The following is a 115,343-nucleotide window of genomic DNA, read 5'->3' on the forward strand; positions in this document are numbered from 1 at the left end:
TGATGGGCAAGATGGACCTATGGGTGCATGGCCATGTCCATGAGCCTGTCGATACTTCATATAACGGCACGCGTGTCATCGCTAATCCAGGTGGTTATCCCTATGAGTTCACTCCAGCGTTATTTGAGCCGAGCTTGGTGGTTGAAGTTGATTGATAGGTCATTGAATCAATAAACCCTTTCGCTCTTGGATCCTGCATATAAGCAACGTTGAGTCGCCGCCAGGGTGTTGGCTGATGATCGGCAAAGAATAAATGTCCAGGCGACAGGGTAACTTTCCAGTCATCAGCCAGTTCACTCAATCTTTCAGATGTTATCGCTGCCGGTGGCTTTGCCCACACAAACATCCCGCCGGTAGGCTCGGTATAAACATCCCAATTGGCACGTTTGAGCATCGCAAGTGCCCTAGACATGTGGTTGGAAAGCCTAGCACTTAATCGCTCCGTCAGCTTTCGGTAGCTACCGTTTTGAAGCATGGTGGTAATGACTTGCTCTGCAAAGCGTGAAGAAGAAATGCTGGTTAGCATTTTGATATCGACAATGCGTTGCACCATTGACGAAGGCGCCGCGATATAACCAACGCGCAGCGAAGAGGAGAGGCTTTTTGAAAAACTGCCCAAGTAAATAACCCGGCTAAGGCCATCTAACGCAGCTAAGCGAGCACTTGGCGTATGTTGAAAGTCTGCGTATATATCATCTTCTATCAGTTTGAAGTCGTACTGCTCGGCTAATTGTAATAAGCGATGCGCAATGGTGGGCGTTAGCGTTCCCCCTGTGGGGTTTTGAAAAACGCTGTTGGTATAAAAAAGTGTCGGCCGATGCTCTGCAAGTAATTCTTCTAAGCGTTCAAGGTCAGGACCGTCGGCTAAGCGAGGCACGCCGATAACACGAACACGTTGCAGATGTAGCAGGCCAAATAAGTTGTAATAGCCTGGTGATTCCACGAAGACAACGTCTCCGGGTTCGAGAAGCAAGCGCACCAATAAATCTAGCGAATGACTGCTGCCGCTGGTGGTGACAATTTGCTGATGATTTGCCGTGATCGCTAAAAGCCGAAGTCGCTCTTGTATTAAGTGCCGTAACGCCGTGGGGCCTTGGGGGGTACTGTATTCAAAAATGTCCGCGCGATTCATGCGCGCAACTTGGCGGATCGCATAGGTTAAATCATCGCTCTCCCGCCAATGACTGGGTAACCAACCACATCCAAGGGGCAGGGCCGTCTCATCAGCACTAAAAAGCCCCCAAAGCCCGTTGGTCACTTCCTGCAGTGGGCTGGAAACTGTTTGGTGCTCACTTGGTGGACTATCGGCAACAAAAAATCCTGCCCCCGGTTTTGAGCGGACCAACCCTGCCGCGATTAAACGCTCGTAAGCTTCAATAGCCGCATTGCGGCTAACGTGATGTGTCGCAGCTAAATAGCGAATGGAGGGTAGGCGGCTGCCATTACCAGGTTTGTTTTGTTTAATCCAAGTGCTGATCGCCTCTTCAAGTTGCTGTGCAATAGGCGTATTGGCATGCCGATCAACTTTTAACTTCATATATAGTCCTGCTGGATCAACTGTTCATTAAAAAACCGGAACAGTGCCTCAATAATAGTGACCCAGTGTATCTTACCCCGCTTGAATAAGCGTGCGAGCTTTATGGTTCTTTTAGCAATCTCAAGTGAGTTAATGCATGAACCAGTACAGCGCAGCCCGCCTTGCTTTCGGGCTATGTATGATCACCACGGCCGTTAATTTGCAGGCACCGCTATATGGTGCGTTGGCAGCGCAAGGCGGGGTTGGTGTTGGTGCCACGACAATTGCTTTTGCCTGTTACGTAGCAGGGGTGATGCCTGTATTGCTGGGGCTTAATGGCTTGGCCGAGCGGGTAGGTTATAAAGCCATCATTGTCACTGCGTTACTGCTTAATATGCTGGCCACTTGCCTTATGCTAATAGCGCCTGGCATCGTAATGCTTGGCGTGGCGCGTTTTCTACTTGGGGTGGGGACCGCGCTGGCATCTGCGGTAGCGCCAGCCTATATGCAACAATTATGGCAAGGCGATGATAAACAAGCTTCTACCAGTTACGTCACGATTAGCAGCGCGCTTGGGTTCGGTTTAGGGGCAGCGGTGACCAGCGTTTTTATCGTTACTACGCCTAGCTTAACGCCCCCCAGTTTGTGGTTATATCTATGCATTAGCGCTTTCGCATTAATAGGCGTGTTGACGTTGCGAAAAAGCATACCTAGTGGGCCGAAAGGCAGCATGTTACGTTTGCCAAGTTACCCAAAAGGGGCTATTCGATTTGGCTTTGCGATTCTAATTGCCTGGGCCACGGTGGGGTTGGTGATTGCCATATTGCCTTCCGCATTAGAGCAGCATGGTTTAAGCGTTTGGAGTGGTTTCGCTGTTTTCGGTATTTGCAGCTGTGGCGTGTTGTTTCAACCCTGGGCCAGAAAGTTGTCGTCATATCGGTCTACGTTATTGGGACTTGCGATTCTACCACCGGCTTATGGGCTGATTGCTTGGGGAGCTATCGCGGGGCACTTACCCATATTACTACTAGGCACGATCATGGCTAGCAGCGCCTGTTACGGCTTTATTTACCTAGGCGGATTAAGTGGCGTGTTAGCCGTCGCTGGCCCATCTTCTACCCAAGCGAGCGCTGGATATTTTCTAATGGCCTACATTGGTTTCAGTATTCCTGTGGTCACAACGGGAGTGCTTATAGATGCCCTAGGGCATAGCGCGGCATTAACGCTGTTTGGAGTTGCCTTACTTGGGGGAGTTGTCACAACACTACGGTTAGTTATCCAGAATCAACGAGAGTATCGACCCTCGCTGATTGATTAGGGTGGCTGTGTGTCTGGCTGCCGTGCTGGCCGCGCTATATCTATGCCCACCCAGAGATCAACGTTCCCACTCAGATAAGGCACTGGGCTATGGATCGCTTTTTAGCATGGCGCGATTAAGCGTGTTTCTTCACTAACTGCCCGCATGAAGGCGCTGCCCAACGATCATCTTCGGTGAAGACCACATCACAGACGACCGGTGAGTAAATGCGGCGTACTTCTTCATCAATTTGCTGGCGTAGGGCATCTTGATGGGCAAGCGTAGACTCATGCAGCGCTTTGGGTAGCACCACGTGAACCATGATATATAGCAGGCGGCCAGGGCGTACCATGCGAACCCGTACTTCCTGGGTGTCGATATCTGCAAGACCACGAGCAACCGCCTGGCGCACTGGCTCGGCGATTGCTTCGTCGGGCGTTTTATTGAGCAGCTCGCGCAGAGCCTGGGAGGCCATACGCACCGGTACGCCAAGGCATAGCAACACCACGGCCATCACCAGAAGTGAATCGACATAAGGTACGATTCCCTGCCAGTCTAAGCGCTCAAACAGCATCACCAAGCAGAACGCCGCTAACACAGCAGCCGAAATAATGCTGTTCACCAGCCAGTTAAGCTTGTCTGCAGCCACCAGCGGGCTACTAACATGGCACTGACTGCGGTGCATTACCCAAGCGGTGAGTGAGCAAGCGGCGGTGGCAAACAGTGCGTAGATAACCGCAAGCCCCGCTGAGATCTCCCGCCCACCTGTCAGTAGCGCAGCGATAGCGTCTACTAACGCAAAGATGGAAACGCCTAATATCAATAAACCTTTGCATAGATTTACTAAAGACTCGAAGTAGCTGTAGCCAAATGGGTAGGACTCGCTATCGGGTCGGCTGGCTAGCTTACTGACCTTGATGGTGACCAGCGCTACGCTAAAGTAGATAAGGTTAAATAACCCATCCAGCAAAATAGCCTGGGAGTTAGATGCCAGTGTCGCAGTGATACCTGCACACCCAATCAGCAGCGCCATAAAGGCAGAAAACGCTAAGGTGCTGGATTCTGTTTTCACGAACGTTTGCTCCAATATTACCTACCCAAGAGGCTGGCAAGCATAGCAATATCAGTGGTCGCAATGTCAGTGATTTGTTTATTCTAAGGCTATGGAGATAGTCTTTGATGCACTGATTTAGCACCCAAGGAGAGATGTGCTTATGCGCCATGCTGATGCTTTTTCCTTCAGACAAATTGCTCCGGAAGATGCCGCCGAACTATTGTTGTTCGAAGCCACTGAACGTGACTGGTTTGAGCAGCATATAGAGGCCAGAGCGGAGCACTTTTACACGCCGGAAGGTATTAGCCAGCATATTCATGAGTACTTGGCGTTAAATGCCCAAGGACGTATGAGACCGCTTATTATCCAACATCGAGGTGCGATAGTTGGGCGCGCCAACCTACGTGAGATAGAAAATGGTTACGCTAAGGTGGGGTATCGGATAGCCCAACATGCGTGTGGTAATGGGTTGGCGCAAAAGGCGCTGAACCATCTGATTAGCGAAGCTCGTTGCGTTTACCAAATTAATACGCTTACGGCGACTGTTTCTTTAGACAATCACGCTTCACAGCGGGTACTGAAAAAAGCAGGGTTCGAAGTAATGGAAAAGCTACCTGAGTATTCGGTAGTAGCGGGGCGGAAGCTTGACTGTGTGGTGATGCAAAAAACAGATGTGTAGTGTTTAGAAACAAATGTATTGTTGTGAGATAGGACTTTAGCTTTGGTTCGACACTTCGACGATGATTCAACTGATTTACCTAGTTATAGCAAGGGCGGCTACGCCGCCATCGCCCGCTAAAAGCGGCCTCCTACATTAGATGATGAGCCTTGAGTGCCTGAATAAAATTAAGCGGGCACTGATCATGGGCAGTCACTGATTTAATGAGACCTGAATCCTCGCAAACGTATGCATAAGTACTTAATGGTCTGCCCTGGGATAGGTTGAAGCCTGCACCAGGGACAGGCATGTCTACGAAGTTAATGAAAATAGCGTTGGCATTTTTTGCGCTTCTTGTTGAATGTTGTCGTCGACCGGCGTGTCGTAAGTCTTGAGCAGATAGCCCAATACCGAATAAAACCCCACCATAGCAATTAGATCGATAACGGCCTTGCGTCCGATAGCATCTGCAAGTTCTGCTTCTTGCTCGGGGGACAGCATTCGCTGGTCAAACAATGCATCCACAGCGTCGACGATAAGACCATCAACGCCTTCGGGGCGAGTTCTAATGGCGTCTATTCGTGCAGTGGAGAATCCTAGAGCGAGTGCCCGGCTAACGTGATGAGCCCACTCGTAACGTGACCCCATGCGTAGGCCCGCGCGTAGAATCACCACCTCGGTTAATTCTGGCCCTAAGGCATTTTCCTTAACAACATGCTGGCGCAATGGTGCCCAGGCGTTAAGCAAGGCCGGGTGGTGGGCCATGGTGCGATAGACATTAAGCGCGCCAGCAAAGTCTTCGCGCAATTCAGCGATTTCGTTTGGCCAGTCGGCATCAGCAATAGGCGGGCAGGGAGAGGGCGTCATGGGTGAGCTCCATTCAGATAGGGTACGTGACATCACTCGGCGATGGCGGCGTTGATGGCGTCGGCAATGCGCTCAATGATTAGGTCGACATCATCGGCTTCAATAATATAGGGCGGTGCCAGCAGGATATGATCACCGTGAATACCATCAATCGTGCCGCCCATAGGGTAGCTGATTAGCCCACGAGCCATGGCTTGTCGCTTAATCTTGGCGTGAATTTTTCGGCTCGGGTCGAAAGGTGTTTTCGTGTCCCGGTCCGCCACCAGCTCGATACCGCGAAACAGCCCTCTTCCCCGGATGTCGCCGACATAAGGGGATGCACCGAGAATGTCTTCCAAACCGCTTTGTAATCTCGCGCCCATGGCGTTTACATTGGCAAGTGTCTCGGGGCGCGCAATGATTTCAACCACTTTGTTAGCAGTTGCCGCGGCAACAGGGTGGCCGATGTAAGTATGCCCGTGCTGGAACAGGCCAGAACCGTTGGCGAAGCTGTCGTAAATTTTGTCGGACAGCATCACCGCGCCGATCGGCTGATAACCCCCGCCCAAACCTTTGGCTATCGTGACGATATCCGGTATGACGTCGTCTTGCTCGCAGGCGAAGACAGTACCGGTACGGCCCATGCCGCACATCACTTCGTCGAGGATCAGTAGTACGCCATATTTGTCGCAAACCGCACGTACACGTTTAAAGTAATCCGCGACAGAGGCGACAGCACCAAGGGTGGCGCCTACAACGGGCTCGGCAACGAACGCCATGACTTCTTCAGGGCCGAGTTCGAGAATCTTTGCCTCGAGTTCGTCGGCAAGCCGAATAGCGTAAGCCTCTGGCGGTTCATCGGCGCCTTTTTCACGATAGGCGTAGCAGGGGGAGACATGATGAGTTTCTGGCAGGATGGGCTGAAACTGCTTACGCCTCATCGCATTGCCACCGGTTGCCAATGCACCAATTGTGTTGCCGTGGTAACTCTGACGCCTGGCAATGATGTGCCTGCGCTGGGGGGCGCCAATTTCGACGAAGTACTGCCGTGCCATCTTCAGTGCTGCTTCAACGGCCTCTGATCCACCTGATACGAGGTAGACGTAATTCAATCCTTCAGGTGCCAAATTGACGAGTTTTTCAGCAAGCGCTTCAGCAGCGTCGGTGGTGAAAAACGAGGTGTGTGCGTAGCAGAGGTTATCAATTTGAGCGCGCATCGCCGCCAGTACTTCCGGATGGGCGTGACCAACGCTGGTGACCGCAGCGCCACCCGAGGCATCTAGGTATTGGCGCCCAGTGGTGTCTGTAATGTAGACGCCTTGAGCCGACGCGGCATGAGGGAGTGTTGGGCCGATACTGCGATGAAGAATACGAGTCATGGAGACGGTTCCTTAGGGTCACTTAGCGATGTGAGCACGCCATAAGGAGAAGATTGGCACAGTTTGGCTTGCTGTTGCAACAGTTGAATCATTTCTGTTTTATGTAAAACATATAGATCATTGTTTTTTTACAACAGTAACGTTTAAATCGGCGGCTGTTTTAACAAGCCGTATAAGAGGCAACATACATGCCGCAGCGCGACCCTTTAAGGGAGCAGATTATCGCCCAGTACGATGCCATGTCGCCGCAGCTCCAGCAGGCTGCCCGCTACGTGCTGGAACACCCGGATGAGGTGGCACTGGTTTCTATGCGCGAGTTGGCGCGCCATGCGTCGGTGCAGCCTGCCACCATGACACGGCTTGCAAAGTTCCTGGGCAAGCAAGGATATGATGATATCCGCGAGCACTATGTGGCGGCGCTGCGGCGGGGAAGTGATGGCTTTGCCGCCAAGGCTCGCCAGCGAAACGAGGGGGCTAGAGCCTCGGCCAACGGCAATATCGCCGCGCATATGCTGCATGGGCTGAGTGCTCAGATTTCCCGGCTCTGTGAGCCTGACTCGCTGCAACGGTTGGAAGCCATCGCTAATACGCTGAAATCAGCGAGAAAAGTGTATGTGCTAGGCTTGCGTTCATGCCATTCCGTGGCGTGGCATTTCCATTACGTTATGTCACTGTTGGGGGACCGCTCGATTCACCTGGATGGACCGGCAGGGACCGGCGGTGATGCGCTAATTCGCGCCACGCCCGAAGATGCCTTGCTGGTTGTCTCCGTCAAACCTTACGCAGTAGCGACACTGGAACTGACGCAGTTGGCAAAAGACAAGGGGCTGACGATTCTGTCGATCACCGATAGTGAAGTATCGCCACTGGTAGGGCTGTCAGATCAGACGATTTTTTGCCCCACGGAAAGCGACAGCTTTTTCCATACGTTAACGCCCGCCTTAGCCATCTCCGAAGTACTGTGTACCTTATTGGCAGAAGATGATCGGTCACAGGCACTTGATGCGTTGCAGCGGGCAGATGAACATTTTTTGAGCCTGAATACCTACGCGAGCGCTATTCCTCGCCGGGAGTGATGCCATCGTAAAGCCACTGTCAGTTACCCCTGTACCCATACCTCCTCGCCCCTAAACGCGACTTTCCAGGTACGTAGCTTGACGTCCTCATCCTCTAAGCATTGGCCATCTTCAAGGCGAAAATGCTGCTTATAGAGTGGCGAGGCAACCACAGGGTTGCCTTTAACATCACCGATAATGCCGCGGGCAATGACGTTAGCGTTAGAAAACGGATCAAAGTGGTCAAGGGCGTAGAGCTCTTTCTCCTGTCCCTGGGAACGCTGCCTCGGTAAGTAGAAAATGGCCACTTGGGCAGGGCCTTCTGACGTGTTCAACCAAGCAGCGACGCCGGAAAATGCCACTAAGTCAGCTTTAGCGCAGAGCGGCTGCCAGGTGTCGGTGCTCACGGTGTGTTTGAGTGCGGTCGCGGTCATCAGTTACCTCATTAACGTTGTCTGGTTTGCGATTATGTAGTGTTTAAGCAGGGCATTAGTGTTTAAGCGGGACGTAGCTGGCCGCGCTCGGACGTCATAATGATTGACGGATCAGGGCGGTCGTCGTTGACAAAGCTGCGGAAGCGCTTGAGTTTGTCTGGGTCGCTGATGGCGTTGGCCCATTCGCACTGATAGCTATCGACAACATGCTGCATTTGCCGCTCCAGCTCGCTATTAATGCCTAAGCTGTCTTCCAGAATCACCTCTTTGAGGTACTCCAGGCCGCCGTCGAGGTTTTCGCGCCATACGGAGGTGCGCTGCAGTCGGTCGGCGGTGCGTACATAAAACATCAAGAAGCGGTCTATAGTGCGGTAGAGCTGCTCGTCGTCCAGGTCAGTGGCGAACAGTTCAGCGTGGCGAGGGCGCATGCCACCGTTACCGCACACGTAGAGGTTCCAGCCGTTTTCGGTGGCAATAATGCCGATGTCTTTACTCTGGGCTTCGGCGCACTCGCGGGTGCAGCCGGAAACGCCAAACTTGATCTTGTGGGGCGAACGCAGGCCCTTGTAGCGATTCTCCAGTTGAATCGCCATGCCGACGCTGTCCTGCACGCCGTAGCGGCACCAGGTGCTGCCCACGCAGGATTTCACCGTGCGTAGCGATTTACCGTAGGCGTGTCCGGTCTCGAAGCCTGCGGCAATCAGTTCGCCCCAGATATCCGGCAGGTCTTCCAGGCGGGCGCCGAACAGATCGATGCGCTGGCCGCCAGTAACCTTCGAGTAGAGGCTGTATTTTTTGGCCACTTCGCCCAGCACGATGAGTTTGTCTGGGGTGATCTCGCCACCGGCCACACGCGGCACCACCGAGTAAGTGCCATTTTTCTGCATGTTGGCCATAAAGGTGTCGTTGGTGTCCTGCAGAGGAATATGCGCCGCGTCGGTGATCGGCTCATTGAAGCAGGAGGCCAGAATAGACGCCACCGCGGGCTTGCAGATGTCGCAGCCCAGGCAGTGGGTGTCTTGATTGCCGTGCTTTGCGATCAATTCGCTGAAGGTTTTGATGCCTTCCACGCGCACAATATCGTAAAGCTCCTGGCGGGTATGGGCGAAGTGCTCGCAAATCGATTTATCAACCTCTACGCCGCGGGCTTCTAGCTCATGGTCAACCACGCTTTTGAGCAGCGCGGTGCAGCCGCCGCAGCCGGTGCTGGCTTTGGTAGTCGCTTTGACACCGCCTAGATCCACCGCGCCCGCATCAATAGTGGCGCAAATATCGCCTTTAGTGACGTTGTGACAAGAGCAGATGGAGGCGGTTTCCGGCAGCGCACCGGGGCCGAGAGTGGGTGCGGCGCCGCTGCTTTGGGGCAGAATCAATGAGGCGGGCTCGTCGGGCAACTCAATGCCGTTGGAGTAGTACTGCAGCAGCGTGTCGTACGCGCCGTTGTCGCCGACTAACATTGCGCCCAGCAGCTTTTTACCATCACTGGTTACCACCATCTTGCGATACACCTGGGTGATCGGGTCGAGATAGCGAAACATTCGCGCACCGGGGTTTTGGGTGCCATGGGCATCGCCGATAGAGCCCACATCTACGCCCAGTAACTTCAGCTTGGTGCTCATGTCGGCACCGCTAAAGTGTGTATCGCCGCCAGTGAGGGTGGAGAGCGCCGCTTTGGCCATTTGGTAGCCAGGGGCGACTAAACCAAAAATACTCTGGTTCCACAGCGCGACTTCGCCAATGGCGAGAATGGCGGGGTCGCTGGTGCAGCATTGGTCATCAATAACCACGCCGCCGCGCTCGCCAATGTCTAAACCGCATTCGCGTGCCAAGGTATCTTGTGGACGAATGCCTGCTGAAAACACAATCAGGTCGGTTTCCAGCACTTTGTCATCCTGGAACACCATGCGCAGGCGGCTGGTCTCGCCAGGTTCGATACGCTGGGTAGCTCGCTCGGTAAGCACCTGGACGCCCAGGGCTGCAATTTTTTCCCGCAGTAGCTCACCGCCTTCGTTATCTACCTGCATAGGCATTAGGCGTGAGGCGAACTCCACCACGGCCGTATCCAGGTTCAGGCCGCGCAGAGCGTTAGCCGCTTCCAAGCCCAGCAAACCGCCGCCCACCACCACGCCAGTTGTGGCGTTTTCGGCCGCCGCCTGAATGGCGTCTAGGTCGTCCAAGGTGCGGTACACCAAACAACCATCGCGGTCGTTACCGGGAATCGGCGGCACAAAGGGGAACGAGCCGGTGGCCAGCACCACGCGGTCGTAAGGGTAACGGCCTTGTTCGGTGACCACCTCTTGTGAGTTGCGGTCGATCTCAATGACGGCTTCGCTTGTGCGCAGCTCCACGCCGCTGGTGGCGTAGTAATCCGCTTCGCAAAGCGCGAGCGAATCGGCATCGCGGCCGCTGAAGTATTCAGACAGGTGTACACGGTCGTAGGCGCGGTGGCGCTCTTCGCCAAACACGGTGACCTGATAGCGCTCAAGGGCAGCGTTATCGACGAGCTGTTCGACCAGGTGGTGGCCGACCATGCCGTTACCAATAATAATAAGCTGTTCGGGAGTTGCCAGTTTTTGGGTAGACATTATGCCACCTCTGAGGTCGGTAGATGAGAAGAGGGTGGAGAAGCCGATGATGAGGAAGCAGGACTGTTCGCGTTATCAGCGTGCTCGGTTTGCAGTACCTCGGCATCGGAAGGGCCAAACAGTAGTGTTTGGCGGCAAGCCGTAAGGTCAGCACTTGCCAATGCCTGTTCGAAATACCAAGGACCGTGGCGGGTATCGCCGTAGAGCACCGCCCCTTCAAGTTGGCCATCGCGCAGCAGCAGGCGACGGTAGTCGCCGCTTTCTGGGTCGCGGTAGCGCAATACGTCGTGTTCGTGGCCTGCTTCGGTAGGGCCAAATGCGAAGAGTGCTACGCCGCTGACTTTCAATTTGGTAGCAGTGGTGACTTCTTGATAACCATCGGTTGTTTCGCCGCACAGCACGGCTGCCAACACGTCAACCTGACGCCAAATCGGCTCCACTAGCCCATAGGTGTGCTGATCAAATTGGCAGCATTCGCCCAGGGCTGCGATATGCGGGTCAGACGTGGTCAGGTGCGCGTCAACCACAATGGCACGTTCGCAGCGAAGCCCCGCCTGCTGCCCCAGCTCCACATTGGGCGTAATGCCCGCCGCGACAATCACACTATCGGCGGGTAAACGGCGGCCATCGCTCAGCATGACCGCCTGGACGTGTCCGTGGCCGTTATCTTCCAGCACAGCAAGCGAAGCGTTTGTTGCGATATGGATGCCGCGCTGGCGCAGGGTGTTTTCGAGCAGGCAGGCGGCGGTTTCATCCAACTGGCGGTTCATCAGCCGCTCGCTGCGCTGGAGCACGCTCACCTTGATGTCACTGCCGCGTTTACGCAGTCCTTCAGCCGCTTCAAGACCCAGCAGGCCGCCGCCGATAACAACCGCATTGCCGCCACGTTGGGCGATGGCTTCTAGGGCGGTGGCGTCTTTCAAGTCGCGAAAGCTATGGACGCCGGCTAGCTCAATGCCGGAAACGTTGGGTATCGTTGGTCGTGAACCCGTCGCGATCACTAAGTGATCGTAATCCAGGCAGCGGTCGCTCTCCGTAGTAATACGGCAGTTGTCGCGATCAATCGTTACTACTTTTTCGTCGAGAAGCAGGGTAATGCCCTGTTCGGCGTACCATGCTTGGTCACGGAAAGTAAGCGCATCGGTGGCGAGCTCACCCGCCAATAAGGGGGAAAGCAGTATTCGGTTATAGGCAGGTACAGGCTCTTCACCAATAACGGTGATACACGTTGGGCGCCGTGGATGGCGCACCAGCGCTTCAATTAGGCGATGGCTGGCCATGCCATTGCCAATGATAATTAGGTGGTCGATAGATGCGCACCGGGAAGCGGTTTCCATAGGTGGCTCCTTGAATTCAGCATGTGTGTCGAGCAATAAAAAAACGCCCCTGACACTGCCCTTCGTTAAGAAAGGTGTGTCAGGGGCGTCGTTGCCCGTTAGCGTCGTTAAGTCACGTCGATGAGCACGCTGTGCAACCGCCGTTGGCTGCCGAGTTGTCTCATATGTTTAATACGCAGCAAAAAATTAGCCAGCTACTCCCTTGATATGAATTAATTCTTTCTAATCAGTTGCTTGGTTTTTTGATGTGCCCACAAGCTCTCGCCTGAGTAAATAAGTAAGCGCACACTATTGGTGCGTTTGGCGAGTGCTGCGCACGGTCATAGAACGCTAGTGGGCAAACAGCGGGGGTTGAATGTGCTATCAAATGATTTGGTTATTTTTATAAGATTTTGTTTTTGAATGTTATTTTGTTTTTTGTAGGGAGTTGGGCTTATTGATTGCAGTAATGTTGATAACAAGTAATAACGGCTCATTGCAGTGTATTAGCCAAATAAAACACAATGACAAATAGCAACGAACAACACTAACTGCAGCAAACCACTGATGAGTATGGCACCAAAGTGGGTGCCCCTGTGACAACGGCGTCCAGGCAGGCTTCTTTTGAGAAGCTCGCTTGGGCGCTTTTTGCTTTTTAACGCCGGAGGAAAACGCAATGCCAAAGCCTAATCGGCTCGCTGAAGGCGATATCCGCACCACGTGTCCCTACTGCGGCGTTGGCTGCGGAGTGAAAGCAACGATAGACAGTGGCAACGTCATCGCTGTGGAAGGAGATCGTGAACATCCTGCTAACTACGGGCGCTTGTGTGTTAAAGGCACGGCGCTGCATGAAACACTGGGCGCGAATGACCGCTTGCAACACCCTAGGGTGGATGGAAAAGACGTTTCCTGGGAGCAGGCGTTAGCCGAAACGGCACGGCGTTTACAGGCGCAGCGTAACGCGCATGGCAATCATACGGTTGCCGCGTATCTTTCGGGACAGCTGTTAACGGAAGATTACTATGTGGCAAATAAGCTGTTTAAGGGCTTTTTAGGCACGCCGCATCTGGATACCAATTCGCGGCTGTGTATGGCGTCAGCGGTGGCGGGCTACAAGCGCGCTTTTGGCGCCGACGCGGTGCCCTGTAGCTATGAAGATTTGGAAGAAGCGGAATTGGTAGTGTTGGTCGGCTCTAATCTGGCCTGGAATCATCCGGTGCTTTATCAGCGCCTGAAAGTTGCCAAAGAGCGCAACCCATTGATGCGTGTGGTGGTCATCGACCCTAGGGTGACCGATAGCTGTGAAATTGCCGATCTTTATCTTGGTATTCGACCGGGCAGCGATGCTTATCTGTTCAACGGGCTGCTGGCGTGGATGTCAGCACACCGTCGACTAGACAGCCTCTACCTTGAACGGCATACCGAAGGGTTTAGCGAGGCATTAAACGCTGCTCAGCAGAGTGCCAGCAGCGTGAATGATGTCGCAATAGCCTGTGACGTCGACCCCGAGCGCTTAGAAACTTTTTACTATTGGTTTGCCAGCCAGCTGCATGTTGTCACGCTCTATTCTCAAGGGGTTAATCAATCCACCAGCGGCACCGATAAGTGCAATGCCATCATTAATTGCCACTTGGCAGGCGGTAAACTTGGCCTGCCGGGTGCTGGGCCATTTTCAATCACTGGCCAGCCTAATGCGATGGGCGGGCGAGAAGTGGGTGGGCTTGCCAATCAACTGGCGGCGCATATGGACTACCATACCCCCGGTGCGCTTGATCTGGTCAGCCGCTTTTGGGCCACTGAACATTTAATTCCTACGCTGCCAGATGCTCCCGGCCATAAAGCGATTGAACTGTTTGATGCCATTGACCGTGGGGAGATTACGGCGCTGTGGGTAATGGCAACCAACCCCGCCGTTAGCCTGCCGGATGGCGCAAAGGTACGCCGCGCGTTAGCAGCGTGTCCGCTGGTAATTGTCTCGGAATGCGTTGCTAACACTGATCTGCTGCCCTATGCCGATATTGTGCTACCCGCGTCAGGTTGGTCGGAAAAGGATGGGACGGTCACCAATTCTGAACGACGAATCTCCCGCCAGCGCGGCATGCTGACACCGCCTGGTGAAGCCCAACACGATTGGTGGATTATCTGCGAAGTTGCTAAACGCTTGGGGTTTGCTGAAGCGTTTAGTTACTCCCATCCATGGGAAATTTTCGACGAGCACGCACGGCTCTCCGGTTTTGAAAACAGTGGCACGAGCAAGCGGTTGTTTGATATTTCGGGACTGGCAGGCAAAGGGCAGGCCGCTTATGATGCGCTCTCGCCGATTCAGTGGCCGGTTAATCAATCTGCGCCTCGGGGCACGTCAAGGTTGTTTGAAGAGGGTGTGTTTGCCACGGCCAATGGCCGAGCCAAACTATTGCCGATTACGCCACGGTTGCCAGAACAGGCGCTCAGTTCGACCTATCCGCTGCGACTGAATACTGGGCGAGTGCGCGATCAATGGCACACCATGACCCGCACCGCCAGAGCACCGCGGCTGATGAATCATCGGGCAGAGCCGTTTATTGAACTGCACCCTGTGGATGCGGCCAACGCGGGCGTAGCTGACCAAGGGCTTGCGATGCTGACGGCAGCTGAAGGTGAGTACCGTGGGCGAGTACGTATTTCAAACGCCCAGCGGCAAGGGGAAGTGTTTGTGCCTATGCACTGGACCGACTGCTTTACAAAGCAGGGCCGAAGCGGCGCACTGATCACTGGCTATACCGACCCTGTGTCTGGCCAGCCAGAAACCAAGCAAGGGGCGGTAGCATTAACGAATTTGCCCATTGATTGGCAAGCAACGCTACTGGTGGCCAACGACCAAACCAGTACGGATACCCCCAGTTGGTGTGAAAACACTTATTGGTCGCGTATTCCTATGGGTAACTGCGAGCGCTGGCAGCTCGCTGATAGGGCACCGGTCAGCGATTGGTTGGCAACGGTGGAGGCTTGGCTCGATGTACCCGCGTCGCTGTGGTGCGAAGATAGTGGTAGCGGCAGACTGCGCGCAGCAGGAATAGTGAATGGCCAGTTACGCTGGTGGCTAATGGTAGGGCCACCGCAAGAATTACCGGGGTTTGCTTGGCTTGAGGCGCGCTTTAACGACGCGACGCTAGACCTTCACCATCGCCAACGGCTACTGGCAGGTTGCGATGATGGTGCGGTAGATGCGGGCCCCGTTGTGTGTAGCTGTCATCAAGTAGGACAAACCACTATCATTAAGGCAATTCGTGGGGGCGATATCAGTGTTGAAGCCCTCGGCGTCCGACTAGCTTGCGGCACTCAGTGCGGCAGCTGTATTCCAGAATTAAAATCATTACTTGAAGAGGAGCGTCCAAATGCGTGCGCTAAGCAAACAACTCACCCAGAAATGGCTTGAGGTCTTTATGCGCCTCAGCCAGCGGGTGTTAGCGCCCTTTGGCCGCGAATCAGCCACGCGCTTAAGCCTTCCGCTTAGCGGCGAATGCCGTTCTGGGACAGTGTATTTAGTCGGTGCAGGCAGTGGAGATATGGAACTGCTCACCTTGAAAGCAGCGCGTCTGTTAATGCAGGCCGATGCGGTAGTCTATGACCGCTTAGTGGGTGACGATGTGCTGGGGCTGATACCGTCAGGCACCGAACGCTATTACGTGGGAAAAGCAAGCGGGCATCATAGCGTGCCTCAAGATGAGATAGGCGCGCTGATCGTCTCGCTTGCCCAGGCGGGTAAGTCGGTTGTGCGTTTGAAAGGTGGCGACCCAGGCGTATTTGGGCGTATGGGTGAAGAACTGGGGGCGCTAGCGAATGCCTCAATATCTGCTGAAATAGTGCCAGGCATTACCGCTGCCTCGGCGGCCGCTGCGGGGATGGGTATTCCGCTAACTGATCGTGGCCATGCCCAGCAACTGCGCTTTATTACGGCGCAACTGTGCCGGGAAGGTGGCACGCCGGACTGGGCAACCCTTGCCCGTCAAGATGAAACCCTAGTGTTCTATATGGGGCTTTCCAAAGTAGACGCTATCTGCCACGGCCTTCGCCAAGCGGGCCTGCCGGATACGTGGCCCATTATGTTGGTAGCCAATGCTAGCCAGCCTGAACAGCAATCCTTAGTGGGCACGTTGGCGGACATGCCCGCGCGACTCGCTGCTCAACCGTTACCCTCACCGTGCTTGATTATGGTGGGCAGCGTGGTGAGCATGGTGGCGGAAAGCCCTGCCGCGAGAACGTTAGCCTCTTATGGTGATCAAACGTCATCGTAAGGCATTGGGAACTTGATCAATCTCATTGGGTCATACAAGCGGCGAAACCAATAGGACGGCGGCCATAGTGGGGCTAGGTAAACTACTGCGCTGCCAGACAAGCGTTTGTTAATGTCTGTTTTTTCAAAGACTGTTTTTTTCAAAGACTGAGGAGTACACCGTGAAAAAAGGCAAGATACGCGATAACGCACTGAAAGCGCAGCTGCGAACGCCTATGTTCAAAATGCAGCAGCAAACACCGAAAAAAGGTAAGGGTAGTTACTCCCGTAAAGGTAAGAGTGACGGGCGAGGATATCGCCAAGCCGCTTGAGCAGGCGTTTTGGCGATGCCTTCCCCAGGCATCTTATTGCTCGGCCTTTTTACCGAGCAACTCTCATCAGCTTGGCCGACCTATTGGGTCGGCTTTTTTAGTAGGTATTGATGAGGGGGAGGTTGATGACGTTTCCATTCGATAGCCTGACTGGTAAACGCTGCGCAGCCGAAGACCGTGGCGGCCGTCTAACTCCAGCTTGCGGCGCAGGCGGCTGACATGAGTATCCACCGTGCGTGTGGGGACGTCTCCCTTAATTCCCCATACTAGCTCAAGTATATGGGGGCGGCTGAGTAACTCACCAATTTTAGAGAAGAAGAGGGTCGCAAGACGATATTCCCTCTCAGTTAAATCAATCATTCGCCCTTCGATGCTGATTGTATGATCTTCCGTATTAAGAGTAAAAGCGGTGGGGCACGTGGCTGAAGGTCGAGGTGTGTCGTAACCTGCGCGGCGCCCTAAAGCGCTCACGCGAGCTAAAAACTCTTTAGGGCGGAGGGGCTTAGCCAAAAAATCATCGGCGCCTTGCTCTAGCGCCTGCACGACGTCGTCCTCACCTTGGCTAGCGGTGATGAACAGGATCGGACCTCTCCAACCATCGTGTTGGCGCAAATGTCCTACGACATCCATACCGCAACCATCAGGCAATCGCCAGTCGATAATTAGGAAGTCAAAACTTTGCTCTTGCGTTGCGCGCCTTAGCTCATTTGCCCTGCCAAAGAGCGATACCTGATGCCCCGAGGACGACAGGCACAGCTCGATAAACGCTTGTTGGTCGAGATCATCTTCAAGCACGCCGATATGCATAGTGAGTTACCTATCTTATCGTGTGATCAACTCCACACTACTGCCGGGAAACGCATATTTTGATTCTAGTTGAAGTAAAGTAAGCGACACAAAGGTTCACAGTTAACGCTGAGATCATGGCGCTATACTACGTTAACCAATGTGGAGGCTAAGCCATGATTAAGTATTTGATTAATAATGCAGTTCTTTTTATTGCCAGTGCGCTAATTGCCCACAGCGCACTGGCACTGGAAACGCCAACAGGCCACGTTATTCTCGAAGTGACGGGCAACATTACTCACACCAACGTGGACAATGAAGCGCACTTCGATAAAACCATGCTAGAGGCGCTAACGCAGCGGAGCACGCAGACCAGCACGCCTTGGCATGATGGTGTCGTCAACTTTTCGGGCCCGCTAGGAAGGGCGTTATTAGAAGCCGTTGGCGCTGAAGGGGATCAGATGAACGTCGTAGCGCTCAATGACTACTCTTCGATGGTGCCTGTCAGTGATTTTTACGACCACGAGGTCATTTTAGCCATGCGTGCGAATGGTCAGCCACTCAGAATTCGAGATCACGGGCCGCTGTTTATTATTTATCCCTTCGATGAAAATCCTTCGCTTTTGAATGAAGAGATCCTCACGCGTTCCGTATGGCAAGTAAAACGGATAGAGGTCAAATAGCGCGGGTAGTACCACTAGGTAGACGCCATGTTGCCCATTTTGAAGCATTACTTTTCGCGTCGCGTAAGGGTTGCTACTTTCTCAGCAATCCTCTTTTTTCTTTCCGCCATCATTATTGGTGGCGTTATTTTTCAGCGCCAACATGCGATTGAAAATAGGTTGCTGGAAAACTTGGTATGGACAGGCTATCAATTTGATAGAGAGGTTAGGGAGCTACACATTACGTTAGTGGATATGCAAATTGATAATGCGTCTGTTGATGATCTGCTACTACGTTTTGAAATTTTATACAGTAGAAAAGCTCTTTTTCAGCGCGGTGATATTTATCTGGCTATTTCGAAGATTGAAGGTATTAACGAACTGGTAGAAAAAGCGAGTACGTTAATTGAGGAGATAGACGCTATCATTGAACCCCTTTGGGCGAGTTCGGGCACTGTTAATGAGGCCGTGATTGAGCAGCTACTGAGCCAAGTGATTGAGTTACAGCGCTACACTGGAAATATTTTAATAGATACGAACGCCAGTGTCGCTGTGCTAAGGACATCTGAACGCCAGACAATGACGCAGCTGTACGCAGTGGCATTGATGATCTTACTTTTATTGATGTTCTCAGGAGGGTTGTTGGTAAGAGCGCTAATTCGGGAAGGAAAGATCAGTCTTCAAAAAGCTCTAGCGCTGGAAGAAAAGAGTATAGAGCTAAGAGAGACCGCTAAGCGTGCAGAAATTGCTAGCCAAGCTAAGTCTGAGTTTATGGCAGTAATGAGTCATGAAATTCGCACGCCGCTTAATGGCGTCGTAGGAATGGCAGACTTGTTAAGTGAGGAGGTGCATACGTCTAAGGGCCAAGCGTACCTTTCATCTCTCAAGCGCAGCTCTGATAGTTTGCGCGCCGTTATCAACGATATTTTGGATTATACCAAGATTGAGAGTGGTCGACTTGATTTGGATGCGAAGCCTTTTGATTTAAGAGAGTGTATCGAAGCACTGTGCACAGGGTATGTACTTCAGGGAAATACCAAGCCTGTTGTGTTTAGTTACTCTATTGATGTGTCGCTACCCCATTATGTGGTGGGAGATATTGCACGCCTGCGCCAAGTCATTATGAATTTGATTAATAACGCATTAAAATTTACAGAAGAAGGTTTTGTTAAGTTCCGCGCGTCGCTAGATTTAGATGGGCAGCTTCTATTTGAGGTGCACGATACGGGGTGTGGCATTGCTGCTGAAGATCAGGAGAGCCTTTTTTTAGCTTTTTCTCAAGTAGATACATCCATTGCGCGCCGCCATGAAGGAACAGGTTTGGGGCTTGTCATTTGTAAACGGCTTGTGCAGGCTATGAAGGGAGAAATAGGTGTAACTAGCCGGGTGGGGTTAGGTAGCCGCTTTTGGTTCTCAGTTCCTTTAGCCGAGACCGAGTGCATTGATGGTTATTTGCATCGCGAACAAGAGATGTTGTTAGCGAATCATCATATATTAGTTGTTGAAGATAATCCGATTAACCAGACTGTTGCTAAGGTGATGCTTGAGCAGCTGGGCCTACTCGTCACTATCGCAGACAATGGCCAGCTAGCATTACAGCATCTCCAAGAAGAGTATTCGTCGATCGATCTTGTGTTAATGGATATGCAAATGCCAATTTTGGATGGTCCCACAACGACCCTGCAGTGGCGTGCCTTCGAAGCCGAGCATTCACTGGATAGATTACCCATTGTCGCTATGACCGCTAATGTGATGCCTGAGCATCGTGAACGCTGTTATGAAAGTGGCATGGATAATATGATTAATAAGCCTTTTACACGTGTGGAATTGCAGAGCTTAATTCATCAGTATATTGCCACTGAGCCCTATTCCTGTGTGGATGAAGAGCTCCAGCCTAATGTGTGTGAAAAATTAGATGTTGGCTTATCTGAAGTTCAAGAAAGTGGTGTGTTGGATGAAAGAATATGTAATGAGTTAAAGGAAATGTTCGATACGGCAGCTCTGGATGTATTAGTTGATAATTTTATACGTCGCTTGGAGACACGAATGACCAAGCTGAGAAATGCATGTATGACGGAAGATTACGAGTTGCTACGAAAAGAAGCTCATTCACTCAAAGGGGCCGCTGCCTCTTTAGGGTGTGCCGCTATTGCTGACTGTGCTGAAAAGATAGAGAAGCCAGCGAGTGATGGTGGGAGTTACCTACTATCTTTAATTAATGATTTGGAGGTTGTTAAAGAAAAAACCATCGATGCTTTGATGGTTTACGGATTACTGGGGGTGAAATAGTTGAAGGTGCAGGTGTGAGATTTACTACACCGTCTTTTTACGCCTTCTATACAGTGTAGAAGGTGCTACGCCTAATGATTTAGCTGCCGACTCGATGCAACCTTGATGCTCCGTAATCGTATTTTCAATAACGCTTTCTTCTATTTCTTTCAATGTTTTTCCTGATGTGTTGATAGTGCCAAAAGACATAATGTCGGGTTTTGGTGGGGCAGTTTTTGAGCTGTATGAAATGCTTGAAGAAATCAGATGCTGTTTATGCAGATCGACTCCTTGGTGAAGAATTGCCGCCCGTCTAAGCGTGTTTTCCAGTTCCCTTACATTACCTGGCCAAGCATGGTCGGTTAAAAAACTGACCGCGCTATCTGAAAGCCGACAGGGCAGCGTGTGTTCTTCACTGGTAATGTTAGAGAGCAAACGGTTGGCGATGAGGACGACATCGTTGCCTCGTTCCCTTAATGGAGGAAGCTCAATGCTGAGCACATTGAGTCGGTAATACAGGTCTTCTCTAAACTCGCCTTGCTGTACAGCCGCAGAGAGATCACGGTGACAGGCACTGACAATACGACAATCAACGGTCACTGGCTTGGTGCTGCCAACGGGCAAGATGGTGCCTGTTTGCAAGGCTCGTAGCAGTTTTGCCTGAAACACAAGCGGCATATCGCCTATTTCGTCTAGGAACAGTGTTCCGCCATCGGCCGCTTCAAAAAAACCTTTTTGATCGCGTGTAGCGCCGCTAAACGCGCCTTTGATGTGCCCAAACAACATGGACTCAATCAGGGACTCAGGAAAAGCAGCGCAGTTAACGGCAATGAATGGTTCATTTGAGCGAGGGCTGCAGTAGTGGATGCTACGGGCGACTAACTCCTTTCCTGTACCACTTTCTCCGTGAAGCCAGAGCGGTGCATGAGAGAGGGCCAACAAGGGAATTTGCTGGCGTAAACTATGCATCGCCTTGCTTTCGCCCAGCAGCAATGTCTCGGGGGAAGCATCGTTAAGGTTGGATTGTGATAATTGCTGTTGAAGCTTTTCAATCAATTTTCCAGTCCAATCCAGTAATGCTTTGCATCCTAGAGGTTTGACAAGACGAACGATCTCGCCACAGGACGCATTTTCTGCGGAGAGATCGTTAGCGGAAATCACCATACACGCAGTAGGTTGGTCAAGATCTCGGCAGGTGGTCATGACATCGATTCCGGTCATGTCGGGTAATTGATAATCCAAGATTACTGCTGCTGGACCCTGGTACTCCACCAACGTAGAGACCGCTTCACAACCATTTCTTGCTACTTTTACGTTGTGGTAGTGAAGTTTCAATATCGCATGGTAGAGCGAAGCAGTATCTTCATCGTCCTCTACAATTAACACTAGGTATTGTGCGTTGGCTTGATTTTCTATAGCGCCATCGCTGGGTGTGTGTCCAATAGGTTGTTGATTTTTTTGCTTAGAAGAATACATGCCCATGCCGGAGCCCCTATCGATAACTGCCAGGATAAATACAAACCCTGATTTCAGCATATCACCATTTATTGGGCAGGCATGGGAAGAGACATTTATTAACATTTGTATTGCATGGAGTGTCGCTAATTAACATGACGTTATTCAGCAATACTTTCATCTAAAAGTATTAAGTCATTGCTGTCATCTTGCATATTGAGCAGGTTTCTTATTTTTGACAGAGAGTTTGCTTCTGCTTGGTTGGTCTGGTGGTTTTCCGTCATGATTAATCCTTCAGCGCCATCACCCAGCGTCATTTCAATCTGCTGCCAGTTGCCCACCGCAATGGAGGTAGACGAATTGACAATAAGGATGCCCTCGGACGACTCGCTCGCTACGGGATCTAAACCGCCAGCCGCTGTGTTTTCTCTATTGGCAGCAGGCATGGCGTTGTTTCGTTCACGTGCTTGTCTCCAGCGTGCTTCCTGTAACAGTAGTGAACTCTGCGTATTCGCTCGTTCAGGAAAATCGTAGGGATATGGCCCTATCAGCGGGTCACGGTCTCTTGCTTCAACAGGGCTGGTCAATGCCATGGCTAGCAGTAAGCTTGCGCTTACAGCGGTGACGTATTTGATTGCCTGTTGTGCATTCACTGTGAGGACATTCATCTTATTCCTCCTTGGCGCCCATGCGCTGCATGGGCGCCCATCTGTTGCTATGATATTCAGAAATTGCCATCCACATTGACAGACAGGTTGTTGCCGACCGAGGTAGCAGTTGACGACACGGCGGGGTTAGTGTTGTTGCCCATGCCACTGATACCATCGAACAGCACTGCGTCAACCGTAGAGGTGCTAGTCACTAGGGCAACGGCTAGCTGCTCATTGTTGGCGATGGCGAAGGCATCCTGATCAGAGATCGTGGTGAGATCTAAGCTCAAGTTGTTACCTACGCCAGTAGCAGAGCTATCCACGGTGGCATTGGTGACACCCAGCACTGATGACGATGCGAGGATGGCTCCAGGTACGAGTGCTGTGGTAATTAATGGGTCAACGCTTAGTCCTACGCCTGCGTAGAGCTGGCTATTATCCGTCTGCATGGATACATCCGAGGTGATAGATCCATTATTACCGACAGACGTAGCCGCACTTTCTACGGATGCAAGGTCATCAATGGAGTTACCACTGAGCACTGGGATAATCAGGTTATCCACGACGGTGACTAAGCTAGTGGAGGTCATCGCGCCATATGCGATCTGATCGTTTTCGGTTTGTGTTAAGCCAGCAGGTGTGACGTTGACATCAGATAGTGCTGATGTGTCTACCGTGCTGTTAACGGTGGCATCCCATACCCAAGTGACAGAGTCAAAAGCTTGAGCGCTTGATACCGCAGTGATGCCAGCAAAGGCGATAGCTACGGACAGTGCAGTTTTATTTAGAGTTTTCATGACGGCATCCTTTTAGTAAGCCGCTGGATAATGCCCGTCTGCCACTTGACACTCTTCAGTGTCAGCAATTGGCAGGCCGAGACCTTCCGTCAGGATCTGGTAGGCAGCCATTTCCACGACGGATCGAACACCAAGTTGAAGAGGCTCATTCCTCACCGACCCGGCATCGAATTCAACAAGCTGATTGTCAAAGAAGCGGTAAATACCGGCCTCTACTTGGTTTCCCACAATCTGCTTTTGTAAACTAGTGACATAGACGGTTTGGAATGTGTTGGTGTCTATGACCCGAAGATCTAATCCCACATTAATCACCGCTTCTCGCGTGCCGGCGCCCACTAAACCGACATAAAGACGGGCACCTTGGGTGAGAATGTTATAGTTAAGTTCTGTGAGTGCCCCCAGAATGACAAAGTTAGCGGGCTGTACATTCAGTGGCGCCGCAGGTATTTGCATTGCTCCGGCATCTTGCAACTGACGCTCAGCCAGAGGAATGCGAATATCTAGGCGTTCCGCCAGCCTAACTTTGCGCGTTTTATAGAGTGCACTAATCAACATTTCTGATACGCCTTGCGTTAGTGTGCGGCTATCAGTAATAGTGGAGTAGCTGACTTGGCCCGTTTGATCGAGAATTTGTCCAACACTAACAGTGGGCAGATTCATACCTGGCTGTTGGCTGAGAGCACTTAAGCAACGGCTGTAGGGCGTGTGATTTGACATCACTGGAGAGCCTTCGCGCGGTGCGATAGGATCAGTTCCAATTGAAGCACAACCGCTTATAGAAGCACTTAATGCAATGGCGGCTGTGATCTTGTGGGGAGTTGGAAACTTCATGTCTGATTCCTCCTGTTGTTGTATAACTAATAGCAGGAGGGATGCCATGTTTATATTTTTATATATTTATCAGTTGATTGCGTGTTTTTATTGGTGTGTAGGCTGGTTTTAATAAGTTGATTTTCTGAACTCTCTCTTGCAATTTGCAAGTTTTGAATTGCAAACTGCAATTTTTTTGCGTTATGCGAATAAATGCCGACATTATAAGTGAGGTCTAAGGAGGGTTCGGTGTATTCTTATTAGAGGTTCGAGCAGATATGAAAAAAGCAGCGAGGTCATCGCTGCTTTTATTCTATAGAGTAAGTGTTTAGGTCAATTTTCTATATTTTCTCGGCTTTCTAACCAGGCATCAAATGCTTTTGGAGACAGCGGGCGAGATATAAAGTAGCCTTGACCCACAGGACAGCATACGTCTTTAAGCGTGTTGTATTGATCGTCGTTTTCGATACCTTCGGATACGACGATCATGCCAAGGCGGTTGCCAAGCTCCACAATGGAGAGAACGATGGTGTGGGCCCTGGGCTCATTATCCATGAGAGAAACGAAGCTACGGTCTATTTTTAACTCATCAAACGGCAGGCGATATAGCTGAGTCAAAGATGAATAACCTGTACCAAAGTCATCAAGCGCTAGCTTGCAGCCTCGTTTACGCAGCTCATCCAAGACGTGTCGCGCATAGCCCAAGCACTCCACGCCGACGGATTCCGTCAGTTCTAGCGTGATCTTAGTCATATCGATGGGGTACTTGGCACAAAGCGCATCGAACATCGTCAGCATATTTTCAGCTTTAATGAACTCAGCTGGCACGTTAATGGCGATGCTTATGGGAAGTGCGCTTGTGTGCCAAGCGGCCAGTTGTGTAAGTGCTAACTCCAACACACACCACGTCAGCGGTATCATGAGGCCGCTTCGCTCGGCGAGGGGAATGAAGTTATCAGGATAGATGGTTCCTCGGGTTGGGTCTTCCCAACGTACTAAGGCTTCTGCGCCCACTACTGCGCCGTTTGCAAGGGTGACCTTGGGTTGTAGCGCGAGGCAGATGTGTTTTTGTTTAATGGCTTGGGCTAGCTCACCAACAGCGGGCGCTTTCGGAGAAGCCTCAACTTGCTCGATAAAATCACTCAGGCCAGTCATCAGCTTTGCCTTAGGTAAAAAACCCAGCATTTTTAATCCCTTGGCTTTACCTTCTGCAATCGCATGGGCAGCCGTTTCACCGGAGCAGCTGCTTAATAGCAAGATAGACGCGCTAATTTTCAGGTCGTAAAGATAATCCAGAATGTCCAGCCCGGTAAAATCTCTCAGATCATAATCAAGTATGATCAGGTTGGTGTTAAGCAGGGCAGGCTTACGTGCCAGCTCTCCTAAGCAGCCGACAGTGGCTACGTCAAACCCATGGCTGCTTAGCAGCATTTTGCCCAGTAGTTGAATATCGACGTCATCGTCCACGACTAACGCACTAGGTAGCATAATGTGGCCTCACACGTTGGAACACGGCGCTTTTTATCGAGTTTATTGCGCGTGTACTAGCGCATTGCCGAGTGGAGCAATGCAAAAACGCCTTCAGTTCCCAGCGGAGAGCGAAAGCGCCGATTGTATCCATATAAAGTGATCAGATGAGCCAATATTATTAGAAAGACTCCCGCTTGGGCGTGTATGGAGGCACTAATGTTTTGGTGGTTTAGAAGCTATATGTAGTTCGCTTTTCATCATTAGGTCAAGGGAGGCGTGGTGTGCTGCGTCAACGCAGGAGAAGCTGCTGCTCAGTTTCTGCGGTCAAGCTACTTATCGCTACTGATAGCCTTCTGCCTGCAAATGAAATAACGAAGCATACCGGCCATTATACGTAAGCAGTTCTTCATGGGTGCCGCGCTCAATAATACTCCCTTGGTCAATCACAATGATCTGGTCGGCGCTGCGCACCGTCGAAAAACGGTGGGAGATTAAAATCGTCATTTTATCGCGGCTATGTTCGCGAAAGCGGGCGAATACTTCGGCTTCTGCTGCGGCATCCATCGCTGCGGTAGGCTCATCCAATACTAAAATATCGGCATTGTGACGCATATAAGCGCGTGAAAGCGCTACTTTCTGCCACTGACCGCCCGATAGCTCCTGGCCATTTTTAAACCAACGCCCTAGCTGGGTTTGGTAGCCATGTGGCATGCGGTCGATAAAGCTATCCGCCATGCCATCGTGAGCGGCTTGCTGCCAGCGTTCTTGATCATCAAAGGCTTGAGTGTCGCCAACCCCAAGGTTTTCGCCAACAGAGAGTTGGTAACGCACAAAATCCTGGAAAATAACCCCAACCCGCATCCGTAATGCCTGGGTATCCCAGTGCTTGAGATCACTACCGTCCAGCAAAATGCGTCCTTTGGTCGGGTGGTAGAGCCGCGTTAATAGCTTAATCAACGTGGTTTTGCCCGAGCCGTTTTCCCCGACTAATGCAATACTTTTGCCCGGCGCTAAATGTAGCGAAATATTGTGCAGTACGTCGCTGCCACCGGGGTAGGCAAAGCTGACGTGTTCGAAGCGTAACCCATCACCTGGCGCTATACCTTTGGTGAGGTGGCCTTCTTCACCTTCGGTGGGTTGCTCTAGGTATTCGTAAAGATTGGAAAGATAGAGGTTGTCTTCGTACATACCGCTAATAGCAGTCAAACTTGCTGAAAGGGCGCTTTGGCCTTGTTTAAATACCATCAAATACATGGTCATTTGGCCAAGGGTAAGCGCGCCCGCGACAGTTTCAATCACTACCCAGGCGTAGGCAGCGTAAAATGTCAGCGTGCCCAGTAAGCCAAGAATAAATCCCCAGCCTTCCCGACGTAACGTTAGGCGGCGGTCTTCGGCAAATAGTTTGGTAAAGATATCCCGGTAACGCTGGAGAAACAGACCTTCTAAGCCGAAGAGCTTTACCTCTTTAATACTGTCTTCCCGAGCAAGCACTGTTTCTAAATAGATCTGCATACGGGTTTGCGGTGAGCGCCAGCGAAATAGCCGAAAGGCATCGCCGGAAAACTTCGCTTCTGAGAGAAACACGGGCAATGCCCCCACCACTAAAATGAGTAACGCCCAGGGAGAGAATTGCACCAGTAGAAACCCAAAGCTAGCCAGTGAAATAGCATTTTGTAGCAAGCCAAAGGTTTTATTCACCAGCGCGAGCGGGCGCGTAGACGCTTCCCGCCGTGCCCGAGTGAGCTGGTCGTACAATTCTGAATCTTCAAACTGGCTGAGTGACAGCGTGCCCGCTTTCTCTAGAATCATCACATTAACTTTCTGGCCCAGCAGCGCACGCAGTAGCGATTGCTGGGCCGAAAGTCCGCGTTGTGCCAGGGCAATAAACGCAATAATCAGCCCTTCCAAGGCGACTAAGCCTAATACAGGCGTTAGTGTTTCCCAGAGGTTGGGCGAACTCGCCGCCTGATAGCTGTCCATCGCCGCCACGACGCCATCTACAATCAGTTGGCCGACCCAGGCAGCCACGGCAGGTAGAACCCCTGCCACCAGGGTGCATAACGCTAAGCCCAGCATCATCCAGCGCGAGGTTTCCCACACTAGTGCAAGTGCACGTCGGCTATAGCGGAACACACTAAAGAAACCGCTCAGCGGTGAAGGAGAGGCAGTGTCGGACGGTAATGGCGGCATAGTGAGACAGGCAAGTACCTAGCAAGAAAGAGTGCCATGATGCGACGCTTTGGCGTTGATAGCCAGCCTACTGCTGTGCAGTGCGTAAACTGCCCAGCAGTAGGTGGAGATCAAACCATATTGCAAAGCGGATATTGAAAGGTCGTGGTTAACGTTGGGTGAACTAAAATTTAAAGAGGCAGTACCGCGCCATCGGTGCGCGGCTCGGTACCGCCTTGGAGCACACCGCTGTCAGGGTCGCGTAGAATGATTTGACCCCGGCCAAAAGTAATGGAGTCGGCCACTTTAACGATGTGATGCCCGCGGCGGGCTAGGGCAAGTGCTAAGTGGTTGGGGAAATCGGCTTCGACTTCAATTGTTGTGCCGTTGGTCCACTTCCAGCGCGGCATATCCAGTGCTGCCTGTGGGTTTAAGTGATCTTCTAGCATCGCTGTTACTACCTGCACATGACCTTGGGGCTGCATGTAGCCACCCATCACGCCGAAGGGCCCAACGGCTTGGTTATCTTTGGTGATAAAGCCGGGGATAATAGTGTGGTAAGTGCGTTTGCCGGGGGCTAACGCGTTGGGATGTTGTGGATCAAGGGAGAATGACCAACCACGGTTTTGCAGGCTGATACCGGTGCCAGGCACGACCATTCCAGAGCCAAAGCCTTCAAAATTGCTTTGAATAAATGACACCATATTACCGTCATCATCTGCTGTTGCTAGATAGACGGTGCCGCCTTTTAGCGGGTTGCCATGGACCGGGTTAATGGCGTCTTGGCCAATAAGGCCTGCGCGTTGCGAGAGGTAATCACTCGATAGCATTTGCTCAACGCTGGGTTGCATTGCGGAGCATTCGGTAATGTAGCGTAAGCCATCTACGTAACCCAGTTTTGTTGCTTCGATACGGCGGTGAAGAGTTTCCACTGGATCTGTCGATTGGTCATCTAGTGACTCAAGAATCCCCAGTGCTTGAAGCACAATTAACCCACTGCCGTTGGGGGGAATTTCCCAAATATCATGGCCCCGATACCGGACACTGATGGGGTTGACCCATTCTGGCTTGAATGCTTGTAAATCTTCTTTGCGTAAGAAGCCGCCATGCTGACGTGAAAAGGCATCCATCGCATCTGCTAGGCTTCCTTGATAAAACGCATCCGCATGGCTGTTGGCAATTTCACGCAGCGTTTTTGCCATATCTGGAGAACGCCAAACATCACCCGCTTTGGGAGCCTGGCCATTGGAAGTAAAGTGCGTAAACCAGGGGATAAACTCTTCTGCTTTGTATTGACCATAGCGCTCTACGGCGCTTTCCCATAGTTGACTCGCTACTGGAGATACAGCAAAACCTTCTTCGGCTAATTCTATTGCTGGTGCTAACAACTGCTCAAACGGCAGTTTACCAAAACGCTCTGAAAGAGCAGCCCAAGCGCCAGGCGCACCAGGCACGGTGGCCGGCACTAACCCATGGGCAGGCATTTTCTCATGGCCCAGGGCCTTGACGGCATCACATGAAATACCCTTGGGAGCAGGGCCGCTAGCATTGAGGCCATGTAGCTCACCTTTTACCCATACCAAAGCAAAGGCATCGCTACCAATGCCGTTCGAGGTCGGCTCAACAACGGTTAAAGCAGCTGCTGTCGCAATGGCAGCATCAATGGCATTGCCGCCTTTGCGTAAAATATCAATACCTACCTGCGCAGCAAGCGATTGAGATGTCGCGACCATCCCGCGTTTGCCAAAGGTAACCATGCGACGTGAAGCGGAAGGGTAATAGTGTGGATCAGTGTGCATGCCAGTCCTCGCATTTTTTGTTAGCTAATAAAAAGAGCGCCGTAAATTACTGCACTGATAACCACAAAGGCGGGGTGCATGTTGAAGCGCAACAAGGCGATAGCAGCCGCTATGCCGATAATCAGCGTATGGATAGCCCCGCTGGTGTTAAGGCTTTCGAGTAGAAAGCCTAAGGTTAACCACGCCATCATGATGGCGATTACCGGGCGTACCCACTGGCTCATACGCTTGACACGGGGAGAGTCACGATGACGATAAAGTAGCCCCAGTGCCCCCAGCATCAGCAGTAAAGAAGGAATAACCGTCGCGGAAACAGCTACAAATGCGCCGCCAATGCCGGCGATGTCATAGCCAATGTAGCCCGCCATTTTAGTCGCGATAGGGCTGGGGAGGGCGTTGCCCAAGGCGAGGGTCTCGGCAAACTCCTGAGAGGTCATCCAGCCATAACGGCTAACCACTTCAGCCTCGATGAGAGGAATAATGGCGGGACCGCCGCCATAGCCAATAATGTTAGGAATGAAAAACGCTAAGAAAAGCTCCCAGTAGATCATGCCGAGCCCTCCACGCGTTTTTTACCCGTTGGGCGCAGCATGGCTGTTAGCAAGATGGCACCAATGACCCAGCCAGGGTGGACACCCAGCCAATAAATTAATCCACCTGCAATGACTGCCATGAGCGCGCTTGCTAGCCAACCAAGAGCAGCTTGAGATTTGTCGAAAAAATCCCAAGTTAATTGCCCCATCATGATCATAACGACAGGAATAACTGCCTGCCCCATGCCACGTATCCAGGCAACGTCACGATAGCGACTAAAAATGCCTAACATGACAATCATCGCCGCAATCATGGGCACAATGACGGCAACAACAGCCGCAATGCAGCCACTGACGCCGCCCACCCGGTAGCCGATGTAGCCGGGCATCTTGGTCGCGATAGGACCGGGCAGCGTGTTGCCGATGGCAAGTACATCGGCAAACTCCTCATCGGTTAGCCACTTGTGCCGCGTCACAACTTCAGCACGTACTAGCGGTATCATGGCAGGCCCCCCGCCGAAGCCGAGGATGCCAACACGCAAGAAAGCCCAAAAGAGTGCCGACTGTTTCATATGCCCAGTGCCATTAGCAGCGGCATCTCAATTAAAAGCATCAATTTTGCCTCTTCATCGTTTATTTTATTTAAAATCGATTTTTCTGAATAAAATAGAATATAGGTTAGGCTATTGTGAGACGTCAACACCTAGCTCTAGAATCTCCGTTAACAGACGCGTTCGCGAAGATGCGCAAAAGGATCATGGAATGAACAAGCACATCCCACCTCCTGCTGATACTGCCTCTAGTCCTATTTATGATGCGTTGCGCAGAGATTTAGTCGGTGGCCGCTTTGCGGCTGGAGAAAAATTAGCCATTAATGCGCTGAAAGAGCATTACCAAGTAGGGCTAAGCCCGCTGCGTGAAGCATTAAATAAACTGGCGGCGTACGGCTTATTAATCCAAGAAAATCAACGTGGCTTCAGGGTTCCGAAGCTGTCGAGGGAGGAGCTGGATGACATTGCGCGCTTGCGCACTGAACTAGAAGGCATGGCGCTTGAGCGTGCCATTGCCCACGGCGATGCGGTATGGGAAGCCGATCTTTTAGCGGCGGCTCATCGTTTAAAACGTGCGGATGTATCACTCGATAAAGGGGAGGAGTGGGAACGTCTACATACTCAGTTCCATCGCACTCTGGTGGCGCCTTGTGGGTCGGTGTGGTTACTGCGATTTATAGAGCAGCTGCACGATCAGTTTGATCGCTATCGCCGCTTGGGGCCCAAAATGCCCTCTATTCGCCAAGAGTTGGACGAGCAACACCATCAATTGGTGGAACTGGCGTTAAACAGAGATGGAAAAGCGGCTCGGGCCCTAATGGATGATCATATTCATAAGTCTTATGAAGTAGCGTTGGCACGGTACCAGGCGCACACCTGAAGCATTTGCTTGTTCTTGCAGGTACACTATTTCTTACCGGTACACGGGCAGGTCCTAGCCGTGGTAGTAGCCACCCTAATGTAAGGTAGTAGGCGTGATGCAAGAGGCGGATAATCAGATAGCAGAGCAGACGTTAGCGTGGGTGCGCACTTTTATTGTGGAACACAATATATGCCCGTTTGCTAAGCGCGAGCTTGACGGCGGTAACGTTCGGGTCGAGGTGGTGCGCTCGAAAAAAATCGACGTGGCATTGGAGGAACTAATAGCCGAAGTAGAATGGTTGAACGAGCATCCGGAAACGGAAACCACGTTGCTGATATTTCCTACGCTGTTTAAAAGCTTTGATCATTACCTGGATTATGTCGAACTGGCCGAAAGTCTGTTGGCAGAGTTGGGGTATGAAGGTGTTTATCAGCTAGCAACCTTCCATCCTGATTACTGTTTTGCCGATGCTGAGCCTGAAGACGCAGCGAATTACACTAACCGCTCGCCCTACGCGATGGTTCATCTATTGCGCGAGGCCAGCGTCGAAAAAGCGATTGCTTTTTACGGTGATACGGAACAAATCCCAGAGCGAAATATAGCCCACTTAACCGAGTTAGGCAGCGACGCCGCTGAAGAGCTTCTACAACGCTGCCTTAAGTAACCCGGTGACCTATGACGCCCTACCAATAAAGCGTGCCATTTTATCAAGTGGCCACTAAAGCGCTTTATACATTACGTAGCTATCGACTAACCCCTGGGATGCGTGCCGGTAGGCGTTAGGAATCGTGCCGACAATTGCGAACCCCAGCCGTTGCCACAGGGCGACGGCCACTTGGTTTGTGGCCACCACGGCATTAAATTGCATCGCTTCAAAGCCATGCTGACGCGCTACATGCTGCGAGTGTTCGCACATCTGGCGGGCGACACCTTTCCCCCTAGCAGCAGGCGTTACCATATAGCCGCAGTTACAAATGTGTTGGCCAGGGCCTGCTGCATTGGCTTTTAGATAGTAAGTGCCCAGTAACTCGCCTTGGCTATCTTTTACCGCAAATGACGCTTTGGGCTGCTGACACCACAATGCATAAGCTGCTGCAAAGGTAATATCAGGATCGATAGCGTACGTTTCTTGAGCGCTAACGATGGACTGAAAAGTAGGCCAGAAGACCGTGAAGTCCTCTTGCGTCATGGGTGTAAAGCTAAGTGTGGTCATGGTTTTAGCGTTTAGTTAATGGGTTATCGAGCGACATCTGCCACAATTTCATAGCTACGCAAGCGGTCGGCATGATCATAAAAGTCGCTATTGATCATTAACTCGTCAGCGCCAGTACGCGCCTGAAAGGCCTCTAGCTCAGCTTTGACCGTATCGGGCCCACCAATGATGGCGGCACCTAGGAACTGGCTTACTTGGGAGCGCTCCATCGGGGTCCAGTCCATCTGTTCAACTGGGGGCAGCGACTGGGTCGGCTTGCCTCGAATAAGGCTAAGAAATTTCTGTTGAGAGGTCGTTGCCAAGTAATGGGCCATGGCATCGCTTTCTGCGGCGATAACGGGTAGCCCTACCATGGCATGGGGTTTGTCTAAGTGCTCCGACGGCCGGAAGTTATCACGATAAAGCCGCAATGCTTCAAATAAGTAACCCGGCGCAAACTGGGCCGCAAATGCAAAGGGTAGCCCGAGTTTTGCGGCTAATTGCGCACTATAGCCGCTAGAGCCGAGTAGCCAGATAGGTACGTGGGTGCCTTGTCCAGGGACGGCTTTCACACGCTGCTGTGGATCCGCATCCGCTAAGTAGCTTTGTAACTCATTTAGCAGCTGTGGAAAGTCATCGACGCCCGCCTGAGCATTGCGGCGCATCGCCTGCATGGTGGCGCCATCTGAGCCGGGCGCACGGCCCAGTCCTAAATCAATCCGGCCTGGGTAAAGTGTTTCTAAGGTGCCGAACTGCTCGGCAATCACCAGGGGCGGATGGTTAGGTAGCATGATGCCACCGCTGCCCACGCGTATAGTGGAGGTTTGCCCAGCAACATGACCAATTAATACGGCAGTTGCTGCGCTGGCGATGCCTGCAATGTTGTGATGTTCAGCCAGCCAATAACGCGTATAGCCGAGCTGTTCTGTCCGTTGCGCTAGGGACACGCTGTTGCGAAATGTTTCTTCAGCGCTACCACCTTGACGAATCGGTGCTAGATCGAGCACGGAAAGGGCGGTATTGGCGAGTTGGCTCATGGGGCACCTGCATTAAAAAGCGTATGGGCGGCTAAATTTACGGCGTTATTTATTAGCACGCTAGGTATTCCAGTGTTATGTGGGCAGGTAAGAAGAAATGCAAGGTGCCATTGTTGTCCGTTCGCAGCGTCGATTAATCAGTGGGTGGCGTTGGCCGAATTAAAATCTCGTTCACATCGACATGTGATGGTTGAGAAAGTGCATAAATCACGGCGTTGGCAATATCGCGATCTTCAAGCGCATGCTCTGGTGGCTTATCAAAGAAAGGGGTATCCACCATGCCCGGTTCAATCAAGGTAACGCGCATGCCCGTTCCGCGTAGCTCTTCACGCAAGTTATAGCCTATACCGGTCACTGCCCATTTTGTGGCGCTATACATCGAGCCTGGAATCGTCGTTCGTCCAGCAGCTGAGCCGGTTAATAGTACATGCCCTTTGCTCCGCTTTAGCGCGGGAAGGCATGCCTGAAGCGTTAACCCCACACCGTAAATATTGGTCAGGATCATCTCACGCCAAGCGTCGTGATCTGCACCGCTAAAACCGCCGGGAGAACCACCGCGCCCAGCATTTGCAAAGACTGCATCAATACGCCCAAATGTTTCAATCGCTTGATCGACCATTGCTTGCTGTTGCGCCATGTCGGTGACATCCAACGCACATGTCAGCACGTTTTCTGGGCCAAGCTCCTGGGATAGTGCAGTAAGTTTGTCGGTAGAGCGGGCGGCAAGTATCAGCTTATAACCTTCACGTGAGGCTGCTCGCGCGGTGGCGGCACCAATTCCGCTTGAGGCGCCTGTAATCATTAGGACACGGTGCTGCATAGCGTGTGCTCCTAGCTCATTCAGAAAGGGGAGATATAAGAATGGCTAATTGCCCACCGTGTTGCAAATGAGCTGTTTCAGCTTGTGTGCGTGTTTTCGTCTTTGCGTTTGAGCATAGATGAAAGGTCGAGTATCGATTGCGCCATATCGGCCATGCTTTTACTGTGATCCATCGAGGTTTTACGTAAAAAACGATAAGCCTCTTCTTCGGTCATCTCCTGGTGGGCCATGATAAGGCCTTTGGCGCGTTCGATGAGCTTACGTTCACGCAGGGCTTTACGGGTATTTTCCAGCTCATCGCTAAGACCTTGAAGGTGGCTCGACTGTGCATGGGCAAGCTCAATCAGTGAACGTCCTAATGGAGAGGTTAAAGCGCTAGCTGTCAGCTCTCCTAATGGTTGTGTATCGCTCAAGGCAAGAAGCTGCTCACAGGGAGCAAGAGTTGGCTGGTTAGGAGGTGTTTTAGCCTGCTCTAACGTCGAATGCACCTGAGCGATTTTTTGATGACATAGCGCCGTTAATTGGCGGTTTAGGATGTCCTCAACGGCTTTGATGCTATCAATGCGTAATGTGGTTAGGTCGTACCATGTTTCGCTAAGCGTTTTGTCTACGCGGCCTTCTTGATGAGAGTGTTGACAAACATGTTGGTAAGCAATGTTACGAAGCTGCTGAATCCCCGCGAGTGTTCGCGGCGAGAGAGTCTGCTGCCAAACAAGATCAGCCTCGGATGAGGCAAACTCTTCAAAGGTGTCGAAGCAGCGTTGCTGATCGCGTACTAATTGGTGAATCAATTCGCGATGGGCATCGTCGAAATGCCCATGGGTAAAGCCAAAGGCACCACAGGCACGTTCTTGCCCAGCGAGTTCTTTGCCTTGCATAAGGTGAAAAATAGCCACTAGTGCGCGAGTGATATCCGGGTCTACCGAGGTATCTGCTGCTTCAAATACAATGGCGAGGAGCCCACTAATTAAGTGGTTAAAGGCTTGGGTTGCCGCATCAGGAGAGATCGCAAACGAAAGAATGGCTTGCCGCAACGTGTTTAGGTCATCCAGGGCAAGCCACACCGCTGCGATCCGCCTGAGTAAGCGTGCCGCTGCCTGCGGCCGTGCTTCTTCGGTAAGCGCTTCTAGCCGCTGGCGCATAACGGTCTCGGCTTCATGGCTATGCTGTAAAAATTCCTTTCGCCGAGTAGCAAACCGTTTACCTTTCGAGACAAGGTAAATCGTCGAGGCACCTCGTTCACGTTGGAGCGCATGGATAAAACCGCTAATGTCGCCAACGATCTCTGAGGTAGTGGCTAAGTGGTGCAGGCTATCGATATCGCATCGAAGGGCGGTTAAGAGTAGCTGTTGGGCTGAAGACATAGTGATTTCCTTTTACTCCCCGCCTGAGATGAAATCCCCTCTGTTGCGATAAGTGTCGCGAAAACGTGTCGTAAAAAATCGTCGCGGATAAAGCGTACAGAGGGGTAAGTGAATACTAACGCAGCGAGAGTGCGCCTGCGCTCGTGTCGCCGCCAACCGCATCACGGTAGGCGGTGGCTTCTTCGGCTTCTGTGGCATCGCTGAAGCGTACTACCAGTACACAGGAAGCGAGCACTAATACGGTAATGCCAAGGTAAAAAAGCCCTTGTTGATAACCAAGACTTTCACTACGGAACAGAAAGGCGGCGGATACGGCACCGACGTTTCCACCCGCCCCCACAATACCGGCAACAGCCCCCAGTGCTTTTTTATTGATAAAGGGCACCACGCCAAATGTTGCTCCTTCGGCCATTTGAACAAACAGGCTAAAGACCAGCATGATGCCAATTGCGAGGCTTAAGACATGCATTTGTGAGAAGGCAATGAGTGCTATTCCTTCACATACCAAGGCGATAAACAGCCAGCGAACTCGCCCTTTTAAACCGCCTTGTTTGGCGAACAGGTCTGAAAAAACGCCGCCAAGGGTACGGGCAAAAATATTCATTAGGCCAAATAAGCCAGCGATTAAACCGGCGGTCGCTAGGGTCAGATCAAACTTGTCGAAGAAGTAGATAGCGGCAATATTATTGATGGTTAGTTCGACGCCAAAGCAGAGCCCGTAAACAATAAACAGCGCCCATACGCGAATATCTTTTGCTGCGGTCAGAAAGCTTTGTACTGCGCTATTTTCACCTGTGGCTTCAGGTAGCTCACCGCGGGCGCGCAGGTCGCTAAAGTTGCCATCGGGAGCGTCTTGGGTAAACAGCCAATAGCCAATCCCAGTAAAAAACAGTACGACGCCAGGCACCACCATTGCTAAACGCCACCCTAGCGTTTCACTAACGCCAAGCATTAGTAGACCTGAGAAAATCAACGGCATCAGGATTTGCGTCGTACCGCCGCCCAAGTTCCCCCAGCCAGCACTGGTCGCATTGGCGGTGCCAACGACATTCGGCGCAAACATCATCGTGGTGTGATATTGGGTGATCACAAAGGATGCACCGATGGCTCCGATGGCCAGCCGAGCGAGTAAGAAGGTCTCAAAGCTATTGGCAAAACCTATGCACATAACGGGCACAGCGCCCAGCATCAACAAACCGGTATAGGTTTTACGTGGCCCAATTTTATCGCACAGCACGCCAATGAGCAGGCGAACAATAACGGTAATAGCAACGGAGGCAATAATAGTATTGCCGATCTGCGTTTGGGTGAGTGATAGATCTTCACGGACCACTGCCATCAGTGGAGCGATGCCAAACCAACCAAAAAAACAGATATGGAACGCGAACCAGGAGAAGTGGAACGCACGCATTTGAGGGGTAGAGAAGTTTAATAGCCGAATGCGGTTAGCTTTATTGCGAATGTCCATGGATGGCCTCACAGAGCACGATACGAGTGGGTCAAAACATGGCGCTTGGAAAGGCGCCATGTTGTTAACGAGAACATGCCTTCGCCATTGAAGGGCAGGTTCGACGCACTCGTACCCGTTGGGCCTGGTCCACGCCTACCATCATTCAGTAAGAGTGAAGCAATTAGTTCGCCATAAGATTATTTTAATTTTAAAATCAGTTTCTTATGTGTGTTTGTTTAATAGGTGGAGAGTTTCAGCAGGCTGGTAATGCACCAAGGTGGCGCATCTGCGGTGAAGACGTGCGACACCTGAGTGCTGGTTATTCGTGCAAATAAACAGCGTCAATATCCAGTGTTGAACGCTCACCTATCGCTTCAAAGTGAGTTTCTAGCCAGCGTTCGGCGGCTTCGCGCCCTTGCTCAAACAGATGACATAGAAACGCCCATTCTGAATTCATTTTGCTAGATACCGAGAGGTCCTCTAGCGCCTGTTCACCACTGATACGGTGGAAGAGCGCTTGCTGATAGCAGTTTTCGATCCCCTGTTCATCCAGGGTGCGCTTAAGCAGCGCAATCATGCGTACTTCTTTAATCAGGGCTGAATTAAAGGTAATTTCATTTAGTCGATTCATGATGGCTGAGGCAGACGTGGGGACTTCTTCTCTGCTGATGGGGTTAATCTGAACCAACAGAATGTCGCGTGCGCTGCACTCCTCCATTAATGGGAACAGCGCTGGGTTACCCATATAACCGCCATCCCAGTACGCTTCACCCTCTATCTCAACCGCTTGAAATACAAATGGCAGGCAAGCAGAGGCCATGACTGCATCTACACTCATCTCTTCGCGGCGAAAGACGCGCTGTTTTCCAGTACGAACGTTAGTGGCCGTCACAAATAGCTTAAGCTGCTCACAACGTCTTACACGTTCGAAATCAATATGTTCGGCGACAATGTCACGCAATGGATTAATATTCAGAGGGTTCAGTTGGTAGGGGGATACCAAGCGGCTTAAAAGGTCCATAGCCACATAACCCGGTGAGTGATCGAGGGACCAGTTTCCGGTAAGTACATCTAGTGGTGAGCGGCGAATTGGGCTCGCCATACCCGCTCGACTAACCGCTTTCCAAAACTGGTGTAACGCTTGGCGAGCCGTATCTTTGTTACCGCGGGTGAGGGCGTCTGCCATGACCACACCATTCATTGCGCCAGCGCTTGTGCCACTGATGCCCTCTATTTCGATACGGTCATCTTCAAGTAAGCGGTCGATGACACCCCATGTATAAGCACCGTGGGCTCCACCGCCCTGTAAAGCGAGATCTAGCTTTTTGATCTGCGACATTGCCTTCCCTGCTGAGTGAGTGATTAAAAGCGCAGTAACCCACTCAGCATGGCATAAAAGGGTGTGATATGTGTACGCCTGCTAGGTAGGCGTACAGCACGTCATCAAGGTGAATCTGCTAATGGTGAAGGGCGCCCATTTGAAAGGGGAACCTCATAAACGGCATGCTCCATCAGTTTATCAAGCTGGAGCGCTAGCTGACTGCTGGCTTCTTCCATCATAGCCAGTGCTGCAAGCTGGCCATTATGATCACCTTGTCGGGCAAACTTAAGTGCTTCTAAACCGCTTTCATGAAAACGCTTGTGCGGAGCCGCCAGCGCTTTGTAAGCCTCCGTATGCTTATAGCGATGACCGTCCCCCATAAAGTACCAATGCCCAAGCGTGCAGTGCTGGTGATCTTCTAAATTCTCTTCCAGATGAGCAGAGAGCAGCTGCCTATAAAGGCGGCTTTTCCATACCGCATGCTCGAGTTTGGCGGCGTGCAAATAAGCCGTGGTCGTACTGTGGTGTATGACCTTATACATATGGCGTGACTGGTCTATCAACTGCTCAATGACATGTTCTGCTGCTTGGGCGGCGCTGGTTAAGGCCTTTATTTCCTGCTGCTGATAATCACGGATCTTTGCATCTTCATTTACTTGCAATGCGGTGCGCTCGATCCACTGCGCTAGCTGATGCGCTAATTGCCGAGAGTGTTCTGATAACTCTTGCAGGTCCTGGACAATTGCTGGCATGCCTGCCGGTTGCTCATGAAAGTGAGCGACTTCCAAGGCCGCAGTAATGGCTAACGCTTGTGTATGGCCTGCGCTGTGCCCTAATTCGACGCTCAACTGACGTATATCGTGGAAGGCTTGCTCAGTCACTAAAGGGGACGATAAATACGCGTCTATTTGCTGGCAGCGCTGGCGGTGTTGCTGCAACGTTTGTGCGTTTTGCTCGGCTTTATGGAGTCGGCTGAAAGTGTCAGTAAGTGTCGATTGCTCGGCAGCAAGGTGCTGAGCGTGCACTTCTACGCCTTTGCTCAATGAGCAAAGCATGTCCGCGCCCCTGGCCTGAAGCATGCTGAGCGACTCAACCGGCGTCATCAAGCTGATCGCGCGACAGCGGTGGCGCTTTTTTTCAGCCTCTAATTGGGCATTCAACGCTGCCACTTCTTGCTCTAGGCGATGGATAGTTTGATACGGATGCATAAAAGCAAACATGGCCAGTACCTGCAAAATAGTAAATAGCTTTGTGATGTTTTGTCACAAAGTATTGCAGGTGGTTGCCGTGCGTGCCGGATTTACCTTGTATTAATGATGAAAACCAGTCTCTTGCGTTTTTGAAGACTATGTTTCTTAATGTATCCGGATTAGTCTCAAAGATTAGTCTCAAAGGCGAATTTTAAAGACCAGCCTTAAGGCTGGTCTCACAAAGTGGGCAGCTTCGCCGCTCACCAATTTTGATGGGAAAATTATCAGCGTTGGGCTAAGTGGGGAGCATTGTCGTTTGGGCAGCGCAGAAACTGCGACGTTGCTAACCACTCTTCATCGGGGTAGTAGGCGAAGACATACTGGTTCTCTTTCAAACTGTCGATAAGAGGATACGTGATGTCTTCGCGTACGGCAGGACAGCCGTGGCTACGTCCGAGCCTGCCGGTCTGGGTAATAAAGTCGTCGCTAACATAGTCAGCGCCATGGATCACAATCGCTCGCTCAAACGCGAGGTCATTAACCTCTGGTTCTAAGCCATCCAGGCGCAATGAATAGCCATTACGACCATAATAACTATTCATTGTGCGAAAGAGCCCGATGCTGGACTGGTGGCTCTCGGGGGTATTGGAGAAGACCTCTGCCAACGCATCGCCAGAACCTTGCCCATGAGAAACCAGCTCTTCAAATAGCAGCTTATGTCGATGTAGGTCGAAGACCCAAAGCCGTGGCTCGGTAGACGGAAGCGAGTAATCAATGACGGCTAAGCGTTCAGCGGTTGGGTCAGCACAGCTAAGTGATTGAGCGGCGAGTCGCAGCGCCTCTGGCGTTGCTGATGGGGCTAGTTGGAGCAGTTGATGATGCAAGGGCGAAACGCCGGGAGGCGCTGTAGAAGAGACCTGTGAGAAAAAGCTAGCGGCTTGTAAGGGAAGGCTCAATAACAACAGTGGAAGCGAAAAAATGGCGGTAGAAGCACGTAGGTAAAAAGGCATAGAGTGCAATCCTGCAATAGATATCGATGAAGGAGACATGTAAACGGCTATGATAAATAGATGTAGCGTAATAATGATGAATCGCAATGATAAATAGCGACGATGAATAGTAACGCAAGGAGGAGCGATGAACGAGACAACGTTAATTAGACGATGGGCGATAGGGGTGGCTCTATGTCTGACGCTGATCCAAGCGCCTCAGTTAGTTACCAGCGCGCAAGCTGATACAGGTGCTCTTGAGCAGGCGTTAGCTCAGCGTTTGGATACTCAATCCAGTGCGTTACTGCCTGTTGAGGACTTTTACCAGCAGCTAAACCAACGGCCCGTCTGGCAAGATATCAACCGGGTTGAAGCACTGGTGCAGGCGTTAAATAGTCTTGAAGATGATGGTTTGGCTCCTAGTGATTACGACGCGGGCAGCCTGCTAAACGCATTCCAAGTTAGCCAGCAAGCAGGGGCGTTGGCGCAAGCTGAATTTGATATTCAGGCCACGACAGCACTTTTACTAGCACTTGAGCACCTTTCGCGGGGCAAGGTGAATCCAAACGAGGTCGAGCCGAAATGGGATATCCCTAGGCCTGAGCGCCGCTACTCTTTGCTGCGCATTGCCCATGCGGTGGAAAATGACGATATTCAGGGCGCGCTTGACTATGTGAGGCCCTCATCAACGGAGTACGCTCAGCTACGTGATGCGCTACGTCAATACCGTACGCTGGCTGAAAAAGGCAATGTTCCCTACCTGGCCGGTCGAGATGAGGCATTACGCCCAGGTGATACTAATGAGGATGTGCTGGTATTGCGACAGCGCTTGGCCTATTGGGGAGAAACCAACTTGCTGGCGGCGGATAGCAATGCCTACCCAATGATTGAGGTTCAATCTGCGGTTAGCAACCAGCGCACCTATGATACTGAGTTAGAAAGGGCAGTTAAGCAATTTCAACGTCGTCATCAGTTGCAAGAAGATGGTGTTGTGGGGCAGCGCACGCGGCTTGCATTAAACACACCGGTCACTTCGCGTATCGATCAACTGCGTGTCAACTTAGAGCGGGCGCGTTGGATCAAGCCCACTCAAACCAATGAACCGCGAGTGTGGGTTGACATTGCGGGATATCGATTGCACTACACTCGGCCCAATGGTGAGCACTGGGATGCCAGAGTGGTAGTCGGCACACCGCGGCGCGAAACGCCTATTATTCATTCGGCGATTAGCCACTTAACCATCAACCCGTCATGGACGATTCCACCGACCATTATGCGCGAGGACGTCTTACCTCAGGTTAGACGAGATCCAGGCTATTTGGCCCGGCGTAATATCCAAGTGATAAGCCACTCCGGCGAGCGGTTAAACGCTGACGCTATTGACTGGCAACGGCCAGGTGCAGTGATGTTGCGCCAAGTATCAGGTGGCGGTAATCCGTTAGGCCGCGTGGTGGTACGTTTTCCCAATAGCGAAATGATCTATCTTCACGATACACCCGCCAGAGGGTTGTTTCAGCGCGATCAGCGAGCGCTCAGCTCTGGTTGTGTGCGCGTTGAAGGCGTAACGGAATTTGCGCAGTTACTGCTTCAAGATAGTGGCAGTCGTCACCAACTATCTTCGTTGCTTAACAGTAGCGGAAGTGATCGTAATGTTAATCTGCCACAGCGTATTCCCGTCGCGCTGCACTATTTGACGGCCTGGCCAAATGCTCAAGGGGAAGTAGAATTTCGTGATGATATTTACCGTCGTGACGCTGACCTGTTGGCTGCATTGTCACGAGCGGTATAACGTGAAGGGCGGATTGATTGCTGGGTTTTCTATAAGAATGGTTTATAAGCAAGGTTTGTAAACGTAGACTTGCTTCAAAGCAATAACGCCGCCCTTCAGGGCGGCGTTATTGTTCAATGTAAAGAGAGTAAGAAAGTTACTGCTCCTCTTGGCGCTCGTAGTTTGCAACGCTGATAGTACCTGTCTCTCCGCTATCCAATGCTGCCATCATGGGCTCAGCTTGGCGCTGGAAAGCAATCAACGTGTCGCCGCTTAGGCTGGTATTTTCAGGCAGCTCTACGTTCATTGCGTTGACAGGCGTGTTGTTGACGATGACTTCATAGTGCAGATGAGGCCCCGTACTCCGCCCTGTATTGCCTGAAAGCGCAATGCGCTCACCCATTTCAATACGCGCACCTTCGGCGACCAGCGGACGAGAAAGGTGAAGATAACGGGTTTGATAGCCATTATCATGACGAACGACAATGTAACGCCCTGCGGCATGATGGTTGCCCACTTTTTCCACGCGACCATTGGCTGGAGCAACGACAGGTGTGCCAATAGGCATCGCAAAATCGGTTCCATTATGCGGGCTTATCCGGCCAGTCACTGGGTGTTTGCGGCGCGGATTAAAATTGGAACTTAGACGGTAATTGCCTTCAAACGGATAGCGCGAGAAAGCAGGGTCTAAGCTACTCCCTTCGGGCGTATAGAAATTGCTATCAGTAGCATTGCGAAGAAGCGTTAAATCCATGCGTTCGCCATCGTACTTAACAGCAAGTACGCGAGAGTCAAACGCTTCTCCATCAATCATGTCTGACTCAACTAGCACTTGAAAGCGATCTCCACGACGGCTGTCGCGTCGAAAATCGAGTTTTTGCTCAAGTAGGTGAGTGAGTTCAGTAACGGCGCTGCTACTTAGCCCCGTTGCCTGGGCTGAGCGTGCAAAACTACCGCTTACGCTACCCGCGTAAAGACGCTGTACCGCTTCACCCTGGCGCTCAATAACGGTTGCGGCAAAGTGCTCTTCATCACGCTCTAGCAAGATACCGTCGCGGGTGTTTTTCATCATACGCAACGACAGTAAACGACCATTTTCATCTAACTGGTAATCGAAACTGTGGCCAGCACGCCAATGAGTAAGCATGCGTGGATCCGGTAGGTCTTCTAGCAACGCCATTACTTCGCTGTAGCCCAGGCCTAGCTTGTTCTGTGCCAGCAACGCGAAGGTCTCACCCGATTCGACAATATGTGTTTTCCACTTAGGGACGTAGGGCTCGTCCGCAGCAAGTTCCAGCTCGAGAAACGAAATATCACCAAACAGCTCATTGCCATAATCTTCATATGAAGTGGCATCGGCAATTTCGACGGAAGCGGTGTTATCAACATCGAGCATACCGCTTGAGAGGGTCCCTAATACCACGGCCATGTGAAGCGCGCCGTCATCCAGCTGGGCATTAATGTGAGGTTGCGTTGTAACGCTAGTCATCGAGGCTTCGGCGCTAGTGATGACATCTAGATCGACAATTTCTGTAGCTGCGAGGTCGTTCAGCGGAATATTATCTCGCGTGGCATCAATAGCGCGAGAAGCGCGATCAATGGCTTCAGCAACGGGGGTGCGTTCTTGACGCAATGAAGGAACCCCAGGAGCAGAGTCGCTGGGAAGCGGAACAAGCACGCTTTCCAGTGGCGTATGAGATTGATTTAAGTCGTGGTAGGTCGTAATTAACTTTTGTGTGCCCAGCACAGTGACCATTGTAGCCACGGGTAACAGTAACAATTTATGTGTGCGGGGCAGCGAATGAAGAATTCGCAACATGGGTAAATGGGCCGCCGAGTTCGTGGTAAATGAGTAACATGAAAGAAAGTATACCCAGGAACCATACCCCATGAGGGTAAGAGTGAACAGACTGTATGCCTGTACACTAAATGTACTTCATTGAAATACGGAGGTAATAAGCAAGGAAACCTATTTGTGAACGCCGTTCGCTAAAAAAAGTAACTTAACGCAAACCGCCTTAAAACTAAGCAGGCACAATAATTAATCATAGGGAGACGGCGTTAATCAATATTTTCCGCCAACTTTAGAAGTTAAATTAATCATGCAATGCTTTTGTAATATTTTTGTATCATTTTTGTATATCTTTTGGCGGCCGGAAAGCAAAACAGGCATCATGAAACGGTCTTGAGGCAGTATGCTTAGATATACTTAATAATTGCTGTGCGTCGAATATTGTTTTTTGTAACAAATTGTCTTTTTGTGCATCTGGTGGGCTTGGCGTCAACTGGCTGTCATTAAGGGAAAAGTGTCAGGTGAACTCCCTTAGGTAGCCTAGTGCTTAGGAATAATTGTTTACAGGCAAGTACTCAGCGGTTTTTCCTGGCATTCTATAAGGGTTTTTCGAACATAAAGCGGATTATTTCGCTGTTTAGCGTCGAGGGAATCGAAATGTCTCGAGTAACTCTTGCACAGTGGCAGATGCTGGCAGCCGTTGTTGACCATGGTGGGTTTGCGCGGGCGGCCGAGGCTATTCACAAAAGTCCATCTACGCTTAACCATGCCGTGCACAAGCTAGAAGAGCAGTTGGGTGTTCAGGTGCTGGAGCCGGTGGGCAGGCAGGTACGCCTAACTGAGGCGGGCGAACTCTTATTGCGCCGAGCTCGCCAGTTAATTGAGAGTGCCGCCTCTTTAGAAGATGTTGCTACCCGTTTGGCTGCAGGCCTGGAAGCTGAAATCGTGGTCGCTATTGACCAGATTTTTCCAGCGGCTGCTCAAGCGAAAGCACTTGAGCGTTTCTCGGAAACGTATCCTCAGGTCAGAGTGCAACTGCATGAAAGTGTGCTAAATGGTGGTACAGAAATGCTCCACGATGGTCGTGCCGACCTTGTGGTCTCAGGGATTGCGGCTCAAGGGTATTTAGGTGAACCGCTGGTGAACGTGCGGTTTATAGCCGTTGCACACCCAAGTCATGAGTTACACCAGCTTAGTCGCTCGCTAGACCTTCGGGATCTGACCCAACACCGTCAACTGGTAGTGCGTGATTCGGCGCTACGCCAGTCGACTAATTCCGGCTGGTTGAAAGCGGAGCAACGATGGACAGTGAGTCACTTAAACACGTCATTAGATATGCTTAAGCGTGGGTTAGGGTTTGCCTGGATGCCTGAAACCCGTATTGCTGATGAACTTTCAAGTGGGCAGCTCAAACCTTTGCCGCTCAGTGCTGGTGGGGTGCGAATGGTGCCTATGCAGTTGATATTCAGAGACCGAGATCGCGCTGGCCCTGCAGCCCATGCCATGGCACAGGCATTGAAACAGGGGGTGAGCGAGCTCTGTCCTAAGGATTCGATTTCATCGAATGAATCGCCGTAAAACATCCGCTTGAGCATCGGGAGGGCGGGCGTATGCTAAACGTCATCAGCACTATTAATACGTTTACTACATACGATTATTACAATAGGAGACCGCCCGATGGGACTGCTTGTTAACGGCGAATGGGTTGATCAGTGGTACGACACTAAGAAGCATGGTGGAGAATTTGTCCGCGAGTCTGCCCAACTGCGCGACTGGGTGGGTGACGATGCCATGATGGAGGTACTGTCAGGCGGTGCGTCGTCAGGCAAACAGTGGCAAGGGCAGAGCTACCCTGCGCAAGCAGACCGTTACCATCTTTATGTATCGCTAGCCTGTCCTTGGGCGCATCGAATTCTTATTATGCGCAAGTTAAAGGGGCTGGAATCACTCATTGGCACTTCTCATGTTAGCCCATTTATGCAGGATAAGGGCTGGACGTATGACCAAAGTGAGGGCTCCAGTGGGGATCCTGTTAACCACGTCGACTATCATCATCAGCTCTATACGATGACTGATTCTGCCTATACGGGGCGGGTCACGGTACCGGTGCTTTGGGATAAGCAACGTAGCGCAATTATCAATAATGAGTCGGCTGATTTGATGCGCATTTTTAATCGCGCGTTTGATGAGTTGACCGGTAACGATTTAGATTTTTACCCTGATGACTTGCGTCGCACTATTGATGACATCAACGACGATGTGTACGAGCACATTAATAACGGTGTTTATAAGTCGGGTTTTGCGACGGATCAGCACGTGTATGAAAAACATGTGCTGGCTCTGTTCGATGCCTTAGATCGAATGGAAAAACGCTTGAGCGAGCATCGTTATCTGGCGGGGGAGTGGTTAACGGAGGCAGATATTCGGCTTTTCACCACGCTGATCCGTTTTGATGCTGTCTACTATGGCCATTTTAAATGCAATCTAAAACGTATTGAAGATTACCCCAATCTGGCGAATTACGTTCGCGAGCTGTATCAGTGGCCGGGTATTGCAGAGACCGTCAATATGGAACAAATAAAACGCCACTACTACTACAGCCATGACACGATTAATCCAACGCGTATTGTGCCTGCCGGACCGCTATTGGATTTAGAGCGCCCTCATGATCGTGAACGCTTGCCAGGGCAGGGCATCCGTCGTCGCGCTTCATAATTTATAAGCAGAGAGCTTCTCAGAAGTTGCATCTCAAACCTCGTTACTAACGAATGGGCCACCCAATTGCAGGGTGGCCCATTTGGCTAGTTAACCGCTAGCTTAAGCGGTTTAAGCTGGTAGCTTACTCGTTATCATTAACGGCTTCGCGGGTAGACTGCCAGGCGCTTTGAGCACCTTCTTTGGTCGTTTGCCATGCATCGCGGGCACTATTTTTAGTCTGCTCCCACCAATCACGATCATAGGTAGGGAAGGATTCAACTTCCTCTTGGGAAGCTTCAAGCATTATGCGGTGCTCGGTATCACCATCACTCTCGGTATGGGTCTCCAGGGTAAATTGATCGGTATTAATAACAATTTCACGACCACCCAAGCCAAGAATTGCGCCACTTTCAATGACTAGCGCTGAAATGCGCATTTCTTCATCAAAAAGAATATCTTCGACTTCACCTATTTCTTCACCAGAACCACCAGAAAAGAATACCTCTGCATCCATTATGTCATCTGCCGAATACATACCTTGGGGTTCAGTTGATGCCTGAACACCGAAGGCCAAGCTGCCTAAAAGGGCGGTACTGATAGCAGTGGTAAGCATTGTCTTGCGCATAGCATCTCTCCATGTAGCTATTAAAATGTGCGGTTTAATTAGACGACAAACGTTAAAGATCGTTCGCCCATTCATCAGCACGGCGTTCGGCTTCTTCCCGCTCTAAGCCATATTTCTGCTGTAGCTTGCCAACAAGTTGATCTTTCTTGCCGCCAATCTGGGTAAGCTCATCGTCAGTTAATTCGCCCCAGCTTGCGCGAGCTTTTCCTTTCATTTCTTTCCAGCTGCCTTCAATTTGATCCCAGTTCATAGCATCACTCCTTGAAGTTAGTGAACATCGTTAGGCACTTCTCAGGTTAGACGAACAGTGAATATGTGCAAGCTTGAGTATTAAGAACGGTTAAAGCAAAAAGACTGGTCATAAGCGATTGGCGGTGTTAGGATGCGCCCTCCTCGCATGTGTTGACCCCTCCATCACGACGATAAGCAATTTCCTATGTAGCTTTGACTACGAAGTGAAATGCTTGCTGGAACATCTTGCCAACTGCAGATGTTCATTGCTGTGAAGATGGCGCGCCTCCAGCATTTCACCAAACGGGTGAAATCGGCGCAGAAGGTCGCCACAGCGGTTAGCCCGTTTATGCGGTGTTTGCTAACCGAATGCTAGGTGCGACCGGCGTCTCCGACTCCATTGATGATGATATCCGCCTTGCGGATCCTTGTTTATTAATATGCATTGTCACGCGTATTAACGAGCAGAGTCAGAGACGCTTACGATGTTTTTTGCCGGAAAAACCGGCCTACCAAGGTGTGATTAATGACCTCGACTTCTGTCGCTTCGCCGAGCTTCGGCGATCTTGCTCTGTTGCCTGCCGTTCTCTCTGCTGTTGAAGCACAAGGCTACGAAATTCCCTCGCCGATCCAAGCGCAGACGATTCCTGCGTTGCTGGAAGGCCGCGATATGCTGGGCCAAGCACAAACCGGCACCGGCAAAACCGCTGCATTTGCATTGCCATTGTTATCGCGTTTAGAACTTACCCGTCGCGAGCCTCAAGTACTGGTTATGGCTCCGACCCGTGAACTTGCTCAGCAGGTTGCGGCTTCATTCAGTAAGTATGGCCAAAACCTCAAGGGTCTTGAAGTCGCTATCCTTTGTGGTGGCCAAGAATACCGTGAACAGTTAGGCGCGCTAAAGCGCGGTGCCCAGGTTATTGTTGGCACCCCTGGCCGTATTATCGACCACCTTGATCGCGGTAGTCTGAAACTCGACGGTCTTTCGGCACTCGTGCTGGATGAGGCTGACGAAATGCTGCGCATGGGCTTTATCGACGACGTAAAACGCGTGGTTGCCGATACCCCTAAAGATGCTCAGCGTGTGTTCTTCTCGGCAACGCTGCCGACTGAAATTGAACGCATTGTTAACCGCTATCTGGTTAATCCGGTAAAAGTCGCGATTGAGTCGCGCACGACGACCGGTGAAAACATTGAACAGCGTATTGTACGCGTCGATGGTGGCGCTAAGCTTGAAGCAGTGGCACGCATCCTTGAGGTTGAGCCGGTTGATGCCGCTATTGTCTTCGTGCGTACTCGTGCTGCTTGTACCACGCTGGTTGAACAGCTGACAGCCCGTGGCGTTAATGCCGCTGGCTTGTCTGGCGATCTAGACCAAAGCCTGCGTGAGCGCACCATTACACGTCTCAAGCGTGGCAAGGTTGATGTGCTGATTGCGACCGACGTCGCTGCTCGTGGTCTTGACGTTCCGCGTATTACGCACGTTATCAACTACGATCTGCCGCAAGACGCAGAAGCCTATACCCACCGTATCGGTCGTACCGGTCGTGCGGGCCGTAGCGGTATCGCGATTACGTTCGCTGGTTTCCGTGAAGGCCGTAAAGTGGGCTGGATGGAGCAGGCTACCGGTCAGAAAATGACTGAAATGCCGCTGCCAGACGAAGCCGCTATTCGCGCTCACCGTGATGATGTGTTCCATCATCGCGTTGTAGCAGCCCTGACCAAAGGTGCTGAAGAGCAGCGCGCACTGGTTGAGCGCCTGGTAGAAGAAGGCCATGATGCCGTTGAGCTAGCTTGTGCTTTTGCCGCGATGGCACGTGCTGACGAAGCGCCGATTGGACGCTTGCAAGCACCGCGTAAAGAGCGCACTACGCGTGATAGCGCGCCTGGTGGCAAGCCCGGTGGCCGTCGCGAGCGCTCAAGCGCACCTAGCGAAGGTATGATTCGTTACCGTGTTTCTGTTGGCCATAAAGATGGCGTTAAGCCTGGTCAACTGGTTGGTGCACTGGCGAACGAAGGTGGCATCGAAGGCGCCCGTATCGGTCGTATTGATATCCGCAACGCTTTCTCTGTAGTTGAACTACCCAGTGGCCTGCCTTCCACTATTCTGGCGAAAATGGCGCGAGCCCGCGTTGCTGGTCGCCCGTTAGAAATTAGTGAAGACAGTGCACCTGAGCGTGCTCCACGTCGTCGTCGTGATGACGGTGATGCACCCGTTCGTCGCCGCGAACGCGCTTAAGTTAATGTATAGCGCCATATTATAATGGTGCTTTAAAACGACGTTTAACGATCGTTCTATCCCCTTACGCCCTGCGGCTTAAGGGGATTTTTTTTGCCTGTCATTGCAGCTGGGAAGTTGAGCTACGTTAGTATGATGATGGTTCAGTAAAAGGAGGCTGCATGGACGCACCGCTACATGACTGGAATTTAGCTCCAAAAGAGGCCGTAGCGCTGCAAACAGAGCTGGCGAAACGACTTGAATTCACTGATCGTATCGGTTCTGTGCACCACATTGCTGGGGTCGATATTGGGTTTGAAGCGGGTGGTGATATCACTCGGGCGGCGGTCGTCGTTTTAGCGTGGCAGCCTGACAGCACACAGCATTTGGCTGTGGTAGAGCAGGTGGTTCATCGTGAGCCAACGCGGATGCCTTATATTCCTGGTCTGCTCTCTTTTCGCGAGATCCCAGCCGCTCTGGAAGCTTTCGCTAAGCTGACGATCACACCAGAGCTGGTAATGGTCGATGGGCAGGGGATTGCACATCCTCGGCGGCTTGGTGTCGCTGCCCACCTGGGGCTGTGGCTAAATTTACCGACGATCGGCATCGCTAAGTCCCGCTTGACGGGGCAGCATGCAGAGGTGGGAAACACGCGGGGGGATTGGGTGCCTCTAACATCAGGTAACGACGTTATTGGTGCCGTGCTACGCTCGCGGGAAAATGTGAAACCGGTGTTCGTGTCGCCAGGGCATCGATTATCCCTTGAAACATCGCTTGACTGGGTGGTGCGCTGTTTAGGACGCACCAAGTTACCAGAACCCACGCGATTAGCGGATCGGCTTGCATCAAGACGCGACCAAAAGCGGCTTACGTAAAGCGTAGGAAGTGGCGCAGTAGGCTAGAGGCCGCTTGAGTGTCGGTGATCGCGTCAATGAGAGCGTCAGGATTTTCACCTTGGTCGCGCAATGCGGCTTTCTGGCGCTCGATATAAGCATGCATCACTGGTCGGGTGAACTCTGGGTGAAACTGCACGCTCCATTGGCGGGGGCCATAACGTAATGCTTGATGAGCATCGTGGTTGTTATGCGCCAACACCGTGGCGTTGGGTGGCAACTGCATGACGGACTGGGCGTGGGTCAGGTGAGCCGAGAAGTGTGTGGGCAGTTTGCTAAACAGGGGGTCTTGATGGCCTGCTTGGGTAAGCCGAACATTGCGCGTTCCTGATTCTCTTCCAGCAGGGTGGTAATCGCTAATGCCCCCGAATGCTGACGCCATCAACTGGTGACCATAGCACACGCCAAGCATAGGGACGTTCTCGGCTAACGCTTGCTCAAGCCAAGGTTTTAGCGCCTCGCTCCACGGCTCCTGTTCGCTCACCATGCTGTGGGAACCCGTGAGCATAATGCCGGCGAATGAGGTGGGTGAAGGAGGAACACCTTGTTTGCGTGCATCCCAAACCTTGAGTGACAGATGTGTCGGCAGTGCCGTTGAAAACTGATTGATAAAGAGTTGCTCGAAATCACCGTATTGGTCGACCACTTCAGGGAAGGCGTCACCGGTTTTGATAATGACTAAAGAGGTCATGGCGTTCTCGTTGTCCTGTCAGAGGTAAGGTTAGCGAAGAAAGGTTAGAGAGGAAAGGTTAGCCCAATCAGGGCATTGCCCTGTAAGGTGGTAGCCCTCACCATACACCTTTTTAGCTTTATATTAGACATGATGGATTGACCTGCCCCTCCTCAACTTCGTGGGTTATGTTGAGGTTGAGGCAACAACGCAGAGCCACTATTAAGGGAGGCAGGTCATGAAACAGTCTAGCGTAAATCAACCGTCCTTTGGTGAACGCCGTAGCGGCGCTGGCAACGTCCATGCCGCTTATATCGGCCTGGATGTGCACAAGGCCACCATTGCCGTCTCTATCGCCGAGGCGGGGCGGCTCGAGCCCGAGTTTCGTGGCGAGATTCCTAACGAATCCAAGGCCATTGACAAGATGATTCGCCAGCTCAGCCAGCGGTTCAACGGGCAGCCTCTGTTGTTCAGTTATGAGGCTGGCCCTTGTGGTTACGGCCTCTATCACCAGATTCAGGCCAGCGGCCATGATGGCGAAGTGGTTGCCCCATCACTGATTCCTCGTCGTGCGGGAGATCGCGTCAAGACCGACCGACGAGACGCCGTCATGCTGGCCCGTCTCTCACGTGCTGGCGAACTCACGCCGGTCTGGGTGCCCACGCCCGAGCAGGAAGCCATTCGTGATCTGACACGTGCCCGTGAGGATATGAAGGCCATTGAGCTTAAAGCACGTCAACGTCTGAGCGCATTCTTGCTACGCCACGGCAAGGTCTACACTGGCAAAAGTAAGTGGATACCGGTTCATTTTCGCTGGCTCGAGACCGTCCGCTTCGATAATCGGATTCAGCAGATCGTGCTACAGGAGTACATTGAGGCCGTGAGAGAGGCTCAACGACGCGTTGCAGGGTTAGAGAAGCAAATGGAAGCGGCGTTAATGGAGTGGTCACTGGCCTCGGTGGTTCGGTCGCTAATGGCGATGCGTGGGATCAGCCTGATTACCGCCATGACAGTGCTGGCCGAGCTGGGTGATATCAGCCGGTTCGACTCACCGCGGCAACTGATGGCCTACCTGGGACTAGTGCCCAGCGAGCACTCCAGTGGCGGTAGTCGCCGACAGGGAGGCATCACTAAAACGGGTAATGGTCATGTGCGTCGTGTGTTGGTGGAGGCCGCCTGGAGCTATCGCTTCCCCGCGCGCAAGACGCGCATTATTGAGAAGCGAGCCGAGCAGACCACGCCGACGGTGCAGGCAATCGCCTGGGAAGCACAGAAACGACTCTGCGGACGTTACCGTCGATTGGCGGCCACGGGCAAGATGAAGCAGCAGGTTATCACCGCCGTCGCGCGCGAATTGACGGGGTTTATGTGGGCGATTGCCTGTGAGGCTATGGGCAAACCGCACGGAAGCCGGGCAACCGCATGACTATCACGTTCCAGTGTCTAGGTGTCAGGGAGCGTCGGGCCGGTGGGAGAACCCCTGGCCCTCCTATGAGGCCCCGCCCTCTGGGGCTGGGTGACCCTCGCTTGTAGAGCAGGGTAGCTCCGCGACGAAGTGATGACAGGTCGGTAACCAACCCACGAATACCAGAGAGATCCACCGTCGCAGATAGCCCTTCGCTTCCTGACCCCTAGGCATTGAGGACAACCGAATGAACGAAAGATAACCGTGCCCTTGACAGGTCAATCCATACCAGGAGCCTAATATGCAACAGATAACGCGTGCTGGCGAGCCCATGGATGTGGCAGGGATGCTACCTGCTCCAGGTCAAACTGCTCCGCTGATGACGCTCACCAATACCAATTTAGAAGATGTTACCCTCGATACTTATTCGGGCAAGCGCAAAGTACTGAATATTATCCCCAGTGTGGATACGCCCACTTGTGCGGTGTCTACTCGACGGTTCAATGAACTGGCCTCGCAATTGGATAATACCGTTGTACTGGTCGTGTCTGCTGACCTGCCATTTGCAGCCAAGCGCTTTTGCGGTGCAGAAGGGTTAGATAACGTTGAAACCTTGTCTACCTTCCGCCATCGAGAGTTCCAAGAAGCTTGGGGTGTCGCATTGGCTAATAGTGCAATGGAAGGATTGTGCGCCCGTGCCGTGGTAGTGCTCGATCCAGACAACCGCGTGTTGCACAGTGAGTTGGTAAGCGAGCTGAAAAATGAGCCTGATTATGAGGCCGCGCTGGCAGCCTTAAAAGGCTAGCCAGAGGCGGTACGCAGGTTTCTAACCTGCACCTTGTTTCGCTGCCGCCACCAGTGCACTAATTAAACGCTGCTGGGGGCGGTTGAAAATAAGCCACTCGGGATGCCATTGCACGCCAATCAAAAAATCATGTTTTGTCGACTCAATTCCCTGGACTAGCCCGTCTCGGTCGCGGGCGACAATATTGATGCCGCCACCTGCTTGATTGACCGCCTGATGGTGCAGGCTATTCACGCGACACCATGTGACGCCTAATAGCTGATAAAGCTTGCTACCTCCGACAATATCTACTGTCTTACGCGGTAGCACAGTACGCCGTCGTTTCAGACCTTCATGGGTGGTGTAAATATCAGGGTCGAGGGTGCCACCTAAATGGACGTTGATTAGCTGCGCCCCCCGGCAAATTCCCAATACAGGAGTATTTTGCGGAATAAATCGGCCGAGTAGATTGAGCTCTAGTTCATCGCGGGCTGGGTCTAGCCGCACATCCAGCTGTACTTCGCCGCCGTAAAGATGTGCTTGAATATCATCGCCGCCACCAATAATTAGCCCGTCAAGGTGGGCAGGTAAGGGGCGTGAAGGGGACAAGCGAAGCGGTTGGCCGCCATGTCGCCATACGGCGAACCAGTCAAACCACCACGCTAGATGGCTTTTTTGATCAGAGGTTGTAATCCCAATAAGCGGTCGAGACATGCTGGCACGTTCTCACTAAGGCAGTGTGTTTAGGATGACTTCAATAGGCCAAGCAGCTTCGCTTTACAGCGTTTCCACCACGGTTGGCTGTGTTCAGCAATATACTCATCGCAGCGAGCACGCAGCACGTCACTGTTTGCGGCTAGCTTTTCTACCTCAACCCAGCGATTCCACTCCACAACTGACCCCCAACTGGGCTGAGAAAGCTGCGCATTGGGTAGCCGGTAATGAAACGTTGGGCGTGGTTTAGTGAGCTGGCTATGAAGCAGCTCATGGGGATGGTCAGGACGCAGGTGCGCAAACAGCGGCAGTAGGTCTAACTCTCGATTACGCGTTGGGTTGTAGTGCAGATAGTCATCGATAAACGTATCTAAATCAGGCTGATAACCAGAGTCCAGGACTTTTAGGGCGTACTCTTTATGAAATGGATTGGCGTGAGGCAGTACTTCACGGGTAATGTCGACTTTGATCTCATCGCGCAGCCAGCTGGCGAGCAGCAAGTACGCTTGCATCATGGCCAGAAGGTAACCAACGTCAAACCGTTCTACTTCAGGATTTAGATGCAAGCCAAATCCGTAGAGTAAACTGGCATCGGTGCCTTTCGCGCCTTTGTCACGCAGAGCACCAAATAACTGGTCTAGTTCCTCTAGCTCATTCCAGGGAATCGGCGGACAGACAATTTCAGTAGGCACTAAGCCCGTCACCATGTCGCCAATTAGTTCACGGGTTTTTTGATGGAACTCTATTCGCCGATGGCGCTGCTGGCGTGCCCATTCACTGTCGCTTTCATGGTGTTCTTCAAGTAACGTTTTATCAGGATGAGCATACTGGGTATCCAGCTCAATACCGAACTTGCCCCATCGAGTCGCTTCAACGAGTAGCCGATGGGGACTTACCACGTTAAGCTCACCCCCAAATAGCTCGCGTACCAGTTCAGCGGTATCATGCGGCGGAAGTCCGGCGAATTCGATTTCCACACCGACACGCCTTGTTTTTCCATCACTATTGGTACGGTTAGGAGGAGCTTGCAGCGTCATCTCGGTATCCTTGAGGTGAACGTTTAAGCCAACAGCCTATCACAGTCACGCATTAAGGCTGAGAGTATAAAGTTAAGTAAACGCTCACTAATCGGCGTGTTATGTCAGTTCATTTTCGGGAGTCAAGCGTGCGACAGCACTGGACAATCAATATCGTGTTAGGCGTTTTTTTGACGCTACTCATAGGTGTGATGACCTTCGCTCAGGCGCAGAGCGTTTCTCTGCCAAGCCTGGGGGGAGGCAGTGATGCATCAGAAGAGCAGAGTGTCAGTAGTGAACGCTTCCAAAGCTCGCTTAGCGATGTGATTGCAATGCTGGAGAATGAAGAGCAGCGTAGAGCGCTGCTCGACTCTCTGCGTGAATTGCAGCTTGCCACCGAGGCTAGCGAAGAGGACAAAATCGTTCATCAAGGCCTGCTGGGCGCATTAGCCGATACGCTGACCGATATTGGCGAGCAGGCTCAGGCTGGCGATTCGCCGGTTGATGAATGGTCACGACAGTTGGTTCAAGGGGCTGAGGATTTACGCGCATTAAATGATGGTGCTGACCAGGGGGAGGCGTTACGCGCAGTGGCTGAAGGCGCCGTCCTCGGTGTTATTTGGGGGACGCTGCTGGTCGTTATGATTGCGTTTGGGCGTTTGATCGCCACACGACGAGAATGGCCGCTTGATTTGCCTCGAGACCCGAAAGCATGGTTATTGGCGGTGCACTTTTTACGTCGCATGCTGCCTTGGGCACTGTCATTCGCGATTACGCTAGGGATTGGGCAGATATTACCTTACAGCCCAGGCCGAGCGGTTGTATTGGTTGTGGCTTACGTTTGTGTGTGTGGTCGTGCGTTGTCGGTGGTGATTGAAACGGTCATTGCGTTTTTCAGCCGCGGCCATCGTTTTACAGCGGTACAGGTGCTGCAACAAAAAGCCTTGCGTGGTCTGTTTGTGATTGGCGCATTAATCGCTTTGGGCGATGCAGTTAACTCCACCCGCTTGGTTGAGTTGCTGGGTAGTGAGCTTTCCAGCTTAGTGTCTGTGCTTGCGAATATGTTGGCTGCGCTGCTGTCGGCGCGCTTTATCTTTAAGTTTAAACGACCTGTTCGTCATTTGATCTGTAACCGCCCTTACAAGCAGCGCCGTGATGCGAGTGCCGCCGTTGAGATGGTCCGTGCGCTGGGCGGCCTCTGGCATATTCCTGCGCTGCTGATGGTGGGTGGCTCATTATTGGCGATCTTTATCACCGTGGGCGATGTGGGTACAGCGCTTGCGCGCTCGATTATCTCGGCAAGCTTATTAGTGTTGACGTTAGTGGTGACGGGCTTGTTGAGACGTCAGTCAGAGCGCTTGGGTAAACGCCGTCATCGCCGTCGTTACAGCCAATATCGTAAGCGTTTAGAGCGCTTCGGCTTTGTACTTGCCCACCTGTGCGCCTGGATGGTATTCGCTGAACTGTTTATGCAGGTTTGGGGCGGTTCGCTGTTTGGCCTTGGTCAGCAAGCGGTAGCCAGTGCCCGCATTGGTCAAGCATTGGTAAGTCTAGGGGCAACTATTCTGCTGGCTTGGCTGGTATGGATCTTTGCTGATACGGCTATTCAACGGGCGCTAACGTCACCCGCGCGTTCTCGCGGTAGGCGAGTGAATCAAGCCCGGGCGCAAACCATTACGCCGATGATTCGTAATGTTATTTTTGTGACGATTTTGATTATTGCGGTGATTGCCGGGTTAGCAAATCTTGGCGTTAATGTTACACCACTACTCGCGGGTGCGGGTGTCATCGGTCTGGCGATTGGTTTTGGTGCTCAAACGTTGGTGCAGGATTTAATCACCGGGATTTTTATTCTGATTGAAGACTCCCTGGCGGTGGATGACTTCGTTCAGATTAATGGCCATATGGGGACTGTTGAGGGCTTAACGCTACGTACTGTAAAGCTGCGTGATTTAGATGGGGTTGTCCATATCATTACCTTTAGCCGTATTGAGTCGATTCATAACATGTCGCGCCAATTCGGTATTGCGCTAATGCGGATTCGTATCCCTTATGCGATGAAAATCGATGATGCAATTACGCTGATGCAAGAGACAGCACAAGAGTTACGCAAAGACCCTATGATGCGTCACTATATTTGGTCACCTTTAGAAATGCAGGGTGTACAGGGCTTTGAAGATGGTTGCCCTATTTTGCGCATGCGTTTTCGCACAGCACCAGAAATGCAGTGGGACGTATCGCGTGCCTTTAACTTGCTATTGAAGCAACGCATGGAAGCGCAGGAAATCGATCTGGGCGTACCGCGTCTCAGTGTCAGCATGGAGGCGCGTTCAGAAAATCGTCGGCAAGATCGTATGCCCGATGAGACTGCGAGAGAAGAGCCTACGGGAAAAGAGCGCACCGGCACGGATTTCACGCTCGATGAGCCGGGTGACAAGAGCAGGGGAGGGAAGATCAGTGATGAAGACGGGGATAGCCCGCGAAAGCGGCCAGCGCCGCCAAAACCTGCTCCGCGCCCGACAGAAGCTGAAACCCGCCGAGATGAGCGCGAGCGGGCAGAGCCATCAACCTATGCTAAGCCCAAGGCCCAAGGCGAGCCCAAAGGCGAGACCTATGCTAGCACCAATGGTGAACAGGGCGACGAGTAGCCACGGGCCTTTGAAACGCCTCCAGCGGTTATAAAGCGATATCGCAAGACTGACGCGATCAATCAGCTCGTCATGGCGCGAAATAGCATGATCAGGTGGTAGGGAAAAGTCGTTGGCTACATCGCCTTGCCAGTGAGCAGCGTGGGTGAGTCCAAGTCTTGCCCGCAGTTGTCCTATGTCGCTGACGGTTTTGTGGAGCTTGTTATAAGCGTCGCGATGTTCTGCAACACCAAGTACGGTTTCAGCATCCTGGCGCAACGCGCTGTTTGGGCAGCGGGCCACCGCGCTATTGATTTCTTGATCGCTCGCGTCGGGTGTTAGTGTCAGTCGTTGATACAAATCGCGCATAATGTTCGAGTCGATACTCACTGTCGGTTTGGGTGCTCTGCCCTTAATCGTTAACAGTAGGCTAATCAGGTATTTTGCATCAAATAATCGTAGGCACTTTTGATACGCTGAAAACGCGTTGATGCCAGCGCTATTTGATGTTCACTACCCGAATAGAAACGGTCAGGGTGGTGTAGCTGCGCCATTCGGCGATAGGCACGGCGGATATCGGCACGATTAGCCCCTGGTGTCAGTCCTAATACTGCCAGCGCCCGTGTGTTTCGATCAGGTGGTGAAGAGGGTCGCTCCCGCTGTTGGCGACGGGCTTCTTCCTGACGCTTTTGCTCTTGTTGCCAGCGCTGACGCTCTTGCTGCTGGGTCTGTTCTTGGCGTTTGCGGCGCTCTTGTTGTTTGTTCTGTTCCCGCTTGTTCTGTTCCCGCTTGTTCTGTTCTTGCTTGGCCTGCTGCTGTTTTGCCTTCTCGCGGTGTGCTTCTTCCTGTTGGCGTTGTTTATTCTGCTGCTTTTGTTGCTGTTGTTCTTTATTAGCACGCTGGCGCTCTTCGGCCTCTTTTGCTTTCTGCTCAGCCGCGTGTGCATCACGTGCCTTGCGCGCGTGATATTCTGGATCGTGCACCTGCCAATAAGCATCTCGACTGGGGTCCTCTGCTGATTGCAGTGGCTTGCCCGTTAACTCATGAAAGAGAGTGCTGAATGTGGCAGGTGTGACATTTAGCAAATCAGCGAGAAAGCCCAGAATGTAATGGTTATTCAGAGATAGCTCGCCATCGTCGGTGGCTACAGTGATCGCTTGGTAAAGTATGCTGAGACTGCGCTCATTGGAGCACTCTTTGCGCACAACCTCGGCCGCTAACTGAATAGCTCGAAGGTCTTGACTATGGGCAATGCTCATCACCGGCCCAAGTTCGTGTCCGTGACGAAATTGTGCGGTGACTTGAGCCAGTCGGCGTCGCCGCTGGCCTTCAGACACCTGCTGGCGATGTACAAGCACCCAGGCTAACAGTAGTAGTGTTGCCGTATCCACTTGGCTGCGGCTCTTTAGCAGCAACAGCTCAAAGGGTGAAAAACGGGCAATGGACATTCCCTGGCTCCAAGGCAAAGAGGTTAACCGCAGAAGTGCTTTAACGGCCATCCTGATAATGATTGGCCATGGTATATCATCGCGTTACGCAATGAAGTAGGAGATTCGTTAGGTGATCAATGTTGAGCGTAAAAATAGCTTCCAGCTGAGGCTCACTCGGCGGCTCAAGGAAGAAACGTCGCACACGCTCGATGTTTACCTATTTGTGCCCAAAGAGCTTGGGCTTAGCACCCATGTCATTTCAGAAGAGGCGTTTTATCACGGCGCGATCAGCGTTTCACGCACTTACTACAGTGATGAGTACCATTTACCGTTGGTCCATAGCCGTTTAGCGAGCCGTAATCAGTTAGGCAGTGATTCCTATCGATTAAGTTTAAGTTTGTATGCTTATCAATATGTTGGGGCGTTAGAGCGAACGACTCAGGCAATGCTGGTCAGCGCCCGAAAACTACGCCATGCCACTAGCGATCAGCGCCAGGAGAGCGGCGAGCTTCAAGAGCTTGCCGATGCGCTCCGTGACCAACTGTATGAAATGAGCGATTTGAGTGACGGCATTCTTAAACGGTTGCGGCGCAATTCGCCCACCGACGAGCGGCTCTATAAATACTTTGCCAACATCGATAATTACCTTTCCTGGTTTACCGAGCAGCAACTGCTGGCATTGGTAGCGCATATGCCTCGTGGCGGCGAGTTTAGTGAGATAAAGCGTCGCTTTATCATCGTCTGCCAGCGTGAAAGCGACTATCGAAAAGAGCAAGAGTATAACGCTGAACGGGTGATGGAAGACCCCACTCGGATGTCGAATAAAATGCGCTTGCTAAGGCGGCTTATAGAGCATCCCATTACGCTCAAACAGCGTGCTCTAGAGCTTGGGAGCGGCGAGCAGAAGGCAGTAAAAGCGTTGGCGACGGCAGTGGTAATGACCTTTGTATCGCTTGGTGTGCTCCACTTGCGAAGTGTGCTGGGCGATGTCACTGCGTTGTTTGTATTGGCGTTGGCGCTGCTTTATGCGATGCGGGAAGTGTTTAAAGACGATCTGCGTAACACGTTATGGCGCTGGCTGCGGCGTGGGAGGCCAAAGTGGCGGCGGCAATATATCGACCCCACACGCAATCAATCGGTGGGCCGGCAGTTAGAGTGGTTCGACTATAAGCGCTATGCCGCACTAGATGCTGATATCCAGCAAATGCGCCGCCGCACGGTCGCTCAGCGTGAAGAAGAAGTACTTCACTATCGTTCCAGCTCGCGTATGTCGCCTACCCGTTTTTTAAGCGGTTATGAGCATACCCGTGAAACGCTGCATATCGATCTTTCCATGCTGACGCGCTTAATGAGCAAAGAGAAGCACTTCATTTACCGTCTGAAGGAAGGTCAGGCCGTTAGAGAAAGTGTCGAGAGACGTCACCTGTTTAACTTGGTCATTCGTGAGACGGGTAGTGAGGACACAACCTACCTAGCTCGCTGGAAAGTGGTTGTGAGCCGTTCTGGCATTGTCGATGTCGAGAAAGTCGCTGAGGAAAGTGTAGAGAAAACCAGCAAATAAACTGCGTTGGATCAATAGACTGGCACTGAGACCGAGCCTGCATAGCGAAATCACTAGTAGCACACTAGTCTCAAAGGTGAGCAATATAATTTGCGACTGCGACCCTGTCGCCTGGAGGATACTGTGCAAGCTATCGACATTATGACACCCAACGTGGTGTGTGTAGGGCCCGACGCAAACGTGCGCGATATAGCTCAGTTGCTACTCGAAAACCGCATTAGTGCCGTACCGGTCGTCGATGATGAGCGTAGAGTGTTGGGTATCGTGAGTGAAGGCGATTTGATGCGTCGAGTGAAAGATGAAACGGATGATAACCGCTCTTGGTGGCTCTCGCTCTTCAGTGGCGGTAAAGACGCGGGGACATATATTAAATCCCATGGGCGTAAGGCGCATGAGGTAATGACCTCCAAGCCACTAACTGTCGAAGAAAATGCACCGCTGCATAGCATTGCTCGTTTGCTGGAAAAGCATCACATCAAGCGGGTGCCAGTGGTGCGAGACGGTAAGCTCGTCGGTATTGTCAGTCGCGCAAACCTACTTCAAGGGATTGCTAACGCGGTTGTAGCGCCCACTCAGTCGCCGGAGGATGACCGCTCTATCCGTGAAGCCATTCTTAAAGAGATCGACAATAACACCGGCGTACGAACCGAAAGCTTTAGTGTGATTGTCGATGGCGGAAACGTAGAGATTTGGGGGCTAGTAGAGTCTGTAGAACAGAAGCAAGCGGTAACCGTAGCGGCTGAAAATACCCAGGGCGTCAAGAGTGTTGAAAATCACCTTGGCATGATGCCTCGTGGAGCGGGCTACTTCTAATACGCTGTGTTTCTTATCTAAACAGCCCGTTGCTTAGTGCAGCGGGCTTTTTTGTGGGCGCTAATGCGCACTCTTTTTGCTCGTAAAAGGCGACTAAAGTTGTATTTAAGTAAACGTTTACTCTTTGCAAGTAAACGTTTACTTTAAGCCTCGTAGGTCATTTTTGAAGATGTTTTATTTCGCAGGAGAATGTATGAGCATTAACGTGACCGTATGGGGAGAAAACGTCCACGAGCAAACCAATGATGTCGTGGCGCGTATTTACCCTAAGGGCATGCACCAGTGCATCGCCGAAGGTTTAAACGAAGCGGAAGGCATAAATGCCTCTGCCGTGACGCTGCAGGATCCTGATCAAGGCTTGAGCGAAGCAACGCTTGAAAGCACCGATGTGCTGCTATGGTGGGGCCACGCCGCCCATGGCGATGTGTTAGAGGAGACGGTTGATCGCGTTCAAAAACGCGTACTCCAGGGCATGGGTTTGATTGTGCTGCACTCGGGGCACTACTCGAAAATTTTTAAGCGCTTAATGGGAACTACGTGTTCACTCAAGTGGCGTGAAGCGGGCGAGCGGGAACGGCTGTGGGTAGTGAACCCGGGTCACCCGATTGTTCAAGGGCTGGGGGACTATATCGAGCTGCCCCATACCGAAATGTACGGTGAACCGTTTGCGGTGCCCAATCCTGATGAAGTGATCTTTATCAGTGCCTTTGAGGGGGGCGAAGTGTTCCGCTCCGGCCTTACCTACAAACGTGGCAACGGCAAGATTTTCTACTTCCGTCCTGGGCATGAAACCTATCCGATTTATTACGATGCCCAGGTGAAAACCGTGTTGAAAAACGCCGTGAACTGGGCACGCCCGGAAGGCTCGCGATGGATCGACAGTTGCCCTAATGTACCCGCTGACCAAGCGCCTAATCCGGTCGAGATTAAAGGCGAAAGCCTGCATAAACCCGGCGAGGAGGGCTTTAAATGATCCGTTTAGCGATAATTGGTGCAGGCAGCATGGCTGGCGAGCACGCCAAGCATTTTGGCCGTCTTGAAGGCATCGAAGTGGTTGCTGTGTGCGACCGAGACCTTGCCAAAGCCCAGGCGTTTGCAGAGCATCATGGCATTGCCGACGTGTATCAAGACCTGGAGGCCATGTTGGCTCGGGATGATATCCACGCGGTAAGTAACGTCACCCCAGATGGTGTTCACAAAGCCACGTCGCTGGCCGCCATTGCCGCAGGTAAGCATATTTTGTGTGAAAAACCGCTGGCGACAAATGCACAAGATGCCCGTGAAATGGCGGCCGCTGCTAAGGCCGCAAACGTGATCAACATGGTCAACCTAAGCTACCGCGATGCCCCAGCGATTCAGCACGCGCGGGCGCTGATTGCGGGAGGGGCGATTGGTCAAGTTCGTCATGTCGATGCCAGTTATAGGCAAAGTTGGCTGGTGAGTAACGCCTGGGGGCGCTGGAATGAAGATAGCCAGTGGCTGTGGCGGCTTTCTGAAGCCCACGGCAGCAAAGGCGTATTAGGCGATGTTGGTGTGCATATTGTCGACTTTGCCAGCTTCCCCGTTGGCGACATTACCCGAGTTAACTGCGAGTTAACCTGCTTTGAAAAAGCTCAAGACAATCGTATTGGTGAGTATGTGCTGGATGCCAATGATACGGCGCTGATGAGGGTGACATTTGCCAATGGTGCGAGGGGCACTATTCAGGCCACTCGCTGGGCAACAGGGCATCACAACTCGTTGGCGCTGAGCGTGCACGGCGATAAAGGCGCGATTCGTATTGACCTGGACGCCTCAAAAGATGACGTGCAGGTATGCCTCGATGATGATGTACATCCCGCTCGCTGGAGCACTGTGAAAGCACCGTCCACGCCGAGTATTTACCAGCGCTTCGTCGAGAGCATTCGCAGTGGGAATAACGATCAACCGGATTTTGCCCGCGGCGCGGCGATTCAAACCGTGCTCGATGCCTGTTTCGTATCAAGCCAGGAAGACCGCAGCCTAGCGATTGCCAGCTAGGTGGATGGCTCGACCCTTTAACTAGCTCCCTACCTACCAATAACAATAGAGGTGAATGCTATGCGTTATTACCTGCGCTCGTCAGCGGTACTGTTTGCCCTGCTGCCCGCAACGCTACCTGCCATGGCGGCTGAAATTACCATTGCCTGTGGCGATGGTGGGGCAGCAGATTTTTGCCCAACCCTGGCAGAACGGTGGGCCGATGCTAATGGTCACCAAGTGAATATCGTCACCACCCCGGCATCACCCACTGAGAAGTTGTCGCTTTATCAGCAACTATTAGGCAGCCAATCGCAAGATGTGGATGTGCTGATGGTGGATATTGTGTGGCCAGGGCTACTTGCCGACCATTTGGTTGACCTAAACGACTACCTGCCGGAAGGCGCGGCTGACGGCTTTATTCCCTCGCTGATGGATAACAATACCGTGCAGGGCAAGCTGGTGGCGTTGCCGTGGTTTACGGATGCAGGCTTGCTCTATTACCGGCAGGACTTGTTGGACAAATACGCTGCCGACGTACCAGCAACTTGGCAGGCGTTGACTGATACTGCGCGGCGTATCCAGCAGGCTGAGCGCGACGCAGGTAATGCGCGCATGCATGGGTTTGTGTTTCAGGGGCGAGCTTATGAGGGGCTGACCACGAATGCGTTGGAGTGGATAGCCAGCTACGGTGGCGGCACTTTTGTGGATGCCGATGGGCAAGTCACCATAGATAATCCCCAAGCCGTAGAGGCCATCACGCTAGCAGCCTCTTGGGTGGGTGATATTAGCCCTGAGGGTGTGCGCAATTACATGGAAGAAGAAGCACGTGGGGTGTTCCAGGCGGGTAATGCCGTGTTTATGCGCAACTGGCCTTATGTCTGGTCGTTGGGGCAGGCAGATGGCACGCCCATTCAAGGCAAGTTTGGCGTCGCGCCGTTACCCCGCGGGTCCGAAGGGCAGTCTGTCGCGACGCTTGGCGGCTGGAACTGGGCGGTTTCGCGCTATTCAGAGCACCCTGACATCGCCGCCGACCTAGTGGCTTATCTCGCCGCTGAAGAGCAACAGAAAGCTCACGCCATTGAGTTTGGTCGAAACCCGACGCGGCCTGTGCTCTATGAAAATGCCGAGGTGCTGGAAGCCCATCCGTTTATTGGCGAACTTTATGAAACCGTTATGAACGGTGTGCCACGTCCTGCGAGCGTTACTGGAGAAGCGTATCCGCGGGTGTCTAACGCCGTGTTCAACCGTGTGCATGACGCCCTATCCGGTGATATTTCCCCCGAACAAGCAATTCAGCAGCTCGATAGTGAGCTTGCCCGTATAGGTAGGCGTGGTTGGTAGCTGGATTTGCCGCAATGCTCAGCGATTTTCGGCACAATTTTTGGCACAATCATAGGCCGAATCGCTGAGGCATGGCATGAAACAGACCAAACAGAGCGCTCAAACGGCGACCATACGCGAAATAGCCCGGCGGGCCGATGTATCCATTGCTTCGGTCAGTCGGGCACTTAATGGTAAGCCAGGGCTAAGCGACGCGTTGCGGGAAAAAATTCTTACCATCAGCCGCGAGGTAGCGTACCAGCCCAGCGCAGCGGCCAGGCAACTGATTAGTGGCAAGGCCGCAGTGGTAGGAATTTCCCTGGGACGCCAGGATATAGAGCTGCGTCCCTACTATATTTTGCTGTATCAGCACTTAACTGTGGCACTGCACCAGCAGGGCATGGTGCCGATCTTTTTCCACCACGATCAAACTGCCGAGCTTCCAGAACGGGCGGGCGCGGCTATTCTACTGGGGGAAACCTCTGAGGATGCGCGCCCTACCTTGCTAGAAGGCGCTGGCGTGCCTTTTGTGCGCATTGGCAACCCAGGGCGAGGTTTTTCGGTCGCACCGGATGATGCTCAAGGGTTTTATGAAATGACGCACCACCTCATCGCGCAAGGGCGTCGACAGCTCGCCTTTGTTGGCGGTGAGTTGGAAATACCGCGTCCTCACAGCCGTTTAGAGGGGTACCGACGGGCGCTTGATGAGGCTGGACTCTGTGAGCAACTAATTAGCCTGCCACATCGATTCAGCTCAGACTCACTGACCAGCTATCGTTATTTAAATCGCGCGTTGGCGCAGATCACAACTGGCCAAACGCTGCCATTTGATGCGCTAGTATGCGCCACCGACGAGCTGGCGCTGGGCTGCGTCGCTGCGCTAGAAGACAGGGGAGTCGACGTGCCTCACCAAGTCGCAGTGACCGGCTTTGATGACCTGCCAACCCTTGCCACTGGGTTAACCACCATTCGCCAAGATATTGCAGCAATTGCGGCAATGAGTGTGGAGCTGTTGGGCGAAGCGCTAGCAAACAAAGCGCCCCGGCATGTATCGCTGCCGGTGACGCTGGTACTGCGGGAAACAGCCTGAACACTTAGCGCGGTGGCAGTTGCTCGGGGCCGAAGGCATCGGGCAGTAGTGTTTCCATAGTGTAGGTTTTCAGCACGCCGCCCTGGTGAGAAAGCACCATGATTTGCGTTTCTGGGGTGGCGAATTCACGGATGCGCTGGCGGCAGTCGCCACAGGGTGTGCACAGGTGCTCGCCTGGTCCCATCACGTACACCTTGGCAAGCTCACGCTGGCCAGCGGTGATCATGGCGGAAATCGCTGAGGCTTCCGCGCACAGCCCTTTGTAGTGCGCCACTTCTACGTTAGCGCCTGCAAACTGCTGGCCATCCGGGCACTCCATCACCGCGGCGACTGGGTGGTTGGAGTAGGGCGCATAAGCGTTGCCCAAAGTGGTCAGCAGCGTGTCAACCAGTGCCTGATCCGCTTGGCTCATGGCGTTATCCTCATCAATGGCTATTAGGCCTTAGCAGCGTCGTCACGCAATACGGTGTCTAGCGCAATCGTCATCATGTCGTTGAAGGTGGTCTGACGGTCGGCGCTGGAGAGCGACTCGCCTTTCAGGATATGGTCGGACACCGTGCAGATGGTTAGTGCGCGAGCACCAAACTCTGCTGCCACGCCGTAAAGGCCTGCCGCTTCCATTTCCACACCCACGATGCCGTAGCGCTTGAGCAGTTCAGCCATGTCGGTCTGCGGGTTGTAGAACAGATCCGCTGAGAAAATATTGCCGACTTTTACTGGCACATTCTGCGCCTTGGCGGCAGCAACGGCGTGGCTTGTAAGCTCAAAGTCAGCGATGGCCGAGAAGTCGTGGTCATTAAAGCGCATGCGGTTCACTTTGGAATCTGTGCAGGCACCCATGCCAATAACCACGTCACGTACGTTGACGTCGTCGCGCACCGCGCCGCAGGAACCTACACGAATAATCGACTTAACGCCGTAGTCGGTAATCAGCTCTTTGGCATAAATAGACACCGACGGAATGCCCATGCCGTGGCCCATGACCGAAATTTCGCGGCCCTTGTAAGTGCCGGTGTAGCCGAACATGCTGCGTACATCGTTGACCTGGCGAACATTTTCCAGGTAGGTGTCGGCGATGTACTTGGCGCGTAGTGGGTCGCCAGGCATCAGAACGGTATCAGCGAAATCGCCCATTTCAGCATTGATATGTGGTGTTGCCATAAAACGCTCCTATTGATCGTTTTTTAATCAGATTAATTCGCTAAACGCTGCGGTTCAGGCAGCGTTGGGCAAAAAGCTCTTGCCGTCTTCCATCGCTTCAACGGCGAAGAAGGCGGCTAATGTCTGGCCGATATCGGCAAAAGTGTCGCGCTCGCCTAGCGGGCCGGAGGAAAACCCTGCGCCATGTACCATCACTGGCACATATTCGCGGGTGTGTTCGGTGCCTTCCCAGCTGGGGTCGCAACCGTGGTCGGCGGTGAGCAGCAACAGGTCATCATCGTTCAGTGCGGCAAGCAGTTCCGGCAGGCGGGCATCGAAATGCTCAAGCGCGGCGGCGTAGCCCGGCACGTCACGGCGGTGGCCGTAAACCGAATCAAAATCAACAAAGTTGGTCATGATCATAGTGGTTCGGTCGCTGGTTTCTTTTGCGGTGCGGGCTACCTCGGCGAGCGTGGCTTCCATCAGAGCGTCGTGGCCGCTGGCTTTGACCTTATGGGTAATGCCGCAATGCGCGTAAATATCCGCGATCTTGCCAATCGAGACCACTTCGCCGCCCGCATCTGCCAGTTTCTGCAGCACGGTGGGGCTGGGTGGCTCAACGCTGTAGTCGCGGCGGTTGCCGGTGCGGGCAAAACTGGCGCTGTCATCGCCGTTAAACGGGCGGGCAATCACACGGCCAATGTTGTAGGGCTCGAGAAGCTCGCGTACGGTTTCGCACAGCGCGTAGAGACGCTCTAAGCCAAAGTGCTCCTCGTGGGCGGCAATCTGAAACACCGAATCTGCCGAGGTATACACAATTGGCTTGCCGGTGGCTATGTGCTCTTCACCCAGGCGGGCGATGATCTCGGTGCCCGAAGCGTGGCAGTTGCCAATCACCCCAGTGAGGCCGGCTTCTTGCACGATGGCGTCGAGCAGTTCAAGGGGGAAGCTGTTGGTTTTATCAAGAAAATAACCCCAGTCAAAACGCACCGGTACGCCAGCAATTTCCCAGTGGCCGGAGGGAGTGTCCTTGCCACTGGAGATCTCTTTGGCGTGGGCGTACGCACCTGTTAATTGAGCTGGCAAGTTAACGCCTTCGGCGACGCTTCCCGTTGCATCGCGGTGGGCGTGGAACAGGCCTAGCGCCGCCATGTTGGGCAGTTTTAGGGGGCCTGAGCGCTCAGCGGTATCAGCATCACCGCGGGCGCAGGCGGCAGCGATGTGGCCCAGGGTGTCAGCACCCTGGTCGCCGAATTTGTCAGCATCGGGGGCGCTACCGATCCCAAACGAATCAAGGACTAATACAATCGCACGACGCATTAGGCTTCTCCTCGGAAGGTGTCTTGAAGCAGTGTGTCCGCTGCGGCAGGCTCTTCGCTAAGCGTCATGGCGGCACGCAACTGAGCAGCGGCACGCTTGGCCGCATCTTCACTGCGGGCGTGAACGATGGCTAACGGACGCTGGCTATCGACTCGGTCACCAATCTCGACAATATCGCTAAAACCAACGCTGTGATCGACGCTAGCATCGTTGCGCAGGCGGCCACCACCCAGCTCGACCACGCTCATACCGACGGCACGGGTGTCGATGCGCTGTACGATGCCACTCTGCTCGGGGTATACCGGCTGAATGACCGGTGCGGTGGCCAAGTAGCTATCCGAGCGTTCCATAAAGTCGGCGGGGCCGCCCAGCTCGCGCACCATCCGGGCGAAGACTTCGGCTGCCGCACCCGAGGTGAGCGCTTTTTCCAGCTTAGTTAGGGCTTCTTCACGGTTGTTGACCAGTTTGCCAGCGATCAGCATTTCCACCGCCAGTTCGCGGGTGACCTGCATAACGCGACTGTTGGCACGTTCGCCGCGCAGCAGGGCCAGGGTCTCGACAATTTCGACTGCGTTGCCAGCGCAAGGGGCCAACGGCTGGCTCATGTCGGTGAGCAGGGCCGTGGTTGGGGTGCCGGCTTGGGTTGCCACGTTGGCGATGCTTTTAGCTAGCTCGCGGGATTTTTCCGGCGTGGGCATAAAGGCGCCGCTGCCAACCTTAACGTCCATCACTAAGGCATCTAAACCAGAGGCCAGTTTTTTACCCAGAATAGAGGCGGTAATCAGTGGAATGGACTCCACGGTGGCGGTCACATCACGCACGCCGTAAATGCGTTTATCGGCGGGGGCTAGATTGCCGGTTTGGCCGATAATCGCTACACCGGTGGATTTCACCACACTGCTAAAGCGTTCCGGCGCTGGGTAGGGATCGTAACCGGGGATTGACTCCAGCTTGTCCAGCGTGCCGCCGGTGTGGCCAAGGCCACGGCCGGAAATCATCGGCACAAAGGCGCCGCAAGCGGCGACCCAGGGGCCGAGCACCAACGACACTAAATCACCAACGCCGCCGGTAGAGTGTTTATCGACAATCGGGCCGGGTAGGTTGAGGGAGTCCCACTGCATGACATGGCCCGAGTCGCGGGTCGCCGTGGTCAGGGCGACGACTTCTTCACGGCTCATGCCGTTTAAGAACACCGCCATGGTGAAGGCGCCAATCTGGGCGTCGCTGATGCGATCATCGGCAATGCCCTGTACGAAGGCTTTGATCTCTTCCGCGGGTAGCGGCTGACTATCGCGCTTCAGGCGAATCAGTTCCTGGGGCAGGAGAGCGTGATGAGAAGCGGTAGATGACATTTAGTAGCCTCCGTTAGTAGTGGCGAGCGGTGCGGTTTGTGGGGCGCCGCTTAGCGTATTCAATAAATTACCCAGCAGGCTGGAGGCACCAAACCGGAAGTGCTCAGGCGTTACCCACTGCGCGCCCATAATGTTCGTAGCAAGTGCTAGATACTCGGCGGCTTCTTCAGTGGTGCGCACGCCACCGGCGGCTTTAAACCCGACATCTTCACCGCTGGCTTTAATCGCGTTGAGCATGATCTCAGCGGCTTCCAGTGTGGCGTTTGTTTCGACCTTGCCTGTCGATGTTTTAATAAAGTCAGCACCGCCTTCAATCGCCAGTTCACTGGCACGCTTGATAAGCGCGGGATCTTTGAGCACGCCCGATTCAATGATGACTTTTAAGCGTGCTTGACCAGCGCAAGCGGCTTTACACATTTCGACTAGCTCTAGGCCGATTGCTTCATCGCCTGCCATCAATGCGCGGTAGGGGAAGACCACATCGACTTCATCGGCACCGGAAGCGACAGCGTCGCGGGTTTCACGGGCAGCGCCCATGACGTCGTCACCACCGTCAGGAAAGTTGGTAACCGTGGCAATTTTAACGTGGTCATTGAGCTTGTGAGCGGTTAGTGCCCGCTGCGCGGTAACCACAAATTGCGGATAAACGCATACCGCTGCTGGGTTGCCAAAGGGTGTTTTAAGTTGCTGGCAGAGCGCTTCAATCGTGCTATCGGTGTCGCTGTCGTTCAGGCTCGTTAGATCCATGAGGGTGAGTGCTTGACGGGCAGCTTGGGTAAGTTGGGCTTGAGTGTGCTGAGAGGAGGCAGTCGCAGTCATGGAATTCTCGTAAATTAATAAAAGACAAAACGGGCCCTGCGTGAAAACAGCAGCGCCCGTTGCAAAGTGTCGTGCTCGCTGCGTTAAGCCGTGGCGCTACTCAACGCAATAAAGAAGCCTGCAATTGAGGCCGACATTAGGTTAGAGAGTGTACCGGCCAATACGGCCTTCACGCCAAAACGGGCAATCTCTTTACGGCGTGTAGGGGCAATGCTGCCTAAGCCGCCTAGCAAAATAGCAATGGATGACAGGTTGGCAAAGCCACATAACGCAAAGGAAAGAATCGCCATGGTGTGTGGAGTCATCATTTGACCCGTGGCGGCCACCACCTGTTCTCCATCAATGTAGGGAGCCAAGTTGATAAAGGCCACAAACTCATTCACCACCAGTTTTTGACCGATAAACGAACCCGCCAGGGTGGCTTCTTCCCAAGGGACGCCAAGTAAGAAGGCAAGCGGTGAAAATAGCCAGCCGAGAATCAGTTCAAGGCTGAGCGATTCAAAGCCAAACCAACCGCCAATGCCGCCTAGAATACCGTTAATCAGGGCAATAAGTGCAATAAACGCGAGCAGCATGGCACCGACGTTGGCGGCAAGTTTCATGCCTGACGTAGCGCCCGCTGCTGCTGCATCCAATACGTTGGCGGGTTTGTCTTCCTGCTCTTTAAGCTCTTCTTCTACTTTAGAAACGCTGTCGCTATCGGTCGCGTCTTGAGTTTCAGGCATGATTAATTTGGCGAACAGTAGGCCACCCGGTGCCGCCATAAACGAAGCGGCGACCAAGTATTCCATCGGAATACCCAAGGCGGCGTAGCCCGCCAGTACCGAACCAGCCACCGATGCCAGGCCACCACACATCACTGCAAATAGCTGAGAAGGCGTCATGCGAGCGATAAACGGACGTACCACCAGCGGCGCTTCGGTTTGGCCAACAAAGATATTTGCCGTGGCAGAAAGCGATTCGGTGCGAGAAGTGCCGAGTGCTTTTTGCAGCGCGCCGCCTAAAATCCGAATGACCCACTGCATAATGCCTATGTAGTAAAGTACCGCGATGAGTGACGAAAAAAAGATAATCACTGGCAGTACTTTTATGGCAAAAACAAAGCCGACGTTATCGACATCGGCTAAGCCGCCAAACAGAAAGCCAATGCCGTCATTGGCGTAGACCAGTACTTGGCTAACGCCGGACGAAATGGCTTGCAGGACTGCTTGGCCAAAGGGCACATAAAGTACAAATGCACCAATACCCGCCTGGATGGCAAACGCGCCAAGCACGGTGCGCAGCCGAATTGATTTACGGTCGTAAGAGAAGATAAGTGCGATGGTTACCAGCGTAACCATGCCTACCAAGCTCATGATGAGAGTCATGTGGGTACCTTCCGAGCGTGTGAAGTGAAGCGATTACAGTAAGTTTAATTTTACTGAGTAAATCATCGCATTTTGGTAAGCGTTCGGGGTACCCAGCTTATTATCTGAGTAGCGATACTGCACGCCGGTGGTAATCAGCTCAGAAGGATGCCACCACAAGCTAAGCGCGCCGTTGGTGCCCACGCTGCCCGCTTTACCGCCCACGTAGTTTTGTTCCAGGTACTCGTCGTCACGGCCAAAGGTTTGTTCATGCCAGTTAGTGACACTGAAGTTCTGGTTGAGTGCTGAGAAGTCATAACCTGCTACCCAACCCGCCATAAAGCCGTTCATGCCAGTGTAGCCGTCGCTCTGTACACGTGCTGCGCCAATAAACGGTTTGAACCATAGGCCGTTGTCGAACGTCGTGCGGTAGCCAAGGCCGAGAATTTGATCCTGCTCGCGAGCGTTGAAACCATAATCGCGGAAGTCGTACAGGTGCGCGTAGATCGATAGCGGGCTGTCGCCTAAATAAATATGCGAAGTGATTTTGCCTGCGGTACGAAAGTTGTCTTTACCACCGCTTGATTCGTCAAACTGGTCGTTGGTTGGGTTCTCGAAATCGAAGAAACCGTAGAATTCGCCCCAGCTGTAACCTACGCCGCCTTCGATTTCGACAAACGTGAAGTCGCTTTTTGCTGCGTTACTAGCGGTACGCGCTTCAGTACCGTTAGACCAATCCAAGTAGTTCACCGAAACGTTGGCAAACGACCAAAGGGGCGTCGTTGGTGACGCGGGGGTGTCGTTTGCTAACGCTGGCGTTACCAGCGCAGAGCTAGCCAGTAAAACGCCAGCGCCAAGCGTGACGAAAGAAGAGCGAGAAGGGTTTTGAGCAGTCATGGAAGCCTCAACAGGGTTGTTATGAGTCGTGTGGGCTGGCGTTGATGTTAAAATTATAACATTGAGTGTTATTTTTTTAACGTTGATTTGCAAGTATTACCCCATCAACGCTCTGTATATGTGATATGACTCTCAAATAGTCGAAGAGCAGCGTCTGACAGTGGAAATATAATGAGGGCTGGCTCAGCATAGGCCTTGGATACCCACTAACCGCTGATAACAAATAACGCCTGAACTTGGGATTAAAGGAGAGGTTTGCCATGAATGACCGAAGCGCTCAGCGTTTGGCAATGTTGCAAGAAGCGCTTGCCAGCGGGGGGACATTGCATCTGCGCGATGCTGCTGAGCTGTGCGGTGTTTCTGAAATGACGATCCGTCGGGACGTTACTACGCAGCCTTCGGCGATTAGCTTGTTGGGCGGTCGCTTGGTCATGGCAAACTATCCTGGCGTAACGCCGGTGTATGACTTGACTGAGCAACAGGCGAGCCATTATCAGATTAAGCACCGCCTCTGTCAGCGAGTTGCCAGCTTTATCGAAGACGGCGATACGCTATTCATTGACTGCGGTTCAACACTGATTCCTTTACTTAGTCAGTTAAGCCATTTCCGCGAGCTGACTGTGGTGACGTATGCCCTTAACGTGGCTAACTCAGTGGCCGCGTTGCCTAATGTGCGGTTAGTGCTGCTAGGGGGGCTGTTTTATGCCTCGTCACAATCGTTTGGTAGTGATGGTATGCGTGCTGCGATTGAGCGTTTAGGCATTAATAAAGCACTGATCTCTGCCGCAGGAGTGGACTGCGAACGTGGGGTTAGTTGTTTCCATTTTCATGAGGTGGCGCCAAAACAGGCTGCCATTGCGACGGCTATGCAGCGCCTGTTGATTGTTGATGCCAGCAAATTTGGCTTAGTGCGCCCAGCCTATTTTGCCGCGTTATCCGATTTCGATATTGTCGTGACCGACGATGAGCATGCACCGAAAGTACAAGATTGCCTTCCTCATGCATCACCCAGTGTGACAGTCGCTTAACATATTTTTGAGCATTCAGGGTGCGGCAAAGCGCCTCTTTCTGATTGATCCAGATCAATAGAAAATACTTTAGTCTTAGTTTATGCGCGCTTGGCGTGTGCTGGCTATGACTCGCTGCCAATCCCTTCGGTAGCGCATATTTTTCCCGGAGCAACGCATACGTACCTCACTGTTCTGGGAAAAGTATGGGGTGTTAGTTAGCGAGCTATTTAGCTGGCTATTCAGCTGGTCAAATAGCGCGCTGTTTTGGACAACTCTCTGACGAGATCACACCATGCAACGACATACCCTCTGGCGCAGGCGAGGCACATTCGTGCTCGTCATGTTGTGCCTGTTGTTAACGGGCTGCAGTTCTGCATTGTTGGATCCCAAAGGGCAGATTGGCGTTGAGCAACGCTCGCTAATACTGACCTCATTTGGGCTGATGCTAATTGTAGTTATTCCGGTGATAGTGATGACGCTGCTGTTTGGTTGGCGTTATCGGCGCAGCAATCGCAATGTTGCTAAATACCTACCCGACTGGGCGCACTCTAATGCGATTGAAGTCGCGGTATGGACAGTGCCCTGTTTAATCATCGCTGTCTTAGCGTTTCTTACCTGGAAAACCTCTCATAGTTTAGATCCCCATAAGCCCATCGAAAGCGATACCGCTGCAATGGAAATTCAAGTGGTAGCGCTGGACTGGAAATGGCTGTTCATTTACCCCGAACAAGGCATTGCCAGTGTCAACGAGCTTGCCTTTCCTGTGGATACGCCGGTGCGTTTTCGAGTCAGCTCTGGCTCGGTGATGAATGCGTTCTTTATTCCGCGCTTAGGCAGCCAAATTTATGCCATGGCGGGTATGGATAACGATGTTCATCTAATTGCAGACGACGTCGGCGTTTATCCAGGCCGTTCCACTAATTACAGCGGTGCGGGCTTCTCAGGAATGACTTTCGATGCTCACGTTACCACCCCTGAAGACTTTGAGACGTGGGTTGAAAACGTGCGGGCTGCCAATGAAACCCTGTCCTATCCCGAACGCTATAGCGATTTAGCCAAACCGAGTGAATACCACCCGGTCGAGTACTTCTCTGAGGTGTCTCCGGCGCTCTATACGTCGATTCTGACCAGCTTTCATACCGGTGGCAGCGGGCACGGTGGTCATGGCGACCATGCTAATCACATTGAAGATGTCAGTGATACTGACGATAGCCACGGCGAGTCTGGCGAGCTAGAAAGCGCAGGCGCTACCCATCATCAGGCCGCGTTTGGCCACGTTACCAATCAGCATGCTAGTGAGGATCACGCGATGAGCGGCCATCCCACAAGCGTTGAAGCGGGGGGTTAAGCATGTTTGGAAAACTGACGTTAGAGTCGATTCCGTATCACGAACCGATCATCATGATCGTTGCCGCCATGATGGCGATTGGCGGTGCTGCGCTTATTGGCGCATTAACCTATTACCGAAAGTGGGGCTGGCTGTGGAGCGAGTGGTTTACCTCCGTTGACCACAAAAAGCTCGGTATTATGTATTTTGTGGTTGCCTTGGTGATGCTGCTTCGCGGCTTTGCCGATGCCATTATGATGCGTACCCAGTTGGCTATGGCTGCTGGCGGGGCCGCGGGTTACCTCCCTCCTGAACACTATGATCAGATCTTTACCGCCCATGGCGTGATTATGATCTTTTTCGTTGCGATGCCCATGGTCATCGGCTTGATGAATCTGGTGGTGCCGCTGCAAATTGGCGCCCGCGACGTTGCTTTTCCTTTCCTGAATAACCTGAGTTTTTGGCTGTTCGCGGTGTCCGCGATTCTGGTTAATATTTCCCTGGTAGTAGGAGAGTTCGCCAAAACGGGTTGGCTCGCTTACGCGCCGCTTTCGGGGATAGAGTTTAGCCCTGGTGTGGGGGTCGATTATTGGATATGGGCGTTACAAATATCCGGCATAGGTACGACGCTCACCGGGATTAATTTCTTTGTCACGATCCTGAAAATGCGCACCAAAGGCATGACTATGTTTCGCATGCCTATTTTTACTTGGACATCGCTTTGTGCCAACGTCCTGATTATTGCCTCTTTCCCGATTCTTACCGCGACTATCGCGCTGTTAACCCTAGACCGCTACTTCGGCATGCACTTCTTCACCAATGATTTTGGCGGCAACATGATGATGTACGTCAACCTCATCTGGGCCTGGGGCCATCCGGAAGTGTACATCCTGATCCTGCCAGCCTTTGGCGTGTTCTCTGAAGTGATCGCGACCTTCGCCCGCAAGCGTTTGTTTGGTTACACCACCATGGTATGGGCCACAGTGGCGATCACGCTGCTGTCGTTTATTGTCTGGTTGCACCACTTCTTCACCATGGGGGCTGGCGCTAACGTCAACGCCTTCTTCGGCATTATGACGATGATTATTGCCATTCCTACCGGGGTGAAAGTATTCAACTGGCTGTTCACTATCTTCCGCGGCAGCCTGGAGCTGACCTCGCCGGTGCTATGGACCTTAGGCTTTATTATTACTTTCACCTTAGGCGGTATGACCGGCGTGATGCTGGCGCTACCCGCGGCCAACTTTGTGCTGCATAACAGCCTGTTCGTGATTGCCCACTTCCACAACGTGATTATTGGTGGCGTGGTGTTTGGCATGATGGCAGGCTTAACGTACTGGTTCCCCAAAGCATTCGGTTTCACGCTTAGCGAGAAGTGGGGCAAGCGTTCATTCTGGTGTTGGTTTATTGGCTTCTATGTCGCCTTTATGCCGCTCTATGTGTTGAGCTTCTTTGGTGCGGTGCGCCGCATGCAGTCCTATGCCAACCCAGAGTGGCAGTCGTGGATGATCCTGGCCTGGGTAGGTGCCGTCATCATCATGATGGGCATTGCCTGCACCATTATTCAGTTCTGGGTGAGCATTCGTGATCGCAAGCTGAATGCCGATGTGACTGGCGACCCATGGGATGGCCGTACATTGGAGTGGTCAACTTCCTCACCTGCACCGTTCTACAACTTTGCCCGTTTGCCTGAAGTTGGCGATATCGACAGTTTCTGGTCGCAAAAACAGCGTAGCAATGAGCAGTTGGATGAAGCGCCTTATACCGATATCCACATGCCTCGTAATACCGTGGCAGGGCCGATTATCAGCTTGTTTGCCCTGGTACTTGGTTTTGCACTGGTATGGCACATCTGGTGGCTAGCCGCGGTGGGCGCGCTTGGCGTAGTCATCAGCTTCCTTGCGCGTGTTTTCAACGATGATATCGACTACTACGTACCCGCCGCAGAAGTGGCGCGGATTGAGCGTGAGCACCAGCAGCGCAAAACCGCACCGCCCGCCAGTGACTCAACTGATAGTAAGCAGACAAACTATGCGGAGGCGCGAGCGTAATGGCTACCGATACTCTACATCATGGCGCAACGTCTGAGCCCCATGAACACCATGATGCCAGCGGCACCAAAGTATTTGGCTTTTGGGTCTATCTAATGAGCGATCTGGTGATCTTCGGGTCACTGTTTGCTACCTACGCCGTGCTCATGAAGGGCACGGCGGGCGGCCCGACGGCGGCAGATATTTTCGAGCTACCTTTCGTACTAGTCGAAACCTTCTTGCTGCTATTTAGTAGCTTTACTTTCGGCATGGGCGTGTTGGCTATGAATGCTGAGCGCATTGGCCAGGTAAAGGCATGGTTAGCGATAACTTTCCTGCTGGGCGCGGCGTTTGTTGGTATGGAAGTTTATGAGTTCCAGCACTTGATTCATCAAGGGTATGGACCCGATCAGAGTGCGTTTCTCTCGTCGTTTTTCACCCTGGTGGGCACTCACGGGCTGCACGTGACCGTTGGTTTGGTATGGATTCTCGTCATGTTGGTGCAGCTTTCTACCAAAGGGCTAACACCGATGACTCGCCCCAGAATTCTGTGCCTAAGCCTATTCTGGCACTTTTTGGATATCGTCTGGATCTGTGTTTTCTCGTTCGTTTATTTAATGGGAGTGCTGTGAGATGAGCCATTCTTCATCTAATTCAACTTCTTCCCATGGCAGCGTTAAATCGTATGTGACTGGGCTTCTGCTATCTTTAGTGCTAACCGTGATTCCATTCGCGGTCGTTATGAGCGGTGCGCTAAGCATCGCCACGACGGTGGTCGTTATCGCAGTAACAGCCGTGCTGCAGATTTTGGTTCAGCTGGTCATGTTTATGCATATGAACACCAACGCCGACGAAGGGTGGAACGTGATGTCTTTCGTTTTCACGCTGACGATACTTGTCTTGGTGGTAGGGGGCTCTTTATGGATCATGCAGCATCTGCATCTCAACATGATGATCGGTTAACGGTGGTGCCTAGCCGTTGGCGTGACCTGCTCGCGCTAACAAAGCCAGGCATTATTGGCGGCAATCTTATTGCGACCTTAGGCGGTTATTTTTTAGCCGCCCACGGTACCTTTGATTGGGTCACGTTTAGTACGGTCATGTTGGGTATTGCACTGGTCATTGCGTCTGGCTGCGCCTGTAATAACGTTATTGACCGTGATATTGATGCTTTGATGGCGCGTACGCGCCATCGCCCTCTGGCCAAAGGACGTATCTCTATTACTCAGGCATTAGGCGTTTCGGCGCTGCTTGGGGTAGCGGGCGTGGTGTGTTTGGCGCTGGGCACCAACGGCTTAACCGTGGCATTAGCGGTGATCGGCTGGGGCGTTTACGTTGGAGTGTACAGCCTTTACATGAAGCGGCACTCTGAATACGGCACGTTGGTGGGCAGCCTTTCTGGAGCGATGCCGCCGGTTGTTGGTTATTGTGCGGTGACGGGGCAGTTTGATAGCGGTGCTTTCATGCTACTGGTCATCTTCTGCCTTTGGCAGATGCCGCATTCGTATGCCATTGCGATTTTTCGCTATGCGGATTATCGCCGGGCATCGATTCCAGTGCTGCCGGTGGTGCATGGTATCAAACGGGCAAAACACCACATCCTGGGCTACATCGTCGCGTTTATTCCCGCGTCGCTTGCCTTGGTGCTAGCCAGTCAAGCGGGTACGGGCTACCTCTGTGTTGCATTAGCAATGGGAGGCTACTGGCTGTACTTAGCGCTGTGTGGTTTTCGTCTAGGTGATGACGTGCGCTGGGCCAAAAAGGTGTTCGGTGTATCGATTCTGACGATTACTGCAATGAGCTTAGTGATGGTGCTAGAAGCCATGGTGCCGATGTGGGCGTGAAGAGAACGGACTGAAAACCCTTGGCGGGGGCGCTGTAAACCCATTCCTGGCGAAAGCCCCCGCTACGGGTTGATTCAGCCCTTTGCCTTCGATAGCAGCTTCAACCTAAAACGCCCCGAGCAGTTTATTCACTGTTCGGGGCGTTTTTATTAGTGGGTACAAAGAGTGGCTAGTGGCCTAGCTTTCCCGCTGGCTCGCCTGAATCGCGGTGAGCGCGATGGTGTAAACGATATCGTCTACCAGCGCGCCACGGGAAAGATCGTTCACTGGTTTGTTCAAGCCCTGCAGCATTGGGCCAACACTGACCACACGGGCACTACGCTGTACGGCTTTGTACGTCGTGTTGCCGGTGTTCAGGTCCGGGAAAACAAACACTGTTGCTTTGCCCGCGACAGGGGAGTCCGGTGCTTTCTGCTTGCCAACGCTATCAATGGCGGCCGCGTCGTACTGTAGCGGGCCATCGATTGCGAGGTGTGGGGCGCGCTCTTTGGCGATGCGGGTAGCTTCGCGCACTTTATCTACATCCGCACCGGTGCCAGAGTCGCCAGTGGAGTAGCTGATCATGGCGACTCGCGGCTCAATACCAAATGCTTCTGCTGAACGAGCGCTTTGAATAGCGATTTCCGCTAGGGTTTCGGCGTCTGGGTCAGGATTAACCGCGCAATCGCCATATACCACTACCTGCTCAGGCAGCAGCATAAAGAAGATCGATGACACCTGATTATATTCCGGTGCCGTTTTGATCAACTGAAATGCTGGGCGCACCGTGTTGGCGGTGGTGTGTACTGCACCTGATACGAGGCCATCAACTTCATCTAACTGCAGCATCATCGTGCCCAGCACTACATTGTCCTGGAGTTGGGCTTCAGCGGTTAGCTCGTTCAGTTTGCCGCGGCGACGCTCTACCATCGGGCTGATATAACTGGCCCGGGTGCTCTCAGGATCAATAATCGTTAGCGCATCCGGCAGCGTCAGGCCGCGATGACGGGCGACGCTTTCGATATCTTCACGCTTACCGAGCAATACACAGTCGGCAATGCCACGCCGCTGACACACAATCGCAGCTTCAATGGTGCGCGGCTCATCGCCTTCAGGCAACACAATGCGCTTCTTGGCTTGCTGGGCAAGTTTGACAAGCTGATGGCGAAACGCTGATGGGGACAAACGATGGATATAGCCACGGCTGAGCTTGGCCTTAAGCCACTCTAAATCCATGTGGGCAGCCACATAACGTGCTACCTGCTCGGCTCGTTCGAAATCGTCCATGGGGATTTCGCTGCTCAACTGGCTCAGGTTTTGCGCCGTGGTCAAGCTGTCGGTTTCCACTGCCAGTACTGGTAAGCCGGTTTTTAGTGCCGGGCGGCACATTTCAATCATATTGTCGTTAGGCATGAAACCATTCGTGAGCAGCACGCCCGCTAGCTGAGTGCCATTCATGGTTGCTAAGGCAGACGCCAGCATTACGTCGTCACGGTCACCAGAGGCGACAACTAAACTGCCCGGTTTGAAAATATGCAGCGCATTGGCGGCACTTCGTGCGCACAGGCTAGTAGAAAGCACGCGACGACTGGCGGCTTCCCCTTCATTGAGCATCTTGGCATTCAGCGCTCGCGCTACATCTAAGGTGCGCGGTGCGCTTAACGTATTGCTGTAAGGCACTACGCCAATCAGATGAAAGCTGTCTGTTGCTAGCGCTGGCGAATAGCGACGCAGTTCATTCAGTATCGGCTCTTCAAGGTGGGGCTTAATAGTGCCGGGTGCTGCAGAAAGGTCATCTTCCTGACCATAGGGCAGGTTTTTCATGCGCATTAAAATGCCGCCAAGTGTGCGGCTGGAGCTAACGCCACCAAAGCTTCTGGCATGCATGTCCAGTTCTTCGGCAAGCTGCTGCGGCTCATTTAAATCGCCAGTGCCGACCAAAATGATTCGCGCATTAAGCGCATCTGCCAACTGGGCGTTGGTTTGGGTGGCATAAGTAGTATGTTGGGTTGGAACAACGCCTTCTACCACGACCAAATCTAGTGCGCTGCCATCTTTATAGGCTTGCTGGGTGACCTGCTCAAAGAGCTCAATGACGTTCTCCATTAGCTCATCGGTTTGATCATCACGCAATAAGCGTTCTAGCCTTGCCTGGGAAATAGGCGACGGCGGGCGTTGATTGAGCGTGCGCGACACCAGGGCCGTTGAACGGTCAAGCCCTGGGCCGTTCAGCTCGTTTTGCATAAATGGCTTTAAAAAACCGGCTTTCAAGCCGATGGTATCCAGTGCTTGAATTAACCCAAGGCATGCGGAGGTTAGCCCAGCGCCCATGCTGGTGGGTACCAGTAAGATAGCTTGGGGTTGCTCGACGGTGTTGTTCATTTAGTCGTCTCCACGCAGTGGCGGGTTTCCATGGCGATACGACCCTCTTCATCCGTAGGAATTACCCACACTTCGGGGCCATCGTGGTCGGTGTTGTCCAGCTTGCCTTCTTTGCCCCGAATAGTGGCTTCGTTAGCCACTTCATCTAAACTGAAATGGAAGTGGGGCAGTAGCGCCAGTACGTCACGGCGAACGATCGGTGAGTTTTCGCCGATGCCGCCGGTAAAAATAACGCCATCGAGTCGAGGTAAGGCGCAAGAGAGGGCGGCTAACGATTTAGCAATGCGGTAACAGAATACCTCTAGCGCCAGTTTGGCACCTTTATGGCCAGCCAGCGCTTGGTCTTCTACTTCACGCATATCATTGGTTAGGCCGGAGAGGCCCAGCAAACCACTCTGCTTGTTGAGTACGTTATCGATCTCATCCATTGACCAACCAAGCTGGCGGTGAAGGTGAGCGTGCAAGCCAGGGTCAACATCGCCGCTGCGGGTTCCCATCACTAAGCCCTCTAACGGCGTAAGTCCCATGCTGGTATCCAGGCTTTGATTGTTCCATATAGCACTAGTAGAGCAGCCGTTCCCCAAGTGAGCGGTTAACCAACCTCCTTCACCGTGGCTACTTAGTTCGCCCGCGCGCTGACTGACATACGCATGGCTAGTGCCATGGAAGCCGTAGCGACGGATGCCGTGCTCGGTGTACAACGCTTCCGGTAGGGCATAGCGGTAGGCGCGGGGCGGTAGTGTCTGGTGAAAGGCCGTATCAAACACGGCTACCTGAGGCAAGTCTGGAAAGACGTGCCGGGTGGCGGCAATGCCAGCCAAGTTAGCAGGGTTATGCAGTGGGGCGAGCGCTGCTGTGGTTTCTATCGCGGCTATAACGCTATCGTCAATCATAGCTGCCTGGGTGAAGTGTTCGCCGCCGTGAACAATGCGGTGTCCAACTGCGCCGGGTACTCGACCCTCCAGGCGCTTAAGGATAGCGCTTAGTGCTTCAGCGTGATCAGCATTGGGCAGCGCTTGGGTAAAGCTTTCACCTGCGCCGTTCTTGCCTTTTAAGCGGGCTTCGCTACTCCCTAAACGCTCTGCTATGCCAGCTAAGCGCGGTGCCTGAGGGTCAGAATCAATCAATGCATATTTGATAGAAGAAGAGCCACAGTTAATGACCAGCACCGGTGTGTTCATAACAACCTTTGTAAAGTAGTTAGCGTAAAAGAGGGGTAGACCTTAGTATAACATGCTGCGCTGCATGATATTAGCGCGGTATTGCGTTAGCCTTCACCATAAAATGTCGTCATCCTGCTGTTTAATCTACTTAACGTGAGCCGTTTTGTTCCTATGCCTTCTACGTCGTTACCAACGCTACTGCTTCGCCACCTAGCCATTTTTTTGATGATGTCGGTGGCTACTATGTTCGCAGCTAACCACGTTTCCGCGCGGCTTGCGTTTGATAATGGTACTGGCTTACTTCTTGCGGTATTGATGCGTTCAGGCGTGGCGTGTTTGATTTTGCTGACACTGGTCGTGGTTCAAAAAAAGCGGCTTTGGCTACCGCCCGGCACATGGCCATGGCAGTTGGCAGTAGGGCTTCTGATTGCCATCCAAAGTGTGAGCCTTTATTCAGCGGTTGCACGTTTGCCGGTGGTCATTGCATTGTTGCTCGTTAACACCTTTCCTATCCAATTGGCGCTATTGAGTTGGGCGTTGGGCGGACCTCGGCCTTCGCTGCGCAGTTGCCTGATTATGGGCACTATTTTGATTGGGCTGCTAGTGGTGCTCGATATACCGAGTTGGTTCGCGGATGCCAATGCCATGGGGCCCGAGTGGTTGGTCGGTATTGGGTTCGGGCTAAGTGCCGCTTTTGCGTTTGCTTGCGCGCTTTGGGTCACCGAGCATCGATTAGCAAGGGTTGGCAGCACCTTACGTAGCCTGCTGACCATGCAAACGGTGTTTATTGTCATGATCGTTGGCGGGTTGCTAGGGGTGGTTCCTGGGGGAATGAGCTTGCCGGATAACAGCGCAGGCTGGACAGGACTAGCCTTGTTAGCCTTGCTATACGGTAGTGCTTTTTCCCTACTGTTTATTTTTGTGCCACGCCTGGACATGGCGCGCAATGCACCGGTTATGAACTTCGAGCCAGTAGCGTCTTTACTGCTTGGTTATATCGTTCTAGGTCAGATGCTAAGCCCAAGCCAACTCGTAGGTGGGGCAGTGGTCGTTGGTGGCATTGTTGTGCTCAGCCTTTCGAAAGGTAGGTAAACAGGAGAGGAAAAAGGAAACTATATGCAAGTTGGGTCGGCAGATTGCGTTCTCCTTAAGTATGAGCCACAATTAAAAAGTGTAAGGAAACACTGTTTTTTAACTGAGGTTTAACTTATGAAGATGACCGTATTATCACTCACCTCTGCCGCTCTTTTAGTTGGTGCGGGTACATTCGCGGCATCGGCTCAAGCGCAACAACCCTTCCAGTACCCACAAGGATATGTGGGCGGCGATGCCATGTTTTGGAGCCTGAACCCAGAAAGAGGCTCTTCACGCGATGACGTTGGTTTGCGTCTCCGTGGTGGGGCACAGTTCAATGACTATTTCGCTTTAGAAGGTCATTTGGGCACGGGTGGTTCAGATGGTGGCGCCGAGCTAGATCACGTTGCGGGTGCTTATGCGAAAGGCATCGTACCCATTGCACCGGAAGTGCGTTTGTATGGCTTAGCGGGCTTCACTGAGGTTGATATTAACAACGACCGTGAAACCGGTTTCTCCTACGGTGCCGGTGCGGAAATGGATATCAGTTCCAATGTATCAGTAGGCGCTGACTACATGCGCTACCTGGATAAATCTGCCTATGATTTTGATGCTGCCAGTGTAGGCCTAAAGTACCGTTTTTAAGGCAATCGCCTAACACTTGATTAACCTGCCAGCAGAAACAAAGCCCTATTGCTAACCCTAGCGATAGGGCTTTTTTTTTTTTTTTTTTTTTTTTTTGCGCTAAGCAAAAGGGGCTTGCTAGCGAATGGTAAGGGTATCTGGTTCGTATAATAAGTTGGTGTATCGAGGGAAAGTCATTGGAGTGACTTTATTGAGCGCTTGTTCACAATGAAAATATTGTTAGCGTGCTAATGATTTGTTAGACTAAAGTATTCCACCTAATAATATCTCCAAGCGGTGACATCGTCGCTTTGGTGCTCGTCAATGAGAAATCCCAATGTCCCCTGATCAAAAATTTACTCGCTGGGTGAAAATAGCCCTGACCGTATTTTTATTGCTGTTCGTTTACTTCTTAATGGCCGATAGCTTTATGCCCATGACGCCTGAGGCGCGGGCAATGCGCCCCGTCACCAGCATTGCTCCTGAGCTAAGCGGCCCTGTGCAAGAAGTTGTGGTGAGAGACCATCAGTCGGTAACCCAGGGTGATGTGCTGTTTCGCTTAGACCCATCGCCCTTTCAAATCGCTCACTCCCAAGCCCAATTAAACCGGGAGCAAGCGGAGCAAGAAAACGCCCGCTTAAATGCAGAGCTAGCGGCTGCCAGGGCATCACTTGCCTCGGCACAGGCTACTTTCGATGAGCGCAGCGGTGAGCGCCGTCGTGCTGAAGCGCTGCTTGGGCGTCAGGGGATTTCTCGCCAGCAGTACGAACAGCAGGTCGCGGCCGAACATACCGCACAGGCGGCTGTGGCATCTGCCCAGGCACAGATTGAAAGCTTAGAGGTACAGTTGGGAGAAGAGGGCGACGATAACTTACGCCTTCGCCAAGCGAATAATGCCCTTGAAAAAGCTGAACTGGATTTAGCCCATACGGTGGTAAAAGCGCCAGAGTCCGGTGTGGTCGCTAATCTTCAGCTACAGCCTGGCCATTATGTGCAGGCGGGGCAGCCTGCGGTGGCGCTGGTCGCGAGCACGGTAGAGGTCGTGGCTGATTTTCGTGAAAAGAGCCTGCGCCATGTGGCGCTTGGCGATGAAGCAAAAGTGGTATTCGATGCGTTGCCTGGACGAATTTTTGAAGGGCATGTCAGTGCCTTTGACGCCGGCACCCGCGCAGGCCAGCAGGCAGTGGATGGTCAACTTGTGGATATTCCTGCTTCAGATCGTTGGATACGAGATGCGCAACGTGCGCGTATTCATGTGGCGTTAGATACGCCGTTGACTGAACTACCCCCCAGTGGTGCGCGGGCAACAGTGCAACTAGTGCCGGGCGAACATGCAATGGCTAAACCGTTTGCATGGTTACAGGCGCACCTGATTAGTTGGCTGCACTATGTTTACTAAAGCGGCTATTAAAACGGTTATTAAAAAAACACCCATAGAGGCTGTTAATAAGCCAGCGCTCTCTCAAAACGGCCTGCGCCAGTGCCTGCGGGTAGCGGGAGGCGGTTCGCTGGGGTTTATTATTAGCCAATTGATGGGCTGGAATTATGGCGTTTTTTTTACCGTTTTCCCGATGTTCTTGTTGGGTATGGTGCCCATTTTAAATGGCAGCATCATTCGCCAGTTTTTGGCGAACGTTAGCTTGAATGCTTTGGAAGTCAGCATGGTGGTGGGGCTTCTAAAGCATATGCCGGTAGTGATGACGCTGGTCGTACTAGGTCTGTTTTTGCTGCGCTTCAATCTAATGGCAAAAGGCCCGCTATTTCTGTTTGGCGCGAATGGTGTGTTGACGCTAAGCATATTGCTGCACTTTGCTAGCTACCCTGGTGTTGATTTAAGCGATCTCTTGGCGAGTAATATTATGGCCAGCCTGCTGGCGGTATTTATTGCTATGTTGATGCATACGCTATTTCCCGATGTTGAACCCCGCCAGCTACCACCGCGTGGTGCAAAGCCCGCAGCTCAAATTCGCCATGAAACATTGATGGGCGGCATTACGGCCACGCTCTCGTTCGTAGTGTTCCAAATGTTTGACCTCCGCGATTCGCTGTCAGCGCAAATGGCCACCATTCTGATTCTGTTTGCTTTAGGTTATTCCGGTGCTCGCGTGTCGGCAGGTAAGCGAGCCATCGGCACGCTACTGGGCTGTAATCTGGCGCTGGCAATGCAGCTATTGCTTTACACCCAAAGCCATCATTTTTTGCTGGTGATTTTGCTCTATTGGCTTGGACTAATGCTGTTTGCTAGAGAACATATTTTAGAAGGTGGCGGCTCAGGCATTGGCTTTGGAGGGCTGACAACGTTGGGTATTCTCTTTGGACAATCGTTAGGCCCGCAGCAAGACCTTGTTTATAGCGCGCTTTATCGGTTCTCTTCGATGAGCGTTGCGCTCGTGGGCACCTTGTTGGTAATGGCTTGTTTACACTGTTTGCTAAATAGTTGGCAGCCAACGCGCCTGCCTAAAAGTAATTGAGGTAACTTTTCTAACAAAGGCTACGCTAAGGAAGGTGTCGCCATTCGAAGTGAGTATTCACTTAGTGAGCGGCATCATCCCCACTAACGGATTAGAGGTGTTCGTCATGGCAAGTGGCAAAGAAGATAGAGTGAAAGGTACTGTCAATAAGGCCGCCGGAAAAGTGAAGGAAGCAACTGGCAAAGTAACCGGAAGTAGTAAAACAGAAGCTAAGGGTAAAGCCCAACAAGTAAAGGGCGAACTGCAGAAAGGTAAAGGTAAGGCCAAAGAGAAGGCTAAGAAATAGCGTCTAGCCAGGGCATTTCAATGCCAACAGAGGTCAATAACCTCTGTTGGCTTTCAGGTGGTAACTCAGTAGTGACCAAGCAGCTTCCACCATAAACCACCAACGACTACCCAAATGAGCAGGTTCACCACGCTCATAATGAAACCTGCTTTCCACCACTCTCCCAGCGTCAGGTAGCCTGAGCCAAAGATGACTGGTGAGGTGCCTGTGGCGTAATGGGTTAAGGTCATCATAATCGAAGATGTGGCCGCCATAATCAGCACAAAAGGCATAGGTGGGGCGCCGAGGCTTAAGCCAACGGTGAGAAATGCTGCCATCATCGCGGTGATGTGTGCAGTCGTGCTGGCAAAAAAGTAGTGGGTATAAAGAAAGGTGAGTACTAAGAGTGCAGAGGCTCCCGCCCAACCAATCCCCATCGTGGTAATCCAGCTCTGCATATTCGCTGAAAACCAACTAATAAGGCCTGTTTCGTTAAGTTGGCTAGCCATCATAATAAGAGCACCAAACCATAGCAGCGTATCCCAGGCATTTTTTTCTTTCAGCACATCTTCCCAGGTTAAAACCCCTGTTAGCAGGAGTAGCGATAAGCCAATAAACGCAGACGTGGTGGTGTTAAGCGTGACCGCATCCCCCAGGAAAATCGCTGGGATATCCGCCCAAAGCAAAAGCAGCACTAAGAAAACGAGCAACATGATGCCTTCGTTTCGGCTTAGCTTTCCGAGTTCGGCAAGTTTGTCTCTCGCCAACTGGGTGGCATTCGGGGTTTCTTTAATTTCCGGTGGGTAAAGCAAGTACAGAATGTACGGCATCGCCAGGATGGCGACCAAGCCCGGCAGCAGCATGGCGACCGCCCAGGTTAACCAGCTCAGCTGTATTTCCGCTCCAGTGGCGGACGAGATAAGTTGAACGGTTAATGGGTTAGGAGCGGTGGCGGTGATGAACATAGCCGAGGTGATGGGGTTGCTGTGGTAATTCACCAGCGCTAGATATTTGCCGATTTTACCCGACGTGTTGTCTTCAGGGTGTGAGTCAAAGCTGTGTGCGATAGAGCGCATAATGGGGTGAATGATACCGCCACCCCGTGCTGTATTACTTGGTGTGACAGGTGCAATTGAAAGCTCGGAAAAGGCGAGACCATAGCCAATCCCCAACGTGCGCTTGCCAAAAATCGAGATGAAGTAGTAGCCAATACGTGCACCCAGGCCAGTTTTAATCAACCCGCGTGAAATCATAATCGCAATGGCAATTAACCAGATAAGTGGGTTGGCATAACTGCTTAAGGCGACATTGATGGCCTCACCTGGCGTGTCGCCGGTAACACCACTTGCCGCGACAATAGAAATCGCAATCACAGAGATCGCCCCAATAGGCATGGCTTTGCCGATGATAGCGACAATAGTGCCGACAAATATTGCCAGCATAAGCCAAGCGTTTGGCGTCAGCCCTTCTGGCAAAGGAATCACCAGCCAAATCAATAGAGTGGTGGCCACCGCAATTGCGGTCGACCAGGGTTTGAAAGGTAGTGTGAGCATAATGGATACCTATAAATTAAAAAAACAGCAGCTAGCGGTACACTTGGTATAAATAAGATAGCGCGGTAAATGCTATTTAAGTCTATATATATCTAATGTATCTCTCATTGTTCCACGTCAATTGCTGTTCCTTAATCCAGTGGGCTCAATAGTGATGGGGTATCACTCACTTCAATAGGAGCCGTTCCATGCCTACTATGATGAAAGCCGCTATTTTTGTTGAGCCTGGCCGCATTGAGATTGACGACAAGCCCATTCCCGAGATTGGCTCCAATGATGCGCTGATGCGTGTCACCACTACCACAATCTGCGGCACCGATATTCATATCCTCAAGGGTGAATATCCCGTTGAGCGAGGCTTAACCATCGGCCATGAGCCGGTGGGCGTGATTGAAAAGCTGGGCGCCAACGTAAAGGGCTACCAGGAAGGCCAGCGCGTCATCGCCGGAGCGATTTGCCCGAGCTTCACCTCTTATGCCTGCCAAGATGGTTGCTCCTCGCAAGATGGTGGCCACCACAGCCACGGTTATAAACCGATGGGCGGCTGGCGCTTTGGTAACACTATCGATGGTGCCCAAGCTGAATACCTATTGGTGCCCGATGCCCAGGCCAATCTCTCGCCCGTGCCAGACGGCTTAACCGACGAACAAGTGCTGATGTGCCCCGATATCATGTCGACCGGCTTTGCGGGTGCCGAAAAAGCGGGTATCAATATTGGCGACACGGTGGTGGTGTTCGCGCAAGGCCCGATTGGACTGTGTGCGACAGCAGGTGCGCGGTTACGTGGGGCGGGGATGATTATTGCTGTCGACGGTGTTGATGAACGTTTGGCAATGGCCAAGCAGATGGGCGCTGACGTGACGCTGGATTTCCGCAAAGTTGATGTCGTAGAGGAAATTCTAAAGCTGACCGGCGGGCGCGGTGTGGATGCGGCCATTGAAGCACTCGGCCTGCAGCAAACCTTTGAATCGGCCTTGCGGGTGCTAAAACCTGGCGGCACGCTCTCAAGCCTGGGCGTTTACTCTGAAGACCTGACGATTCCGCTGGGCGCTTTCTGTGCTGGGCTAGGTGACCACAAGATCATTACGTCACTTTGCCCTGGCGGCAAAGAGCGAATGCGCAGGCTGATGAGCATCATTGCTGCAGGGCGACTAGATCTTGGCCCCATGGTCACGCACCGCTATGCGTTGGAGAACATTGTTGATGCTTATGATCTGTTCTCCCACCAACGTGATGGCGTGTTGAAAGTGGCCCTTGAGGTCTCGTAGCGCTTAAGTAAGTTCAAGAGCCATACATACGCCACCTGTATCAGTATGGCTGCCGACGAAAAACTCGCTAACGATCACAGTGACACGATGAGAGCTGCATCCAATGGCGAGTTTTTCGGATGTTAGGAATAGCCAGTGCTTAGTTCAATTCCAGCGAGAAGCTCATTTCAACGCCTGCATCATCCACTCTGAACCAGTACTCCATGTTCTTGTAGATATCGCTATATTGCTTGAGCAAATCAATATCAAGCTCTGCCAATTCATCGGAGGGCATTTGCGCTATGACATCGGCCAGTGAATGGTAGAACTCACCCGTCAGATGGCCATGAACCAGTAGGTCACGCTCGGAAACAGGGGCTTGCAGTTCTTCCTGTAGTGTTTCGGAATCGCTGATGCCAACGCCCAAGGTAATGGCGCTTTCAGACATGGCCGCGTAGAACTCTGGTGAGTCTGGTGGCAGCATCATGCTGTCAATTTTTTTGGCTTCTCCACCGGGTTCAAGTCCAAGTGTCCCTAAATCAGGCGCGAACGCGCTTGCTGTAGACAGCAGTGCAAGCGGGTTTTGCGAAGCGAGGGTCAGGAGACCAGTGCCAGTGGGCTCGCCATCTTTCATTGTCAGGTTGTTAAGGCGTGCTCTGAAACCAGACAGGGATGGGCCAATCATCATGGCGACTGGATTGTTGATCGCTTTATTGATCTCATTCCAGGTGCTGTTTAATTCCTGTAGCTCATCACAGCTAAACGGGTTTTGACGCACTTCCTGAGCATACTTCTGAACAGTTTGCATCAGCACCGGTAGATTCAGGCCTAGCCCAAAGCTGGCCATGCCGTCTGTGCTACCAAGGCCCGGAACCTGAGCGGTCATTGCACGAAGATCGCTGACAATAGCCTCATCGGTTTCCAGTATAAGATTCATCTCCATACGGTCGAGGTTATACTCACGCATGCCCATTACAAGACCAGGGAAGCGATTGGTGATGCGGTCAATATCTGCTTGGCAGGCGGAGAGATCCAGCCGCTCTGCATCAGCTGCGTCCAATAGTGCTTGAGTACCTAAGTGTGTGGGGGTACTCAGCTCACTAAGCAGGCGTGATGAGTCGATTTCCCCAGCACCATAGGGCGTGAAGCCATGACGCTGTTCAATTTCCTCTAGGGCGCCGGTATCACCAATGCTGCTGTCAGGCAGGGTGCTACCCAGCACCTGTGATAGCAACTCATCACTGACATTTTCTGGCACCACCGACATCAGCAGTTGCTTATCGATAATGGCCATGATGGCTTTGATCGGACCATCTTGTGTTAGCACCCAGTACTCTTTTTCATCTGTTGTGGCCGTACTCGGATTGATATCTGCATTGGTGAGGATGCGCTGCAGCGTTTCGCGGAAAGCGTCTTCATCCTGCAATTCCATACGCAGAGTGGGCAAGATACCCAGTCCGTATAAAGCGACCTGGGGGCTCATTTTAAAGCCCAGCGCATGAATATCATCGAGTGTTTCAACCCCGACAAACTCTTCCCCCATCGCGATCAACAGTGACATCAGCGAATGCAACACGTCATCGTCTATCTCGTGTAGCATGTCGCGCAGTTCATCCAAGTCAGCTTCAAGGCTATCCTTTGGCTGCATGCGCTGGTAAAGAGCAAAGGCATCTTGTTCAGGCATTGACTCCCGTGTTGCCACAAAATAGGGAGAGTCGGCGGGGATATATTTCAACAGGGAAGCTGAGAGGTTTTTTGGTGCTTCCTGCTGGGTGCCTGATGCTGTTGGCGCGCTATCATCGCTGCAGCCACTCAGTACGCCCGTGCTGAGAAGGGCAAGAGAAACAGCCAAGGATAGTTTCGTTCTCATCTAGAGTCAGTCCTTTGAAAAATGTTGGCTTTAAATTGAATATTTAGAATAAAATACACTGTGAATGATAATCATACACAACTTAAATTAAACTAACCTCTCCTTGATTAAAAAATGGCTCTTGAAGTCGTGTAAGACCCAAGAGCCACTCGTTATTAGCGAAACTTACAGGCTGCTATTTTAAACTTCCTGATATAGCTCGCTGCCTTCGCGGCGGAACTTCTCCGCTTGCTCCTGCATGCCACGTTTGACTGCCTCGGAATCGCTTTCAGCGGTATTTTCCGGCGCGCGGTCCCGATAGGTATCGCGTACTTCCTGGCTGATCTTCATGGAGCAGAACTTCGGCCCACACATGGAGCAGAAGTGGGCCACTTTGGCGGAGTCCTTCGGCAGGGTTTCATCGTGGAATTCACGGGCGGTGTCCGGGTCTAGCCCCAGATTGAATTGGTCTTCCCAGCGGAATTCAAAGCGTGCCTTGGAAAGCGCGTTATCGCGACGTTGTGCTGCCGGGTGGCCCTTGGCCAAGTCTGCTGCGTGAGCGGCAATCTTGTAGGTGATGATGCCGGTTTTGACGTCATCTTTATTTGGCAGACCCAAATGCTCTTTCGGTGTCACATAGCAGAGCATTGCACAGCCAAACCAGCCGATCATGGCCGCACCGATGCCCGAGGTAATGTGGTCGTAGCCGGGGGCGATATCGGTGGTCAGTGGGCCGAGGGTATAGAAAGGTGCCTCATGGCACGCCTCAAGCTGCTTATCCATGTTCTCTTTAATCAGGTGCATGGGCACATGGCCAGGGCCCTCGATCATCACCTGAACGTCGTGTTTCCAGGCAATCTTCGTCAGCTCACCCAGGGTCTCCAGCTCAGCGAACTGTGCTTCGTCGTTGGCATCGGCGACTGAGCCGGGGCGCAGACCGTCGCCCAACGAAAACGCTACGTCGTACTGCTTGCAGATCTCACAGATCTCTTCGAAGTGGGTATACAGGAAACTTTCCTGGTGATGATACAGACACCATTTGGCCATAATGGAACCGCCACGGCTGACAATGCCGGTCACCCGGTTGGCAGTCATTGGCACATAGCGCAACAGCACGCCCGCGTGAATGGTGAAGTAATCCACGCCCTGTTCAGCTTGTTCAATCAAGGTGTCGCGGAACACTTCCCAGGTCAGGTTTTCGGCAATGCCGTTGACCTTCTCAAGCGCTTGATAGATCGGCACTGTACCAATCGGCACCGGCGAGTTGCGGATAATCCACTCACGGGTCTCGTGAATATTCTGGCCAGTGGAAAGGTCCATGATGGTGTCCGATCCCCAGCGGATACCCCAGGTCATTTTGTCGACTTCTTCTTCAATCGACGAGGTAACTGCCGAGTTACCCAGGTTGCCGTTAATCTTCACCAGGAAGTTACGGCCAATAATCATCGGCTCGGATTCTGGGTGGTTGATATTGTTGGGGATGATCGCGCGGCCACGGGCGACTTCGTCGCGCACAAATTCCGGCGTGATCTCTTCCGGCAATTTTGCACCAAAGCTCTGGCCAGGGTGCTGGTGGCCAAGAATACGCTCCACTTCAGCGGTGCCTAACGTTTGGCGGCGCTGGTTCTCGCGGATGGCAATAAATTCCATTTCAGGAGTAATAATGCCCTGGCGCGCATAGTGCAGTTGGGTGACATTCTTACCTGGTTTTGCTCGGCGCGGGGTGCGCGTTAAATCAAAACGCAACTGAGCAAGCGTTGGGTCGTTAGCGCGGCGATTGCCGTACTCACTGGTGGGGCCGTCAAGGAACTCAGTATCGTTGCGCTCTTCAATCCAGGCGCGGCGCAGGGCGGGTAGGCCTTTGCGTAAATCGTTGTTGGCGGCTGGGTCGGTGTAAGGGCCAGAGGTGTCGTACACCAGCAGCGGCGGGTTCTCTTCATCAATGCTGCTGGTTTTAGTGGGCGATAGAGTGATTTCCCGAAACGGCACGCGGATATCGGGTCGTGAGCCTTCAACGTACACCTTGCGCGAGGCGGGCAGCGGTTGAATGGCGGCGGCATCGACTTGGGCGGTTTCTGCTAAAAAATGGCTGGTTCTACTTGTTACGGTCTCAGTTTTTGAGGTCTTAGCTTTTAAAGTTTTAGTTTCTAAAGTCTTCGTCATGACGGTCGTCTTCCTTCGTTGTTGATTATGGTTGTTGTGTTGGCTTAATGGGTGAGACTTTTGTCTGTTAGATCGCTGTCTATCAGATCTAGACCCATCTGCCAGAAGTCGATTTCCAGACGCGTAGCGTCGCGGAAGATCTTGCTCAGCTCGGCAAAGCGGGCGGGGGTAACATCGGCCAGGCGGGCGTTGAGCCATTCAAGCTCAGCCTGCATGGCGGCCTGAAACTCCTCGCTTTCGTACATCGCTATCCAAGCATCAAAAGGGTTTTGGCTGCCGCGTAGGGTAGAAGGCTGAGCGTTCAGCCAGTTGGCAATTTCTCCGTAGCCCACTAGGCAAGGGGCCAGCGCTACATGTAAATCGAGCAGGTCGCCGCGATTGCCGGTGTCTAATACGTAGCGGGTATACGCCAAGGTGGCTCTGGCTTCGGGAAGCTCCGCCAGCTCTTGCTCGGAAATCCCCCACTCCTGGCAAAAGCCAACGTGCAGGCCCAGCTCCACATCCACAATGGCTTTTAAACCTTCATGGGCTTGGCGCAGGTCAGCCAGCGTAGGGCTTTTATAGGCGGCCAACGCGTAGGCGCGGGCGAAGTGAATCAAAAACAGGTAATCCTGTTTCAAATAGTGGCGAAACGATGCTTCTGGTAGCGCGGCGGTACCCAACTGGCGGACAAAATCGTGCTCAATATAGGCGCGCCAGTCGTCATGGCAGGCATTAGTAAGATCAGCAAAGCGGTAGCCCATGGTGCCTCCGGTAGTGATGATCCGGAAGGTGGGCGGTTGAGATCGAGGGAATGGCGCAGAAGGTGGCGTGAAGCTAAGCCGAGGCCATCGCTTGATCCCTACGCCGGTACCCGCGCGCTCGTCATAGGAGCAGCGCATTAGCCGGATCAGGTTCAGCGGGACCAGCGCTTTGGCAGTATCAAGTGGATACGCCCTGCGCCATCTCAGCCGGATTCACCGGCACCCCGTCAAGCAGTTAGTGCCAAGCAGTCTAGGAGGAGGAGAGAAGAGATGCAAGGGGCACACGCAAGCACGCGAATTTCGGATAGACTGCCAAAATTGGCTTTGCTCTCTTGGGAATCAATAGGGTAGAGTCAAATTGAGCGGCTACAAAACCCCAATGAATGTGCCGTCGCGTTTATTGGGGGTTTGTAGCGAGGCGTATAATCACTGTTATATGCTGAAAACAGGAAATAGAAAGTGAAAGCAAACGAAACAAAAGTAGAAGACTTTTTATCTTCAAATAAAACCCAATTTGTAATTCCTGTTTATCAGAGAAATTACGATTGGTCGACAAGTCAATGCAAACAACTTTTTGACGACATTTTGGAAGTTGGAACAAGTTGCAAAATGAATGCTCACTTTATTGGTAGCGTTGTTTATGTTCACGATGATGTTTACACGTCTTCACGAATCAAGGAGTTAACCGTAATAGACGGTCAACAAAGATTGACCACATTGACATTAATATATTTGGCTCTTTATCGTTTGGCAATTGAAATTGGAGACAAAGGACTTGAGGCAGAAATTACTGAAACCTATCTGACTAACAAGTTTGCACCCGAAGAAGAAAAGCTAAAACTTCGACCAACTGAAAATAACGACAAAGCCATAAAATACCTTTTGAGAAGTGATAAGGACGAAGAATTTAGCGACTTCTCAAAAGTGATAGACAATTTCAACTACTTCAATAGTCGGATAACTGAAGAAAATTTGGAGTTCGTATTGAAAGGACTTGCAAAACTGATGTTTGTTGAAATCTCGCTCGACCGAGAGAAAGACGACCCACAAAGAATTTTTGAGAGTTTAAACTCGACAGGTCTTGAGTTATCACAAGCAGACTTGATTAGAAACTATATTTTAATGGGTCTTAATCGCAGAGAGCAAAATAAGATTTATAACAATTATTGGGAGATCATTGAGAAACTTGCAAAAGATGAAACCTTGAATACAAGCAAAGTTTCTGATTTTATAAGAGATTATTTGACTTTAGTAAACAACAAAATTCCGAATAAAAGCAAAGTTTATTTGGAGTTTAAAGCAAAGTTTCCAACAACTGATTTACAAGAATTAGAAGCCAATCTTTCGCCAATAAAATCGCTTGTTAAGTTTTACAATAAACTTCTCAATCCAAAGAACGAGACGGACAAAGAAATAAGATTACAGCTTGAATATATAAACAGACTTGAAATAAATGTGGCTTATCCCTTTTTAATGAAAGTCTATGAAGACTATTCAGAAAACGTAATTGACAAAGCCACATTTATAAAAGTTATGGATTTCATACAATCCTTTGCTTGGAGAAGATTTATTGTTGGTTTGCCAACAAACGCACTGAATAAAATATTTATGACGCTTTACGAAAAAGTGGATAAAAACGATTATTTGTTGACCTTGCAAAAATGGCTACTTAAAAGACCGGGCTCACAACGTTTTCCAAAAAACAAGGAAGTTATTGAAAGCCTTAAACTAAAAGATGTTTACAACATAAAATCAAAAAACAGAACTTACCTACTTGAGCGACTTGAGAATTTTGAAAATAACGAACCAGTAATAATTGAGGGTAACACAGATATAACCATAGAACATATTTTCCCACAAAATCCTGACCCAAAATGGAAAGTGGATTTAGGAGCAGATGAATACAGTTTAATCAAAGAAACCTATTTGAATACAATTGGTAATTTGACTTTATCGGGTAATAACGGAAAACTTGGAAACAAACCATTTGTATTTAAAAGAGATTTAGGAAACGCAGGATATAAAGACAGTCGTTTATGGCTAAACAAATATTTATCAATTGCCGAAAAGTGGGATAAAACAGAAATTGAAAGACGTTTTGACCTTCTTGCTGAACGCTTCATAAAGATTTGGCGACTACCAGCCATTGAAATAGAAGAAATAGAAGAAAACAACGAGGTGAATATTTTTGAAGCAGAAGATCCAAAACATAAAAAGTTAGAGTATGCAGTTTTCTTTGACCAAAAAATTGAAGTTAATCAAGTCGCCAAATTGTACACGGAAGTGTTTAAGCAGCTTTTTGAATTGCAACCAGAGACATTTTTCACAACTGATCTGGCAGAAAAAATTACATTAACCAAGAATCCAAAAGAAGGAAATCCAAGACAAGCAGTTCCAATAAACGACACATATTTCATTGAAGGGAACATAGACAATATTGGAAAATTTGAGAAGATAAAACACGCATTGACAATTTTTGATTTAGAAGACGAATTGACTATCAAATACGCAGAAAACACATAACAAGCCACTGCACTCGGAAATTTTACTCGCTTCGCTCCTAAAATTCCGGTGAGTGGAGCGTTATGGGAGACAATAAGTTGAGACTATGGAAAACCAAAAAATATATCCACATAAAGTTACAAAACCCATTCAGCTATTGGCTGCATGGCTAGTCGGTCTAGTGCTTGTAAATGGATCGCTTCTAGCCACGTCATCGGCATTTAATGAACCAGTATGGCTAAAAGCTACGCTTATTATAGCGGCTATTTGCAATGTTCCTCTTTTTATAGGCGCTATTTTTCTCCTACAAACCAAATTCAGGCCAGAGCTTCAAGAAGATTCGTACTACTCTAAATACTTGGATAAATCTACAAGCGAATATGTAACTTTGTCTAAGGACGATGAATTAATTTCGCTGGTTTCAGACTTGCGATCTGAAGTTGTAAGAATAGAAAAAGAAGCTATTGCATCAACACACAAACAGCCCGAAGAAAGCCTTTCAGAAAGTCCTTGGCACCCCTGGGGAGTTGCATTGTGTGATTTACTCCCTGATTTTCAGGATATTAGGCGTGAGTTAAAGAAAAATGAAATTCCGATAGATCATATTTTCGGGAAAGCAAATACAAACAAAAAACTAAAAGCCAACGTCTTATCATTTAGTGAAGAAATGGACTTCGCTAGCATCGTAAAAGTACTAAGAATGATGCATCCATTTAGCTTCGAAGGGTATTGCTATTCGGTAACTCCTTCGTCTGTTAACAAAGAAGAAATATATTTGGGTGGATTTGGATATCTTAATGGTGGGTTCTATCCAATTAACAAGGAACTTCAGGAGCTTCTGGAAACTGACTTAGAGCCATCGGATTTAAAGTACTTTGAGAGTCAAAACCCGAAGATCGTAATCCATAACAAATCAATGCAACCGACCGCTAACGCGTCGGCTGATTGAAGCGTTATTCGTAACGTTCGTTTTGACGTACGTGCTAAAGGGCGTACAATTGATAAAATATTAAACACGCAAGAGGTACGTCATGACCGGAATCACAGCAACGGAGGCGCGGAGCAACCTTTATCGGTTGATTGACGAGACTGCCGAGTCCCACCAACCCATCGTCATCATGGGTAAGCGGAACAAAGCCGTCCTGGTTTCCGAGGAAGACTGGTCCGCCATTCAGGAAACGCTTTACCTGCTCTCCGTACCGGGTATGCGGGAGTCTATTCGTGAGGGAATGGATACCTCCGTGGATGAATGCGATGAGGAGCTGAACTGGTGACATGGACGTTGGTTTACACCAAACAAGCCCAGAAAGACGCAAAGAAGCTGGCTTCAAGCGGCCTCAAGCCAAAAGCCCAAGAGTTGTTGGCCCTAGTTGCAGAAGATCCGTACCGCAAGCCACCCCCGTTTGAGAAGCCCATAGGTGATCTTGCGGGCGCCTATTCACGCCGCATTAATATTCAGCATCGTCTGGTCTACCAAGTGCTAGAAGACGAGCAAGTAGTGAAAGTCCTCAGGCTATGGAGCCACTACGAATAATGCATAACCAGCCGCTGTTGCCGGACCGTTTTTCCACCGCCTCGCGGCTCCAAAATTGCCGCAACGCTCTGCATTAACTCGCGAGTCTATCTTTGGGGGCTAGTTTACCACCACCTTCGAAAGGTTCACGCTTGGTCACACCATCATTAAACCCTGTTTACGTACTGGTGGCGCGTAAGCGGCGTCTACCTGTGCCAGATCATCTTCGTCGAGCCTGATGCTATCTGCGTAGGCGTTCTGTTTGAGGTGATCCAGGCTCACGGCTTTCGGGATGGCAATCACACTGGGGTGGCGCAGTGCCCAGGCAAGGGCGATTTGCGCGGGGGTGGCGCTGTGTTTGTCAGCGATGCGTTGTAGGGTGGCGTTACGCAGCAGCGCGCCACCTTGACCAATGGGGCAGTAAGCCATCAGCGGCATGTTGTGTTGCGCCTGCCAGGGCAGCAGATCGTATTCAATGCCGCGTGCTTCGGGGTTATAGAGCACCTGGTTGGTGGCGCACGCTGGCGCGTCTAGCTCCGCTAGGTCGTCAACGTCAAAGTTCGATACGCCCCAACGCAGAATCTTGCCTTGCTCGCGCAGCCGCTCAAACGCTTCCACGGTTTCGCTTAACGGGTACTGTCCGCGCCAGTGCAGCAGGTAGAGATCAATCGTATCGGTGCCCAATTGGCGTAGGCTGCGCTCGCAGGCAGCCTGAACTCCTTTGGCGCTGGCGTTGTGCGGGTAAACCTTGCTGACCAGATACACCTGATCGCGCCGGTCACGGATCGCTTGGCCAACAATTTCTTCAGCGCCGCCCTCGGCATACATCTCAGCGGTATCAATCAGTGTCATGCCCAGTTCCAGGCCTTCACGCAGCGCCTTGATTTCAGCTTGGCGCTGCCCGGCATCCTCGCCCATATGCCAGGTGCCCTGGCCGATACGGGGTACGCTGTCTCCGCCTAGCTCAATCGTCTGCATGTCTATCTCCTTAGCATAGGGTCGGACTCTAAAGTGTAGCGCTACTCAATCTGGGGGTGACGTCGGGCCAGGAGGCATGTAAGACCATCGCCACCGACCACTGTTAAGTTAGTGTTTAAGTCGTCGAGGGAGTATTTATATTATCGATGGGGAGGTCACATCAACACCGTATGCTCTACCACCACCATCACGCCAATCCCAATCAATACAACGCCACCTGCGAGTTCTGCCCAGTGGCCTACGTATTTGCCAAATTTATGGCCTAGCAGCGTTCCCATGGAAGCCATCACCGTAGTAGCAAGGCCAATGGCGAGACTGGTGGTAATGATGTTCACATCAATAAACGCAAGGCTTGCGCCCACGGCCATGGCGTCTAGACTGGTGGCAGTGGCGGTTAGTACCAGCAGCCACAGGGTTTGTTTGCGATGCTCTACTTTTTCTTCTTTCTTCAGCCCTTCGACTATCATGTGCAGGCCGATAATGGTCAGTAGCGTAAACGCGACCCAGTGGTCCCAGGTTTCTACGTACTGCTGAGAAGCCTTGCCAGCCACCCAGCCGAGTACCGGGGTGATGGCCTCGATAATGCCGAATATTAAACCAATGCCTACCGCGTGTCGGAAGCGGGGCTTGCGCAGCTCTGCCCCTTTGCTGATGGATGCCGCAAACGCATCCGCTGACATGGAAACCGCTAAAAAAAGCAGGGCAACAGGTGTCATGATAGAAGGGCTCGTTTAATGAGACTAAAGGTGTGAAACAAGATGCTCGAGTGATAAAAGTAGGGTTTGAATAGCGCTGAATCCTATCAGGTTTTACTTTGATAACAAGTTGGTCAATAAAAAATAAAGTTAGTTATAACGAATAAATATAGCCTTGGCTAACAATGTGTCTGTTAGCTGATTTTGTTGGCTTTTTGAGCTTAAATAGTTTGTTTATTTATTGATTTTTATATTGATGATGTTCAGATATAAAAATAGTCTTTATAAGGAAGGTCGGTAGGTTGATCACTCCTCCTTTAACAGTGAGAAGATCTTCTCAGGGTTACACTAATGAAGCTCTAGATGCACCTTGGGGAATGTCTGTTTAAAGCGTGCAATAATCGGCGGCAGTACATAGCGAGCTGTTTCTAATCCTATGTCGTATTTAATATTCTTAAAAAGAAAATTAAATACGACTTTTATTTCACGATTATATTTTTAGATGTCATTATCGTTTTTCTTCAATCAGCGGCAGAGGAGGTTTGGCATTTGTGCTGCTTAAACAGCCACCACACATCGAAGCCAAATGAGTAGCTGAGTGTGACTAACGCACTCAGTGCGAGCAGGCTGGCAGCAAGAGGAGAGGTGAGTGGCGTTAACGCCAGCAGCAATGCAACAACCTGCCACACGCACACTGCTTTACGGCGGAAGCTGTCAAAGAGCGGTGCTTTTAACCACGGAAAAGGCCAGCTGGCGGCGATGAACAAATAACGCATGCCGCCAATGAGTAGTACCCAAGCGCCTAGATGTTCGCTCTGCAATAATCCGATGCAGAGTATCAGGATTAATACTGCATCCAGTTCCATATCAAAGCGCGCACCGAACGGGGTATGAGTCTTTGTGCGTCTAGCAATCCATCCATCCACACCGTCCAGTAATAGCGCGATAACAGCGACCGCTAGCCATAGCCAAATCGCGTTGGTAAAAGCATTCGCTGCCAGCGCCCCTGCCACGATGGCGACGAGTATGCCGCGCCCAAGCGTTACCCGGTTTGCCCAACCGAGCGGGCCATGGGGCCAAAAACTTACCACCAGTGCGCCCATCACGACGTAGAAGCCAGCTGCCAACCACCAATTTGCAGCGCTGGCGACTAATCCCGGCAGCATCGCGCCCAAGCCTACGAGCAATAAGCTAGCCAGCGCTATCTCAGCCAAGGTGTAAAGCCGCTTGGGTAAAGAGATGCTGGAGGTGTTGGAGAAAGAGGGCATGCTTACTCGCAGAGCGGCTTAATGGTCCGCGGTTGAATTAAAGTGTGCAAATTATTTCCTATGTACCATTCTTGTATAAGAAGGTATGGTTGTCCATGATGTGGATACATTTGTTTTAAATCATCTTCACGCTTACATGGGTTAAGCAACCGCTTCGCTTTCTAGGCTACGCTGTAAGGATGGATGAAGCGCTTAAACCATAAGGAAATGTCATGTTGCCGCCTGATACCGCTACGGCTTTTTGGGTGACCCGCCCTACGCATGGTGAGCTCAAGCAGGAGCCACTAGCGTCACCCGCTGAAAATGAGGTCCTGATTCGTGCCCTATACAGCGGTGTTAGCCGCGGCACTGAATCGCTCGTGTTTAACGCGCGGGTGCCGGAAAGTGAATATTCGCGTATGCGCGCCCCCTTTCAAGCGGGGGAGTTTCCTACTCCTGTGAAATATGGCTACTGCAACATTGGCTATGTGGAGCAGGGGCCTGATCATTTATTTAATAAAACCGTTTTTTGCCTTTTTCCGCACCAGGACTACTACGTCGTGCCTGTCGACGCTGTTTTAGCGCTCCCCGACGATGTGCCCGCTTACCGTGCCGTGCTAACCGCCAATATGGAAACTGCCATTAACGGTGTGTGGGATGCTAACCCCATGCTTGGCGAGCGTGTGTGTGTGGTGGGCGCTGGCGTCGTCGGTGTACTGGTGGCGTATCTGTGTGCGCAAATTCCAGGTGTAGAAGTACGCCTGATCGACATTAATCCTGAGCGAGAAGCTTTGGCAGTGCATTTAGGCATTCCTTTCTGTACGCCGGAACAGGCACCCACCGACCAAGATTGCGTGATTCACGCTAGCGGTCAGCCGGATGGTCTGAGGCTGGCTATGGGCTTGTTGGGCAATGAAGGCCGCGTGATTGAAATGAGCTGGTTTGGCGAAGGCGATGTGTCGCTGCCGCTCGGTGGCGCTTTTCACTCCCAGCGTTTAACGCTTCGTGCCAGCCAGGTTGGGCAATTGCCTGCCAAGTTGCAGCCGCGCTGGAATTATCGCCGCCGTTTAGCGCTCGCTTTACGCTTACTCACCGACCAGCGGTTAGATGCACTGATCAGCGGTGAGAGCGATTTTGCCGATTTTCCAACGCTAGCGCCTGCTCTGTTTGGGCCAGGTAGCACAGCGCTTTGCCATCGAATTCGTTATCCATTACCCGCTTAATTAATGCGGCTTAATTAAGTGCGAATTAGTTAGAACGACCTCGCTAAAAAGGTCTGGTTAATACGACAGGAGTGTCTATGTATCGTTTATGCGTTCGTGACCATTTTATGATTGCCCACAGTTTTAATGGGGAAATATTCGGCCCTGCCCAGCGCACCCACGGTGCCACCTATGTAGTAGACGTGGTGTTTCAGCGCCCTGAACTTGACCAGGATGGTCTAGTGATTGATATCGGTTTGGCTAGTGAGACGGTTAAAGAGGTGCTGGCGGATTACAACTATCGCAACCTTGATGAGGTAAGCGAGTTTGGCGGTAAAAACACCACCACGGAATTTATGGCCAAGGTGATTTTTGACCAGCTGGCGGCTGCCATTAAAGCAGGAAAAATGGGCACCACCGCTCAGGGGCTGACGCACATGGAGATCAAGCTGCATGAATCTCATGTGGCGTGGGCAAGCTATGAAGGGGCGCTATGAGTCAGCCATTTACCTTGATAGTGGCTGGCGATCCAGACCAGCGTACCGGTGGGTATATTTACGACGCCCATATTGTCGCTGCACTGCGCGCGCGTGGGCTGGTTATCAATGTGGTGGGGTTGGCAGGGCGTTTTCCTGATGCCGATGATGAGGCCGCCCAGTCGCTCTCCGATACGCTTTCCGCGTTGCAGGACCATGCGCGGGTCATTATCGACGGCCTGGCCATGGGGGCGCTGCCAGAGGTAGTGGCTGTCCACGCTGAGCGCCTGGATATCACAGCGCTGCTGCATCATCCGTTGGGCGATGAGCAGGGCTTGAGTGACACAGAACAGCAGCGTTTTCACCGTAGTGAATTACGTGGGCTGGCGCACGTGAATAGAGTGATTGTGACCAGCCGTTTTACTGAGCGTCGCGTAAGGGCATTGGCGGAACAGCACGCGTTGCCATTTAGTGCCTCTATCAGCGTGGTGGAACCTGGGGTTGAACGTGCCCCGGTCAGCCCCGCGGCGCAACCCAACGAACCTATCCGCCTGCTATGCGTGGCAACGCTGACCCCGCGTAAAGGGCAGGATATTTTGGTTCAAGCCTTGGCAGGTGTTGAGCGTGGACACTGGCGATGCGACTGCTTTGGCGGTGCTCGTGATGCTGCGTTTACGGATCGCGTTCAAACATTGATCGACAACCATCAACTTGGCGATTGGGTAACGCTTCACGGCGAATGTGATGCAGTGACCCTGGAAGCCGCGTATCAGAATGCCCATGCACTGGTGTTGCCTTCTTGGTATGAAGGCTATGGCATGGTGGTAACTGAAGCGCTAGCCCATGGCTTACCGGTTATCACCACCACCGGCGGTGCGCTGCAGGATACCTTACCCAAAGGGGCTGGCATCAGCGTAGCACCGGGGGATGTTGAGGCGCTGTCGAGTGCGCTGGCGGCTTTCTGCCAGGATGAGGCACTACGTACTGAACGACGTGCAGGCGCCGCCGTTGCACGTGCCCGCTTGGGTGACTGGCAGGCTGCAGGGGAGGCGTTTGCCAATGCGCTGCAGCAACCTTCGACATTGTTGGCAGGAAGCCAATTTACCGCGGATTGGCTATCGCTGCGTGAAAGCGTCGATGCCAGTTCGCGCAGCCAAGCGTTGGTGGAGGCGTTAGCGAGCTGGTTATCAGAACATCAGCGGAGAGCCGAGCTATCTAAGTCAGAAGAACTCGCGCCGCGAGTAGAAGCTTCCTCGCCAGTGATACTGGCGGATTTAGGCTGTGGACGGGGAAGTAATAGCCAGTTTCTTGCGCCTCGCTTGCACCATGCCCAGCGCTGGATGCTGATTGACCATGATTCTGCCTTACTTAATCAATCCTACTCGCGAACCGGGCAATTGAACACGGGTAAAGGTGAGCCGCTCCAGGTCGAAACCCACTGTGTTTCCCTTAAGCAGCTTGATCACCCAGCACTTACGCACTGCGACGTAGTGACGGCATCTGCGCTGATCGATTTAGTATCTCAAGAGTGGATTGATGCCTTGGCTGCACAGTGTGCTAAACATCGCCAAGCGCTTCTTATCACTCTAAGCATTACTGGCGAATGGTACTTTACCAATGCCCAGCAGCAACCTCTGAACGGCCTTGATGATCGCTGGATCAGTGAGCTGTTCAACGCGCACCAGCGTCGGGATAAGGGCTTAGGCGATGCATTAGGCGGCGATGCTCACAGCGCGCTAGTTAAAGCGATGGCTGACTACGGTTATCGTGTTAACGAGGCTGAAACGCCGTGGCGATTGGCGGCGGGTAAGCCAGCGCAGTACCCCTTAATGTGCGCGTTGATTGAAGGATGGGCGAGCGCTGCTATCGAACAGGCTCCAGAAGCGGCGTCACGGATTGCCCATTGGAGCGATGAACGCTTACGTCAGGTAGCCAAAGGCGAGATCGGTATTTGGGTGGGCCACCGCGACTTGCTGGCGCTGCCAGCGGACGAGGGCTAACCCCATGCGACGCTGGCGCTGGCTGAGAACCCCGTGGGTGCAAAAAGGGTTAGTGAGCTTAGGGCTGCTGGCCGCTGTTGCCCTGTGGGTAGAGCCAGACGCGGTAATGGCAGAAGTGCAGCGTTTTGCGCCGGGCTGGATGGCCCTCGCACTACTTATCAGTGTGCTGCAAGTGATGCTGAGCGCGTGGCGATGGCAATTGACGGCAGGCTTAATCGACGTGCCGCTGTGCTACCGTTATGCACTGCGGGAGTACTACTTAGCGTTGTTGGTTAACCAGTTGTTGCCTGGCGGTGTGTTGGGTGATGCGGGGCGTGCCCATCGCCATGCCCGTCAGTCTTCTTCGAAGGGAAGTGCTTGGCGTGCGGTGGTGATTGAGCGTGCCTCTGGGCAACTGGCGATTGCACTTTACACACTAATCGCCTTGTTCACGTCACCACTCTGGCTTATGGCACTGGGCTTCAGTGGCTTGATGGTAGTGGCGAGCGTAGCGGTTATCGTGATGGTGGCCGGTGTGACGCTGATGATCTGGTTGCGGCGTTCGGCGGTAACGCTACCCGCTTGGTGCGCTGCATTAGGGCAGGATATGCGTCGCGGGCTACTGCAGCGTGACGTATGGCCACGGCAACTGGTCTCTTCTCTTGCTATTGTGCTTAGCTATGGCCTGGTAATGGTCTGTGCGGCTCGGGCAATCGGCGTGGAGCTGGCGACCTTAGATATTTTAGCGTTGGCTCCAGTGTTGCTGCTTGCCATGCTGGTGCCCCTTTCGATTGCCGGGTGGGGGTTGCGGGAAGGCGCCGCCGCAGGCATTTGGATGTTTGTTGGCTTGCCTTCGGCGCAAGGTGTGGCGATATCACTGGCTTATGGTGTGTTAGTGCTGATTTCTAGCCTGCCAGGCATTTGGGTGGCGCTGGCCTCGCGAACACGTGCTATGCAATCCAGTTCTCCGCCATCCAGTTCTCCGCCATCCAGTGCTGCGTCAGGCAGTACGCCCGCTCAGCACTACGTCGAAGAGCGTGTCGTCCCCGCACCGGAAAGAGCGCATCGTCGGGCGCAACGCACTCTCAAGGGTGTCGATGGGCGTCATCTGCAGCCCAGGCCTGCCGGAACCGATAATCAGTGGCGCAACCAGCAAATGCAGGCGGTCAACCGCGTTCGCTTCAATGAACTGCGAAACAGTGACGCCGCCGCCTTCTACCAATACCCGCGTAAGTCCACGATCTGCCAGCCAGGTAATAACGTCGGCAGGGCGGAACTGACCATTGGTATCCAGCGGCAGCACGCAGTGTTCGGCGGCCGTTGGCGCCACCGTTACCTCTGGCCCGGTGAGGTGCAGCGTGGGTGCGGTAGGCGTGGTAAACAGCGCCAAATCAGCTGGTACGCGCCCTCGTGGGTCAATCACCACTCGGGTAGGGTGCTTCCCCGTTACGCGGCGCACGGTGAGCTGAGGATTATCAGCACTCGCCGTGCCTGCGCCGATCACCACGGCATCGGCCAGCGCACGCAGTCGGTGCAGGTGCACCAAACTTTCAACGCCATTGATGTAGTGGGAGTGACCGCTTTCCGTAGCGATGCGCCCATCCAGGCTTTGCCCCAGTTGGGCAACCACCCAGCTCGAATGACGCACCAGTGGCAGCAAACACGTCAACAGCTCCTGCGCGGCGCTTGTAACAGGGGCAGAAGAGTGCCAACCATGGGTATCAAGCGTCATTGTGACGTCACTTCTGATGCCCTGCTTAGTGTCCAACAACCATGCCCACGCTTGGTCGGTATCGATCGTCACTTCATTGGTGCTAGGCATGGTATCTCCACTCAAAAAACAGCAACTCATCATGCGGGGCCATGTTGCCCGACGCAAGCAAACGTTGTCTGCCCCAACCGGCAACTTGGAGGCCTACATGTATCACATTGAACGCGCTATTTTCGATATTCGCCGTGGACTGCCCGTGGTAATTAATACCGGAGAGCAACGTCTGTTGGTACAGGCTCTTGAAGGCAGTGTGTCGGTCGATTCACTGGCGAAACTCTCCGGCTCTCGGCCAGCACTAGTATTAACGCGTCATCGCTTGCAGGCAATGGGCATGTCGCTTAAGGCGGATGCGGCCTGCTTACCGCTCACCGAGCAAATCAGTGAGCGTGATTTGCATCACCTTGCTGTGTCCAATGAAGCGTCGAAGGCTCATTCGCTGTTAAGCGGCCTGAAGCCTGCTGGCGTGGGAGAGAGAGGCGCTGTGGCACTTATGCGTCGTGCGCTATTGATACCGGCGGCGCTGTGCGCAGAGGTAAGTGCGACATCAGCCGAGCATATTGCTCAGCAGTTATCAAAAGGCGAGCTGTTAGAAGTTAATGCCCGCGATGCAGAGAAGTGTTTAGCCGGTGCGCCGGGGATGCTAAAGCGTGTCAGTGAAGCGCGTATTCCTCTTGAAGATGCGCCTGAGAGTCGCTTCGTGCTGTTTCGTGAACCTGATGGCCTGCGAGAGCATGTGGCCGTGATGATTGGCGATTTGGCTTCTATCCCTAGGGCGGTTCCTTTGCGTATGCACTCGGCTTGCCTCACTGGTGACCTGTTCGGCAGCCTGCGCTGTGACTGTGGCGAACAGTTGCGTAATGCAGTGGCCGATATTCAAGCGATGGGTGGCGGCGTGCTGCTTTATTTGGCACAAGAGGGGCGGGGAATTGGCTTAGCCAATAAACTGCGTGCCTACACCTTGCAAGATGGCGGTTTAGACACCGTCGATGCCGACCAAGTGCTAGGGTTTGGCGACGACGAGCGGCAGTACGCGGTCGCGGTGGATATGCTCAATGCGCTAGGGATCGATAAAGTTCAGCTGTTGACCAACAACCCGCTAAAAATGGCAGCGCTGCGTGAAGGGGGGATTGAGGTCGTCTCACGTCAGGCGCTCTACGGCAGTGTGACTGATCACAATCACCGCTACCTAAGCGCCAAAGCCAACCGAGCAGGGCATTTCTTAGACGAAGTGCTTGAAGGTCGTGGGCGTTAATCTGGCGTTTTACCAGTGATAAGCGGTGGCAGGTGGGCGGTTTCGGCCACCACCTGCGCTAGCTGAGAGGCGTAGTGCCTGACTAACCGTTCACCTAATGCTTGATTAGCCTCCGTTGCATCACCGGCAACGCCGAACCTACTTAAGTCCTCGGCAAGCCAGGCAAATGCTGCGCTACCCTCTGGGCTCACTAGTGCGCCACCTTTAGGCATTGCCGGTGGTGTGGGCTGATAGCTGTCGAGCTGCACAAATTCAGGTGCTAAATGCAGCATGATGGCGGTTTCCAGCAGCCCGCCATGCAACCCGTAGCGCAGCTCATCGGCATTGATAGCACCTTCCAGTGGCGGAAGGCGTGTATAAGTGGCTTTCACTACGCGCATTGCAAATTGCTTGCGTAGTGTCAGCGCGGCAAGGTCCATCACGGCTTTATTGCCGCCGTGGCTATTAATCAACACCAGCTTTTTTATACCTGCCTGGGCAATGCTTTCGCCGTAAGCCTCTAATGTCGCGATGGCTAGTGGAGCGGGTAGGCTAAGCGTTCCAGCAAAGCTGGCGTGTTCGTCGCTCGCACCGACGGCAATTGCTGGCAGACACAGCACGTCGAGTGCTGGGTCAATCATGTCTAACATGGCGGCTTGTAACCCTTCTCCAATGATCAGGTCGGTGCCCAATGGCAGGTGCGTACCGTGCTGCTCAATGGCCCCCAAGGTGATCACTGCGACTGGATCACCTTCGGCAATCGAGGCGAGCTGGGGAGCGGTGAGGGTTTGCCAGTGATAAATCATGTAGGTTCTCTTGTTTTAAAAGCTGTGTTTGGAAATAGATTTTGAAGAATTATGCGGATGCGTTTAACAGCGGATGGTCGGCGCGGCAGGCGTAGAGATCCCCAGAGGCTAAGCCGTCAACGCCATCGTTGAGCCACTGGGTAATGGTTTCAGGGGATTGCCAGGTTGACCAGCGGAAGTGGCGCTGCTCACCGGCAATTGCATTGAAACGGTAGTCACCAAGGCGGCACAGCTGGTCAACGCAGGAATGGCTGACCTCTAACACGCCCGCAACAAACTCTACCGAAAGCGCTGCTACCGGGTGGTTAAGCCCCATCAGTACTTCTGCTTCAAACCCTTCAACATCAATTTTTATAAAGCTTGGTTCGCCGTAAGTGGCGATCAGTTGATCCAGTGTAGTGACTTCCACTCTTAACTGCTGTTCCCACTGCACGTGCTGAAAGCCAGGGTTGCGTTCGCCCACCTGATGTCGCCATTCGGTCGCTAGGGTAGAGAGGGTCGGGTTGCTAACACTGATAGCGATATCCGCATAGCCGGGCTGCGGTCCAGCGGCCAGTGGTAAGAGCGTGATGTTAGGCTGATTAAGTATCCGTTTAAACCATTTGGCCAGTGCTGGCTGTGGCTCTAATGCCACTACCTTAGCACCTAGCGCGTGGAAGGCGGCACTACGGTCGCCTAAGTGAGCGCCAATATCAAAAGCGATATCGCCCGGTTGAATAAACGGACGATATAACTGCTTCAGACCCCTTTGCCTTCCTGGCCGCCAGTAAATAAACAGTGAACGCGCCATACCGCTGGTACTGCGGAGCCGATGGAAAAAAGCAGAAGGCATTAGTAAGGCTCCTTAACGGGTGGGGCATGTTTGGTTGCTGTTTGAATGTGATAGCGAAACGATTGGCAGGGCATATCGCCTGGCTGTTCCTGGGGAAGCGCTAGAGAAAGTGTTAGCGACGGGCGAGATAAGGTGGCACTGGATTGATGGCTACGGCTTTCTAACGCGGCAAAGTCCTCCAAAAGAGGTGGTTGTTGTGCTGAACTCGGCGTTTGCAGTAAGCCGAACTTGCGGCTAACGAGGCCTCCCCAAGTGGCACTGCTGGAATATTTCACCAGTGGAGCGGCTCCAATCAGCCCCAGCCATGCGGGGGTTAACCAACCAAACGCAGAGGGTGAAAAAAGCATCATCGTGCCTGCCCAAGCAATACCACACAGCGTCATCCACCCAGTGTGGTGCCATGTCTCTCGCCAGCTTAGCGAACGCTCTCCCCGGTGTTGAGTTTGCCAGTCAATGGCCCGGCCAATCAGCACGTTAACGATAAATAAGCTGTGCCACGCCATCATCAGTGGTGCAATCAATGCAGCAAACAGAATTTCCAATAGCGTGCTGGTGACAAGCTTGAGTCGCCCACCATACGCATGGGGACATTGCCAGAACGTCAATAATAGACCCAGCAGCTTGGGCGCAATCAACATACCCAGCGTTACGCTTAACAGCCCCAAAGAGAGGGCTTCAGGCAGAGGCGGGTTTGAGGTGGTCTCAATGGCTTGATAACCCACCATCAGGCTGGTGCAGAGTAGAAGCCCAAGCCAAACAAGCGAAGAAAGGTAGGCAAACGCGCCAAATAAAAAGTGTAGCCGACTAATCGGGTGAAACCCTGCGCCGGTGAGTAAGCGTAAGTGCTGCAGATTGCCCTGTAGCCAGCGGCGATCGCGCTTGGCAAAGTCGAGCATGTTGCTTGGCATGGCTTCAAAGCTGTTGTGTGACGCGCTAGCGTAAGGGTCATGGCGAGATACGGTGGTGGTCGCAGAGGTATCCAGTAACACCTGCCAGCCGCCCCGTTTTAGGAGAGCTGCTTCGACGAAATCGTGACTTAATAGCTCCCCTCCCAGCGGTGGCTTACCTGAAAGGATAGGTAACCCTGCATGGGCCATAAAGGCGCGTGTGCGAATAATTGCATTGTGGCCCCAGTAATTTGCCGCATCACCCTGCCAGAAGCTTTGGCCCGCTGCCAACATCGGGCTGTAAAGTGCTGAGGCTAGCTGGGTAAAACGGCCAAATAGCGTGCGTTGGCCAACGGGAATAGGCACCGTTTGAATAAGTCCTACGCTGGGTTGGCGCTGCATCCGGTGGACTAAGTGCAGCAGTGTAGCGCCACTCATTAGGCTGTCGGCATCTAGCACCACCAAGTAGTCATAGTGGCGGCCCCAGCGGCGGCAAAACTCTGCAATATTGCCAGCTTTTCGGCCGTCATTATTAGGGCGTCGCCGATAATGCACGGCTATCTGTCCGGCAAGGCGCTGTTGCAAGGCAGCTACATGGGCCGCTTCGATGTCTGCCATGGCCGAATCTTGGGTGTCGCTCAATACAAACACTTCAAAGTGTTTGTTGATAGCACTGGGTGTCCCTGCACCATACGTTTCTGCTTGCTGGAGAAGTGAACGACACGTTGCTTCTAGCCCTGCAATGGTCGGGATGGGAGGTTCTGCATAAATAGGCATTATTAGCGCGGTGCGGCTGACTAGCAGGCTGGCATTGGGGTTCACAATGGCTTGGCGACGTAAGCTGAGTGGATCGCGACGTAGCGCACAAAGCACAAAGCCACACAGTGCTCCCCAGAAAGCCAGCGCTATCCAAGTAAACGTTAATGCAAATAGGATCAACATGGTGAGCTGCCAACCAATGGCAAGGTTGGCAACGACTTTCGCCATTGCGATACAGCCACCGATGCTGGTGGCTAACACTGTGAAAGCAAGGAAGACTCGGCGACCGTTAAGCCAGGGCATCAAAGGCCGCAACGCGTGGAGATCAGGCATCGGGATACCACACGTAATTCCAGGTTTCAGTAATCGGCTCTCCTTCAACCGTCAGCCGTAGCCGGATATCGCTGGGCTCGCTGCTGGGGGGCAATCGGAAAGTGGCCCGTTGTCCGTTGTTGGGCAGTGTTTTGACTTGAGGTAGTAATACCTCGCCATTTAGCACGCTGATGTCCAGCTCGATTGGCTCGCTTGAGGTCAGGTCATCCAGTTTGCCGCCCTGGAAATCGACGATGAATTGGCGCTGATCAGCAGAGGGGGAGTCGGCCTCACCTGGAACCGCTGCGCTGCCATGGCGGGTGCGCACAACCTTGCCCAGTGAATTAGCCTCGGGCTGTTCATTGAGCGTAAACGTTCGATAGTGAAGATGGCGTGATTCGCCAGCAGTGAGCGCCTCCTCTGCCACCCAATAAGCCACTATATTGTCGTGAGTCTCATCTGGCGTGGGGATTTCGATGAGCTCTACATGCCCTGGCCCCCAGTCAGCAAGGGGTTCGACCCATTGGCTAGGGCGGCGATGGTAGTGGGCTTCAAGGTCCAGGTAGCGGCTAAAGTCCCGCTCCCGTTGCATTAAACCAAACCCATTGGGCGCATCATCTATAAACGTTGATACGCGTACGGATGAGGGATTTTGCAACGGCCGCCAAATCCACTCGTCGGACCCCGTGTGTATTAGCAAGCCATCAGAATCATGTACCTGAGGACGAAAGTCGTCAGCTCGTTCGGTGCTGGCTTCCCCAAAGGTGAACATGCTGGTGAGCGGGGCAACCCCTAGCTTTGCTATATCAGAACGTGCAAACAGTGTTGCTTCTACAGCTGCCTCAGTGCTCTCGCCCGGCGTTAGCGTAATGCGGTAGGCACCGCTTAGTGATGGGCTATCCATGAGGGCGAGTAGCGTAATGCTGTCAGAATCTTCATCAGGCTTATAAAGCCAGAATTCACGAAATTCAGGGAACTCTTCACCACTGGCTAGTGCGGTATCAATGGCAAGACCGCGGGTAGAAAGGCCGTAGGCTTGGTCGCGTCCTACTAGACGGAAGTAGCTTGCGCCAAGAAAAACAGCAAATTCATCGGCATAATCCTCATTATTGATAGGGTAGTGCAGCCTAAAACCTGCATGTCCGCTGCCCGTTAAGTCATTCTCCAACAAGCGGTTGGAATCACCATCGTACTGAAAGTCATCTGCCGAGAAAGAGAGTGGTTCAACGTCACCATTTTCGACCACATTAATTGTGACGGGGGTTTGAAATATAAATCCGCTATGAAATAGCTGCATACTAAAAGGGCTTTCATCGCGCCAGTATGCGCGTTCGGGATTAAAGCGGATTTGTCGATACAGGTCGTAATCTAACGACTTCAAAGCGCTGGGAAGCGTCTCATTTGGGGGTTGATAAGGCGCATCAGCCAGGGTTTGGGCACGCTCAATAACGTGGTCAAAAACACCATCATCGTTGGCAATCGCAGAAAAGGCGATCAGGCAGTTAAATGACAACATCCATTTTGCTGCAGTACGAACACTCATGGGCGAGTTCCTTTCGATTGCATGCCAACGTGGTAACCATAAGATCAGTATATGAAATATTTCAACAAAAGTTATACCATTAAGCCTATTGGTATATGATTTTTATGGTCGTGTGCAAGCTTTAAACTCCATTAAGCGTGTAATGTTTAGGTGATTGCTATGCTGTTGAAGCGCTGATGATTCGTCTTCTACTCACATGTATAACGCTCAACTTTCTACTGGTATTGCCGCTTTGGTGGCGTTTCGGTGAGGTTGGCTCTCCTCTAATTGCTTGGGAGGCATGGCTTATAGCCCCCGTAATGCTGCTTATTCGCCCTGGTAGCTTACGTCGCTGGTTGGCTATTTTGTTGGTGGGCTGGCTTGCTTTGGTATCGGCAGCCAACCTAGGTGATGCCGCGACACACACTGCGTTTGGGCGATCACTTAACCTCTATCTGGACGTGCCCTTGGTGCGCTCTATCTACCATTTGCTAGTAGGTAATGTAGGTCAACTCGCCGCAACTTTCCTGATGTTGCTGGGCACTGTGGCTCTGCTAGGTAGTTTATGGGTGATGCTGCGGTTGCTGCTGCCTGCTAAGCCTTTATCGGTGAGGAGTGCTCCAGGTGCTTTAGCCATCTTCGTCATGATCACTGCAGCAGGTTTCGCGGTTTCCGAGGCTAATGGCAAGCGCTTAGTTGCTAAATCAACGCTGCCTGCTGTTAACACCACGCGTTTTCAGTGGGAACAGGTAGTGGCGACTCATCAGGCAAGAGTGGCGTTTACCGAGCAGTTACAGGATACACCGTTGGAGCCTAGACCATTGCCTGGTTTGTTAGGGCGCAACGTCTTATTAACGTTTATTGAATCTTATGGTGTGTCGGCCATTAATGATGCTCGCTACAGCAATGTCGTACTGCCTACGCTAGATGACATACAGCAACGTTTGGGACAGCGCGATCTACACGCTGTTTCGGGGTTGCTAGAAGCGCCTATTCGAGGAGGTCAGTCTTGGCTTGCCCATGCCACGGCACTAAGCGGACGCTGGATTGATAATCAGCTATGGTATCGGCTGATGCTGGAAAGCGATCATTCAACGCTTATTAATGATTTTAGTAGCACTGGGCAGCGGACGCTCAGTGTCATGCCTGCCATTACATTGGCTTGGCCAGAAGGGCTGGCCTACGGATTTGATGAGATTGCAGCAGCGAAAGACTTACCCTATGCAGGCCCACCGCTGAACTGGGTCACGATGCCCGATCAGTTCACGCTGGATTACACCCAACGACACTTATTAGGTGAGGCGCCGGTATTCGCGCAACTCGCACTTATCTCTAGCCACGCACCATGGACGCCAATTTTACCCGTTTTCGAAGACTGGTCGATGATTGGCGATGGGCGTATTTTCGCCCCTTGGGAGGAGGCCGGCGATCCGCCAGAAGTGCTCTGGCAGGATATTGAACGCATTCGCGATCATTACG

Annotated in this window: 100 protein-coding genes, 1 pseudogene and 1 riboswitch (2 of these 102 only partly in view); of the genes and pseudogenes, 47 read left to right on the plus strand and 54 right to left on the minus strand. The window is 52.2% G+C overall.

What is annotated here, in order from left to right:
- On the plus strand, positions 1-155 hold the final stretch of the coding sequence (locus tag J4377_RS04255) for a metallophosphoesterase (protein ID WP_253487003.1). 610 nt of this gene lie to the left of the window's left edge; 155 of the gene's 765 nt are visible here — the last part of the coding sequence; the start codon falls outside the window, past its left edge; its stop codon occupies positions 153-155.
- Here the strand turns inward: J4377_RS04255 and J4377_RS04260 are convergent.
- On the minus strand, positions 101-1,537 hold the full coding sequence (locus J4377_RS04260) for a PLP-dependent aminotransferase family protein (protein ID WP_253487005.1): 1,437 nt from the start codon (positions 1,535-1,537) through the stop codon (positions 101-103). The genes J4377_RS04255 and J4377_RS04260 overlap by 55 nt on opposite strands.
- A gap of 136 nt (positions 1,538-1,673) precedes the next feature.
- Between J4377_RS04260 and J4377_RS04265 the strand changes: the two genes are divergently transcribed.
- Positions 1,674-2,834, plus strand: coding sequence for an MFS transporter (locus J4377_RS04265; RefSeq protein WP_253487007.1), 1,161 nt, complete (start codon positions 1,674-1,676; stop codon positions 2,832-2,834).
- A 115-nt stretch (positions 2,835-2,949) separates the two neighbouring features.
- Here the strand turns inward: J4377_RS04265 and J4377_RS04270 are convergent, their stop codons facing one another.
- The gene (locus J4377_RS04270) at positions 2,950-3,885 is read right to left on the minus strand and encodes a cation diffusion facilitator family transporter (protein ID WP_253487009.1); all 936 of its coding nucleotides are present in this window, start codon (positions 3,883-3,885) and stop codon (positions 2,950-2,952) included.
- Between the two features lie 142 nt (positions 3,886-4,027).
- On the opposite strand from J4377_RS04270, the gene J4377_RS04275 reads away from it, so the two are divergent.
- Positions 4,028-4,546 (plus strand): GNAT family N-acetyltransferase, encoded by a 519-nt coding sequence (locus J4377_RS04275; protein ID WP_231657324.1) that lies wholly within the window; start codon positions 4,028-4,030, stop codon positions 4,544-4,546.
- A gap of 291 nt (positions 4,547-4,837) precedes the next feature.
- Here the strand turns inward: J4377_RS04275 and J4377_RS04280 are convergent, their stop codons facing one another.
- Both J4377_RS04280 and J4377_RS04285 read right to left on the minus strand, forming a co-directional pair.
- A complete protein-coding gene (locus J4377_RS04280) occupies positions 4,838-5,392 on the minus strand; it encodes a carboxymuconolactone decarboxylase family protein (RefSeq protein ID WP_253487018.1) in 555 nt (184 codons plus the stop codon).
- A gap of 32 nt (positions 5,393-5,424) precedes the next feature.
- On the minus strand, positions 5,425-6,750 hold the full coding sequence (locus J4377_RS04285) for an aspartate aminotransferase family protein (RefSeq protein ID WP_253487020.1): 1,326 nt from the start codon (positions 6,748-6,750) through the stop codon (positions 5,425-5,427).
- Positions 6,751-6,938: 188 nt separating this feature from the next.
- Between J4377_RS04285 and J4377_RS04290 the strand changes: the two genes are divergently transcribed.
- Positions 6,939-7,826 carry a MurR/RpiR family transcriptional regulator gene (locus J4377_RS04290; RefSeq protein WP_253487022.1) on the plus strand — a complete coding sequence of 296 codons (888 nt, stop codon included), beginning with the start codon at positions 6,939-6,941 and terminating at the stop codon, positions 7,824-7,826.
- Between the two features lie 23 nt (positions 7,827-7,849).
- Here the strand turns inward: J4377_RS04290 and nirD are convergent, their stop codons facing one another.
- From nirD to J4377_RS04305, 3 genes are all read right to left on the minus strand, one after another.
- Positions 7,850-8,239 (minus strand): nitrite reductase small subunit NirD, encoded by a 390-nt coding sequence (gene nirD / locus J4377_RS04295; RefSeq protein WP_038481977.1) that lies wholly within the window; start codon positions 8,237-8,239, stop codon positions 7,850-7,852.
- Between the two features lie 62 nt (positions 8,240-8,301).
- Positions 8,302-10,824: a nitrite reductase large subunit NirB gene (gene nirB / locus J4377_RS04300; protein WP_253487024.1), complete on the minus strand. Its 2,523-nt coding sequence runs from the start codon at positions 10,822-10,824 to the stop codon at positions 8,302-8,304.
- The gene (locus tag J4377_RS04305) at positions 10,824-12,161 is read right to left on the minus strand and encodes an NAD(P)/FAD-dependent oxidoreductase (RefSeq protein ID WP_253487026.1); all 1,338 of its coding nucleotides are present in this window, start codon (positions 12,159-12,161) and stop codon (positions 10,824-10,826) included. The genes nirB and J4377_RS04305 overlap by 1 nt, the downstream gene beginning before the upstream one ends.
- 655 nt (positions 12,162-12,816) lie before the next feature.
- On the opposite strand from J4377_RS04305, the gene J4377_RS04310 reads away from it, so the two are divergent.
- From J4377_RS04310 to arfA, 3 genes are all read left to right on the plus strand, one after another.
- Entirely contained in the window at positions 12,817-15,555 is a 2,739-nt protein-coding gene (locus J4377_RS04310) for a nitrate reductase (RefSeq protein ID WP_253487028.1), read from the plus strand.
- Positions 15,515-16,414, plus strand: coding sequence for a uroporphyrinogen-III C-methyltransferase (gene cobA / locus J4377_RS04315; RefSeq protein WP_198348524.1), 900 nt, complete (start codon positions 15,515-15,517; stop codon positions 16,412-16,414). The genes J4377_RS04310 and cobA overlap by 41 nt, the downstream gene beginning before the upstream one ends.
- A 160-nt stretch (positions 16,415-16,574) precedes the next feature.
- Complete coding sequence (gene arfA / locus J4377_RS04320) at positions 16,575-16,724, plus strand: alternative ribosome rescue factor ArfA (RefSeq protein ID WP_084183661.1); 150 nt, start codon at positions 16,575-16,577, stop codon at positions 16,722-16,724.
- Positions 16,725-16,790: 66 nt separating this feature from the next.
- Here arfA and J4377_RS04325 read toward each other — a convergent pair whose 3' ends face one another.
- Positions 16,791-17,531 (minus strand): response regulator transcription factor, encoded by a 741-nt coding sequence (locus J4377_RS04325; protein ID WP_198348523.1) that lies wholly within the window; start codon positions 17,529-17,531, stop codon positions 16,791-16,793.
- A 155-nt stretch (positions 17,532-17,686) separates the two neighbouring features.
- Here J4377_RS04325 and J4377_RS04330 point away from each other — a divergent pair, with 155 nt between their 5' ends.
- Together J4377_RS04330 and J4377_RS04335 are read left to right on the plus strand one after the other, a co-directional pair.
- A complete protein-coding gene (locus J4377_RS04330; protein WP_198348522.1) occupies positions 17,687-18,193 on the plus strand; it encodes a molybdopterin-dependent oxidoreductase in 507 nt (168 codons plus the stop codon).
- A 27-nt stretch (positions 18,194-18,220) separates the two neighbouring features.
- Complete coding sequence (locus J4377_RS04335) at positions 18,221-20,461, plus strand: ATP-binding protein (RefSeq protein ID WP_253487035.1); 2,241 nt, start codon at positions 18,221-18,223, stop codon at positions 20,459-20,461.
- Between the two features lie 24 nt (positions 20,462-20,485).
- Here the strand turns inward: J4377_RS04335 and J4377_RS04340 are convergent, their stop codons facing one another.
- The 9 genes from J4377_RS04340 to J4377_RS04380 form a co-directional block, all read right to left on the minus strand.
- Positions 20,486-22,021, minus strand: coding sequence for a sigma-54 dependent transcriptional regulator (locus J4377_RS04340; RefSeq protein ID WP_253487037.1), 1,536 nt, complete (start codon positions 22,019-22,021; stop codon positions 20,486-20,488).
- 35 nt (positions 22,022-22,056) lie between these two features.
- The gene (locus tag J4377_RS04345; RefSeq protein ID WP_253487039.1) at positions 22,057-22,563 is read right to left on the minus strand and encodes a hypothetical protein; all 507 of its coding nucleotides are present in this window, start codon (positions 22,561-22,563) and stop codon (positions 22,057-22,059) included.
- 56 nt (positions 22,564-22,619) lie between these two features.
- A complete protein-coding gene (locus J4377_RS04350) occupies positions 22,620-23,342 on the minus strand; it encodes a hypothetical protein (protein WP_198348518.1) in 723 nt (240 codons plus the stop codon).
- Positions 23,343-23,354: 12 nt separating this feature from the next.
- Entirely contained in the window at positions 23,355-24,173 is an 819-nt protein-coding gene (locus J4377_RS04355) for a CsgG/HfaB family protein (protein ID WP_198348517.1), read from the minus strand.
- Between the two features lie 312 nt (positions 24,174-24,485).
- On the minus strand, positions 24,486-25,640 hold the full coding sequence (locus J4377_RS04360) for a GGDEF domain-containing response regulator (protein WP_253487040.1): 1,155 nt from the start codon (positions 25,638-25,640) through the stop codon (positions 24,486-24,488).
- A 321-nt stretch (positions 25,641-25,961) separates the two neighbouring features.
- On the minus strand, positions 25,962-27,812 hold the full coding sequence (locus J4377_RS04365) for an ABC transporter ATP-binding protein (protein WP_253487042.1): 1,851 nt from the start codon (positions 27,810-27,812) through the stop codon (positions 25,962-25,964).
- A 170-nt stretch (positions 27,813-27,982) separates the two neighbouring features.
- Positions 27,983-29,590, minus strand: coding sequence for a gamma-glutamyltransferase family protein (locus J4377_RS04370; RefSeq protein ID WP_253487043.1), 1,608 nt, complete (start codon positions 29,588-29,590; stop codon positions 27,983-27,985).
- Positions 29,591-29,610: 20 nt separating this feature from the next.
- On the minus strand, positions 29,611-30,141 hold the full coding sequence (locus tag J4377_RS04375) for a chromate transporter (protein ID WP_095602539.1): 531 nt from the start codon (positions 30,139-30,141) through the stop codon (positions 29,611-29,613).
- Positions 30,138-30,695, minus strand: coding sequence for a chromate transporter (locus tag J4377_RS04380; RefSeq protein WP_120385600.1), 558 nt, complete (start codon positions 30,693-30,695; stop codon positions 30,138-30,140). Before J4377_RS04380 ends, J4377_RS04375 begins: the two co-directional genes overlap by 4 nt.
- A gap of 190 nt (positions 30,696-30,885) precedes the next feature.
- Between J4377_RS04380 and J4377_RS04385 the strand changes: the two genes are divergently transcribed.
- Positions 30,886-31,554, plus strand: coding sequence for a GntR family transcriptional regulator (locus J4377_RS04385; protein WP_120385599.1), 669 nt, complete (start codon positions 30,886-30,888; stop codon positions 31,552-31,554).
- 97 nt (positions 31,555-31,651) lie between these two features.
- On the plus strand, positions 31,652-32,200 hold the full coding sequence (locus tag J4377_RS04390; RefSeq protein WP_038482014.1) for a DUF1415 domain-containing protein: 549 nt from the start codon (positions 31,652-31,654) through the stop codon (positions 32,198-32,200).
- 54 nt (positions 32,201-32,254) lie between these two features.
- Here J4377_RS04390 and J4377_RS04395 read toward each other — a convergent pair whose 3' ends face one another.
- The 8 genes from J4377_RS04395 to J4377_RS04430 all read right to left on the minus strand — a co-directional run bounded on the left by J4377_RS04395 (position 32,255) and on the right by J4377_RS04430 (position 40,920).
- Positions 32,255-32,749, minus strand: coding sequence for a GNAT family N-acetyltransferase (locus J4377_RS04395; RefSeq protein WP_038482017.1), 495 nt, complete (start codon positions 32,747-32,749; stop codon positions 32,255-32,257).
- A 23-nt stretch (positions 32,750-32,772) separates the two neighbouring features.
- Positions 32,773-33,765, minus strand: coding sequence for an LLM class flavin-dependent oxidoreductase (locus J4377_RS04400; RefSeq protein ID WP_038482020.1), 993 nt, complete (start codon positions 33,763-33,765; stop codon positions 32,773-32,775).
- 133 nt (positions 33,766-33,898) lie between these two features.
- Entirely contained in the window at positions 33,899-34,585 is a 687-nt protein-coding gene (locus J4377_RS04405) for an SDR family oxidoreductase (protein WP_038482024.1), read from the minus strand.
- 77 nt (positions 34,586-34,662) lie between these two features.
- Positions 34,663-35,949, minus strand: coding sequence for a nitrate regulatory protein (locus tag J4377_RS04410; protein WP_253487045.1), 1,287 nt, complete (start codon positions 35,947-35,949; stop codon positions 34,663-34,665).
- A 115-nt stretch (positions 35,950-36,064) separates the two neighbouring features.
- A complete protein-coding gene (locus tag J4377_RS04415) occupies positions 36,065-37,417 on the minus strand; it encodes a NarK family nitrate/nitrite MFS transporter (protein WP_253487047.1) in 1,353 nt (450 codons plus the stop codon).
- Between the two features lie 301 nt (positions 37,418-37,718).
- On the minus strand, positions 37,719-38,738 hold the full coding sequence (locus J4377_RS04420; protein ID WP_253487048.1) for a patatin-like phospholipase family protein: 1,020 nt from the start codon (positions 38,736-38,738) through the stop codon (positions 37,719-37,721).
- Positions 38,739-38,842: 104 nt separating this feature from the next.
- Positions 38,843-39,940: a CZB domain-containing protein gene (locus J4377_RS04425; protein ID WP_253487050.1), complete on the minus strand. Its 1,098-nt coding sequence runs from the start codon at positions 39,938-39,940 to the stop codon at positions 38,843-38,845.
- A 254-nt stretch (positions 39,941-40,194) separates the two neighbouring features.
- Positions 40,195-40,920 (minus strand): murein L,D-transpeptidase catalytic domain family protein, encoded by a 726-nt coding sequence (locus J4377_RS04430; RefSeq protein ID WP_038482042.1) that lies wholly within the window; start codon positions 40,918-40,920, stop codon positions 40,195-40,197.
- A gap of 127 nt (positions 40,921-41,047) precedes the next feature.
- Here J4377_RS04430 and J4377_RS04435 point away from each other — a divergent pair, with 127 nt between their 5' ends.
- Entirely contained in the window at positions 41,048-42,688 is a 1,641-nt protein-coding gene (locus tag J4377_RS04435) for a murein L,D-transpeptidase (RefSeq protein WP_253487052.1), read from the plus strand.
- A gap of 136 nt (positions 42,689-42,824) precedes the next feature.
- Here the strand turns inward: J4377_RS04435 and J4377_RS04440 are convergent, their stop codons facing one another.
- Positions 42,825-44,486 carry a peptidoglycan DD-metalloendopeptidase family protein gene (locus tag J4377_RS04440; protein ID WP_253487061.1) on the minus strand — a complete coding sequence of 554 codons (1,662 nt, stop codon included), beginning with the start codon at positions 44,484-44,486 and terminating at the stop codon, positions 42,825-42,827.
- Between the two features lie 630 nt (positions 44,487-45,116).
- Between J4377_RS04440 and J4377_RS04445 the strand changes: the two genes are divergently transcribed.
- The gene (locus J4377_RS04445; protein ID WP_038482051.1) at positions 45,117-46,037 is read left to right on the plus strand and encodes a LysR family transcriptional regulator; all 921 of its coding nucleotides are present in this window, start codon (positions 45,117-45,119) and stop codon (positions 46,035-46,037) included.
- Between the two features lie 99 nt (positions 46,038-46,136).
- Positions 46,137-47,174, plus strand: a complete 1,038-nt coding sequence (locus tag J4377_RS04450; RefSeq protein ID WP_038482054.1) for a glutathione S-transferase family protein — start codon at positions 46,137-46,139, stop codon at positions 47,172-47,174.
- 124 nt (positions 47,175-47,298) lie between these two features.
- Here the strand turns inward: J4377_RS04450 and J4377_RS04455 are convergent, their stop codons facing one another.
- Positions 47,299-47,781: a PRC-barrel domain-containing protein gene (locus tag J4377_RS04455; protein WP_038482057.1), complete on the minus strand. Its 483-nt coding sequence runs from the start codon at positions 47,779-47,781 to the stop codon at positions 47,299-47,301.
- Positions 47,782-47,833: 52 nt separating this feature from the next.
- Positions 47,834-48,031: a CsbD family protein gene (locus tag J4377_RS04460; protein WP_038482059.1), complete on the minus strand. Its 198-nt coding sequence runs from the start codon at positions 48,029-48,031 to the stop codon at positions 47,834-47,836.
- Positions 48,032-48,538: 507 nt separating this feature from the next.
- Between J4377_RS04460 and J4377_RS04465 the strand changes: the two genes are divergently transcribed.
- Positions 48,539-50,251 carry a DEAD/DEAH box helicase gene (locus tag J4377_RS04465; RefSeq protein ID WP_038482062.1) on the plus strand — a complete coding sequence of 571 codons (1,713 nt, stop codon included), beginning with the start codon at positions 48,539-48,541 and terminating at the stop codon, positions 50,249-50,251.
- Positions 50,252-50,412: 161 nt separating this feature from the next.
- Entirely contained in the window at positions 50,413-51,105 is a 693-nt protein-coding gene (nfi, locus tag J4377_RS04470) for a deoxyribonuclease V (protein ID WP_038482065.1), read from the plus strand.
- Here the strand turns inward: nfi and J4377_RS04475 are convergent.
- The gene (locus J4377_RS04475; protein ID WP_253487062.1) at positions 51,098-51,814 is read right to left on the minus strand and encodes a glutamine amidotransferase; all 717 of its coding nucleotides are present in this window, start codon (positions 51,812-51,814) and stop codon (positions 51,098-51,100) included. The genes nfi and J4377_RS04475 overlap by 8 nt on opposite strands.
- Before the next feature lie 217 nt (positions 51,815-52,031).
- On the opposite strand from J4377_RS04475, the gene J4377_RS04480 reads away from it, so the two are divergent.
- Entirely contained in the window at positions 52,032-53,219 is a 1,188-nt protein-coding gene (locus tag J4377_RS04480; protein WP_231658611.1) for an IS110 family transposase, read from the plus strand.
- A gap of 280 nt (positions 53,220-53,499) precedes the next feature.
- Complete coding sequence (gene tpx, locus J4377_RS04485) at positions 53,500-54,003, plus strand: thiol peroxidase (protein WP_253487064.1); 504 nt, start codon at positions 53,500-53,502, stop codon at positions 54,001-54,003.
- Positions 54,004-54,024: 21 nt separating this feature from the next.
- Here tpx and J4377_RS04490 read toward each other — a convergent pair whose 3' ends face one another.
- Complete coding sequence (locus J4377_RS04490; RefSeq protein ID WP_038482073.1) at positions 54,025-54,696, minus strand: gamma-glutamyl-gamma-aminobutyrate hydrolase family protein; 672 nt, start codon at positions 54,694-54,696, stop codon at positions 54,025-54,027.
- A 29-nt stretch (positions 54,697-54,725) separates the two neighbouring features.
- Positions 54,726-55,733 (minus strand): amidoligase family protein, encoded by a 1,008-nt coding sequence (locus J4377_RS04495; protein WP_038482076.1) that lies wholly within the window; start codon positions 55,731-55,733, stop codon positions 54,726-54,728.
- 128 nt (positions 55,734-55,861) lie between these two features.
- On the opposite strand from J4377_RS04495, the gene J4377_RS04500 reads away from it, so the two are divergent.
- Complete coding sequence (locus tag J4377_RS04500; RefSeq protein ID WP_038482079.1) at positions 55,862-58,360, plus strand: mechanosensitive ion channel family protein; 2,499 nt, start codon at positions 55,862-55,864, stop codon at positions 58,358-58,360.
- Here J4377_RS04500 and J4377_RS04505 read toward each other — a convergent pair.
- Together J4377_RS04505 and J4377_RS04510 are read right to left on the minus strand one after the other, a co-directional pair.
- Entirely contained in the window at positions 58,277-58,708 is a 432-nt protein-coding gene (locus J4377_RS04505) for a hypothetical protein (RefSeq protein WP_253487065.1), read from the minus strand. The genes J4377_RS04500 and J4377_RS04505 overlap by 84 nt on opposite strands.
- Positions 58,709-58,773: 65 nt before the next feature.
- A complete protein-coding gene (locus J4377_RS04510; RefSeq protein WP_253487067.1) occupies positions 58,774-59,787 on the minus strand; it encodes a J domain-containing protein in 1,014 nt (337 codons plus the stop codon).
- Positions 59,788-59,899: 112 nt separating this feature from the next.
- Here J4377_RS04510 and J4377_RS04515 point away from each other — a divergent pair, with 112 nt between their 5' ends.
- From J4377_RS04515 to J4377_RS04540, 6 genes are all read left to right on the plus strand, one after another.
- Entirely contained in the window at positions 59,900-61,330 is a 1,431-nt protein-coding gene (locus J4377_RS04515; RefSeq protein ID WP_089038882.1) for a hypothetical protein, read from the plus strand.
- Between the two features lie 123 nt (positions 61,331-61,453).
- Positions 61,454-62,143, plus strand: coding sequence for a CBS domain-containing protein (locus J4377_RS04520; RefSeq protein WP_120385588.1), 690 nt, complete (start codon positions 61,454-61,456; stop codon positions 62,141-62,143).
- A 193-nt stretch (positions 62,144-62,336) separates the two neighbouring features.
- Positions 62,337-63,116, plus strand: a complete 780-nt coding sequence (locus tag J4377_RS04525) for a ThuA domain-containing protein (RefSeq protein WP_095602516.1) — start codon at positions 62,337-62,339, stop codon at positions 63,114-63,116.
- Positions 63,113-64,162: a Gfo/Idh/MocA family protein gene (locus J4377_RS04530; protein ID WP_253487069.1), complete on the plus strand. Its 1,050-nt coding sequence runs from the start codon at positions 63,113-63,115 to the stop codon at positions 64,160-64,162. The genes J4377_RS04525 and J4377_RS04530 overlap by 4 nt, the downstream gene beginning before the upstream one ends.
- A gap of 60 nt (positions 64,163-64,222) precedes the next feature.
- Positions 64,223-65,485 carry an ABC transporter substrate-binding protein gene (locus J4377_RS04535; protein WP_120385586.1) on the plus strand — a complete coding sequence of 421 codons (1,263 nt, stop codon included), beginning with the start codon at positions 64,223-64,225 and terminating at the stop codon, positions 65,483-65,485.
- 76 nt (positions 65,486-65,561) lie between these two features.
- Complete coding sequence (locus tag J4377_RS04540) at positions 65,562-66,554, plus strand: LacI family DNA-binding transcriptional regulator (protein WP_038482103.1); 993 nt, start codon at positions 65,562-65,564, stop codon at positions 66,552-66,554.
- Between the two features lie 4 nt (positions 66,555-66,558).
- Here J4377_RS04540 and cdd read toward each other — a convergent pair whose 3' ends face one another.
- The 7 genes from cdd to J4377_RS04575 all read right to left on the minus strand — a co-directional run bounded on the left by cdd (position 66,559) and on the right by J4377_RS04575 (position 73,428).
- Complete coding sequence (cdd, locus tag J4377_RS04545) at positions 66,559-66,966, minus strand: cytidine deaminase (RefSeq protein WP_038482106.1); 408 nt, start codon at positions 66,964-66,966, stop codon at positions 66,559-66,561.
- A gap of 23 nt (positions 66,967-66,989) precedes the next feature.
- Positions 66,990-67,715 carry a purine-nucleoside phosphorylase gene (gene deoD, locus J4377_RS04550; RefSeq protein WP_038482109.1) on the minus strand — a complete coding sequence of 242 codons (726 nt, stop codon included), beginning with the start codon at positions 67,713-67,715 and terminating at the stop codon, positions 66,990-66,992.
- 54 nt (positions 67,716-67,769) lie between these two features.
- Complete coding sequence (locus tag J4377_RS04555; protein WP_253487071.1) at positions 67,770-69,014, minus strand: phosphopentomutase; 1,245 nt, start codon at positions 69,012-69,014, stop codon at positions 67,770-67,772.
- Complete coding sequence (gene deoA / locus J4377_RS04560; protein WP_083001712.1) at positions 69,014-70,366, minus strand: thymidine phosphorylase; 1,353 nt, start codon at positions 70,364-70,366, stop codon at positions 69,014-69,016. Before deoA ends, J4377_RS04555 begins: the two co-directional genes overlap by 1 nt.
- A complete protein-coding gene (gene deoC / locus J4377_RS04565) occupies positions 70,367-71,185 on the minus strand; it encodes a deoxyribose-phosphate aldolase (RefSeq protein ID WP_253487073.1) in 819 nt (272 codons plus the stop codon).
- 83 nt (positions 71,186-71,268) lie between these two features.
- A complete protein-coding gene (locus J4377_RS04570; RefSeq protein ID WP_038482121.1) occupies positions 71,269-72,552 on the minus strand; it encodes a NupC/NupG family nucleoside CNT transporter in 1,284 nt (427 codons plus the stop codon).
- 33 nt (positions 72,553-72,585) lie between these two features.
- Positions 72,586-73,428, minus strand: coding sequence for an outer membrane protein OmpK (locus J4377_RS04575; RefSeq protein WP_253487075.1), 843 nt, complete (start codon positions 73,426-73,428; stop codon positions 72,586-72,588).
- 260 nt (positions 73,429-73,688) lie between these two features.
- Here J4377_RS04575 and J4377_RS04580 point away from each other — a divergent pair, with 260 nt between their 5' ends.
- The 6 genes from J4377_RS04580 (at position 73,689) to cyoE (ending at position 79,639) form a co-directional block, all read left to right on the plus strand.
- Complete coding sequence (locus J4377_RS04580) at positions 73,689-74,456, plus strand: DeoR/GlpR family DNA-binding transcription regulator (protein WP_089038870.1); 768 nt, start codon at positions 73,689-73,691, stop codon at positions 74,454-74,456.
- Between the two features lie 274 nt (positions 74,457-74,730).
- The gene (cyoA, locus tag J4377_RS04585; protein WP_038482127.1) at positions 74,731-75,786 is read left to right on the plus strand and encodes a ubiquinol oxidase subunit II; all 1,056 of its coding nucleotides are present in this window, start codon (positions 74,731-74,733) and stop codon (positions 75,784-75,786) included.
- A 2-nt stretch (positions 75,787-75,788) separates the two neighbouring features.
- Positions 75,789-77,816, plus strand: a complete 2,028-nt coding sequence (cyoB, locus tag J4377_RS04590) for a cytochrome o ubiquinol oxidase subunit I (RefSeq protein ID WP_038482130.1) — start codon at positions 75,789-75,791, stop codon at positions 77,814-77,816.
- Positions 77,816-78,427 carry a cytochrome o ubiquinol oxidase subunit III gene (cyoC, locus tag J4377_RS04595; protein ID WP_038482132.1) on the plus strand — a complete coding sequence of 204 codons (612 nt, stop codon included), beginning with the start codon at positions 77,816-77,818 and terminating at the stop codon, positions 78,425-78,427. Before cyoB ends, cyoC begins: the two co-directional genes overlap by 1 nt.
- A gap of 1 nt (position 78,428) precedes the next feature.
- Positions 78,429-78,758 carry a cytochrome o ubiquinol oxidase subunit IV gene (gene cyoD / locus J4377_RS04600; protein ID WP_083001727.1) on the plus strand — a complete coding sequence of 110 codons (330 nt, stop codon included), beginning with the start codon at positions 78,429-78,431 and terminating at the stop codon, positions 78,756-78,758.
- Positions 78,716-79,639 (plus strand): heme o synthase, encoded by a 924-nt coding sequence (gene cyoE / locus J4377_RS04605; protein ID WP_038482136.1) that lies wholly within the window; start codon positions 78,716-78,718, stop codon positions 79,637-79,639. The genes cyoD and cyoE overlap by 43 nt, the downstream gene beginning before the upstream one ends.
- A 177-nt stretch (positions 79,640-79,816) precedes the next feature.
- Here the strand turns inward: cyoE and pta are convergent, their stop codons facing one another.
- Entirely contained in the window at positions 79,817-82,000 is a 2,184-nt protein-coding gene (gene pta, locus J4377_RS04610) for a phosphate acetyltransferase (protein WP_095602504.1), read from the minus strand.
- On the minus strand, positions 81,997-83,181 hold the full coding sequence (locus J4377_RS04615) for an acetate/propionate family kinase (RefSeq protein ID WP_120385580.1): 1,185 nt from the start codon (positions 83,179-83,181) through the stop codon (positions 81,997-81,999). Before J4377_RS04615 ends, pta begins: the two co-directional genes overlap by 4 nt.
- 153 nt (positions 83,182-83,334) lie before the next feature.
- On the opposite strand from J4377_RS04615, the gene J4377_RS04620 reads away from it, so the two are divergent.
- The 5 genes from J4377_RS04620 to J4377_RS04640 all read left to right on the plus strand — a co-directional run bounded on the left by J4377_RS04620 (position 83,335) and on the right by J4377_RS04640 (position 87,618).
- Positions 83,335-84,255, plus strand: a complete 921-nt coding sequence (locus tag J4377_RS04620; RefSeq protein ID WP_253487077.1) for an EamA family transporter — start codon at positions 83,335-83,337, stop codon at positions 84,253-84,255.
- A 117-nt stretch (positions 84,256-84,372) separates the two neighbouring features.
- Positions 84,373-84,882: a porin family protein gene (locus J4377_RS04625; RefSeq protein WP_095602501.1), complete on the plus strand. Its 510-nt coding sequence runs from the start codon at positions 84,373-84,375 to the stop codon at positions 84,880-84,882.
- A gap of 316 nt (positions 84,883-85,198) precedes the next feature.
- On the plus strand, positions 85,199-86,260 hold the full coding sequence (locus J4377_RS04630) for an HlyD family secretion protein (protein ID WP_253487084.1): 1,062 nt from the start codon (positions 85,199-85,201) through the stop codon (positions 86,258-86,260).
- Positions 86,250-87,332 carry a DUF2955 domain-containing protein gene (locus J4377_RS04635; RefSeq protein ID WP_253487092.1) on the plus strand — a complete coding sequence of 361 codons (1,083 nt, stop codon included), beginning with the start codon at positions 86,250-86,252 and terminating at the stop codon, positions 87,330-87,332. Before J4377_RS04630 ends, J4377_RS04635 begins: the two co-directional genes overlap by 11 nt.
- A gap of 106 nt (positions 87,333-87,438) precedes the next feature.
- Complete coding sequence (locus tag J4377_RS04640; protein ID WP_253487094.1) at positions 87,439-87,618, plus strand: CsbD family protein; 180 nt, start codon at positions 87,439-87,441, stop codon at positions 87,616-87,618.
- A 65-nt stretch (positions 87,619-87,683) separates the two neighbouring features.
- Here the strand turns inward: J4377_RS04640 and J4377_RS04645 are convergent, their stop codons facing one another.
- Entirely contained in the window at positions 87,684-89,150 is a 1,467-nt protein-coding gene (locus J4377_RS04645) for a DASS family sodium-coupled anion symporter (protein ID WP_253487096.1), read from the minus strand.
- Between the two features lie 188 nt (positions 89,151-89,338).
- On the opposite strand from J4377_RS04645, the gene J4377_RS04650 reads away from it, so the two are divergent.
- Positions 89,339-90,418 (plus strand): NAD(P)-dependent alcohol dehydrogenase, encoded by a 1,080-nt coding sequence (locus tag J4377_RS04650; protein WP_253487098.1) that lies wholly within the window; start codon positions 89,339-89,341, stop codon positions 90,416-90,418.
- A gap of 139 nt (positions 90,419-90,557) precedes the next feature.
- Here the strand turns inward: J4377_RS04650 and J4377_RS04655 are convergent, their stop codons facing one another.
- The 3 genes from J4377_RS04655 to tenA all read right to left on the minus strand — a co-directional run bounded on the left by J4377_RS04655 (position 90,558) and on the right by tenA (position 95,152).
- Complete coding sequence (locus J4377_RS04655; protein WP_253487100.1) at positions 90,558-92,267, minus strand: hypothetical protein; 1,710 nt, start codon at positions 92,265-92,267, stop codon at positions 90,558-90,560.
- Between the two features lie 180 nt (positions 92,268-92,447).
- Positions 92,448-94,409, minus strand: coding sequence for a phosphomethylpyrimidine synthase ThiC (thiC, locus tag J4377_RS04660; RefSeq protein ID WP_253487102.1), 1,962 nt, complete (start codon positions 94,407-94,409; stop codon positions 92,448-92,450).
- A gap of 44 nt (positions 94,410-94,453) precedes the next feature.
- Entirely contained in the window at positions 94,454-95,152 is a 699-nt protein-coding gene (gene tenA / locus J4377_RS04665; RefSeq protein WP_253487104.1) for a thiaminase II, read from the minus strand.
- A gap of 78 nt (positions 95,153-95,230) precedes the next feature.
- Positions 95,231-95,389: riboswitch (TPP riboswitch) on the minus strand.
- Between the two features lie 222 nt (positions 95,390-95,611).
- On the opposite strand from tenA, the gene J4377_RS04670 reads away from it, so the two are divergent.
- From J4377_RS04670 to J4377_RS04685, 4 genes are all read left to right on the plus strand, one after another.
- The gene (locus J4377_RS04670; RefSeq protein ID WP_253487111.1) at positions 95,612-97,675 is read left to right on the plus strand and encodes a DUF262 domain-containing protein; all 2,064 of its coding nucleotides are present in this window, start codon (positions 95,612-95,614) and stop codon (positions 97,673-97,675) included.
- A gap of 85 nt (positions 97,676-97,760) precedes the next feature.
- Entirely contained in the window at positions 97,761-98,603 is an 843-nt protein-coding gene (locus J4377_RS04675; protein WP_253487119.1) for a hypothetical protein, read from the plus strand.
- An 82-nt stretch (positions 98,604-98,685) separates the two neighbouring features.
- A complete protein-coding gene (locus tag J4377_RS04680; protein ID WP_120385562.1) occupies positions 98,686-98,928 on the plus strand; it encodes a type II toxin-antitoxin system Phd/YefM family antitoxin in 243 nt (80 codons plus the stop codon).
- Positions 98,925-99,188 carry a Txe/YoeB family addiction module toxin gene (locus J4377_RS04685; RefSeq protein WP_253487127.1) on the plus strand — a complete coding sequence of 88 codons (264 nt, stop codon included), beginning with the start codon at positions 98,925-98,927 and terminating at the stop codon, positions 99,186-99,188. Before J4377_RS04680 ends, J4377_RS04685 begins: the two co-directional genes overlap by 4 nt.
- 135 nt (positions 99,189-99,323) lie before the next feature.
- Here the strand turns inward: J4377_RS04685 and J4377_RS04690 are convergent, their stop codons facing one another.
- The 3 genes from J4377_RS04690 to J4377_RS04700 form a co-directional block, all read right to left on the minus strand.
- Positions 99,324-100,145 carry an aldo/keto reductase gene (locus J4377_RS04690; protein ID WP_253487129.1) on the minus strand — a complete coding sequence of 274 codons (822 nt, stop codon included), beginning with the start codon at positions 100,143-100,145 and terminating at the stop codon, positions 99,324-99,326.
- Between the two features lie 155 nt (positions 100,146-100,300).
- Positions 100,301-100,861, minus strand: a complete 561-nt coding sequence (locus J4377_RS04695) for a manganese efflux pump MntP family protein (protein WP_095602488.1) — start codon at positions 100,859-100,861, stop codon at positions 100,301-100,303.
- A 500-nt stretch (positions 100,862-101,361) separates the two neighbouring features.
- The gene (locus tag J4377_RS04700) at positions 101,362-102,108 is read right to left on the minus strand and encodes a CDP-alcohol phosphatidyltransferase family protein (RefSeq protein ID WP_253487130.1); all 747 of its coding nucleotides are present in this window, start codon (positions 102,106-102,108) and stop codon (positions 101,362-101,364) included.
- Between the two features lie 212 nt (positions 102,109-102,320).
- Here J4377_RS04700 and J4377_RS04705 point away from each other — a divergent pair, with 212 nt between their 5' ends.
- The 4 genes and pseudogenes from J4377_RS04705 to J4377_RS04720 all read left to right on the plus strand — a co-directional run.
- The gene (locus tag J4377_RS04705; protein WP_253487132.1) at positions 102,321-103,310 is read left to right on the plus strand and encodes a zinc-binding alcohol dehydrogenase; all 990 of its coding nucleotides are present in this window, start codon (positions 102,321-102,323) and stop codon (positions 103,308-103,310) included.
- A 77-nt stretch (positions 103,311-103,387) separates the two neighbouring features.
- The gene (locus tag J4377_RS04710; RefSeq protein WP_198348479.1) at positions 103,388-103,786 is read left to right on the plus strand and encodes a 6-carboxytetrahydropterin synthase; all 399 of its coding nucleotides are present in this window, start codon (positions 103,388-103,390) and stop codon (positions 103,784-103,786) included.
- Positions 103,783-105,765, plus strand: a complete 1,983-nt coding sequence (locus J4377_RS04715) for a glycosyltransferase (RefSeq protein WP_253487140.1) — start codon at positions 103,783-103,785, stop codon at positions 105,763-105,765. Before J4377_RS04710 ends, J4377_RS04715 begins: the two co-directional genes overlap by 4 nt.
- A 4-nt stretch (positions 105,766-105,769) precedes the next feature.
- Positions 105,770-106,636 (plus strand): annotated as a pseudogene (locus tag J4377_RS04720) (lysylphosphatidylglycerol synthase transmembrane domain-containing protein); the annotation flags it as partial.
- A gap of 108 nt (positions 106,637-106,744) precedes the next feature.
- On the opposite strand, the gene J4377_RS04725 reads toward J4377_RS04720, so the two are convergent.
- Complete coding sequence (locus J4377_RS04725) at positions 106,745-107,599, minus strand: RibD family protein (RefSeq protein WP_370687201.1); 855 nt, start codon at positions 107,597-107,599, stop codon at positions 106,745-106,747.
- Positions 107,600-107,663: 64 nt separating this feature from the next.
- Between J4377_RS04725 and ribA the strand changes: the two genes are divergently transcribed.
- Entirely contained in the window at positions 107,664-108,767 is a 1,104-nt protein-coding gene (gene ribA, locus J4377_RS04730) for a GTP cyclohydrolase II RibA (protein ID WP_253487142.1), read from the plus strand.
- On the opposite strand, the gene J4377_RS04735 is transcribed toward ribA, so the two are convergent.
- From J4377_RS04735 to J4377_RS04750, 4 genes are read right to left on the minus strand one after another with little or no spacing between them, the layout of a single operon-like run.
- Positions 108,764-109,552 (minus strand): creatininase family protein, encoded by a 789-nt coding sequence (locus tag J4377_RS04735; RefSeq protein ID WP_198348476.1) that lies wholly within the window; start codon positions 109,550-109,552, stop codon positions 108,764-108,766. The two genes, ribA and J4377_RS04735, sit on opposite strands and share 4 nt — an antisense overlap.
- A 49-nt stretch (positions 109,553-109,601) precedes the next feature.
- Positions 109,602-110,384 carry an FkbM family methyltransferase gene (locus tag J4377_RS04740; RefSeq protein ID WP_198348475.1) on the minus strand — a complete coding sequence of 261 codons (783 nt, stop codon included), beginning with the start codon at positions 110,382-110,384 and terminating at the stop codon, positions 109,602-109,604.
- Complete coding sequence (gene mdoH, locus J4377_RS04745; protein ID WP_253487144.1) at positions 110,384-112,363, minus strand: glucans biosynthesis glucosyltransferase MdoH; 1,980 nt, start codon at positions 112,361-112,363, stop codon at positions 110,384-110,386. The genes J4377_RS04740 and mdoH overlap by 1 nt, the downstream gene beginning before the upstream one ends.
- Entirely contained in the window at positions 112,356-113,885 is a 1,530-nt protein-coding gene (locus J4377_RS04750) for a glucan biosynthesis protein (protein WP_198348473.1), read from the minus strand. Before J4377_RS04750 ends, mdoH begins: the two co-directional genes overlap by 8 nt.
- Before the next feature lie 176 nt (positions 113,886-114,061).
- Between J4377_RS04750 and J4377_RS04755 the strand changes: the two genes are divergently transcribed.
- Positions 114,062-115,343: the 5' portion of an alkaline phosphatase gene (locus tag J4377_RS04755; protein WP_253487146.1), read on the plus strand. Its footprint extends 332 nt past the window's final position; 1,282 of the gene's 1,614 nt are visible here — the first part of the coding sequence; the start codon lies at positions 114,062-114,064; its stop codon lies beyond the right edge, outside the window.

This window comes from Halomonas sp. XH26 (assembly GCF_024138895.1).
Taxonomy (GTDB): Bacteria; Pseudomonadota; Gammaproteobacteria; order Pseudomonadales; family Halomonadaceae; genus Vreelandella; species Vreelandella alkaliphila.

What these genes read in the sequence shown, in the direction of transcription:
- J4377_RS04690 (WP_253487129.1), bottom strand. Translation starts at nt 100,145, where the DNA reads ATGCAGACGATTGAGCTAGGCGGAGACAGCGTACCCCGTATCGGCCAG.
- J4377_RS04640 (WP_253487094.1), top strand. Translation starts at nt 87,439, where the DNA reads ATGGCAAGTGGCAAAGAAGATAGAGTGAAAGGTACTGTCAATAAGGCC.
- J4377_RS04395 (WP_038482017.1), bottom strand. Translation starts at nt 32,749, where the DNA reads ATGACCACACTTAGCTTTACACCCATGACGCAAGAGGACTTCACGGTC.
- J4377_RS04290 (WP_253487022.1), top strand. Translation starts at nt 6,939, where the DNA reads ATGCCGCAGCGCGACCCTTTAAGGGAGCAGATTATCGCCCAGTACGAT.
- J4377_RS04700 (WP_253487130.1), bottom strand. Translation starts at nt 102,108, where the DNA reads ATGCCCTCTTTCTCCAACACCTCCAGCATCTCTTTACCCAAGCGGCTT.
- J4377_RS04445 (WP_038482051.1), top strand. Translation starts at nt 45,117, where the DNA reads ATGTCTCGAGTAACTCTTGCACAGTGGCAGATGCTGGCAGCCGTTGTT.
- J4377_RS04475 (WP_253487062.1), bottom strand. Translation starts at nt 51,814, where the DNA reads ATGACCTCTTTAGTCATTATCAAAACCGGTGACGCCTTCCCTGAAGTG.
- J4377_RS04615 (WP_120385580.1), bottom strand. Translation starts at nt 83,181, where the DNA reads ATGAACACACCGGTGCTGGTCATTAACTGTGGCTCTTCTTCTATCAAA.
- J4377_RS04580 (WP_089038870.1), top strand. Translation starts at nt 73,689, where the DNA reads ATGAATGACCGAAGCGCTCAGCGTTTGGCAATGTTGCAAGAAGCGCTT.
- J4377_RS04435 (WP_253487052.1), top strand. Translation starts at nt 41,048, where the DNA reads ATGAACGAGACAACGTTAATTAGACGATGGGCGATAGGGGTGGCTCTA.
- J4377_RS04625 (WP_095602501.1), top strand. Translation starts at nt 84,373, where the DNA reads ATGAAGATGACCGTATTATCACTCACCTCTGCCGCTCTTTTAGTTGGT.
- J4377_RS04350 (WP_198348518.1), bottom strand. Translation starts at nt 23,342, where the DNA reads ATGAAAACTCTAAATAAAACTGCACTGTCCGTAGCTATCGCCTTTGCT.
- J4377_RS04310 (WP_253487028.1), top strand. Translation starts at nt 12,817, where the DNA reads ATGCCAAAGCCTAATCGGCTCGCTGAAGGCGATATCCGCACCACGTGT.
- J4377_RS04675 (WP_253487119.1), top strand. Translation starts at nt 97,761, where the DNA reads ATGGAAAACCAAAAAATATATCCACATAAAGTTACAAAACCCATTCAG.
- J4377_RS04630 (WP_253487084.1), top strand. Translation starts at nt 85,199, where the DNA reads ATGTCCCCTGATCAAAAATTTACTCGCTGGGTGAAAATAGCCCTGACC.
- cdd (WP_038482106.1), bottom strand. Translation starts at nt 66,966, where the DNA reads ATGAGCCAAGCGGATCAGGCACTGGTTGACACGCTGCTGACCACTTTG.
- J4377_RS04380 (WP_120385600.1), bottom strand. Translation starts at nt 30,695, where the DNA reads ATGAAACAGTCGGCACTCTTTTGGGCTTTCTTGCGTGTTGGCATCCTC.
- mdoH (WP_253487144.1), bottom strand. Translation starts at nt 112,363, where the DNA reads ATGCCTGATCTCCACGCGTTGCGGCCTTTGATGCCCTGGCTTAACGGT.
- J4377_RS04365 (WP_253487042.1), bottom strand. Translation starts at nt 27,812, where the DNA reads ATGCCGCCATTACCGTCCGACACTGCCTCTCCTTCACCGCTGAGCGGT.
- deoC (WP_253487073.1), bottom strand. Translation starts at nt 71,185, where the DNA reads ATGACTGCGACTGCCTCCTCTCAGCACACTCAAGCCCAACTTACCCAA.
- J4377_RS04410 (WP_253487045.1), bottom strand. Translation starts at nt 35,949, where the DNA reads ATGTCTTCAGCCCAACAGCTACTCTTAACCGCCCTTCGATGCGATATC.
- J4377_RS04325 (WP_198348523.1), bottom strand. Translation starts at nt 17,531, where the DNA reads ATGCATATCGGCGTGCTTGAAGATGATCTCGACCAACAAGCGTTTATC.
- J4377_RS04450 (WP_038482054.1), top strand. Translation starts at nt 46,137, where the DNA reads ATGGGACTGCTTGTTAACGGCGAATGGGTTGATCAGTGGTACGACACT.
- J4377_RS04385 (WP_120385599.1), top strand. Translation starts at nt 30,886, where the DNA reads ATGAACAAGCACATCCCACCTCCTGCTGATACTGCCTCTAGTCCTATT.
- J4377_RS04400 (WP_038482020.1), bottom strand. Translation starts at nt 33,765, where the DNA reads ATGAGCCAACTCGCCAATACCGCCCTTTCCGTGCTCGATCTAGCACCG.
- J4377_RS04405 (WP_038482024.1), bottom strand. Translation starts at nt 34,585, where the DNA reads ATGCAGCACCGTGTCCTAATGATTACAGGCGCCTCAAGCGGAATTGGT.
- J4377_RS04330 (WP_198348522.1), top strand. Translation starts at nt 17,687, where the DNA reads ATGATTAAGTATTTGATTAATAATGCAGTTCTTTTTATTGCCAGTGCG.
- J4377_RS04570 (WP_038482121.1), bottom strand. Translation starts at nt 72,552, where the DNA reads ATGACTCTCATCATGAGCTTGGTAGGCATGGTTACGCTGGTAACCATC.
- J4377_RS04740 (WP_198348475.1), bottom strand. Translation starts at nt 110,384, where the DNA reads ATGCCTTCTGCTTTTTTCCATCGGCTCCGCAGTACCAGCGGTATGGCG.
- J4377_RS04370 (WP_253487043.1), bottom strand. Translation starts at nt 29,590, where the DNA reads ATGCACACTGATCCACACTATTACCCTTCCGCTTCACGTCGCATGGTT.
- J4377_RS04645 (WP_253487096.1), bottom strand. Translation starts at nt 89,150, where the DNA reads ATGCTCACACTACCTTTCAAACCCTGGTCGACCGCAATTGCGGTGGCC.
- J4377_RS04275 (WP_231657324.1), top strand. Translation starts at nt 4,028, where the DNA reads ATGCGCCATGCTGATGCTTTTTCCTTCAGACAAATTGCTCCGGAAGAT.
- J4377_RS04710 (WP_198348479.1), top strand. Translation starts at nt 103,388, where the DNA reads ATGTATCGTTTATGCGTTCGTGACCATTTTATGATTGCCCACAGTTTT.
- J4377_RS04530 (WP_253487069.1), top strand. Translation starts at nt 63,113, where the DNA reads ATGATCCGTTTAGCGATAATTGGTGCAGGCAGCATGGCTGGCGAGCAC.
- J4377_RS04265 (WP_253487007.1), top strand. Translation starts at nt 1,674, where the DNA reads ATGAACCAGTACAGCGCAGCCCGCCTTGCTTTCGGGCTATGTATGATC.
- cyoE (WP_038482136.1), top strand. Translation starts at nt 78,716, where the DNA reads ATGGATCATGCAGCATCTGCATCTCAACATGATGATCGGTTAACGGTG.
- J4377_RS04715 (WP_253487140.1), top strand. Translation starts at nt 103,783, where the DNA reads ATGAGTCAGCCATTTACCTTGATAGTGGCTGGCGATCCAGACCAGCGT.
- J4377_RS04655 (WP_253487100.1), bottom strand. Translation starts at nt 92,267, where the DNA reads ATGAGAACGAAACTATCCTTGGCTGTTTCTCTTGCCCTTCTCAGCACG.
- J4377_RS04480 (WP_231658611.1), top strand. Translation starts at nt 52,032, where the DNA reads ATGAAACAGTCTAGCGTAAATCAACCGTCCTTTGGTGAACGCCGTAGC.
- cyoD (WP_083001727.1), top strand. Translation starts at nt 78,429, where the DNA reads ATGAGCCATTCTTCATCTAATTCAACTTCTTCCCATGGCAGCGTTAAA.
- cobA (WP_198348524.1), top strand. Translation starts at nt 15,515, where the DNA reads ATGCGTGCGCTAAGCAAACAACTCACCCAGAAATGGCTTGAGGTCTTT.
- nfi (WP_038482065.1), top strand. Translation starts at nt 50,413, where the DNA reads ATGGACGCACCGCTACATGACTGGAATTTAGCTCCAAAAGAGGCCGTA.
- J4377_RS04490 (WP_038482073.1), bottom strand. Translation starts at nt 54,696, where the DNA reads ATGTCTCGACCGCTTATTGGGATTACAACCTCTGATCAAAAAAGCCAT.
- J4377_RS04540 (WP_038482103.1), top strand. Translation starts at nt 65,562, where the DNA reads ATGAAACAGACCAAACAGAGCGCTCAAACGGCGACCATACGCGAAATA.
- J4377_RS04650 (WP_253487098.1), top strand. Translation starts at nt 89,339, where the DNA reads ATGCCTACTATGATGAAAGCCGCTATTTTTGTTGAGCCTGGCCGCATT.
- J4377_RS04305 (WP_253487026.1), bottom strand. Translation starts at nt 12,161, where the DNA reads ATGGAAACCGCTTCCCGGTGCGCATCTATCGACCACCTAATTATCATT.
- cyoB (WP_038482130.1), top strand. Translation starts at nt 75,789, where the DNA reads ATGTTTGGAAAACTGACGTTAGAGTCGATTCCGTATCACGAACCGATC.
- J4377_RS04620 (WP_253487077.1), top strand. Translation starts at nt 83,335, where the DNA reads ATGCCTTCTACGTCGTTACCAACGCTACTGCTTCGCCACCTAGCCATT.
- J4377_RS04420 (WP_253487048.1), bottom strand. Translation starts at nt 38,738, where the DNA reads ATGTCGCAGATCAAAAAGCTAGATCTCGCTTTACAGGGCGGTGGAGCC.
- J4377_RS04440 (WP_253487061.1), bottom strand. Translation starts at nt 44,486, where the DNA reads ATGTTGCGAATTCTTCATTCGCTGCCCCGCACACATAAATTGTTACTG.
- deoA (WP_083001712.1), bottom strand. Translation starts at nt 70,366, where the DNA reads ATGTCATCTACCGCTTCTCATCACGCTCTCCTGCCCCAGGAACTGATT.
- J4377_RS04260 (WP_253487005.1), bottom strand. Translation starts at nt 1,537, where the DNA reads ATGAAGTTAAAAGTTGATCGGCATGCCAATACGCCTATTGCACAGCAA.
- J4377_RS04455 (WP_038482057.1), bottom strand. Translation starts at nt 47,781, where the DNA reads ATGCGCAAGACAATGCTTACCACTGCTATCAGTACCGCCCTTTTAGGC.
- ribA (WP_253487142.1), top strand. Translation starts at nt 107,664, where the DNA reads ATGTATCACATTGAACGCGCTATTTTCGATATTCGCCGTGGACTGCCC.
- tpx (WP_253487064.1), top strand. Translation starts at nt 53,500, where the DNA reads ATGCAACAGATAACGCGTGCTGGCGAGCCCATGGATGTGGCAGGGATG.
- J4377_RS04510 (WP_253487067.1), bottom strand. Translation starts at nt 59,787, where the DNA reads ATGTCCATTGCCCGTTTTTCACCCTTTGAGCTGTTGCTGCTAAAGAGC.
- deoD (WP_038482109.1), bottom strand. Translation starts at nt 67,715, where the DNA reads ATGGCAACACCACATATCAATGCTGAAATGGGCGATTTCGCTGATACC.
- nirB (WP_253487024.1), bottom strand. Translation starts at nt 10,824, where the DNA reads ATGTCTACCCAAAAACTGGCAACTCCCGAACAGCTTATTATTATTGGT.
- thiC (WP_253487102.1), bottom strand. Translation starts at nt 94,409, where the DNA reads ATGACGAAGACTTTAGAAACTAAAACTTTAAAAGCTAAGACCTCAAAA.
- J4377_RS04680 (WP_120385562.1), top strand. Translation starts at nt 98,686, where the DNA reads ATGACCGGAATCACAGCAACGGAGGCGCGGAGCAACCTTTATCGGTTG.
- J4377_RS04390 (WP_038482014.1), top strand. Translation starts at nt 31,652, where the DNA reads ATGCAAGAGGCGGATAATCAGATAGCAGAGCAGACGTTAGCGTGGGTG.
- pta (WP_095602504.1), bottom strand. Translation starts at nt 82,000, where the DNA reads ATGAACAACACCGTCGAGCAACCCCAAGCTATCTTACTGGTACCCACC.
- J4377_RS04505 (WP_253487065.1), bottom strand. Translation starts at nt 58,708, where the DNA reads ATGCGCGATTTGTATCAACGACTGACACTAACACCCGACGCGAGCGAT.
- J4377_RS04635 (WP_253487092.1), top strand. Translation starts at nt 86,250, where the DNA reads ATGTTTACTAAAGCGGCTATTAAAACGGTTATTAAAAAAACACCCATA.
- J4377_RS04750 (WP_198348473.1), bottom strand. Translation starts at nt 113,885, where the DNA reads ATGAGTGTTCGTACTGCAGCAAAATGGATGTTGTCATTTAACTGCCTG.
- J4377_RS04415 (WP_253487047.1), bottom strand. Translation starts at nt 37,417, where the DNA reads ATGGACATTCGCAATAAAGCTAACCGCATTCGGCTATTAAACTTCTCT.
- J4377_RS04375 (WP_095602539.1), bottom strand. Translation starts at nt 30,141, where the DNA reads ATGATCTACTGGGAGCTTTTCTTAGCGTTTTTCATTCCTAACATTATT.
- J4377_RS04495 (WP_038482076.1), bottom strand. Translation starts at nt 55,733, where the DNA reads ATGACGCTGCAAGCTCCTCCTAACCGTACCAATAGTGATGGAAAAACA.
- J4377_RS04705 (WP_253487132.1), top strand. Translation starts at nt 102,321, where the DNA reads ATGTTGCCGCCTGATACCGCTACGGCTTTTTGGGTGACCCGCCCTACG.
- J4377_RS04525 (WP_095602516.1), top strand. Translation starts at nt 62,337, where the DNA reads ATGAGCATTAACGTGACCGTATGGGGAGAAAACGTCCACGAGCAAACC.
- tenA (WP_253487104.1), bottom strand. Translation starts at nt 95,152, where the DNA reads ATGGGCTACCGCTTTGCTGATCTTACTAATGCCTGCCATGACGACTGG.
- J4377_RS04430 (WP_038482042.1), bottom strand. Translation starts at nt 40,920, where the DNA reads ATGCCTTTTTACCTACGTGCTTCTACCGCCATTTTTTCGCTTCCACTG.
- J4377_RS04360 (WP_253487040.1), bottom strand. Translation starts at nt 25,640, where the DNA reads ATGCTACCTAGTGCGTTAGTCGTGGACGATGACGTCGATATTCAACTA.
- J4377_RS04335 (WP_253487035.1), top strand. Translation starts at nt 18,221, where the DNA reads ATGTTGCCCATTTTGAAGCATTACTTTTCGCGTCGCGTAAGGGTTGCT.
- J4377_RS04555 (WP_253487071.1), bottom strand. Translation starts at nt 69,014, where the DNA reads ATGCGTCGTGCGATTGTATTAGTCCTTGATTCGTTTGGGATCGGTAGC.
- J4377_RS04695 (WP_095602488.1), bottom strand. Translation starts at nt 100,861, where the DNA reads ATGACACCTGTTGCCCTGCTTTTTTTAGCGGTTTCCATGTCAGCGGAT.
- J4377_RS04345 (WP_253487039.1), bottom strand. Translation starts at nt 22,563, where the DNA reads ATGAATGTCCTCACAGTGAATGCACAACAGGCAATCAAATACGTCACC.
- J4377_RS04285 (WP_253487020.1), bottom strand. Translation starts at nt 6,750, where the DNA reads ATGACTCGTATTCTTCATCGCAGTATCGGCCCAACACTCCCTCATGCC.
- J4377_RS04355 (WP_198348517.1), bottom strand. Translation starts at nt 24,173, where the DNA reads ATGAAGTTTCCAACTCCCCACAAGATCACAGCCGCCATTGCATTAAGT.
- J4377_RS04535 (WP_120385586.1), top strand. Translation starts at nt 64,223, where the DNA reads ATGCGTTATTACCTGCGCTCGTCAGCGGTACTGTTTGCCCTGCTGCCC.
- J4377_RS04460 (WP_038482059.1), bottom strand. Translation starts at nt 48,031, where the DNA reads ATGAACTGGGATCAAATTGAAGGCAGCTGGAAAGAAATGAAAGGAAAA.
- cyoC (WP_038482132.1), top strand. Translation starts at nt 77,816, where the DNA reads ATGGCTACCGATACTCTACATCATGGCGCAACGTCTGAGCCCCATGAA.
- J4377_RS04465 (WP_038482062.1), top strand. Translation starts at nt 48,539, where the DNA reads ATGACCTCGACTTCTGTCGCTTCGCCGAGCTTCGGCGATCTTGCTCTG.
- cyoA (WP_038482127.1), top strand. Translation starts at nt 74,731, where the DNA reads ATGCAACGACATACCCTCTGGCGCAGGCGAGGCACATTCGTGCTCGTC.
- nirD (WP_038481977.1), bottom strand. Translation starts at nt 8,239, where the DNA reads ATGACCGCGACCGCACTCAAACACACCGTGAGCACCGACACCTGGCAG.
- J4377_RS04575 (WP_253487075.1), bottom strand. Translation starts at nt 73,428, where the DNA reads ATGACTGCTCAAAACCCTTCTCGCTCTTCTTTCGTCACGCTTGGCGCT.
- J4377_RS04280 (WP_253487018.1), bottom strand. Translation starts at nt 5,392, where the DNA reads ATGACGCCCTCTCCCTGCCCGCCTATTGCTGATGCCGACTGGCCAAAC.
- J4377_RS04340 (WP_253487037.1), bottom strand. Translation starts at nt 22,021, where the DNA reads ATGTTAATAAATGTCTCTTCCCATGCCTGCCCAATAAATGGTGATATG.
- J4377_RS04725 (WP_370687201.1), bottom strand. Translation starts at nt 107,599, where the DNA reads ATGATGAGTTGCTGTTTTTTGAGTGGAGATACCATGCCTAGCACCAAT.
- J4377_RS04425 (WP_253487050.1), bottom strand. Translation starts at nt 39,940, where the DNA reads ATGTTTGCTTTTATGCATCCGTATCAAACTATCCATCGCCTAGAGCAA.
- J4377_RS04735 (WP_198348476.1), bottom strand. Translation starts at nt 109,552, where the DNA reads ATGATTTATCACTGGCAAACCCTCACCGCTCCCCAGCTCGCCTCGATT.